This is a genomic window from Acinetobacter sp. Ac8 (genome assembly GCF_055392545.1).
In genome coordinates this window covers 1,033,942-1,149,284 of record NZ_AP043689.1, presented here as the reverse complement: position 1 = coordinate 1,149,284, position 115,343 = coordinate 1,033,942, and the positions used below count along the sequence as shown (strand labels likewise).

Sequence of the window (115,343 nt, the reverse complement as noted above, 5' to 3'; positions counted from 1 at the left end):
CTGGACTTATCCAATTGATGAACATTTTGATTTACGCTACATCAACGCAGACCGTGATGATCAAGAAGTTCATATTTATGACCGTGATGGCAGGCGTTATTATTTTATTGCAGCTGTTGCTGGCTGGGAATATTGTTCACATGGGGCAGATTGGATTTTAATGTACTACCAACCTGAAACCCGACGCGTTTTATATACCTTTGATTGGTCATAACGTACCTTGTGCAAAGCTATATATTTTCCACTTTTGCTTAGGCAACATCTTTCTGTAAGCGGCGTTCATGCAATTCAAGCAAATATTCATCCAATGCTTGAATTTCAGCTTCGGTAAATTTTAAATATAACTTGCTACGGCGCTTTAAAATATCCTGACTGGTGATCGCCCACTCTTGGTCAACCAAATAATCGACCTCTTGGGCATATAAACCATGGCCAAAATCTTGACCAAGTTCATGAACAGATGTCGAATGATTTAAAAATTTCCATGTATAAGTTCCATAGGCATGTGCCCAACGGCTTGCAGTTTCATGATCAAGCCCTTTGATTTTATTTTGAATTTCTAAAACCAATCCATCAATTGAAACTAAATTCTCAGCACCCGGCAGTAAGGATTTTTCAGTCCAAGCTTTCCCAGCGTTAGGGAAGAACTTCTGCAAATGCTCCATGGCAGATTCAGCCAAGCGTCGATAAGTGGTTAACTTGCCACCAAACACAGAAAGTAAGGGTGCATCATTTTCATGATCTTGCGATAAAGCCAAAGTATAGTCACGGGTGATTGCGGCTGGATTATCAGACTCATCATCACACAATGGGCGCACCCCTGAGAATGTCTGAATAATATCGGCTTGAGTCAGTTGCACTTTAAAATGATCATTGGATACATCAAGCAGATAATCAATCTCTTGCTGACTAATTTCAACATTATTCGGATCTGCTAAATATTCACGATCAGTTGTACCAATCATGGTGTATTGATTGAGATAAGGAATTGCAAACACGATACGTTGATCATCATTTTGCATAATAAAGGCTTTATCACCGTCATATATTTTCGGCACAATAATATGACTGCCTTGAATGAGGCGAATTCCATATTGCGATTTTAACTGAAGCTCTTGCTTAATAAATTGTGCAACCCAAGGCCCCGCAGCATTGACCAAAACCTTCGCTTGTATGTGATAAACGCCCTGCTCATTTTCAAACTGGATATTCCATAAACCATGTTCACGCTGTGCTGAAATACAGCGTGTTTGCGTAACCACAGTGGCATTTTTTTCACGTGCTTGCATCGCATTTAAAACGACTAAGCGTGAATCATCTACAGCACAATCTGAGTATTCAAATCCGCGTGTGATCTCTGTTTTTAGTGGGCTAGTATCAGGATCAAATTCAACCAAATGTGAACCTGCAAGCTTCTCTCTTTTGCCCAAATGATCATATAAAAATAGCCCCGTACGAATCAGCCAAGCAGGACGCAAATGAGGTTGATGTGGCATGATAAAACGCATAGGACGAATGATATGTGGTGCTTTTGCCAGTAAGACTTCTCGCTCAGCTAAGGCTTCTCGCACTAAACGAAATTCTTTATGTTCCAAATAACGTAGACCACCATGGATCAACTTACTGCTTGCAGATGAGGTATGGCTGGCTAAATCATCTTTTTCACACAAAAATACAGATAAACCACGCCCAGCAGCATCATTGGCAATACCGACACCATTTATTCCACCACCAATTACAGCAATATCATAATAAGTTTGTTGCTCATTGATTTGTGTCATAAACGCCACCACCTTTGATCATTTGCATATATTCACAATCATTTTTGAAAATATATTTTCGTTTGTTTTCATTTAAGAAAATAATAGATAGTTTTTTAATCAATGTCTATCAAAAAATGATCAATTTCACGTTTATCATATTTTCACTATGGGTTTTAAAATTAGCCTAAACCACAGTTAAAGCCACTTCTGCTGCATGAATTTGTTTTAAATAATTTTCAGTGGGCACTTTATTTGTAAAAAGCCGATCTATTTCAGAAAGATGGCCTAAGCGCATCATTGCATGACGACCAAACTTGCTCTCATCTGCTGCTAAAAATACCTGCCGAGCACCTAAAATAATTTCTTGCGAGACAGACACTTCTTGAAAATCGAAATCGAGCATCGTTCCATCTTCATCAATCCCACTGATACCAATCAGGGCATAATCAACTTTAAACTGTTTAAAAAATTCAGAGGTGGCTTGTCCTATCACACCGCCATCAGGGCGCACTTTTCCGCTGGCAATCAGTACTTCAAAATCATCATTCATACTCAAAATTTTCGCCACATTTAAATTATTGGTGATCACTTTTAAACCGCGATGTTGCAATAAAGCATGCGCAATAGCTTCGGTTGTTGTACCAATATTGATAAATAACGATGCATGGTCTGGAACTGAGTTTGCAACGGCTGTTGCAATGCGCTGTTTTTCCGCTAAATTATGGCTGATCCGTTGACTATATGCGGTATTGGTGACGCTTGAGTCTATCGCAGCGCCACCATGATAACGACGTAATAGTCCGGCATCGGCCAATTGATTGATATCCCGCCGTACAGTTTGTGGGGTAACTGCAAAATGCTGTGCAATCTCATCAATACTGACGTAGCCCCGAGCCTTAACCAATGCTAATGTTTGCTGTTGTCGAATCATCAAGTCCATAGATGTGAAACCTTATTGTTTTATTTTCAAAAATGAACATTTAGCTGCTATAAATAGCATGACTGCTTAGCTTACGACTAGATTAAATTTTTAAAGTCTCCCAACTCAGCTTATTAAATTGTGCACATTTCATACATTTAGATGCAAGCAAACATGCTTTAACTTTAAGCTAAATTCTTATAATTTATAAAATATTTCAAATTAAATAGCTGTTTTAAAAAAATTATTCATTTATTTCTAGAATTTCTCATTCTAGATCAACAATAAACCCTCAACACAGCTAAGACCAAAGTCTAATAAGGTCTGCTTTCATTCAAGCGTATAACGAGCATTGTAATTATTTGTATCTCCCTCGTCATACTGACTTAAATTCTCTCTGTTTGATTTTTCTGCTTTGATTTTCATCCAAAATGAAAGTTAAACAGGCTGTATTTTGCATATTCTTTTGGAGAATTGCCTTGTCCAATTCATCTCCTCAAGTTGCCACTTCGCAACTTGATAGAAAAACTCGTTTCAAATCTATACTTGGTGGTTCAGCTGGTAATTTAGTCGAATGGTATGATTGGTATGTCTATGCCGCATTTACCCTCTATTTTGCCCCTGTGTTCTTTCCAGAAGGTAATGAAACGGTCAAACTTCTCCAAGCTGCTGCAGTTTTTGCTTTAGGCTTTTTAATGCGTCCGATCGGCGCATGGATCATGGGCGTTTATGCTGACCGTAAAGGTCGTAAAGCGGGTTTAACACTTTCTGTTTCATTGATGTGTGTTGGCTCATTAATCATTGCTTGTGCGCCATCTTATGATTCAGTCGGAATGTTTGCTCCTGCACTGCTTTTATTTGCGCGCTTATTACAAGGTTTAAGTGTTGGTGGTGAGTATGGCTCTAGTGCCACCTATTTAACTGAAATGGCAGGTAAAAATCACCGCGGATTTTTCTCAAGTTTCCAATATGTCACCCTGATTTCAGGTCAATTACTGGCACTCTGTGTACTGATTATCCTGCAACATAATCTTTCTGAAGATGCCTTACATGCATGGGGATGGCGTGTTCCTTTCTTTATCGGTGCATTACTTGCAATTGTTGTGTTCTGGATTCGTCGTGGTCTGGTTGAAACAGAATCATCTAAACAAGCACAACAACAAGCTAAAAATGGCGGTGAAACATCTGGTGCTTTGGCCTTATTCACCAAGTATCCTAAACAAGCATTTACAGTCATTATGCTAACAGCAGGCGGTACCTTAGCCTTCAATACATTTACGACTTATTTACAAAAATACTTAGTCAACACTTCGGGTTTTGAAAAAACCACCGCAACTGAAATTACCACAGCCGCAATCTTTATTTTTATGTTGATTCAACCTGCAGTCGGTGCACTTTCAGACAAAATTGGTCGTAAACCGATTATGATCACTTTTGGTGTACTCGGTGTGCTATTTACCATTCCTATTTTCAATGGTTTAGGCTCGACAACGGACCCTAAAACGGCTTTCTTCTTATGTATGAGTGGTATGGTCATTGTGACTGGATATACAGCCATTAATGCGGTTGTAAAAGCTGAATTATTTCCACCGCATATTCGCGCTTTAGGTGTAGCCTTACCTTATGCACTTGCCAACACTGTATTTGGCGGTACGGCTGAATTAGTTGCACTAAGCTTTAAAAATGCCGGTCATGAAAACTATTTCTTCTATTACATTACCTTTATGATCGGTTTATCTCTAATCACCTATGTGTTTATGAAAGATACGAAAAAACATAGCCTGATTACGGATGATTAATTCAAAATAAACTTTGCAATCTAATTCATTTAAAACAGCTTTTTTATTCACATGAAAAAGCTGTTTTATTTAAGCAATTCACTTATCGTGAAAATTGCAAAGCTATGGCATACTAAAAATAATTCAAAAAGCTAGGACTTTAAAAGATGAAAAAAATCACTTATGCAGGTTTAGGATTAATCGTTTTAGCTTTATCTGCATGTCAAACAACCCCTCGTCAATACAATGGCGTAACCGGTTATCAAATTGAAAATCAAACAGCAGATAGTGCAACCCTTGCGTATACCCTTTCAGGTCGTGCAGATCGTGATTTGGATGCGGATAAATTACAGCGCGCATGTCAAAAAGTATTGGGTGCAAACAAAAACTATAAAATTTCTGTATTAAGTACCAATGAAATTATCAACCCGCAAACAGCAAAAGATCAGGCTGGCGTTCAACTTGGACATAGCCGTACATCTTTTGGGCTTTCCAACACGCCAAGTCTAAATAACAGTGAAGATTATGCAACACGCCAAGCCTTAGATACCCGCCCAAGCACTTTACATGTGGTACGTTATACCTGTTCTTGATTTTAGCTATGTGTATCGCAGAATAAAATAAGACGCTGTCATAGCGTCTTATAAAAACTCACATTTCTAAATTCTTTGGCTTCATCTAAATCAGGCCAAGTGGTTGCACTTCGTTCATCCAATTTTTGGTAATTTGGATGACTAAAGTTTTTCACTCTACTATCTGCCACCCATACTTCTGGTGCAAATTTTAAAAACTCATCCAAGAAGAACCGGTTAGATTGATCATATAAAACATCTGCTGCTAATAAGACATCAACCTGTTCGGCTTTATATAAATCATCTAGATACTCAAGCTCAACATCATTGAGCAAAGCATTTTCACGACAAGCATCCAAACTTATCGGGTCGATATCACAACAGATGACACGTTTTGCACCTGCCATTTTGGCTGCAATTGCAACCACACCGGATCCAGCACCAAAATCCAGCACCACTTTATCTTTTACATGCTGTGGTTCTGCAATCAGCCATTGTGCCATTGCTAAACCAGAAGCCCAGCAAAAAATCCAATACGGTGTATCATTCCAAATACGGCGAATCACCTCATCATCCAAACGATCTGTTGGAAAAACTGGTGGAATCAACCATAACGAAATTGGGCTTTCAGGCAACTGCTGCGCCAATAATTCGCATTGAGGAATTACTTCATGCAAAGCATCAAGTAAATGTTGTGGGGCTTTAGGAAATTGATAAGTACAGCTCATGCAAAATATGACCAAAATTATTATTTTGATATTGAGGAAATACAGCTTCTTCCTCATATTCGATAGACAGTAACATCATGTGCTAAGGTTCGAGACGATACTTCTTGTTAAGTCTCAGATACAGCTACTTAAAAGTAGATCTTAAACGCGTTAAGCCAATGACCATTAAACTAATGACAATATTGCCTACTTTTACTGAAAATAAACATTGCTGTGTAAATGTAGGCTAGATTTGAACACAGTGAATGCATGGCTTTCACTGTGCCCAGAATAAAACAGGACTTAAGCTAACGCTTTTTCAGCAGCTTCCACAGTTTGACGAATCAACGTTGTGATCGTCATCGGACCTACACCACCTGGAACTGGTGTATAAGCTGAAGCGACATCTTCAATACCGACCAATTGGATATCACCCACACCACCACCGTCACGAGGATGGAATCCAGCATCAACCACAACAGCACCTTGCTTAATCCAGTCTTTTTGGATTAATTCAGCTTTACCGACTGCACCAACAACAATATCAGCCTGTTTTACCAATTCAGCAAGGTTTTGTGTACGAGAATGACAGATTGTCACTGTTGCATTGGCTTGAAGTAGCATCATTGCCATCGGCTTACCTAAAATAGCCGAACGCCCTACCACAACTGCATGTTTACCCGCAATTTCAATCTTGTTTTCTTGAAGAATCGTCATGATACCTGCAGGTGTTGCCGAACCATAAGCAGCCTCACCCATTGCCATACGACCAAAACCTAAGCAAGTTACCCCATCTACATCTTTTTCAAGTGAAATGGCATCAAAGCAAGCACGTTCATCAATTTGTTCAGGCACAGGATGTTGGAGCAAAATACCGTGAACATCAGGATTGGCATTTAATTTTTCAATTTCAGCCAATAATTGTTCAGTTGTGGTTTCTTTACCTAACTCTACTTTTAAAGAATCCATACCAACACGACGGCAAGCATTTCCTTTCATGCGTACATACGTCGCAGATGCACCATCATCACCCACTAAAATAGTCGCTAAAATTGGGGTACGACCTGTTTTTGCTTTTATAGCTTCAACACGAGTCAACAAGTCTGCTTCAATTTGTTTCGCTAATGCGCGACCATCCAATACCAATGCCACGGCACATCTCCAAAGTAGATATGAATCAATTTTGCAAATAATACATGATTATTTAGACAATTTTCTTTCATATGCTGAATTTATGTGCATATGCATGAATTATAGTATTGTTTTTTTTTCAAAGATTGCTAATATGTGCATCACCAAGACATGGCGGGGTGGCAGAGTGGTCATGCAGCGGACTGCAACTCCGTGTACGCCGGTTCGATTCCGACCTCCGCCTCCAATCTTGTAAAGCCCGAGTGGTGAAATCGGTAGACACAGGGGATTTAAAATCCCCCGCCCACAAAGCGTGCCAGTTCGAGTCTGGCCTCGGGCACCATTTTAATTCTTGTTAAAATGGTGCAATAAAGAACCCAGCGATAAGCTGGTTTTTTTATGCCTAAAATTTTATATTGTTTTTTATGTTAATATCCAAAGTGAAATTTAGATAAGCGAAGCCTATATGATTCAAAACAAGCAAGTTTCCCTCTATTTAAATCAATTACAACAACAATACCCACAAGCATTTAAGCGCAACTTTCTATTTTATAGTCAAATTAAAACCAAAGGGCTTTTAGATGAAGCAAAGGAATTTATTCCTTGGATTTTGTCGATTATGATTTTTTGCAGCATCTATTTTAGTTTAGGTCAGTATATTGCAAATCATTTTCCTCAATTCGATAGCTTTCAAGCCAATGGCATTGCCGCTTTAGCGATTATGTTATTTTTTATGATTATTGTTCCGATCATTATCAAACAAATAAAACACAGTTCGACACATTTATACCAACAACTCAATAATATTCCGCTTAAACTTGCAGTACTGATCGTCCTGCAAGCCCTCAATCTTTATTTTATAGAAAGCACCCTGCTACAAGGTCTGTTATTTTTCTTTGCAATGAGCTTTGGTTTTGTTAAATTTTATAAAGAAAATTTATTTAGAGATAGCACCAAAGACACTGAATATTACCAATTACAACAGATTCGAAAAAGCTGTTTATGGGCTTATAAACAAGCCAAGAAAGCCAAATTCAAAATGCGATTCTTGGCCAAAGATTCTGAGAAATATCAATTTTATCAAAAGCGCTTAGTCACCTTTTTAGAATTACATTTAGAACTATTAAAATATGAAAATGAAATGTGTAAAACCTATAAATATGAAGATTTAGATGCCTATATGGACAGTATGATGTAATCCATAATAGCGTTAAAAAAGCCGAGTGATCTAAACTCGGCTTTTTAAGCTTGAAAATTTATGCACTTTTCTGAACAGTCTTTACATCAACCAAATTGTTATTTAAAACCACTTGATGGGCACGAGCCGTATCCACCGTATAGGTTTTTTCCTTGATGCTATTTAAGAAAATCCAATCTGCTTGTACCTGTTGTGCTGTAAAGCTGACTTTTAAGTACCCTCGCTGATTTAAATTGGTGTAATTCAATTCATCAATGAGCGTGGTGAAGGCCATTTCAAATTGTTGTAACTGTGCCAAAGGAATACTTAAATACTTTTCCATCCCTGGTGAAGAGACCGAACTGGTTGCCAATTCAACCCCAACAAAATCACCCGCTTGAGTATGCAAGTCAGCAGACCATGCATTATGGGTATCCCCCGCCAACACCACAACTTTCTTATTTAATGTTTTAAGTGTGCCATATAAAATTTCACGTTCTGCATAGTAGCCATCCCAAGCATCTAAATTATAGGGTGCAACTGTGGTTACACGGGCTTTTTCTGCAGCGGTTAATGTTGGATCACCACTTTTCAAACGAACTTTTAAAGTAACTAACTCGATGATCTGCTGATTCATTTTTGCCAAAGTTTCGGCTGTGACATTTCCACTGGTAATTGCAGATAAAGACAATAGCAATTCAGCAGGGATTAACATTTTTGCCATCAACACTTGCTGACCCAATACATTCCAAGTCGCGGTAGATTGTGCCAGTTTCTTTTGTAGCCACTCACGTTGGGTATAACCCATCAGTGTACGCGTAGTACTGGTTAAATCTGCCTGAAACTTAGCGATATCTAAGCCCGAAGCCGTCATATAATTGGCATAATCAAGTTGCTTATCACGTGCCAAAATACGGGTATCTAACATGGTCAATTGTACCAATGAACCAAAGTCAAACTGGCGATAAATATTTAAGTGATCTGTTGCAGATACAGGACGAATCGGCATCCATTCAAAATAGGCTTGTAAAGCTGCCAATTTACGGTCTAAGAAATTACCCTCATTGGCTTGATGGTTTTCTGCACCGTCTTTCCATGCGTCATTTGCCAGTTCATGGTCGTCCCAAATCACGATAAAAGGATGACGGGCATGTGCGGCCTGTAAATCGGCGTCAGTATGGTAAAGCGCATAACGCTTACGGTAATCATCCAACTTGATAATTTCTTTATCATTGTCAGCAGCGAGGGTACGACCCAGCTTTACTGCCTCTTCTGTGGCATATCCATCTTTACCATACTCATAGATGTAATCCCCTAAATGGATGATCGCATCAACCTCTTGTTTTGCCATTTCCTTATACACATAGAAATAGCCAGCAGGATAGTTTGAACATGAACACACCGCAAACTGCACCGAGCTGGTGGTTTCAGGTAATGTTTTGGTACGCCCTACTGGCGAAATCACCGAACCAAATTTAAAACGATAATAATAAGTTTGCCCAGACTTAAGCTTGTCTGCATCGACCTTAATAGTAAAATCCTGAGCTGATGCTGTTTGCACTTTTCCAGTATTGATCACTTGCGTAAATTTATCATCTGCGGCAATTTCCCAAACCACCTCTAAACGCAAAGATGTATCCTGCGGGGTAATACGCGTCCACAAAATCACACGATCTTTTAACGGGTCGCCACTGGCAACACCATGTAAAAATTCAACTTTTGTTGTAGGAGATGTTGAATCGTTGTTATCACTCCCACAAGCAGTCAACGACACTGGTATAGATAATGCCCCAAAACTGGCTAATGACTTTTGAATAAGTTCACGGCGTGAAATTGAGTTTGGCATTGAAGTTGGTTTCCTCTAAGTTTTTTTATCCAATCAATTTAAAGGCTTAATATTTCGCTTTAATCTCAAATTGATGAAAAAATCATGACAAAATACCCATTCAACGGCTTAAAATGCTTTATTTTCAAACATAAGCACATGAATTGATTGAAAAGAAAGCAAATCGACATAAATACGCTTGCCAAGAGAAAAACTGTCCTTTATTATTGCGCACATGCCCGAGTGGTGAAATCGGTAGACACAGGGGATTTAAAATCCCCCGCCCACAAAGCGTGCCAGTTCGAGTCTGGCCTCGGGCACCATTTTAAGTCTTATTAAAATGGTGCAATAAAGAACCCAGCGATAAGCTGGTTTTTTTATGCCTAAAATTTGTAAATCATCTATAAATCGCCAATTTAAAAATAACGCAAAGTTCAATACATCTTGCTAAAAAGCGTGATAGCTCAACTATATTTTTGTGGTTATTTTTCATTAAAAAACTTATAATATGTTAAATTTACATTAATTATTAATATTTTCATAAACTTAATTAAACCAATACCATGTCTGAAATTACTACTGAAACTCAAAAAGCCGCCCCTATATTTCCTCGAATATTCGCATTTATCATCGACTGTATTACCGTCGGCGTAGCCTGTTTAGTGACGGGCAAAATACTCTACCCATATTTTGAAAATTCTCCTTTTATTTTCCAATGTATAGGTACGCTCCTCTGTCTATTTTATTTTGCTGCTTTTAACAGCCATATCGGTAATGGTAAAACCATTGGGAAAATCCTGGGTAAAATTAGGGTAAAAGACTTAAATGGTGCTTCAATTCCATTTATGCGCTCTCTGGTTAGATCAAGTATCTTTATCATTCCATTTTGCTTTGCTGGTTATTTACAAACATATTCAACTCAGCATCTTTCACTCAGCCTACTTGTGGCATTTTTTCAAAGTATCGTCTTTGCCTGTTTCTACTTGGCTATTTTTAATGGAAATAGCCAACAATCTCTGCACGATCTAATCAGTGAAACTCAAATCCTCAGAAACGCTCAATCCAATATTCCACGCCAATCTGTATGGCGTATTCATTACTACATCATTGCGCTGTTAACGATTGTGATTTTTTCTGTCAATTTATGGGGTTATTTCCAAAGCAAAGCAATGTCAGCCAATGATTTTAGTTTGATCTCCAATGACATTAAAAATGCTCAAGTTGAAAGTCGCCATACCTTCATCGGAGAAGCCGAATCCACAAATCAGGTTTTAATTTTAAATGTGAATCAGCCAGATTATCTGGATGACCTTGAGCGTGCCGAAACATTGCTAGAAAAGATTAATCAACAACACGCTGAGGTGTTAACGCAATACCACATCACTCAGGTGCAATTTAACTTTTCTTATCAATTTGGCTTGGCTAAATTATCAAAAACAACGCTTTATGATTATAAAAAGACGCCTAAAAGTAGCTTAAGCTATATTGGGGAGAGTACAGGGCTAAACCTTGGTTTTTAAACAAGACCAAGTCTCGCTGTTAAAGTTTAAATCTTGTAGATAAAAAAAGACCACGTTTTTGGAAACGTGGTCTATAAAAATGGTGGCTATGACGGGACTTGAACCTGTGACCCCCGCATTATGAGTGCGGTGCTCTAACCAACTGAGCTACATAGCCTAAAACTGTGCGCGCATTATCTGCTGTAAACAATGTTACGTCAAGCACTAATTAAAATAAAATTCATCGAAGTGAGCCGATAAGCCGGGTTCTGTCTAGAACGATCATTCCTCTAGGCGTATGATCACTCATACGCTCAAGCGACCTACCCGGATCCAGCATGGGCCATGCCTATAGGATCCCTATTTGGTCTTGCTTCCGGTGGGGTTTACCATGCCATGAACTGTTACCAGCCATGCGGTGCGCTCTTACCGCACCCTTTCACCCTTACCTTCCATTTCTCCGAAAAGAAACGTTATTGAAGGCGGTCTACTCTCTGCTGCACTTTCCGTCGGTTCACACCGCCCAGGCGTTACCTGGCACCTTGCCCTATGAAGCCCGGACTTTCCTCCCCTGCTTCAATCACGGAGATCTCCACAGCAGCGATCGTCTGGCTCACTTCGGGGCGTATCCTAACAAATTTCTCGGCTAATTGCTTGCGCTTTTTTGAGCAATTAGTTTTTTATACTTTTCCATCAAGTCGTCTTGGCTCTCTACATGGTTCGGATCGAGCGGAATACAGTCGACTGGACAGAAAAGCGCACACTGTGGCTGATCAAAATGCCCGACGCATTCTGTACATAGGTTAGGATGGATTTCATAAATCTCCTCCCCCATAAAAATGGCATCATTTGGACATACAGGCTCGCATACATCACAATTGATACATTCATCAGTGATAATTAAAGACACGCTACCAACCTTGTTGATGTTTACGATGGAAGGCTTCGACAACGCATTGCGGAACAAACTTTGCCACATCGCCTTTCAATCGTGCTATTTCTCGAACCATCGTCGAAGAAATAAATGAAAATTGCTCTGATGGTGTTAAAAATACTGTTTCAAAATCATGATCAAGCTGACGATTCATATTCGCAAGCTGAAATTCATATTCAAAATCTGAAACAGCTCTTAAGCCACGTAACACTGCTGTAGCATGTTGTTCACGTGCAAAATTTACCAATAACCCATCAAAACCGACAAACTCAACATTGGGTAAATGTTTGAGTGATATCTTTGCTAACTCTACACGCTCTTCCAAACTAAAGACTGGATTTTTATGATGCCCAATTGCAATTGCGACCACAACTTCATCAAACATTCGTGAAGCACGTGCGACTAAATCAACATGGCCATTGGTAATTGGATCAAAAGTTCCTGGATAGATGACACGAGTTTTAGACATCCATTTGTACTCTAGTTTGTTATGTAGGGCTATAGTTTAACAAAAACTTAAATATTAGCGAATAACCTCTTTTGATTTAGCTTTGGCTTTAATTGTGAAATGACTTCACCTGAAGCCAAGTTTGAGGCAAAATAAGGCTATTCTTGGAATATTTGTATTATGTCGAAAAACATTGTCGTTAAAAAAAATAATAGTGGGACGATTGCACAAAATAAACGTGCACGCCACGATTATTTTATTGAAGAAAAATTTGAAGCTGGGCTTTCTTTACAAGGTTGGGAAGTCAAGTCATTACGTGCTGGGCGGATGACCATTACTGAAAGCTATATCACCTTTAAAAATAATGAAGCATTTCTCTTCGGTGCTCAAATTCAACCTTTACTTTCAGCATCTACTCACGTAGTCCCTGAAGCGACACGTACCCGTAAACTGTTGCTCTCGCGCCGTGAGCTTGAAAAGCTACTGGGTGCTGTCAATCAAAAAGGTTATACCTGCGTACCTTTGGCGTGTTACTGGAAAGGTCATTTGGCTAAACTTGAGATTGCTTTGGTAAAAGGTAAGCAGTTACATGACAAACGTGCCACTGAAAAAGATCGCGATTGGCAGCGTGATAAATCACGAATCATGCATAAATAATCTGTTTGATATATGAAAAACCTCCAAAATGGAGGTTTTTTCTTTTAAACATCTTTTTAACAGAATTTTAACGAACCATAGCAGTTGGGAGCAAAGTCCTGATTTTTAAGTTGTAGATCTTTTAACGGAAAGTTTACTGATGTATTCGGTAAGTTGACATTTCCAATACCCAAATAACCACCTAAACACCCACCCAATCCACTACATGGAATCGGATTTGAGGTTAAGTAATTACTAATCGGATCTACCACTTGTTTAAGTACATCATTGGTAATAATAATTTTTTGACTAGGTGTAACATCTCCAATATCAATAGAATCTTCAAATGCCATCCACCAGCCTCTTTGCGCAGCAACTTCAGCTCCTGGCCACCATACATTTTGATTTTGCAGAGATAATGAAAAAGGGTTATTTAAATTAATTTTATGGATATAACCTAAATTTTGATCAACAGACACATTCGCTTTTAACCCCGTAATATTACCATCAACCGTTTTTTGAAGCTTAAATAAGCCGGCTGTAATATTCAACGATGCTTCTAAATTACCCGAAAAATTAATTCTATTAATATTTGCATAACCATTTAAAAGTACCTTATTCATCCTATTGCCAGATATGGTTTGTCCATTAATAAAAATATCAGCCTTAGCTGAATCTAAATTTAAACTATAGTTATTTGACCTCACTCCAAGAGGAATATTCAAGCAAAGAATTACACAAATCCGAGCATTAATATTTGCATCAATAGTTTTAGCTGTGTCTGAATAAGACATATTACGTGCCTGAGTATAGCCTGTGCCAGTAGTATCTTTAATTTTCATATAACCACTGAGACTATTAATTCCGTTTGGCGAACCTGTATTTTCAGTACCTGCGGTCAACATTCCCAAAACTTTTTCAGCACTTAAACGTAGGCCAACAACCTCTCTTGTTGAAGCAGAATTGGGATTTTTTATGGCAAATTCTACAAATGGATTGGTTAATTTTGCACTTGAACCCACACGTCCTTCACGCGTATCAGCCAAACCTGAATGATGTGTGCTGAGAAAACAGGAGGTTTTAACTTGGTAAACTATAGACACTCATCAGGAGTTTACCATGAGCAAGAAACAGAAGACTTACACCGCAGAATTTAAAGTTGAAGCAATAAAATTGATTGAAGCCAATCAAGGCAATGTATCGGAAACAGCCAGACAACTTGGCATTTCAATGCAAACTCTTTCAAATTGGAATAATAAAGCAAAGACTGGCACCTTAGCAGGCACTAAACAATATTCACCTGATCTAAATGCCTTACTCGAAGAAAATAAAAAGCTCAAACAACAGCTCAAAACAGCTGAAATGGAACGTGAATTTCTAAAAAAGGCAGCAGCGTACTTTGCGAAAGAAAGTCAGTAAGGTACGCCTATATGAAACAGCAAAGATATTTATTCCCGATTAGCTTTATGGCTAGATTACTTCACGTTTCAGTGTCACGATTTTATGATTGGCTAAAACGAGGCATGAATAAAAGATTGGTTCAGCGAAATCAACAGACAATTTTGGTCAAAATAGCTCATGAGGAAACTAAACAAAGCTATGGCTATATTCGATTAACTAAGCATTTACAAGCGCAAGGTATCAAAATCAGTACGTATGCTGTACGTCAAATAAAAAAGCTCAACCAGCTGTATTGTAAGCGTCATAAGCGTTTCAAAAGAACTACGAAGAGTGATCATAATCGAGCGATCTACGCAAATTTACTAGAGCAACAGTTTTCAATGACTAAGCCCAATCTTGCATGGTCAAGCGATATTACATACATTTGGACTGCTGAAGGTTGGTTATACTTGGCAGCAGTAAAAGACCTGTACACGAAACAAGTGGTTGGCTATAGCTTAAATGAGCGTATGACCGCACAACTTGTTTGCAATGCACTGACTATGGCGATTCGTAATCAAAAACCAACGAAAGGCTTAATTATTCATTCGGACAGAGGCAGCCAATATTGCAGCCATGAATATCGAAAGATACTGGAAAAATGTGATTTTCAAGGTTCAATGAGCAAACGTGGGGACTGTTACGATAATGCACCGATTGAAAGTTTCTGGGGCATACTCAAGAATGAATTAGTGCATCATTGCAACTATAAAACCAGAGATGAAGCTAAAGCAGATATTACAAAATACATTGTGTTATTTTATAATCAGCGAAGAATTCAAAAGAGTTTGGATTTTAAAACGCCAAATCAAATAGCAGAGAACTTTTATCGGTTAGCTGCCTAGCATATCCCAAGTGAAAGTCTCCTGCTAATTCAGCACATATCAGAAAGACTCAGATTATCAATATCAATGTCGCAACCACCCGCCCCATTTACCCCACCACAACCGAGCTGTAACTTTTTAATGTTGGCATTCAATTCAAGCTCGGCCTCAAGTCCAAGTTTATAAAAACCAACGCCTTGCCCCTGCATCTTATTGACTGAGTCATTTGGCGCAATATAACCCAAGCTCATCAGTGCCTGACCATGAACATCGGAAAGCTCAGAGTCATTCAATTGAGTTAGACTCTCCAAGTATAGAGAATTTGCAAAACAATGCATTGAGGAAAACAATCCAGCATAAATTACGACATTCTTTACGACTTTAATGATTTTCTTATCAATCATTCTATTATAGTTGATATCCATATCAGCTAATCTCATTTTATTATGAATAAAAAATATACTAAAATACAAATAAAGCAAATAGAAAAGTGAATTAAATATCTCAATACTATAACAATTATGCAAACCAAGATTACTTTCTCAATGATTCTAAAGACTTTTTATTGATATTTACTTATGTAACTAATTTTAATTATTATATATTTATACTTAATAGTCATACAATCTACTTTTCAGCACATCATGTGGTTTACAAGTCACCTAAGAGGTTATTGTCAGTGGTCATGATTGGTAAAGCGATAAAACTCAATCTTGTATAAGCAATAAAAAACCTCCAGACGGAGGCTTCCTTTAGTCTTAAAGATTTAACAGAATTTTAGATTACCATAGCAGTTAGGTGCAAAACCTTGAGTTGCTAAGGGTAAATCCTTAATTGGGAAATATAATGGATTTGCCGACGATAAATTGACATTACCAATATTCAGACCAGTAATCAAACATCCAATAACACCCTGACAGGTCGGTGGGTTATTTGTCAAATAATTGTTAATACTGGGTACAACTTGTTTAAGAATATCATTGGTTACATCAATCTGATTTTTAGGTACAACTTTACCAATATCAATTTCATCTTCTATAGCCAACCACCATCCGCGATTCGCAGCGTATTCAGCGCCAGGCCAGTGAACCTGAGCGGACTGTAGTGATAAAGAGAATGGATTGTTTAATGGGAATTTATGAATATACCCTAGATTTTGCTCAATATCTAAGTCAGCCCTTAAGCCTGATATATAGCCGTTTGAATTAATAGTTAAAGGAATCCATGAAGCTATTAGAAAATTTACCCTTGCAGTAATATTTCCACCAAAGTTTAAATTATCGATCAATGCAGTACCTGATAGTTTTGCAGAAGTTAAACGCGTACCTGTTAAGGTTGTACCATTGATCAATAAATTCGCTTTGGTTGATTGCAACTGTAAATTATAATCATCTGTATTAAAAGTTGGCTGGATTAACCCTCCTAAAAGCCGAATTCGACCATTAATAGCCATCCCTGTATCGTTAATCCTCATCGTTCTTGGAGCTGTAAATCCCGTTCCTGTGGTCGCCTTAATTTTAATTGCCCCGCTTAAACTATTTATCCCATTGGGAAGATCAGAGTTCTCTATTCCTGTGGTTAATAAGCCTAAAACTTTTTCAGCACTTAAACGTAGACCAACCACTTCTCGTGTTGACGCAGAATTGGGATTTTTTATCGCAAATTCCACAAAGGGATTGGTTAATTTTGCACTCGAACCCACACGTCCTTCACGCGTATCTGCTATACCTGAAAGACTTAAATTATCAATATCAATGTCACAACCGCCCGCCCCGTTTACCCCACCACAACCCAGTTGTAATTTTTTAATATTGGCATTTAGGTCAAGCTCAGCTTCCAGTCCAAGTTTATAGAAACCGACATCTTGTCCTTGCATGTTATTGATTGAGTCATTTGGGGCAATATAACTCAAGCTCATCAGTGCTTGACCACTCACGTCCGAAAGTTCAGCATCATTTAATTGGATTAAACTCTCAGAATGTAGAGTGCTTGCAAAACTATGGATTGAAGAAAACAATCCTGTACAAATGAAAGCCAGTTTTGCAATTTTAATGATTTTCTTATCAATTGCTCGGTTTTTTTTGATATCCATACCATCTTCTCAGATCTTATTATGGATAAAAAATATACTAATTGTTAAATAAAGAAAACATCACTTCGTCGTAAATATTTATATTTTATACTTTTTACAACACTCTACATCACCCTCACAATGATTCTAAAGGATTTTTCACTTATATTACTTTATGTAACTAATTTTAACAATTGTATATTTATACTTAATAATACCATAATAATCCGCCCAAAGCAGATCATAAACCACCAGTGCATAATACCTTTCCATGAATGCAAAAAATAATCATATTGATTGAATTATATTGGTATTTAAAGTTGCTTCTCCCGTTGGGAGAAGCCTAGGATGTGGGGCTTTTATATTGATCTATAGTTTAAAAATGGCTTATCAAAAAAGCCTATTATAAAATTTTTTATTTATTCTATTTTCCATTCTTTTATCGAATACCAATGAACAACTACGGCGTAATTTTATTTATGAGTAACGCAATATACTCTCCAAACCATGTTGCGGTTTGCAAGTCACCAGAAGGCGGTGTAATTTCAACTGGTGCATTATCTGATTGTGTCATTAACCCTAAATAACCCGCCATACGGTTTAAATCTGTGGGTTTAACACCTGTAGGCATTAAAGGGAGTCCAGACCATAACATGCCATGTTGCATTGCAAAGATATTAATCTGTTGCAGTACAGATAACTTATCTCCACTTAAACCACCAGAGTTGGTAAATGCAGCAGCAAGTTTGCCCTGCCAATCACGATTTTTCCAACGTTTAGATGTAGAGTCCATAAACATTTTAAATGGACCTGTAACACTTCCCATATAGGTCGGTGAGCCAAAAATTATGGCATTCGCTTGATCTAAAATATCCCAATCAATATGCTCAATATCCATTTGATGAACAGTTACACCGATCTTCTCTGCACCTTGTGCAATATAATTCGCAACTTTTGCAGTATGACCAAATGGACTGTGGTAAACGATCGCGATAGATTTAGCAGATAAAGACATATCAATTGAAAACAAACAAATTTGGTCAAGTTTAACATCAATTCATTTTTAAACAATTCTTGTAATGTTCAGAAAACCTATGACATAACGCTTAAAACAACGATAAATCTATTTAAAAATAAAGATTTAATTCCGAATAAATACAAAAGTAGCCATACGCCCTGTTTTTGTATGGCGACGATAAGAATAGAAATCCTGATCTTGACGATAAGAACACTGATCTCCTCCTGTAACCACATTCACCCCATGTTGTTTAAGAATATAACGCGCAATCGCATACAAATCCGCATAGTGCTTACCTGCTTGCTCACCCTCTATAAATGCAGTGTCTAGTTCAGCATATTTAGAACAAAAAGCAGCTTTGACTTCTGCGCCAATTTCAAAACAAGGCTGGCTGATTGCTGCACCCAACCAAGCCCAAGTAGGTGGAGACTTCATATTGGCAATGGTATTTTCAATTATTCCCCCTGCTAAACCGCGCCAACCTGCATGTAGGTTGGCAACCTCAGTGCCTGTGGCATTACCTAATACAACGGGTAAACAATCAGCGGTCATCATCATCAAAGCATGCCCCTGAGTCTGTGTGACCAAACCATCCCCCTCCAATGCGCTAAAAGTCATTTCTTCATTGATGGTATGACATATTGTGCTGTGGGTTTGCGTCATCCATGTGATTTTACTAACACCTAATTCTGCGAATTCATCCAGTAAAATCATACGGTGTTGTTGTACCCGTTGAGAATCGTCATTTACATGCAATGCCAAATTAAAACCTTCAAGCTCAGGCTGTACAGATGGCAAAGCCTTTGGGTGATGTATATGTGTCTGGCCTGCATATACACCTTGAGGTAATCCTTGAACAAATTGCATATGACGCTCATTGAAATATTTTTATTAAACTTATCATAAGCTGATTTAACAAAGCTTTTGAAAATCCATTTTTTGATTGAGTAAATTTTATACAAAAAACCAACAATTGTTAATTTATACTAATATTATATTTAAAAAAAATTAAAACACACGGAGCGTGGATATGAAAAAAATTACATTGGCTATTGTTACTTCGTTTTTAGGCATAACTAATGCCTATTCAGCAGTTTGTGAGTATAAATTTGATGCAACTTCTGAACAAGTTATTGTAGTCAATCCAGAAGAAGTTGGTTCGCCACCAGTTACTCGCTTTCCTCAGCAAAATGGGCCGAAAGTTGGTTTTAAACTAACAAATGCCCTAGTTAAATCTTTTATGGCTTTTAATTCTAAACAAACCCACGCACTTAAAGATCTAATTATTGGTAATTCATCTGTAGCGGTTGGAGACCAAATGCTTCCATCTACAGGTACTATTGCTTTTGAACTCAACTTTAAAGTTCCAAATGCATTAAAAGGAAAAGGTAAATTAATCTCTTTCCCAATTATGATTTCAGGTAAATCACAAGACAATAAACAGACAAGTATTATTATTAATTATATGAATAACCCAGACGAGACAAATACTACCAATTTTTTTGGAACATTTTTTCAACATGATCAATCCTCTATTACCCCTGAAAGCTTTTCATCACCATTACATGTGCAAAATACACTTGATGGTTATCAAAGAATGGGAATCTATATAAATCAATCAACAAACCAAGTGGGGTTAATCTTTAATCATCAAAATTATGGCTATATCGGAACACTCCCATCAAAACTGGACAACTTATTTTTTATGATCTCTGCCGGATACGGTAATATTGCAGCATCAGATTTAAATCAGGAGGTATCAATTGAATTGGTAACAGATAAATCTAAATTTAAAAATACCTACCCAACAGGAACAAAAGATATTTGTGGCAACTAAATAATTTAGCTTAAAGTTTTATTTTTAATGAAATTTCAGAACTTAAGCAAAGTTTGATAAAAGAATAAAGTGAGAAAAACCATGAAAAAATTAAAGCTTTCTGTTTTATTGAGTCTGAGTATTATCAGCACGCAAGGATTTGCACTATGTCGTTATGATTTAGAAGGTTTTTTATCTGAACCTGCTAATCCAGCAGCACAAAAATTTCCGACAGCATCAGGTCAAAAAGTTGCTTATAAAATACTGAATGCACCCAACCAAATCACATATTCAGCAACCCATAGCAATTTCAGCTCCAGCAACAATATTGCGACAGGAACACTCCCAATTGCAAATACGGGGATTGTTGGATTTGAATTTAATATTGATACGATTTCAAATGAATTAACTGGGACTAATAATATCGGCAAAGGTATGAATTTATTAATGTTTGATCAAAACAATCAAACCATGGGTGTTATCGCCATTATGTATGGAAATAATTCAGCAATACAGAATTATAAGAAACCGTTATTGATTTGGGTGATGCAAAAGAATCCTATCACAAATCAAAATGATATTACCTATGCTTATCTACAACCTTACGATGCTTCAGCTACACAAAATGTAGGGGTGTATATCAATCAAAATGCCAATCAAATTGGATTTATTTTAAATAAACAAAATTTAGGTTATGTGGCTACGATTAATTCAAAAATTAAGTCATTAACTTTTCAACCTCAAGCACTATTCAGTGGTTTTGAAGCCAACTCTCCATACCTAAATAAAACCATGTCATTAGAATTAGTCACGGATAAATCAAAATTTACCAATACTTTTCCTACAGGAACAAAAGATGCTTGTGGTAACTAAATCAATGTATAAAACTGCTCTCATTGAGCAGTTTTATCATGTAAATCAATTAATAGGCTTTGTTTTCAGAGCGTAACACTTCAACCAACTCAACGAAATCATCTGACCATGGTGCTTCAAACATCATTTCTTCTTGTGTACGTGGGTGAACTAGGCCTAATTTAGAGGCATGTAAAGCTTGGCGTTTAAAGTTACGCAATGCACTGCTCAGTTTCTCAGAAGCACCTGCTGGAACTTTAACTCGGCTAACATAGACTGGATCACCCACCAATGGATAACCAATATAGGTGAAATGAATCCGGATTTGATGAGTACGCCCTGTTTCAAGTTGTGCCTGTACACGGGTGAAATGCTGAAAACGTTCTTTAACATTGTAATGCGTCACAGCATCACGACCACCCGGTAAAATAGCCATTTTTACACGATCTACAGGATGACGTTTAATCGGCTCATCAATCGTTCCACCCGCAATAATATGACCATAACAAATCAAGTCATATACACGGTAAACTGTTTTTTTAGCCAATTGTTTACTTAAAGAAAATTGCGCTTCCAAATTTTTAGCAACAACCAATAAACCGCTGGTGTCTTTATCGATACGATGTACTAAACCTGCACGAGTTAATTCGGCAGATTTTGGGTAATGATAAAGCAAGGCGTTCACCAAAGTACCATTTGGATTACCCGCACCAGGATGAACAACCATACCAACAGGTTTATTGATGACCATAATATCGTCATCTTCATAAACAATGTTTAAAGGGATATTTTCAGGTTGTGCCGACGTTTGTGCTTCCAATTCAACATCTAAACATAGAAGTTCATTGCCTTCGCATTTATACTTAGGCTTGACAATGTTACCATTTACCAACAAATGACCTTCTTTCATCCACTGCTTGAGTTTTTCACGAGAAAACTCGTTCCAAACCAGTGCTGCGACTTGGTCAATACGTTGCCCTAAATAGCTTTCATCCAGTTGAAATTGCAACGATAAACGTGTTGCAGTCGGCGCAGAATTATGATTATCTGCATCCTCAGAATCTTCAAGTAAATTGAAATCATTTTCTGGGAAATTAGAATTAGAAGAGTGTGCTGAAGTCATTTGCTCATTCGGACAAAAGTGGTTTAATAGCGCAATTGTAGCCTATTGCCCGTATAAACAGAGGAATTTTTATGTCGCTACCACGTTATAAAGTCACAATGCTTGCTTTAACTGTAGGCTTAGCAACTGCATTTGTCGGCTGTAGCAGCAATCCGAAGAAGGATGTTGTTGATACAGGCCCGAAATCAAATGAGCAGACTTATTACAATAATGCGATAAAATCATTAGACCGTGGGCAATATGGCGATGCTGCAAAAGCGTTAGAAGCAATGGATACTTATTTCCCGACTGGGCAATATGCACAACAAGCTCAGCTTGAATTGCTTTACACAAAATTTAAGCAAAAAGATTATGAAGGCACAATTGCACTGGCAGATCGTTTTATTCGTTTAAATCCTCAACATCCGAATTTAGATTATGCCTACTATGTCCGTGGCGTAGCCAATATGGAGCAAAATTATGACAGTTTGCTTCGCTATACCTCATTAAAACAAGCACATCGTGATGTAGGTTATTTAAAAATTGCCTATCAAAATTTTGTCGACTTAATTCGTCGCTATCCTTCAAGCCAATATTCAGTTGATGCCGCACAACGAATGAAATACATCGGTCAAGAATTGGCTGAAAGTGAAATGAATACGGCACGTTTCAATATTAAACGTAAAGCGTATTTGGCTGCGATTGAACGTTCACAATGGGTGATTGAACACTACCCTCAAACACCTCAAGTTCCTGAAGCCTTAGCAACAATGGCATATGGTTATGACAAGTTGGGCGATAAAGAAACATCACAACAGTACATTGGCGTGCTTAAGCAAAACTATCCAAACCTTGTTAAATCTAATGGTGAAGTGAATATCCGCGCAGCACGCAAAGAAGCGAGCTGGTGGAACCGTGCAACATTAGGTATATTAGGTCGTGGTGATAAAGCAGAAGTATCACAAGAAGCGAGTTCTGAAACGTCTGATCAAGCAGAACAAAAATCAAGCTTGTTAAATAAAGTGAGTTTTGGCTTACTTGATCGTCCAAATCGTGAAGTGTCTAAAGAGCCAGCACGTGCAGATGAAAGTTTGTATGATGGACAACGTAAATAAATATTGATTGCGACAAATCAAGACGGGTTTTTACCCGTCTTTTTTATTCATAGATATTTTTAGACTCAAAACTACGTTAAACTTTAAATTGGTTTAAACGATACATGACATTAAATTTATGGCTATTCCTCAGCACACGATAGATCAAATTTTGGATCGCACAGATATTGTCGATCTGATTGGTCAACGTGTGAAATTGAAAAAAACTGGTCGCACCTATTCAGGCTGTTGCCCTTTTCATCAGGAAAAGTCACCTTCTTTTCATGTTTACCGTGATAAACAGTATTATCACTGCTTTGGCTGTCAGGCAAATGGCAATGCCATTCGCTTCTTAATGGATATTGATAATCGAAATTTTGTCGATGTCATGAAAGAACTCTCCAGCCATGCAGGTGTCGAACTTCCCAAAGACAATCATGACAATAAAAAACTGTCGTATAAACGTGAAGTATCCAAACCTAAGCCAGCAGTGAAGGCTGTAGAAAATAAAGTAGTCGATTCTAAACCCGCTGAGCAAAAAACAGATTCTGTTCAGCCACTAGAAATTGACCCTTTTGAAGCCTTTAGCCAATATCCTGATCCTGAGCATTTCGATCCAACCCAGTTTGACTCAGTAGGTTTTGATCAGCTCCCTCAAGATGGCAACCTTTATGATCTGTTAGAAAATATTGCGCAATTTTATGAACGCCAATTACCAAACAGTAAAGTGGCGCAGAATTATTTTAAACATCGTGGTTTAAGCGCCGAAACAATCCAATATTGGCGCTTAGGCTATGCACCAGAAGATTGGCAACATTTAGAAAAAGCTTTCCCACAAGATATTGAAGGTTTAAAACTACTGGGTCTGATTCGTACCAGTGATAGTGGTCGTGACTTCGATTTGTTGCGTGATCGGGTGATTTTCCCGATTCGAGACAACAAAGGTCGTGTTGTAGGTTTCGGTGGTCGCGCATTGAATGACGAAATCAAACCGAAATATATTAACTCACCTGATTCTGAAGTCTTCCATAAAAACCAACTGCTTTACGGCTTGTATGAAGGTCGGAAAGATCGTGCGCAAAATTGGCTCATGGTTGAAGGCTATATGGATGTGATCGCCTTACAACAGAATGGGATTTCTGGTGCGACAGCAACATTAGGTACGGCCAGCAATGCAGATCATTTAACTATTTTATTTAAGCAGAACAATCAAATCACGATTGCGTTTGATGGTGATGCCGCTGGACAAAAAGCAGCACGTCGAACCTTAGAAATTGCCTTACCTTTATTGAACGATGGTCGTGAACTTAAATTCTTTGTTCTCCCCAAAGAACATGACCCGGATTCGTTGATTCGTAAGGAAGGTTTTGAAACGTTTCAACGGATATGGCAACAATCCCCTTTATTATCGGATTTTGTCTTTGCTTTATTGAGTCAAAACTATGATGTTGCTACACCTGAAGGTAAAAGTCAGGTGATGGCTGAACTCAATCAACTGACTGAGTTACTGCCTAAACAAGGTTCTTACCGCTATTTATTAAGACAATTTTTTAAAGAAAAGTTAGGTTTTAATCGAAAATGGCAGCCTCAAGTCAGCTTAGATGCCTCATTGTCTTTTAATATTCGCACCAAAGATGAAGACTTTGCTGTGGCGATTTTGATGCAACATCCATTTTTATATATTCACTTTGAAGTATTACGTGCATTGATTCAACCAGATGAGTTATTGGCGCAAATCTTAGCGGTATTTGACCGTGTCTTTGATGATCTACCAGATGATCAGGAACTTGCAACCTATTATATTTTAGGTGCATGTGGTGCTTATCATTTGGAACTCTCTGAAATCATACAACGTACCAATATTCAGGCTTTGGCTGAAGCGCCTGAAATGGCAGATAAATTGGCTTCAGATTACTCTTTGGCCTTGCAAGAGAAATATTTAAAATTAAAGCTTAAAGCACCAACCTCATTGAGTGAATCACGTAATTTACGTAAACAACTCAATGAACTGACTAAACAAATTAGTTTAAAGTTGGTACATCATTAATTTTCTATAAACGCTTCATTGAGCTTATCAAGTATTTTGTAATACAAAAAATTCATATGGCTATTGGCCTCTTCCATTGAAGAGTCATAAGGCTTATATAGGTTTATAAATATACGTTTTTGAAAGTTTTCATCACTAAAAAACGCGTTGGTGGGGTAATTAGAATCTGAGTGTGCATTTATACTTTCGACCATAAGTGCATCAAATATCCGCCCTGAATAATCTAGATAAAAGCAATATAGTTTAGGTTTTTTGGGATTCTTATAGCATCGATCAACGGAATCAATTACCCCCATAATTCCACCCTGCGTAGAGAGGCTATGTAGATCCTTGATGGCTTGGTTCAATAATACATCACTGTCTTTTACAGGCTTTGCAAAACATTCTACTGACAAACACAATAATATGAATATATATAAAGTTTTAAGCATTTTAATTGCCTTCATTTCATTATTCTAATTTGATGGCACTAATATATACACCAATAATAGTTGGTGAAGCAAAAACATTAAATCACATTCATTTTAAAAATAATCACTTCGCTTTTGGTTTTCTTTCTTGTTCAAAAATATCCTGAATATTTTCTTTCATCCATTCAAAATGTGAAGGATCTTCATCCTGTGCTGCTTGGCGTAGTAAAATTGAAGATGGGTGCAATAACTTTTGCGTCAAACGATGTGCAAAATCCTCAAGTACATGTTGCGTATCCTCACCTGCCTGAATACGCTCTAAGGCATGCGACAACTCCATCTGGCGTTGTTCCTCACCGTGCTCACGAAACTGTTGAATCGTCCCACCAGCATCTTTTACTTTTTGCTGTGTCACCAACTGAGTTACCAGTTGATTGACCATAACCTCTGCTTCAACTGCAGCTTGACGTCGTTGTGCTAAATTTTCATCAATTACACTTTGTAGATCATCCACACCGTATAAATACACACCATCCAAACTTTCAACTTTTGGATCTATATCACGAGGTACAGCTAAATCGACCATAAGCATTTGTTGATAACGACGTTTTTTTAAAGCGAATTTCACATCTGCATAAGCAATGACTTGATGCAAACTGCCTGTACAACTGGAAATTACATCCGCACGATAAAGCTGAGTAGTGAGTTCATCAAATGGAATAATCTCCACTTCAACACGATGCGCTATTTCTTGTGCTAATTTCTCTGCCCGTTCACGGCTTCGATTACAAATCAGGATTTTTGCAACGCCCATTTCAGCCAAGTGTTTTGCCACCAAGCTGTTCATTTCACCTGCGGCAACCACCATGACGGTAAGCTGTTCAGGCTTACTAAACACTTGCAATGCGAGTTGAGCAACAGCATATCCCATTGAGACAGCATGACTGCCGACTGCCGTTTCAGAACGTACACGTTTGGCTGCATAAAAAGCATATTCAAATATTTGATTCAGATTTTGCGAGACGATTTCAGCATCTTTTGCGATTGATAGTGCTGTTTTAACCTGCCCAAGAATTTGCGGTTCACCCAGCATCAACGAGTCTAAACCACTGGCAACCCGCATTAAGTGCGAAACAGCATCGGTATTTTCATAACGATATACATGATTTGACAATTGCTTTACATCAATACCATTGGTTTGGGCGAGCCAATTTAATACCATATCGGCATTTTCAGCCATGGCATAGACTTCAGTGCGATTACATGTTGACACCACCACCATATCATTCAAATTTTGGCGAAGGCTTTCTACGGCAAATAAATCTTTTAATCGTTCTGGATTAAAAGCGATTTGCTCACGTAGCTCAACAGAAGCAGTTTGATGGTTGACACCCAATGCAAAGAAAGACATATCAGATCATCATTTCGCTAAATTTGTGCTATTGTGCAATAACGGTGTCATAAAAAGCATACTTGGATTCGGAAAAATTGCGTCAAATAAACAACCGCTTAAGCGGCATGACAATTAAGCAATATTCTACCACATTCTTACTGGTTGGTAGCATGGCTTCTAGTGCTCATATTAGAGCATCTGGAGAATTTTATCATGCTAAATATAATACTAATGCATTAAAACAAAGTATTATTGCTGAATTTTCATTGGCTTATAATGATACTGCAACTGCTTTACACAATTATACTGTGCTCGCAATTCGTAGTAATTCAACCACCATTAAGCAACGTGCCTTGAATGTTGCAATTGAACAAAACGATTTAAAAGCAGCTTTAGACATTGCCACCCATTGGGTTGTACAAGAACCTGAAGACGTTCCTGCAAAATTTTATTTGGCACATATCGCGCTCAAATCACATGAATATGAACTTGCAGCGGAGACTCTGGACAGTATTCTCAATATTGACCCCAACGCTGATTTAGAAAAGATTTTAGAAGGAATTGCACCAGAATCAGAAGTAGATCGTCAAAATCTGCTCAGTACACTGAGAGCAAGTAAAGAAAAAAATAATCCTTCTGTTTTAATTCTAATTGCGGGTTTGGAAGCACAAAACGATGAGATCGAACAAGCCTTAAAAACCGTCAATAAGGCGTTAAAAAAACGTTCAAAAGTGACTGGCTTTATTCTGATGAAAGCCAATTTATTAGAGGCTTTGGGTGACCAAGAAGCGACTTTAAATTGGTATGATCGAAGCAGTCGTAAAAACAAGTACAACTATGATATCCGTCTCGCAGAAGTCAAATATCTGATCAAGATTCATCAATCTGAATTGGCCTTAAGCAAATTAGAATCGATTATCCAAGCTTGGCCAGATGCTGAAGAAGCCCTATTTATTGCAGGTTTAACTGCGATTGATTTAAAAAAGCTGGACCAAGCTGAACAGTATTTAGTGGAATTACGCTACTCGTCACGTTATCAAAACGAAGCTTATTTTTATTTGGCAGTAAATGCTGAACGAAAGCAAAATGATGAAACGGCAAAAGCCTATTATCGTTTGGTTGATGGGAACTTATATACGGTTTCACGCCGTAATCTGGTCTCGATTTTTGAAAGACAAGACAAGATGAATGATGCTTTGCGGTTTTTAACCCAAGAACGTGTCAATTATCCACAACATGCAAGTTTCTTATATCAGGCTCAAGCCGAGATTTTAAAACGCATGGGCAATAAAAAAGCAGCGCTGAGATTACTCACTGAAGCAGTGAAGAACTTGCCTGATGATCCTGAAATTCTCTATTCAGAAATATTGCTTCTTGATCCATTTGAGGATCGTGAATTACTTGATAAAGCATTGAAACAACTCTTAACTTTAGAGCCAAATAATCCTGCTTATTTAAATGCTTATGCCTATACGCTTGCACTACAAAATAGACGTTTAGATGAAGCGCGAAAGTATGCTGAACATGCCTTAGATTCTGCGCCAGATCAGGCCTCGATTTTAGATACGCTGGGATATATTACATTCTTGCAAAATGATTTTGATGCCGCCTCGAACATTTTATCGAAAGCTTATAATTTGAGTCATAGTGTAAACATTGGTATTCGATATGCAAAATCTTTGTATATGCAAGGTGCCTTAGCTCAATTTAATGAAGTGTTACAACAACTCAAACAAAATCATCCAAATGATCCTCAATTAAATCAATTAGATTCATTAATATTACCGCAACATATTAAAAAGAGTTAATGACTTGTATGCGTCACATTCCACAGATCTTTTGCACCCTAACTGCTGTAACCGCTTTTACCCTCACAGGTTGTCAACAAGTCGTAAAACCAGCACAAACCACACCTACGCTTACAGCACCTACTGATGCCACAACGCCCCCACAAAAACCGTCAAATCAATTTAATCTTGAAGGGAAAATTGGGGTAAAAACACCTAAACAGTCTGGCAGTGCATTCTATACATGGACACAAGACCAACAAGATTTTAATATCCAGTTGAATGGAATCTTAGGTATTGGTAAAACTATTATTGAAGGAAAATCTGGGGAAGTTACCCTAAACAGCGCTAAAACAGGTTCGATTTCGGCTGAAACACCAGAAGAACTGCTTGAAAAAGCCACAGGCTGGACTGCACCTATTACCCATATTGTCGATTGGGTTCAAGCTTACCCTGCCACTGAAAATGCACAAATCACCCGAGATAATACTCAACGTATTGCTCAAATCATTGAAGATGGCTGGACTGTAGATTTTAGTTATAACAATCAAGCGAGCTTGCCCAATAAGCTGATTTTAAAACAACAACTTGAATCTGGTCAGGAAAATCGTATTACAATGGTGATTCAAAACCGCTAAATCTTTACCTTAGACAATGAAATCTATGATTCGTGTTCCCTCTCCAGCAAAATTGAATTTATTTTTGCATATCACAGGTCGCCGTGAAAATGGCTATCACGAGTTGCAAAGTATTTTTCAGCTGATTGATTTGTATGACTGGTTAGAATTCACCCAAACAGAACATTCTCAACCTGAAATCAGTCTTGAAGGTTTGAGTAACGTCGATTTGGAACATAATCTGATCTATAAAGCGATTCAAATTTTAAAACCTTATGCTACACAGCCGACTGGTTTAAAAATTCGTATCGAAAAGAATATTCCAATGGGTGCAGGTCTAGGTGGTGGTTCTTCCAATGCTGCAACCACATTGATTGTGGTCAATCAACTTTGGCAGTGTGGTTTAAATACTGAACAACTGGCTGAGCTTGGGGTTAAATTGGGTGCAGATGTTCCAATCTTTGTTCATGGTCGTAATGCTTGGGCGGAAGGTATAGGTGAACACTTAACATTCATAGACTTAGATCAAAAACAATACATTGTGTTAAAAGCTGATTGTTTTATCAGCACTCAACGACTTTTTTCGCAAAAAACATTGACAAGAGATACGAAGCCTACTAAATTTTGCGCCTATCAGCTAAAGCCATCCAATTTTAGAAATGATTTTGAGCCACTGGCAAGAAATTTATATCCTGAAGTTGATGAAGCAATGCAGTATTTAGATCATTTCGGTACAGCAAAGCTTACAGGTACAGGTGCTTGTGTTTTTGTTGAAGTCACTGAACAAATGAAGATTGATGATGTTTTAAATCATTCACCCTGCAAAGCCTATTTGGTCAACAGTTTGAATGAATCACCACTCACTCATTTTACAGTGTAATGATAGGGGCGTCGCCAAGTGGTAAGGCACCGGGTTTTGATCTCGGCATCCGTTGGTTCGAATCCAGCCGCCCCTGCCATCATTTTTCATCTGTAGATCGTTGTATTTTAGGGGCGTCGCCAAGTGGTAAGGCACCGGGTTTTGATCTCGGCATCCGTTGGTTCGAATCCAGCCGCCCCTGCCATTAAATACAACATCAAATTAGGGGCGTCGCCAAGTGGTAAGGCACCGGGTTTTGATCTCGGCATCCGTTGGTTCGAATCCAGCCGCCCCTGCCATTTTCTCAAAAAAGACAGAACGTAGTAATTTGTATTTAATGTTGATTTACCTTGACAGAGACATACAAAAACACTAAAATTCTGCCGCATTAGGGGCGTCGCCAAGTGGTAAGGCACCGGGTTTTGATCTCGGCATCCGTTGGTTCGAATCCAGCCGCCCCTGCCATCTAATTCAAATCTGCCAACCGCCAAGGGTGCTTCATGCCCAATCTTGTCGTTTTTAGTGGAACTGCGCATCCACAATTCGCCCAAAAAGTCGTTAGCCATTTGCACATCCCTCTGGGAGCTGCTGCTGTAGGTAAATTTTCTGATGGTGAAATCACTGTCGAAATTACTGAAAATGTGCGTGGTAAAGACGTGTTTATCGTACAGCCCACTTGTGCCCCTACGAATGATAACCTTATGGAAATCTTAGTAATGGCAGATGCTTTGCGTCGTGCAAGTGCTGGTCGTATTACTGCTGTAATTCCATACTTCGGTTATGCACGCCAAGACCGTCGTCCTCGTTCAACTCGTGTTCCAATTACTGCAAAAGTTGTAGCAGACATGCTCACCACTGTGGGGATTGACCGTGTTGTAATGATCGATTTGCATGCTGACCAAATCCAAGGTTTCTTTGATATTCCTGTAGATAACATCTACGGTACACCTGCTTTGCTTGCTGACTTACGTCAACAACAACATCATAACTTGATGGTGGTTTCACCTGACGTTGGTGGTGTAGTTCGTGCACGTGCTGTTGCAAAACAAATGGGGGATATCGACCTTGCAATCATTGATAAACGTCGTCAAAAAGCTAATGAATCACAAGTGATGCATTTGATTGGTGATGTACGTGATCGTGACTGTGTGATTGTTGATGACATGGTTGATACAGCTGGTACTTTGTGTAAAGCTGCCGACGCACTAAAAACTTTTGGTGCTCGTAAAGTGGTTGCTTATGCAACGCACCCTGTACTATCAGGTAAAGCACTCGAAAATTTAAGCAAATCTGTAATTGATGAATTGGTTGTTACTGACACAATTCCACTTTCAGATGAAGCATTAAAACTTGGTAAGATTCGCCAAGTTTCAGTAGCAAGTATGGTTGCTGAAACAATTCGTCGTATTAACAACGAAGAATCTATTAGCGCAATGTTCGATTCTTATCTATAATAGCGCCAAATTTTCAAAGCCCTACTCTTTGGTAGGGCTTTATATCACTGGGCTGGTCGAAAGTTCAGTCAATTACACTCAATGAGGAAATGTCATCATGGCAAACTTCGTATTAAATGCAGTAGCACGTGAAGAAGCAGTTCAAGGGAAAGGTTCGAGCCGCCGCCTTCGTCTTCAAAATAAAGTTCCAGCAATCATCTATGGTGGTTCTGCTGAACCTGTAGCGGTTACTTTAGAACTTCGCGAGCTTGTTAAAGCTTTAGAAAATAACTCTTTCTTTGAAGAAGTTATCGATCTTAACATCGAAGGTAAAGTTGAAAGCGTTAAAATCCAAGCTTTACAACGTCACCCAGCTAAAAACACACCAATGCACGCTGACTTTAAACGCGCATAAGTGTTAAATGGTGTAAATGAGTGAGTAAACTTTCACTGATTATTGGTTTGGGTAATCCAGGTTCTGAATATGCCCAAACCCGCCATAATGCAGGCTTTTGGTTCGTCGAACGCCTTGCAGAACAATATGGTATTACATTAAAAACTGATTCAAAGTACAAAGGAATCAGTGGTCGCGGTAATATTGAAGGACAAGATGTTCGTCTACTATTGCCCACAACATTTATGAACCTTTCTGGTCAAAGTGTTGTTCCCTTTGCAAAATTCTACCAAATTAAACCAGAAGAAATTCTCATCGCTCATGATGAACTGGATATGAATCCGGGCGTCATTCGTTTAAAAACTGGCGGTGGACATGGTGGTCACAATGGTCTACGTGACATTGTTCCTCATATTGGTTCTAATTTTCATCGCTTACGTATTGGCATTGGTCATCCCGGCGCTAAAGAAAAAGTTTCAGGACATGTACTTGGTAAAGCACCAAGCAGTGAACAGACTTTAATGGATGATGCAATACACCATGCTTTAGGCAAAACAAAATTATTGGTTAATGGTGAGATTCAGCAAGCAATGAATCAAATCAATGCTTATAAAGCATAATTTAAACCTAAATTTTATGTTCTTTGTTCAACAATTTTTCTTGCCATGATTCATTTTTAAGAGCAAAATGCGCTTTCAAATGCATCCCCCCATTGAAAATTGTTGATTCAACACAAGATAACAATTGTAAGGGCTACTCTGGAGACGCAAATCATGCTATCTCGTTTATTAAAAGCAAAAATCCATCGTTGTGTTGTTACACAAGCAGAATTACATTATGAAGGTTCTTGTGCAATCGACGGTATTCTTTTGGATTTAGCTGGTATCCGTGAATATGAAGAAATTCATATGTGGAACGTGACTAATGGTAAGCGCTTTACAACCTATGCGATTCGTGGTGAAGAAGGTTCAGGCATCATTTCAGTCAATGGTGGCGCTGCACTTCAAGCGGATGTTGGTGATTTAATGATTATTGCCACATTTGGTGATTTTACCAATGCTGAAGCAGATGTGCATAAACCACGTCTTGTATATGCAAATCCAGACAATACAGTAAATCACACAGCAAACTGTATCCCTGTTCAAGTTGCATAATTGCACACAGATGATTCAAGACCCGCAATGTTGCGGGTTTTTTATGTCTATTTCACTTAATTATTTTCAATAACAGCTATTTACACCATTATCATTATAATACAGACTAATAATCCATGAGTTAACCTTATCATTCTCAATAATTTCACCACTTCTCTTTTTCAAAGTGACAGGAGATCCAATATTTAATATTTGTGTTTTATTTAAACAATATTGAAAATATCTACCTTCATCCTTTATTCTTCTCCAGCCATCAGAGACAAGTTGTTGTTGTATCCGTGTCATTTCTTCACTAGACAAATTATCTCGATGTATCCGTATTGAAGCAGATGCGTTGCCAGGCCTAATCAATGATGGAGTAAATTCTGGAGAATATTGGATAAAATACTTATTTTTAATTTCTCTAAAATTGATTATTTCTGGACTATTTGAATATGACTTATTCAAGCGACCTGAATAAAATGTAGATAAAACAAAAATAAATAGTATTAGAAAAATAATCATATGGGAAAATTTGATCTGGTTATTTTTCACAACGACTATCCATACATATTATGGCTATGAAAACCAATAAGACTAAATTCAAACTGACTTAATCCACCATTTATTCGAAGCACTTATTTCATGCATATTATTCAATGTTGCCTTAGCAAGTATCCGTTATAGTTAATAATTTGGACTTCAATTATTCAGTTCTTTCAGAACGAAATCCATCACGCCAACGTTGTTTATTCTCACAGTCCAGATCTTGTAAATGCTCTCCTCGTAAAGATGCAAGAATCGCATTGCCCTGCTGATCCACCTTAAACTCAGCATACTTTGCTTGCTGATAACATTCAGCTAAACCTTCTGCAAATAAAAAGCTATTGGATGCAGGATAAAGTGTTCTATGTCGATTATCCGGGTTCTTCAAAATCAGTTTTACAGTTTGCGCATCTTTAGGTTTTTCAAAATAAGTATGTGCCACCTTTTTCTGTTGATCCAATTCAACATAAGCCGTAACCGAAGGCTTATTTTCAATCACTTGATCAAAATAATGCCCCGAAAAAATATGATTTTCATCACTATCACTTAGATCTACATTGTTCTGATCGCCCTGATTTAGTTTTTGCGGTGCAAAGTAAAGTTGATAACTCAGCACCATATAATCACCTTGTATTAATGAACGTGGATCAACAGGTTGTAAGTGGACATATATACTCTGACTATTCTTCAGATGCTGTTCATTCTTAAAAATGATGCCTAGAAAAAGAACAATACAGATTAAAGCAAGACAAAGAGGAATGAATTTTTTCATGTATTTACTCCCTCTTTTGATTGGAATTTATGTAGCACCCAAGTCAGTATCAACAAAATTAATCCTGAGCTAAAAATACTTAGACTTTTAACGAGGAAGCTAACATTCAACGCGTAGTAAATAAAGCATAAGGTTAACGCCAAAGTCACTAAAGCGAAACCATAGACAATCTTATCGTGCTGTGACAATGCCCATGAAAGTATGGCGATACAAATAAAAATTTCAAAATAGCCATAAAATATCAGTACTGCAGCAAAAGCCAATAAAATCAATTGAGCAATCAAGCTAAATTGATTGCGAATCCTCAACAGCATAAACAAAGCCAACCACAAAATAGGCAGCCCCAAGTTGAGAATAGGAAGGTATCTAATTTTCTCTAATTCATATTGTCCAAATAGTGTATAGAAACCCAAGGATGAAAGAATAATCAATAAATTAGCCAATGCTAAACTGCGTTGATATTGACTGGGTTGAATACCATGCACCCAAATCATTACCAGATAAAACCCATAACTTAGCAAGACCAGAAATGAAAAACTTTCAACAAAACGATGTAATCCAAGCAGAACGTTTAAATCCCAAATCAACGCAATACCTGATAAATACAAGGCAAATAGTTGGATAATAATAAAGAACCAATGGCTGCGAATAAAATAACTAAGACACAGCATGGCAAATTGAATAAAGAAAATTGGAAAGAATTGGTCAGTTAATTCAACCGTGTGGAAAATCACAGCATGTTGCCCTGCGACCCATATACAATAAGCAAACTGCCTTAAAAATAAAGCTTGTTTACTTCTTAAAATAAAGGCAGCCAATACCACAAAAACTGCCCCCATGATCAAGGAGAAATTCCCCCAAAATGCCAGCATCAATGATGCCAATAAAACACCTGCAACCCATGCACCCACTGCGATAGGAATATTGTTAAATTTGTTTTGTGGGATAAACTTAATCAATAAAAAAGTAATCAATGCAAACCAAGCGAAAACCACCAGTGCAATTAAAAATAATCCGAGCACTTCGGATTCACGAAACAGACTATTCATCCATTTGAAAATCACCAGCGTAAACGTAATCCCTAAACCTACTGCTGAAAGCACACTACATAACTGATCTCTTTTTCGATAAAAATAAGTTAATGCGACAGAAAGTAGAAAAAATGATGATATTAAATAAGCGATCTTAAGGTCTGTCCATGTAAAAATCATGGCTGTGGCGAATGCTAAATTACTGTCTCCATATAAAAATAGCATCATATGCCAAATTGAAAGAATGCCAAACCATAAGACAAAGAGATAACGCAGCTTTTGATAACAACGAAGACAAAAATAAAACTGAAATAATGAAAGGAGATTTAAGCTAAATAAAAATGTGACAGGATATTCGTCAGCCCAAAATGTTTGTTTAAAAAACAAAAATAAAGTGAGTTGGCTGACAATACAGAGCAATGTAAAAACACCAATATTCGGACGATACAACCACGGCAGTAATAAAATAGACCAGATTAAAAATAGTAAATAACTATCTGCCCCTGTTTGATAAATTTGACCAATGACAGCCAAACTTAAACCAATCATCAAGCCACTTATTGTATGCAAACACTGGACTAAATAATCATGCTGAACTAAAAAAATACTGGCTACAGCACTGAGTAACAAGAAAAGTTGTGGAATTGCCAATTGAAAAAACTGAGGCAACATAAACCAATTTGCAGCGGTCAGATATAAAATACTGACTGCAATTAGAGCAAATCCTAAAACCTGTAAGTGTTTAACAAAGTCATCATTACGCCATGAATAGACATCTTGCTGAATCGTGATCAAGCTGAGTCTCCTTATTTTATGCTTTGCTATTTGTTGATCACTATGACCACAAATATTCTTTTAAATGTAAAAGTTTAATTATTTTCTATAGCAACTATTGTTCTATCTATAGTACTGATCATTCTAAAAAAAAGCATCCATTTAGTAAAAAAGTGTCTATAATAAATGCACATCGCTTCAGGGCGGGGTGTAATTCCCCACCGGTGGTAAATTGGACGGATTTTCAATCCTGAGCCAACAGCCCACGAGCTTATCACGCTTAATCGTGATTCGCAGATTTGGTGAAATGCCAAAGCCGACGGTATAGTCCGGATGAAAGAAGACGACGTCACAGCTTAAAAATTTCAATATTCGCTATTGGAAAAGGTTTTGTAACGCCACTATTTCAAATGTCCTGAAATGTTCAACCGTATTTTAACTTTACGAGAGCGTTTCAATGTCTAGTTTAATTCAACCCGAAATTTTCTTTTCTGCACTATCCCCTGCAGACCAACGTATCGAACAAGCAATCGAAGATATGCGCCAAGGCAAACCTGTTTTGGTCATGGACGATTTTGATCGTGAAAATGAAGCAGATTTAATTGTTGCAGCAGAAACCCTCAATGTTGAAACCATGGCACGTATGATTCGTGATGGTTCAGGTATAGTCTGCTTAACCATTACCGATGATCTAGCTGATCACCTTGAACTCCCACCGATGGTTCAGGACAATTCAAGTCAATTTAAAACGGCTTTTACCATTACCATTGAAGCAGCACAAGGTGTAACAACAGGCGTTTCTGCAAAAGACCGCACCACCACTATTCATGCTGCAATTAAAACAGGTGCTGTCGCAAGTGATCTGAATCGCCCTGGTCATGTTTTTCCATTGCGTGGTCGTAATGGTGGTGTATTAACCCGTCGTGGACATACAGAAGGTTCTATTGATTTGGCACGTTTAGCTGGTTTAAAACCCGCTGGTGTGTTATGTGAAGTGACCAATCCTGATGGAACAATGGCTTCAGGCATTCAAGTTTTAGCATATGCACAAACGCATCATTTAACGCTGATTACCATTGAAGAATTGGTTCAGTATCGTTTAAAACACAATGTCTAAGAAAATATTTTAAGTCATCACATTTAGACAGAGTAAAAAAGCCAGTTCAAATCTTTGGGCTGGCTTTTTAATATTGATTAGGTATTCTTGGTTAAAGTGCGATGAAATGACAGCGCCAGTTTTTGTTTTAATTTTTTATAAGTGACACTGATTAAAATTAAATAGCCAAAATATCAAGCTGATGAATAATAAATCATTGCAGAAACTGAGTTTAAACATCTTCCAAATGTAAAATACTTTGACGAATACCGTCTGCACGTAACCATGCGAAATCATAACTTGCATTGGCCAATGCCAATACACGACGTTCAAACTCATCCCAAAGCGGTTTTACCTGTTTCGCTTGAATTCCCAAACCACTCTCTTCTGCGAGATGTTTATTTTTTTCACAAATTTTTAATGCATGATACAACTTGCGCCCTTTAGAAGCAGAATCCATCACTCGTATACGTTTACCCAAAATAAAACCTTCAATATGTCTTAAATCGGCAAAAGGTAGCATCGGAATTAAAATTTGATCGAGCTGTGCATCCAGCCTCTTCCAAACAGCTAAACGTTGCGCTGAATCATATGTATTCCATTGGATCACTTCATGATTAAAACGACGGCAACCACGACAAACAGAATCACCAAATACCGTTGAACAACGACCAGCGCATGGCGTTAAGGTGGGTATCCGACGTTCGTTACTCAAAATTTACTCCTTACATCAACGATGTGACACACTTTTTCGGCACGAAATAATCATTTCGCAATACTATATATGGTATATAAAATATTTTAAAGCACTATATTTAGTATAAAAACCCATATTTTTTTCAGGGAATAAAAAAACACTACAAAGACTAGGGTTTTCTCGCATATTCATGTAAATCACGCTAAAATATGCGCCTTAAATTTTATTCTATCTTAAATATTTGGAGTACTCCATGAACGCTACTGTAGAACAGCTTGCACCTGTAGAACAGCAAGCGACCTCTGGTTGGGTTGTTGCAGCACTTTATCAATTCAAAGAAGTTCAAGATCCTGCTGATCTTCAACAACGTCTTTTAGACTTGGTAAAAACCATCAACCTTTGCGGTACTCTCATTATTGCAGGTGAAGGAATTAACGGAACTGTTGCTGGCGATCGTCAAGCGATTGATGTCATTCATCAATTCTTATTGAATGAAGGCTTTAATAGCATGGAATATAAAGAATCACATAGTGATGAAAAGCCATTCCGTAAAATGAAGATTAAGCTAAAGAACGAAATCGTAACTTTAGGTGTAGAGGTGAAACCTCGTGATCTTGTTGGACATTATCTTGATCCAAAACAATGGAACGAATTGATTGCACGTGATGATGTGATTTTGATTGATACACGTAATGATTATGAATATAAAGCGGGTACTTTTAAAGGTGCGATTGATCCTAAAACAGAAACCTTTCGTGAATTTCCAGAATATGTAAAAAAAGAACTTGAACAGCATAAAGATAAGAAAATTGCGATGTTCTGTACAGGCGGTATTCGTTGTGAAAAATCAACATCGCTACTGCTTCAAGAAGGTTTTAACGAGGTGTATCACCTTAAAGGCGGTATTTTAAAATATCTTGAAGAAACCCCTGCTGATGAAAGTATGTGGGAAGGTGAATGTTTCGTATTTGATGGTCGTACTGCGGTGACGCATGGTATGGAAGAAGGCGAAAATATTAAATGTCATGCATGTGGTTGGCCACTTGTTCCTGAAGAAGCCGATTTACCAAGTTATGAACATGGTGTTTCTTGCAAATATTGTATTGATAAAACATCTGAGAAACAAAAAGAAGGTTTCCGTATGCGTCAATCACAAATTACTGCTGCAAAACGCAAACGTCTTTAATCTCAATCAATTTTAAAATGCTTCACTCAACCGCAGCTTATTGGCTGCGGTTTTTATTTAGATATTTTAATAACACAACAAATTCTCACTATATTTTGATAAATGAAAACCATACCATGTTTATAACGCCCTATTTTTATATATAAAATGACTGATTGGATTATTTCGATCATGGAGCAACTTGGTTACTTCGGTATTGCTCTTTTGATGTTTTTAGACAATGTCTTTCCGCCGATTCCCTCAGAAGTGATTATGCCATCAGCTGGGTTTGCTGCATCTAAAGGTCAATTATTATTATCGGGTGTGATTATCGCAGGCAGCATCGGTTCACTGGTTGCAGCAGCGTTGTTGTATTGGGTAGGTCGCAAAATCCCAAATCAAAGCATTTTTAATTGGGTTGACCGCTATGGTAAATACCTTTTTATCAAATCAGAAGATGTCAAAAAAGCTTTAGATTGGTTTGAAAAATATGGACATCGCGTGGTTTTCTTTGGACGAATGGTTCCCGCAGTTCGCTCTTTGATTAGTATCCCTGCAGGCATGAGTCATATGCCCTTTTGGAAATTTATGCTGTATAGCGGTGTAGGGACAATTATCTGGACCACTTTTCTTGCATGTGTCGGTTATTATTTTGGAAACAATATAGAACTCATGCAACAAATTTTTAGTCGCGTGGGCTATGTGATCATTACCATTGTCTTAATTTTAGTTGCTTATTTTTTCTATAAAAAATCAAAAGCACGCTAAAAATTATTATGCTCCCAGCATTCAGTTAAAACACACTATTTGTGTACATTGAGATTTGTGTGCATTGAGTCGAGCAGACAAATTTGTGTTTGCTTGGCCAAGCTCTATGTTCTTAACATTAGTTCTTAACATTAGCCCTTAACATTAGTTGTCTGACAAATAATCAGCGAATTCCAAAAATAACCACAAAGACATTAGAGCGTTCATAAATCAAAATGATCATGCGAAATGAAGCTTGATAGTTTCTTCTCGCTGAGGAAAAGCTAGGATAAGAGGCACTATCTTTTGATTTATGGGTTTTAACAGGATTTATAAAAGAAGCCTATTGTTTATATTTTCTTATACTCCCCGTTTCACCAATGCCGACCAATTGAAACACGATCACCATATATAAACAGCATCACTGTATAAAAATCACCCAATCGTAATCAATACACCACAGCGATCGTAAAAAATCACCACACATTCGATGTGAGCAAAACTTCCGAGCGATTGAGAAATTTGAGTGAATTCAACGGCAAGCACTATACATTCCAAAAAATCATGAATTTCATCAAAATATTATCGCTTTAATCCAATACAAATATATGAAAAATATAAAAATAATTAAAACTGTGTAAAAAAGGATACATGAGTGAATGAAATGATTGCTGTGATCTTAATCACCTGCTTGGCAGTAATAAGTCCTGGCGCTGATTTTGCTATCGTGACACGAAACAGTTATTTATATGGTCGAAATATTGGATTAAGCACTGCTTTAGGTATTGCTTGCGGTGTTTGGATACATGTGGGTTATAGCCTACTTGGCCTGGGTTTTTTAAAAAATCATATGCCCTATCTTTTACAAACAATTCAATATATTGGCGCTGCTTATTTAATTTATCTTGGCTATAAAACATTCACACAGGCAAAAATAAAACTGGATGAAATGGGTGTTGGTATCAGTAGCTGGCAAGCGTTTAAACATGGTTTTTTAACCAATAGCCTAAATCCCAAAACAACTTTATTTGTAATCAGTTTATTTGCTCAACTGATGACTTCTACAGAAAATTCGACCATTCAGCTTTTTGCTTATGGTGCGTTTATTTCGTTGAGTCATTTTGTTTGGTTTGGCTTGATTGCCTTATTTTGTGCACATCCCAGCATACGAAATAAAATTTTAGATCGCCAAGTGGTGATCAATCGTGTGATTGGCCTTTTACTGTTTATTTTAGGTTGTAGCCTATTATTTGCACGGTTTTAACTATTGGCGTAAATCACCAACAAAAAAAAGCATGCCACTTTTCAGTGAGCATGCTTTTTTTATACGCGCAAATTAATTTGGTGTGTGGTACATCAAATAAATTTCATTTAGATTTTCAGGAATTTCTTCAGCAATCTCGTCCATTAACTGGCCATTGCGGCGGAAAGATTCCATTTGAGGATCTTCATCATCAATACCACTGAACACCATCATTGGTAGTGTGAGATCAACAACTTGATCTTCATATTCTGGTGCAAACCAAGCTTCTTCATTCAGGAACATTGCATCGACAAAGCCAACACTCCAGTCGCCTAAGCTTGATTCAACATCAGCTTCTTCAATTTCAAAAGGAAATGTAATTCCTTCTTCATTGGCTAAGTTTTGACGAATCGCTTCAAGCCATGCTTTGATTTGTACAATGATTTCTGCTGGAACTTTCTTTTGATTATTATCAAATAGCTCATCAAGCCATTTATCAAAAGTAGGACCAACCGCAATTGCGCACAAGAAACCATGAGTCGCTGCGAAATCTAGACCAAATTCATTTTGGTCACCATCTAGATAATCACTCAGTAGGTCTAAATCTAAAGCACTCATTTTGTTTCCAGTAAATTTGTATCAGATTTAAGCATAGCATTTTCCCACGCCATGCCCAATGAATTTTTAATCTTCGTCATCAAAATCATCGTCATCATCAATGTCATAATCAAAATCTTTTAAATCTTTTTCTAAACGACGTTGAGCAAGTAAATCATCGATCAAACGTCGCTTTTCTAAAGATTCTTTGGCGCTAATTTTGCTTGATGACTCATCGAAACTAACATCATCATCACCGTAGTTATCATCTAGTTCAAAATCTGTAGAAGACACTAAAACTACCTCATAATGAAAAAAAGTGAATGGGTCTAGGCGCTATTTATCTGTCTTCAGAAAACTTGTCAAGTTTTTTCCGTTTTTTTTACATTTAAATGCGAATTTGGGCTTTTTTCGGGCCCTATTTTATGTAATGATATAATCCACCCTGCGTCTTACTATTTTATGACATTTTCTGAATAGAAATCGCACGGGATGATCTTGAAAATAACAATTTCACCCCCACCTATTTGATTGAATTTAAATTCTGAATATTTTATCGGACAGTTTTATGCTGATTTCTTCCGATGGAATATGCGAGCTATTCAAAGATATATTTTAACAGATTGTGCGATTACGCACGGTTTTTCATTGCCACAGATTCAACGAGAAGAGAGTAAAGATGAGCGAAATGCATTCCCCTACTTCCCAAGTAGCGGCTCTTATTAGCCGAGGCAAAGAACAAGGTTACTTAACCTACGCTGAGGTTAACGATCATCTCCCAGACTCGATCACCGAAAGCGAACAGATTGAAGACATTATCCAAATGCTTCAAGACGTTGGTATTCCAGTTCATGAACGTGCACCTGAAACTGACGATGCAATGTTCGAAGGGAATAGCGAAGCTGGCGATGAAGTTGCAGAAGAAGAAGCTGCTGCAGTACTTGCCTCTGTAGAAAATGAGCCAGGTCGTACCACTGACCCAGTACGTATGTATATGCGTGAAATGGGTACCGTTGAACTTTTAACACGTGAAGGCGAAATTAGTATTGCCAAACGTATTGAAGAAGGTATTCGTGACGTTCTACATTCAATTGCATACTGGCCAAATGCTGTAGAAGTTGTTTTACAAGAATATAAAGATTATGAAACTGGCGAACGTCGCCTTGCCGATATTTTATCAGGCTATTTAGATCCTGAATCTGACGAAGTGATTCCTGAAGTTTTAGAAGACGAAGCTGAAGTTATCGTTGAAGAAGAAGATACTTCTGCAAAACCAACTAAAGAAGTGAAGTTGGATGATGAAGACGAAGAAGAAGAGTCTGAAAGTGATGACGATTCTGAAGGCGAATCTGGTCCAGATCCTGAAATTGCGAAAGCTCGTTTTGAAGAGCTAGAAGCAGTTTGGAACAGTGCAAAAGTCGCAATTGCGCAACATGGCCGTAACAGTACTCAAGGTACTGAGGCAATGGAAGCACTGGCTACTGTGTTTATGATGTTTAAATTTACACCGCGTTTATTTGACATCATTTCAGAAATGATTCGTGGCACGCACGAACAAATTCGTACCTCTGAACGTGAAGTGATGCGTTATGCAGTTCGTCGTGGTCGTATGGATCGTACACAGTTCCGTACATCATTCCCAGGTCAAGAATCAAATCCTGCTTGGTTAGATGAACAAATTGCAAAAGCACCTGCTGAATTAAAAGGCTATTTAGAAAAAGTTCGTCCAGATGTATTGGCATTCCAACAAAAGATTGCTGATATTGAAAAAGACCTTGATCTAAACGTAAAAGAAATTAAAGACATTTCTAAACGTATGGCGATTGGTGAAGCCAAAGCTCGCCGTGCCAAAAAAGAGATGGTTGAAGCCAACTTACGTTTGGTAATTTCAATTGCGAAAAAATACACAAACCGTGGTTTACAATTCTTGGATTTGATTCAAGAAGGTAACATTGGTTTAATGAAAGCGGTAGACAAGTTTGAATACCGTCGTGGTTATAAGTTCTCGACCTATGCAACATGGTGGATTCGTCAGGCGATTACCCGTTCAATCGCAGACCAAGCACGTACAATTCGTATCCCTGTACATATGATCGAAACGATTAACAAGATCAACCGTGTATCTCGCCAATTACTTCAAGAAATGGGTCGTGAACCGACTCCTGAAGAATTAGGTGAACGTCTAGAAATGGACGAAGTTAAAGTTCGTAAGGTGCTTAAGATTGCTAAAGAGCCAATTTCTATGGAAACGCCAATTGGTGATGATGAAGATTCTCATCTTGGTGATTTCATTGAAGACAGCAACATCACTTCACCAGTAGATGCTGCGACTTCAGAGGGCTTAAAAGAAGCAACACGTGAAGTACTTGAAAACTTAACTGAACGTGAAGCAAAAGTCTTGAAAATGCGTTTTGGTATCGACATGCCGACTGACCATACTTTGGAAGAAGTAGGTAAACAGTTTGATGTAACCCGTGAACGTATTCGTCAGATTGAAGCCAAAGCTTTACGTAAACTTCGTCATCCTTCGCGTTCAGAACACTTACGTTCGTTCCTTGAAAATGACTAAGTTGAATTTGTTCAATCTATGAATACTTTCGGGACTTGAAAATCAATCGAGTAACCCCATTAAGTATTTAAGAGAAACACAATGCCTGCACTTATGCAGGCATTGTTGATAAATTAGAGGTGAAAAAATGTTAGACCGCACTCCATCTCGCGAATTACAAGAAGATCTTTGGGTTTTTCCAATGGATTACCCAATTAAATTGATTGGTAATGCGGGTGAAGAATTACGTGGTGCTGTAGTTGAAATTTTGGTAAAACATTTCCCTGAATTTAATGAAGCGACACTTGTTGTACAACCATCACGTACTGGTAAATATCATTCGATTACGGCTCAATTACGTTTTGAAGAGCTTGAGCAAGTGCATGCCTTGTATGCTGACCTTGCTGCTTGCGAACATATTCGTACTGCCTTGTAATGCTGAAATGAATTAAAAAAACACGCCACAATGGCGTGTTTTTTTGCACCCTGATTTTATTGGGGAATATGCCCTGCTGGCTTATTTGCAAATGATCAGCAATTGCTTTCACTTTTCCAAACTAAATTTCTTTATAATTAAAGCGATTTCTATATTTTAAGGGCACTTGTCTGTGAACGATGCTGTTCTAAAACCACATCTGATTATTCGTCAATATCAAGACTTAACGCCTTATGCCGAGCGTTTTCAGGAAATGAAATCTTTTACTGAACAACGTGATGAAAATTCTCCAGATCAGCTTTGGATCTTGCAACATCCTGACGTACTGACTCAGGGGCAAGCAGGCAAACCTGAACATATTTTAACGCACAGTGATATCCCTGTTGTTCAATCAGATCGTGGTGGACAAGTTACCTGGCATGGTCCTGGTCAAATGGTGATTTATTTCATGTTTGATTTAAATCGCTTGAAATGGAATGTGCGTACATTGGTCACTTATGCAGAGAACTTAATGATCAATCTGCTCAAGAAATATGATGTCGATGCCTATGCCAAAGCTGATGCACCAGGTGTTTATGTCAACGAACGTAAAATTGGTTCACTGGGCTTTAAAATCCGCAGAGGACGTAGTTATCACGGGTTAGCATTAAATATTGATTGTAACTTAGATGGCTTCCATACCATTAACCCATGTGGTTATGCAGGTTTAGAAATGGTCCGTGTCTGCGATTTGATTAAAAATTATCCTGATTACAAGCAACTATCAAAAGATGTGATTGAGTATTTTCAACAGAGTGGGTACTTTAGTGATATTGAAGTCATCGACAAAAAATCAAATGACCATGAAGTCATTCACAAATAAATCGCTTTATTTTTATCTGAAAACAAATTAGAGTAATTACTCTAAAACAAAAGTACAATTTTATATAAGGGACTAACGAGTGATTTCAAGTAAATCTATCAAACCCGCTTTAGAACAAGCCTATGTCAAACTCATGATGGATGTGATTGGCAGAGGTTTGGTCATGGCGAGTCAAGTTGATGATGAAATTAAACATGAAGTATCTGTACTCCCTGTTGGTTTTACATTATCAATGAAAGTTTTTCCAAACGGCGCTTCATTTATTGCCAGAGTCAATCAAAACAAACAGCTTGAACTGGTTAAATCTTTAGATGTTAAGCCTGATCTATCGATTATTTTCAAACATGTTCATCATGCTTTTTTAGTCTTTTCATTTCAGGAAAGTACAGCTCAAGCTTTTGCAAATGACCGTATGATCGCAGATGGAGATGTGGCACATGCCATCCGTTTAGTGCGTTGTCTGAATAAAATGGAAGCATTAATTTTACCTAAACTGGTTGCTGAACTCGCGGTAAAAGAATATCCATCAGAATTAAGCTTAAAAGAAAAATTAGCGGGCGCTGCAAATATCTATCTTAAAGTTGCCCAATCATATTTAAAAGGGAGTGCTTAACACATGGCTAAACCATATTACGAATTTTTCTGTCCTGTAAAAGTGATCGCTGGTCATGCTGCACTCGAACATATTCCTTTCGAACTTGCATCATTAGGCGCTAAACGCCCAATGATCATCACTGATAAAGGTGTACGTGCCAATCACCTTTTAGCACCTATTGAAGCTGCATTTGAATCTACTGATATTGAAATTGGCATTATTTTTGATGATGTTCCGCCTGATTCAAGCCTTGAAACAGTTCGTGCCGCAGCACAAGCGTATCGTGAAAATAACTGTGATGCGATTATTGCTGTGGGTGGTGGCTCGGTTATTGATACCTCTAAAACAGCCAATATTTTAGTCTCCGAGGGTGGCGATGATTTACTTAAGTATTCAGGTGCCCACAACCTCCCTCGCCCACTTAAACCTTTTTTTGTGATTCCTACCACGTCAGGTACAGGCTCAGAAGTGACCTTGGCTGCGGTCGTATCTGACAATCAAAAAAATGTGAAAATGGCATTTGCCTCGAATTACTTAATGCCACATGCGGCGATTCTCGATCCACGTATGACCCAAACATTGCCACCACATCTGACAGCAATGACAGCGATGGATGCCATGACACATGCTGTAGAAGCCTATACCTGTATCGCAGCCAATCCAATTTCCGATGCGTATGCAACAGCTGCCATCAAAAAGATCAGTACAAGCTTATTTGATGTACTGGATCACCCTAGTGATGCAACAAGCCGCTTAGAACTTGCTCAAGCCTCAACAATGGCAGGCATTGCATTTTCTAACTCGATGGTTGGTATTGTGCATTCTCTTGGTCATGCTTTAGGTGCAGTTGCGCATTTGCCTCATGGCTTATGTATGAATCTCTTTCTTCCTTATGTTTTGGAATACAACAAGGAAGTGAATGGTGACAAGATTGCCGATCTATTATTGCCACTTGCTGGTGCTGATATTTACGCACAGACCCCTGCAAACCAGCGTGCGGATAAGGCCATAGAGACATTAAATACCATGCGTGATCGTGTCTATCATTTGACTAAGCTTCCACGTACCTTGAGTGAAACAGGTAAAGTTACTCAAGCACAGCTGGATGAAGTTGCCGAAAAAGCACTCAATGACGGCTCAATTATTTTCAATCCGAAAGAAGCAACCTTTAAAGATTTAAAGTCAATCTTAGAAAAAGCTTGGTAATTGTCTAAAATTGCGACAATATAGAGGGAGCTATTGGCACTAAGTCTATGTTTGCAGTGATGTAGTCTACAGATGAAATGTTGACAGCCCCCGATAGTAAATAGCCTGATGTTTATCTAAACATCGGGCTTTTATCTTGCAGAATGGGCAGTCACTTATTTTTTGATCAAGATGGCACGTTTTCTGCTAAAAAAGCCAACAAAGTTACTGACAAATGTGACCTTTTAGAGTAGATTGGCGCACTTTTGTTTTATTCTTAGGGGGGATCGTTCGTCTCAAACGATCCTTATAAATATGACTGATCCTTGATCAACGATTAAGAGGATAACGCCGTTGACAGATATCTCTGGGACTCAATCCACAGCAAAACTGAAAAAAAATCTTGTGCTGTGGCATATTATCATTATTGGTCTAGCGTATATTCAGCCACTTACCTTATTTGATACCTTTGGTTTAGTGTCAGACGGAAGCCATGGACATGTTCCAACTTCTTATATTTTTGCGCTTGTTGCCATCCTTCTGACCTCTATCAGTTATGGTCATATGATCAAGCGCTACCCTTCGTCAGGGTCTGCTTATACCTATGCGCAAAAATCGATTCACCCAAATGTCGGCTTTATGGTTGGCTGGTCTTCTTGGTTAGATTATTTATTATCTCCACTCGTCAACATTATTTTGGCTGATATTTACTTAAGAGCCTTATTCCCAGATGTGAATAACTGGATCTGGGTCATTGCACTGACGGCAATTATGACTGTGATCAACTTGTTTGGTTCACGTTTTGTTGCTCGATTTAACAGTACCATTGTTGTGGTGCAACTTGCGATCATCTTCTATTTTGTTTATGAAGTTTACTTACTGTTAACTCAGGGTATTTACGCAGATGGTACCTTAAACCCAGATAAAGCTGAATTATGGTCACTTGCTCCATTCTGGAGTGAAATGACTGCAATTGGTGCGTTAATCGGTGGTGCAACGATTCTTTGTTTCTCTTTCACAGGTTTTGATGCGTTATCATCCCTTGCAGAAGAAACCAAAGATGCTGAAAAAACCTTACCAAAAGCAATTTTCTCTACAGCGTTGATCGCGGGTATTATCTTTATTTTTAGTACCTATTTTATTCAGCTATTTTTCCCAAGTAATGCCAATCTTTACTTTAATCCGCTGGATGAATCTCAACCTGTGATGCTTGAAGCACTTGGCAATGCAACCATTCTAACGGCAATTACAGGCATCGCATTTAAAAAGTTAGTATTGTATTTTGCGGTCATTGCTGTACTGGCTTCTGGTATTTCTGCACACGCTGGGGTATCCCGTTTGATGTATGTAATGGGTCGTGATGGCGTCATTAACAAAAAGATTTTTGGTCATATTAGTCCAAAATTACATACCCCGACTTATAATATTTTGATTGTCGGTGTTGTTGCGTTATCAGCAGGTTTTCTTGACCTTGAACATATTGTCAACTTAATTAGCTTTGGTGCTTTAACTGCCTTTAGTTTTGTGAATTTCTCCGTGATTTCACGTTACGCCTTACGCGATGGCAGAACAAAATCACTGAAAGAAATCATCAATTATGTGGTGATTCCGTCTCTTGGTTTTGCCAGCGTATTCTTGATGTGGTTAGAAATTGATGAAATGGCATTAAAACTCGGGCTTGCATGGGCTGTATTAGGTGTTGCCTATTTAGCCTATAAAACTCGTGGTTTCCGCTACCCTGCACCACAACACAATGAACATGAATAATTGATTATTGTGGGTGTAATCAAATAAGAAAGGCGCTTTATGCGCCTTTCTTATTTTAGTCATATCAACTGCAATTATGCTGCAATAAATTTTTCCGTTATCGCTTTGATTCGTTTTGCATATTGTTTTGCAGTCTCTAAATCACCGCTTGGAATCTCATCTGTACTGGCATCAGCAGGTGATTGAACCAATAAGCCTACAGAACCGCCTAAGCTGTTCACATCCTGACGTGTAGCGCTTTTAGTGTTTGATGGTGCCAAACCAAGACTGACCCAAATACCACCATGTTGTGAAGCCAAGGTATGTAAAGAAATTAACGTGACTTGCTTATCGCCATTTAAACTTGCGCTGTTGGTAAAACCACCGAAAATCTTGTCTGCCCATGCACGAGTAAACCAACGCTTAGAAGATGCATCTGCAAATTTTTTAAATTGCCAAGGCACACCGCCCATATAAGTTGGCGCACCAAATACGATTGCATCTGCGGCATCTAAAGTGTCCCAATCCTGATCTTGAATATTGCCCTCTTGATCCACTTCGATGAGCGTTGCCTGAATTTCATTGGCAAAAGTTTCTGCAATGACTTTGGTATGACCATAACCTGAATGATAAACAACAGCAATTTTTGACATGATAAGTCCTCTGATTGAGATGATAGGTATATTAATGTTTGATATAACTTGGAGGGGTTGCAGTTAGACCTTGTTTGAGTTGTTGGGTAGATTCCCCAACCAACACTTCAAAGGCATTTTGTTGAATTCCATCAAATACGTGTTGCGCCACTGTGTGTGGTGAAATTTTGGCAATATCGAGTGATTGGGTTAAATCTGTGTCGATAAAACCAACATGTACCCCCATCACATGAACATTGGCTTTAGCTAACCATTGCCGAGTTGAATTGGTAAATGACCATGCTGCTGCTTTAGAAATCGCATAACTGGCTAACATCGTGCTGGGTTCCCAAGACACATCCGATAAAATATTGACGATATAACTTTCAGCATGGCTTGCTAAAATTGGAGAGAATTGCTGAGTCGTATTGATCACACCATAAAGATTGGTGTCTAAAACCGTCCGTGTCACTGCTGCAATATTTGCGTCTACAGGACTTTCATTTAAGCGTGCAATACCTGCATTGTTGATTAATAGATTGACATCACCACATTCTGCAACAGCTTTTTGAATAGATACGGGATCTGTGACATCTACAACAATCGGAATAATACCCTGTTGATTAAAACCTTGAAGATTACGCATTCCTGCATAAACTTTCTTGGCACCACGTTGTATCGCTTGCTGGGCAAGTGCTAAACCTAGACCACGATTTGCACCCGTAATAAAAACGACCGCATCTGTTATTTTCATTAAAACCACGCTCATAAATATAAAAGGGTCGATCAACGCTATCAATCAGCAGAAGTTGTATTGATCTGATTAATTTATGATATACTTTTGAAATCTAGTATCAATTAGTTACTACGTGGTAACTGGTCATTTCTTGGTTATAACTTTCCAAATTGAGGTATAGATTGATGACTAATGCATTCAATTTTAATATTTTTCATCCAAATTGCCCGGCACGATCTTTTTTTGAAAAATTTGCAGATAAGTGGGTTTTGATGATTATTTATCGACTTCATCAGCACTCTCAACACTTCAATGAACTGAAAAAAAACTTAACTGGCATCTCACCTAAAGTACTTTCTCAGAAATTAAAAATTCTGGAAAGAGATGGATTTATCACCCGTACAATTCATGAGAACAATGTGATTCGTGTTGAATATGCATTAACCTCTCTAGGCTTTGAGTTTGCTCAAACTGCTTTATCATTTAAGCTCTGGGCTGAAGGCAATGTGCAACATGTCATTCGTGCTCAAAAACAATTTGATGCCATTCAAGCAAAAAATGAGCCAGCACTGCTACAAGAAGCCTAAACCTCAACACTCTAAATACGACCTATACTCAGCTCGCTATGTTGTAAGCATGATATCAGCTCAGCGTCATTTGAATAAAAACATAGCAAAGAGGACAAAATAATGAAAATTCCACTGCTCTTTATCCTAGCAATCCTCAGCCATAGCGCTTTTGCGTCCTATGAAAATTCTTGTGACTTAGAAGTTAAACTTTTAGAAAACGCGTCTACACGTACGCTATATATCAATAAAGATGGCTTAGGTGAAGTTGAGGAAACAACACTCAACATAAAAGGTATTGTAAAAAAAGCGCAAGCTGCTGGCCGAGCAGATAGTGGTTGTCAACACTATATCGGCAAAGTCTTAGAAGAAAATTTAAGAGATTTCCCGAATCGCTCTGAATTTAAAAAAGGACAAAAAATTAAACTGAATATCTTAATCACAGATTATAAAGGTATACCGAAATCTGAAACGGTGACCTATTTAGGACCCGATAAATAATTAGTCAGCTCTGCTATGAAATCAGTCCAATACACGCTTTGATCCTTGTACAAAGACACTTTGATACAATTTAAGCAGCAAAGAGTCATTACCTTTGCATGAATCATCAATTCGAATGCTATAAGTACAATGTACGCTCAGCTAAAAATTTTACCTGATGCAATACACTTAACATCTTATAAATAAAATATGTTAAATGGAAAAAATAATGAAAATACTATTCCTCTTTATCCTAACACTATGCAGCCATCGTGCATTTGCTTCTTATGAAAACTCTTGTGATTTGGTGGTCAAGCTTTTAGAGAATACCTCTACAAATACATTTCTTATTGACAGACTTGGTGATGGCCGATTTAAAAGTGAAACGTACCTTATTTCTTTTAAAGGCCTTGTAAAAAAAGCACAGGTTTCTGGTCGAGCAGATACGGGTTGTCAACACTATTTAGAAACAGTTATAGAGAATAGCTTCTTCTTAAACATTCGATATACAGCAAAGAAAGGGCAAAAAATTAAGATAAATATTCGGATTACTGATTTTAAAGGCAAATCCCAATCGGATGAGATCGCTTATACAACCATAACCACATTGCTCCTTCCAAAAAGGAAATTCTAAATTAATAAGAGTAAAAACCCATCTATGCGATGGGTTATGATTTTTATTTTAATTCTTTAAATCCTTGTTGACGCCATGCTTCATATAGAATCACTGCGGTGGCATTCGATAAATTCAGACTACGTGAATTCGGTGCCATAGGTAAACGAATCCAATGCGACTGAGGGAACATCATCCGGACATCTTCTGGTAAACCACGTGTTTCTGGCCCCATCAATAAAGCCACAGGCCGGTTTAAATCTGAGGTATGTGGTGTTTCAGTACCTTTGGTGGTTAAAGGATAAATCGCATCAAGATCAATCCCCTGCACCTTTAAATGTGCCAAACATTCAGCAAAATTTTCCCAAACTTTCATATGCGCCCATTCATGATAATCCAATCCTGCACGGCGCAACTTTTTATCATCCAGTTCAAAACCTAAAGGCTTGACTAAATGTAATTGTGCACCTGTATTGGCACATAAACGAATGATATTCCCTGTATTTGCAGGAATTTCAGGCTCGTATAAAACAACATGAATCACGGGAGATCTCTACTTATCAGAATACAACCTAAGTCCTTTAAAAAAGACCATGTCTGTTTTTTAAAAAAAAATTTAGGCAGATATTATTGCCACTGTAACTGTTCGCGTAAACTCACCACTTCACCAATAATGGTCAAAGTAGGCGCTTGAATATGGTTTTCTTCAACTTTTGATGCAATATCTGCCAAAGTTCCAACCACCACCTTTTGATCCGGGGTTGTCCCTTTGGAGATCAAAGCCACTGGCATATTTGGACGTTGACCATGTGATATTAGATTTTCACAAATTTTTTCTAGTCCCACCAAGCCCATATATAAAACCAATGTCTGATTTTCATAAACCAGCTCATTCCAAGGTAGCTCTGGTGAACCTTCTTTTAAATGTCCCGTCAAAAAACGGACGCTTTGTGCATAATCACGATGTGTAAGCGGAATCCCAGCATAAGCTGAGCACCCTGATGCGGCGGTAATGCCCGGAACAACTTGGAACGTAATATTGGCTGCAAAAAGCTCTTGAATTTCTTCACCACCGCGACCAAATATAAACGGATCACCACCTTTTAGACGGCAGACACGTTTGCCTTCGGTGGCATATTTGACCAGTAATGCATTAATCCCATCTTGTGGCACAGAATGATTTGAACGAGCTTTACCCACATAGATTTTTTCAGCATCACGGCGACACAACTCTAAAATCGCGGGGGACACCAAACGATCATAAATCACCACATCCGCTTGCTGCATCAGTCTAAGAGCTTTTAAGGTTAATAGCTCAGGATCACCTGGTCCTGCACCCACCAAATAAACTTCACCTTTTGGTTTTTGCCATTTTGTTAAAGCTTGTTCAATTAGACGATCCGCCTCTATGAGATTGTCATTAAACACCTGCTCTTTTAAAGGGCTGGCATATAAATCTTCCCAAAAGATTCGACGTTCATCAGAATTAGTAATCTGTTCTTTAACAGCTTTACGCCATTTCCCAGAAAAATCAGCAAGTTTACCCATTCCATGTGGAATAGACGCTTCAAGCTGAGTACGAATCTGGCGAGATAAAACAGGAGAAGCACCATTGGTGGCAATTGAAACCACCAGTGGTGAACGATCAATGATCGCAGGCACCATAAAGCGACAATGTGGAGGATCATCAACACTGTTGACCAACACATTTAAATCTTCACAAGCTTCAAAAACAGCTTGATTGACCGCTTTATCATTGGTTGCAGCAATCACCAAACGATAGCTACTTAGGCTAATTTGAGGATCAAATTTATCTGCATGATATTGCCCATGGGTTGAATGGACAATATCTAAAAGATTTTGCTCTATATCAGGTGCAACCACATGAATCACTGCACCTGCTTTTGCAAGTAATACTGCTTTGCGGTAAGCAATATGCCCACCACCCACAATCAGACAAGGTTGCCCTTGTAGTTTTAATGAAATTGGGAAAATTTCCACAGTGTTCCTCAAAAGTTCAAATCTGATTGTACTAAGCAATATTTATGCACAAAACTGAACCAAATATCGAGTTTTCGACATTTAGTCGATGAATGTTGCACCAGCCATGTACGGGCGTAACACTTCTGGCACTTCAATAGAGCCATCGGCACGTTGGTAGTTTTCCATCACAGCCAATAAAGTACGACCGACAGCTAAACCAGAACCATTCAAAGTATGTACCAGCTCAGTTTTCTTTTGGTCTGCACGATAACGCGCCATCATACGACGTGCTTGGAAATCGCCCATATTTGAACAAGAAGAAATCTCACGATATGTATTTTGGCTTGGTACCCAAACTTCTAAATCATAAGTTTTGCACGCACCAAAGCCCATATCACCACCACATAAAACGATTTTACGATATGGTAAGCCTAAAGCTTGTAAGATCCCTTCTGCATGACCTGTCAATGCTTCCAAAGCATCCATTGAGTCTTCAGGTTTTACGATTTGAACCATTTCAACTTTGTCGAATTGGTGTTGGCGGATCAAACCACGCGTATCACGACCATAAGAACCTGCCTCACTACGGAAACATGGTGTATGCGCAGCATATTTCAACGGTAAACGGTCAGCATCGATGATTTCATTACGGACAAAGTTCGTCACTGGAACTTCAGCGGTTGGAATCAAATAGTATTCTTTTTCGCCTTGTAATTTAAACAAATCTTCTTCAAATTTAGGCAGTTGACCTGTACCACGCAATGAGTCTGCATTGACAAGATAAGGGACATAAGCTTCGGTATAACCATTTTTCAAGGTATGGGTATCCAGCATGAACTGGGTCAATGCACGTTGTAAACGCGCCAATGGACCTTTCAATACGCTGAAACGTGTGCCCGTTAATTTGGTTGCAGTTTCAAACTCCAACCCACCCATCATTTCGCCAAGGTCAGTATGGTCTTTGATTTCGAAATCAAATTGACGTGGTGTGCCCCACTTTAAAACTTCAACATTATCACTTTCATCTTTCCCTTCTGGTACAGACTCATGTGGCATGTTTGGGATTGAGAGTAGTTTTGCTTCTAATTCAGCTTGAAGTTCATTCAATTCAACTTCAGCGGCTTTAATCTCATCACCAATCGCACCCATACGTGCCATGATTTCTGAAGCATCGCCACCAGATTTTTTGATTTGACCAACTTGTTTCGCACCCGAATTACGCTCTGCCTGTAAGTTTTCAGTTCTAGACTGAATTTCTTTACGGCGAGCTTCTAGTGATGCCCATTCTTCAACGTTGAGTTGTACACCACGTTTGGCTAAGGCTAAGTTTACAGCCTCGATATTATTTCTGATTAATTTCGGGTCGATCATAGTCAATCTAAAGGGTAAGAAAAAAACTGACTATAGTGTAAGCTCTTCACTGTAAAAAATACAGTGACAGAGCATTAGACATACATGAATTGTATGATTTGAAGACAATTAAGGTGTAACAGGTTTTTCTACAGTCGCTTCGACTTGAGGTAGACTTGGTAAATACTCAGCTTTAATCAAATCTTTTGCCACTTGATACGGCAGCTTTAACTCAGGCATACCTTCTGCATAAGACGTAAGTTCATATAATGGATAAACAAAAACCAGACCATTTACACCATAATAATAGTTATCGCTTAACTGCAATTTATCACGCGTAATATCTTTTTGAATCAACCAATTCGCATTGGCATCATAAAGCTGTTCAGCAACTTTTGCTTCGACGTTTGGTTTTAAAATATCAGTTAGGGCGAGGCGCTTTTGCGTGCTTAGATCGAATGTCACATATTCATTGTGATACATCCCATGAGCAGCACCTGCTGCATAGGTATAAGTCTGGATCACAAAAGTGGCTAAATTATTTTGTTGTGAAATAAAACGAACATAAATTGAATTTTGATTTAAGCCTTTAGGTGAAGATTGCGCTTCACTTTCAGCTTGAGCATGATTTTGATCTTTCTCAAATGCGCCTGGGACATCTTTTTTAATACGATTTAGAAAATACTCATCTAGCCAAGGCACATTACTTTTAACAGTTTGCAAATCATATTGCGTACAACCATCTTCATCACAAAACTGTTTTTTTACCACATTGACGCGTTCAACTTTGGCTTGAATCAGCGGTATTTGTGCGTGTTGAGTTGCTGTTGCAGCTTGTTCTGCTTGAGGTGCTGGCTTTTCTTGGCATGCGCTAACCATGAGCATACTGGATAAAAGAGATAAAAAAATCAGACCACTTTTAAAATTTACTTTCATTTCTATATCTTTAAAGCATATTTAGTAATAGCCCTATCATAAAACCAGAACCTTTAAATTAATATTCATAATTGTTAATTATTGAAATTTTGTTGTTTAAGCCTATGTGCTAACTCTTTTATTCAAATTAGCGCCAACATTGTCATTTTGATTGAAATCTACATTTGCATGGTTCTCAACCCAATTACAATGAAACCCCAGTGGTATATGTACGCCCAAATCAATTTCAGCTTGTGGCTGAATTTCCAATCCATTTACTTTTAAAATAACAGCTTTGGCTGCTTCTCCGTCCACATGATGTAAATAGGCCATCAAATAACCCTGCCCTTCTGCACTGTGTTCATGCTCAGCCACAAAAGTGACTTCACCAATTGCCCACTGCGTACCAAAATCATAACTCACAGATGTTTGCATTTCTAAATCATAAATATATAAATAATTGAACAATGCAGTTTCAGCAAAACCCAAAGTGTATAAATAGCGATATGCAACCCCAGTAAAACGCGCATCAATTTTCGGAAATTCTTGAACCCGAGAGTCGAGTACAGTTCTATGTAGCGTTTGTAAGCTTAAATCAATGCGCCAACGTTCTAACTGTGCATGTTGCAATTCATAAGCTGCGTGTTGGGAATGTTCAAAATCGTCCTGATGTACCAAAACATCTAAAATAATTCTATTTTCATGATCACGAAAAGCATTTGCTGCATGAAAAACAAAACACGGTTCAAGCTCAATCCACTGAATCTGTTCAGCATTTGCATATTTAGGCAATATTCCGATACGTGCTTGATGTTGTTTATTCCATTGATAGGGAACACTTGCGCCATGCAATAATCGAGTCATTGAAAAAGTAAGTGGAAAATCAAAAACCAAAACTTCTTGTTGTGTAATGAGACAATCATGAATCATGGGACCATGTTGTAATAAAATTTGCGTGACATGAATTAAATCGCCATGCTGATCAATCACTTGGTAATAGGCATTTTTACGATCTAAAGCATCATAACTAATTGCATGTAAGTGCCCTGTTTTAATATCTTTACGAGGATGTGCGGTAAACGGTAAATCAGCATCACTATTAAACAACTGATAACGTTCTGCATTTAATTCATCATCTAAGCAGATTGGAAACGCGCCAGCTTCAATCACCGCCCAAAGTTTTCCTGCATGTTTAAAAATGTTGGTATTTACAACATCATGTGCGCCACGGCGAAAGCCGCCTATTGAGGGACGTTGTTTATATTTCTGCACCGTATCTGTGGCCAGCATACTGCTTTTAAACCAGATTGCTTTACCCGCTTGTAATTTAAGCGCGTGAATCATTCCATGACCAAGATACCACTCAAATAATGTCGGCTTTGCGACATCAATCGGATTTGAGCCAATTCTTAACAATAAACCATTTAAATGTGGTGGGATAATTCCTGATATTTTTAAGGTGGTTATGATAATTTCTTCAACTGGCTGGTAAAGCTTCTGCTGATAAAGATTGACTTCTGTGTCACGACGATGCCGTCTTAAAAATCGCCCAATCATGCAGATTAACTTTTGCCTCAAAACATTCAAAAATGACTTTTGCGCAGTCATCTTTGGGTAATGTTTGAGTTTCAATTGTGTTTTGCGATACATATAGCATCTCAGTTTTTATATTCAAACCCTTGTTTGAGCATAGAATAATCTTGTATTGAAAGCCACTTTATTTGCTCGTAGCTATTATTCATCATTCGCCTGATCAACATGGCTAAGTCTATTGCTGTGTTCTGTTTAATCGGCATAAAAAAAGCAACCTTACGGTTGCTCTTCTATTCAATCAAAATCGCTTATTGATCAATAATGTCTGTGCCTTTAGGCGGCACAAAATTAAAGGTAGATGCAGGGATAGCGGCATTAACCTGTACATTGTTAAAACGCACAGTGGTTGTTTGACCCAAAGAATCTTGCAAGATCATTAAAGTCGGTGCATTTTTCGCCCCAAAACTAATCGTCAAGCTTTGGAAAGCACCATCTTTTTGTTTTGGATACAAGGTATAGTAAGTTTTACCTGCATTAGGCTGAGTAATACGATAAGCCTTTTGAATTTGCTCAGTATTACCACTGAGTAGTAATGCTGGTGTATTGGCAACCTGCTCATCTAAACTTTGGCGTACAGCCTGCTGTAAGTCTGGATCATAAATCCACACTGTACGACCTGCGGTCACAATAGTCTGTTTTGCGGGTGTCGTGGTTTCCCAATAGAATTTACCAGGACGTTCAACCTTCATTGTACCTTTAAAGGTTTGATTCATATGCTGAGCGGTTAAACCCTTTTTCTGTGCAACTTTACCTGTTTGAGTCGCTTTTGTGGTTTGCTCAAAATTTGCAGTAAAGCTTTTTACACCACTGAGTTGTTTAACCAGATTTGCGGTTGCTTGTTGCTCCGAAGCAGCAGTTGCTGCAAAAACTGTTGTGCTCATTACAGGTGCAAACAGCGCTGCACTTATAGCCACTACACCCATCGTTTTACGAAGCATATTCATATGTTCACCTTTTCTATGTCTGCACCTCAATTAAAATATTCAAATAATATTTGGCACAGAATGTAATTTATTAGATTGCTTATCTTAAACCAAATTGAGCCAGTAATAATTGAGAAAATAAGAAGTTTTGTATTGTTATTGGTGCAATATGTTGAAAATTATTCATCATGATGAAGATGGTTTTTTGTTGAATGCTAAAAAAAACTGATAAAAAAACCCGCAATAAAGCGGGCTTCTTTGCACCATTAAAGCTTACGCTTCAACAGATACATAGCGACGGCCAAATTGACCTTTCACTTCAAATTTGATTACGCCGTCAGCAGTAGCAAATAAAGTATGGTCACGACCCATACCAACATTTGTACCCGCGTGGAATTCTGTACCACGTTGACGAACGATAATGTTACCAGCAGTCACAGCTTGACCACCGTACATTTTAACACCTAACATTTTAGGATTCGAATCACGACCGTTTTTGGTCGAACCACCGGCTTTTTTAGTTGCCATGTCTATATACTCCTAGTGATTAACCTGCGATCGTAGTAATTTTCAACTCGGTAAACCATTGACGGTGACCTTGTTGTTTACGGTAGTGCTTACGACGACGCATTTTAACAATACGAATTTTGTCATGACGACCGTGACCAACCACTTCTGCAGTTACTTTTGCGCCAGCTACAACTGGAGCACCGATTTGAATGCTTTCGCCATTCACAACCATTAATACATCATCAAATGTAATAGTCGCGCCAGTTTCAGCTTTCAACAATTCTACTTTAAGGGTTTCACCCTCAACAACACGGTGCTGTTTACCACCGCTTTGGATTACTGCGTACATAATGTACTCCAACTTACCCGTGTCGTCGTGCCGATAAAGGAATATATCGATCTTAAGACGAACGCCACTGGGGGTTATTCAAGGGCAAAGATTTTAAGTGATAATGAATTAAACAACAAGTCATTTCCAGCAAATATTATCATTGTATAGAAAATAATCTACATATAATGGTTTTTTTAAGATTTCCCCTTTGATAATATGAATTTTTTTTTAAGATACAGCTAAAATTGAAATAGATTTTTAAAACAAATCCGCTACTATGTAGCTCAAAAGAATGATCGATTGAATGTTCAATGCTTTATTCATCTTTGGACAAAGAAAGAACAAATCATTAAGATTCAGGCACGATGTCTGCTTTCAAAAGCAACATTCAGACATGTTAATTGTTACACTAGCAACTTATAACGCATTTGCATGAGGCTCCCACCCGATGACCATCGACTTTAAGCAAGATATTCTCGCTCCAGTTGCAACCGACTTTGCTGCAATGGACAAGTTTATTAATGAAGGGATTACCTCAAAAGTTGCTTTAGTGATGGCCGTCAGTAAACATGTTGTTGAAGCTGGCGGTAAACGCATGCGTCCAATCATGTGCCTACTTGCAGCAAAAGCATGTGGTGCAACAGATCTACAGATGGACCCTTATCGTAAACTGGCAGCAATCATTGAAATGCTGCATACCGCAACCTTGGTACATGATGATGTTGTAGATGAATCTGGTTTACGTCGTGGTCGTCCAACTGCGAACGCAACTTGGAACAACCAAACTGCTGTGTTGGTGGGTGATTTTCTGATTTCTCGAGCTTTTGATCTTCTGGTTGATCTCGACAATATGATCTTGCTCAAAGACTTTTCGACGGGCACTTGTGAAATTGCCGAAGGTGAGGTATTACAGCTTCAAGCACAACATCAACCCGAAACGACTGAACAAACTTATTTAGATATTATTCACGGTAAAACTTCTCGTTTATTTGAGCTTGCAACTGAAGGTGCTGCCATCATTGCAGGGAAACCTGAGTATCGTGAACCATTACGTTTATTTGCAGGTCATTTTGGCAATGCCTTTCAAATTATTGATGATATTTTAGACTATACCTCTGATGCTGAAACATTAGGTAAAAATATTGGTGATGATTTAATGGAAGGTAAACCCACTTTACCTTTAATCTCTGCCTTAGCAAATACCCAGGGTGAAGAGCACGAAATTATCCGTAAAAGTATCGCAACTGGTGGAACAAGCGATTTGGATCGTGTGATTGAAATTGTGCAGACCTCAGGTGCTTTAGATTATTGTAGTCGCCGTGCCACAGAAGAAACTCAAGCTGCGATTCAGGCTTTGAACCAATTGCCTGAATCTGAGTATCGCCAGGCATTGTATAATTTAGCGCAACTTGCCTTACATCGAATTCAATAAAATTTAACAAGGCTTATGCATATACAATTTAATGATCTTTTCCTCCTTATGCAGGAACAACTCGACGGCATAAAAGTTGTTCCCAATCCTGATATATTAATTGAGTTAATCAATCGTATCAGACCCAGTGACAGCCACAATTTAGAAGAAAGTCAAAATAAATTTGATGCTTTAATTCAAGCACTGCTCACTACACCCAATGCATCTTCTGCATTTCAAGGTTATTTACTCAAGCTGGTCAATCACTATAAACAAGCAGGATTGTATGCAGATAGTGGGATTTTATCTTTAGACGGCTTTTGGAATCAGCTTGGGCAACGTATTGGCGCACATTTTCTACCTTTATTGACAGACGAATCAGATCTCAAAGATTTGGTTGGCAAAGTGTTTCACCAACGTAGTGATAAATATTGGCTGGAAAATATCAGTGAAAAGAAATGGGAACAATTGTTCCGATTACTCAATCAAGGTCATCGTTATAAAAACGATAAATTGGGAATTAAACGCGATATTGTCAAAGCCATTACTGTGCTTTCCTATCGAATCAGTGGTATTGGCTTATATCCTGAATTTATCAATGCCTACCCCGAACTTCAAGAATATGAATCGCCTTTTTTAGTTCAAAACCGTGAAATTGTTGAGTTTATAGAAGCGTATAAAAAGCAGCATCGCGATGAAGATGAGTTTGCTGTGGGTATTCCTCCCGATGCAGACCAAGCATTGGTCATGATTGAACAATGTCGTGATGTGGTACAGAAAATCCGTCGAGCAATCAAGCGGATTGGGGTGAGTTTAAGCCTGACTTATTTACTCTCGCTACTAGAACAATGTATTGATCGAATCGAACTCTTACTCAATCTTCTGGTCGAAGATGACCAGATTCGTTATCAGCTCTGCGGTGAATTGCTCACTGACTTAGTCAATGCACACTATAGTGAAACCAGTGTGCGTGATTTGCTTAAAACCAACAGTGAGTTAATCGCACTACAAGTCACTGAAAACGCCAGTAAGACAGGCGAACATTATGTAAGTACCGATAAGAAAGGTTTCTTTGGTATGTATAAAGCAGCTGCAGGTGCAGGTGCGATTATTGCAACCATGGCAACCCTGAAAATACTGACTGCACGTTTAGTCCTTGCGCCATTTTTGCATGCCTTTCTCTACAGTATGAATTACTCATTGGGTTTTATCCTGATCCATGTTTTGCACTTTACTGTAGCAACCAAACAGCCTGCGATGACGGCGGCTGCACTTGCATCAACAGTTCAGCATCAAAAAGGTTCAAAAACGGCACAAATTGCTGAACTTGCCGGACTGATTATTAATATTATCCGGACTCAGTTTATTGCAATTCTGGGAAATATTTCGATTGCGATTCCTACTGCCGCCTTAATTACCTATCTCTGGCAGCTGTCAATGCATGAACCACTTTTGACGCATGCTAAAGCCACAACCTTACTCGCCAGTCTAAATCCATTTACCTCATTGGCAATTCCTCATGCAGCAATTGCCGGTGTTTGTTTATTTTTATCGGGATTAATCGCTGGATATTTTGACAATATGTCAGTCTATCGAAAAGTCGGCCCCCGCTTAAAAGCTCACGTAAAATTGAAAAAAATGATGGGACAGGCCCGACTGGACAAGTTTGCAGACTATATCGAACGAAACTTAGGCGCTTTAGCGGGTAATTTTATCTTTGGGATCATGCTTGGAAGTATGGGAACCATTGGTTTTATCTTAGGTTTACCTTTAGATATCCGCCATATTGCGTTTGCTGCTGCTAACTTTATTCAAGGCTTAATGACCATCAATGGTTCACCTGATATTGGCCTCATCATTGTGTCTTTCCTTGGCGTGTTATGTATTGGTTTGACCAACTTATTTGTCAGCTTCACGCTCACCATTATTGTGGCACTCAGAGCAAGACAAGTTCGTTTTTCACAATGGAAACCATTGGCAAAACTTATATTTACCCATTTTTCTACCCGTCCTCTAGATTTCTTCTGGCCGCCAAAACAACCCTTACAACTTGAAGATGAGGCAAACTCACAAAGCAAACTAAATCACTAGGATTTTTGTTATTTTTTGTGCAAATTGTTAAATATTTCACAAAAAGAAATTAGTATAAATTACCTAAATTTACTCACTTGAAAAAAAGTGTACTGGCTAGTACACTTCGGTTGATTAAATAAACTTAACGTACGCAATTATATACTCTAGGTTAACTTATGCCTTACGTATTGCTCCTTATTGGCTGTATAGGTTTACTTATTGGGAGTGTTGGTTTAAACATTAACCAGGTACAACAGTTTGATTTTTCAAGCGTTGTATGGATGAGTTCACACCGTTTAGAGGTCTTAAATGGTCTAGCACTCACCCTATCCTATCTGGGCGGCTTACCGTCAATGATCGTGATTGCAGGGCTATGTAATTTATATTTCATACGCCTAAAACAATATGCAAATGTGCTGATGATCAGTATTGGACTGCTCGGTGCTGCGGCAATTGGTTGGATACTCAAATATCTGGTCAATCGTCCTAGACCCGATGAAATCTACCAAATGGTGCAAACCTATGGTGCTTCATTTCCTAGTGCTCACAGCATTTATGCAGCGATTGTATGCTGTTCGATTATGTTTATATTTCAAAAGCATCGCCAAGTTAAATGGATTAGCTTGGGGGGCTTTTTATGGTTTCTAAGCATGGGGGGCTCTAGAATTTATCTAGGGGCACATTTCCCAACTGATGTACTCACTGGATGGAGTATAGGTGTCATATGGGCTGCAATTTTATGGCTCATACTGTCACGAGAAACGTTAAGACAGAACAAATTATTTTTAGATAAGAATCTAAACGAGGTGGAATAATGATGTCGGCAAAGCTTTGGGCTCCTGCCCTTACTGCTTGTGCTCTCGCAACAAGTATTGCACTTGTAGGCTGCAGCAAAGATCCTAAATCAGCACAACAAGCTGGTGGTGCTGCCCAAAAAATGCCGCCGACTGAAGTTGGTGTCATTGTTGCTCAGCCACAAAGCGTAGAACAAACTGTTGAACTTTCGGGTCGTACTTCAGCGTATCAAATCTCTGATGTTCGCCCACAAACAAATGGTGTGATTTTAAAACGTTTGTTTACGGAAGGTAGTTTTGTTCGTGAAGGCCAACCTCTTTATGAGATTGACTCGAGCATCAATCGTGCAAACTTAGACAGTGCAAAAGCAGCTTTAGTACGTCAGCAAGCAAACTTAAATGCCTTGCAGGTTAAAGCAAATCGTTATCGTCAACTTGTCGGCATCAATGCTGTTTCTAAGCAAGAATTTGATGATTTGCTTGCACAAATCAAACTTGCTGAAGCAGATATTGCAGCGTCAAATGCTGCTGTTAAAAATGCACAAATTGACCTAGGTTATTCGACTGTTCGTTCACCTATTTCAGGTCAATCTGGTCGTTCTTCAGTTACTGCCGGTGCTTTGGTGACTGCAAACCAAGCCAATGCTTTGGTTACAATTCAGCAACTTGACCCAATTTATGTAGACATCAGCCAATCAAGTGCTGAGTTATTACGTCTACGTCAACAGTTAAGTCAAGGTAGTATTGACCGTAGCAATAACACCAAAGTTCGTTTAAAACTTGAAGATGGTAGCTTCTACAGTGTGGAAGGAAACCTTGCATTTTCTGATGCAAGTGTAGACCCAAGCACAGGTTCTGTAACTTTACGTGCAGTCTTCTCAAATCCTAATCATTTATTATTGCCAGGTATGTTTGCCAATGCGCAGATCGTACAAGGCGTAATTCCAAATGCTTACTTAGTTCCACAAGCAGCAATTACACGTACCCCAACTGGCCAAGCAATCGCGATGATTGTAAATGCTAAAGGGGTAGTCGAAAGCCGTCCTGTAACAACTGTAGGTGTTCAAGGTAAAGATTGGATTGTCACTCAAGGCCTAAATACTGGCGATAAAGTGATTGTTGATGGTATTGCCAAAGTAAAACCAGAACAAGCTGTGGTTGCTAAACCGTATCAGCCTCAAGCGGCTGCACCCCAAGCAGGTGCTAAACCAGGTACAGCAGCACAACCTGTTCAACAAAATAAATCTAGTGAACAAAAAGCTACTTCAAATGCATAAGGGGTAGACGAATATGGCTCAATTTTTTATTCATCGCCCCATTTTTGCGTGGGTGATTGCACTGGTAATTATGTTGGCGGGTATTCTGACGCTGACAAAAATGCCTGTTGCTCAGTATCCAACAATTGCTCCGCCTGTGGTGACAATTTCTGCAACTTATCCTGGCGCTTCTGCACAAACTGTTGAGAACACGGTAACTCAGATCATTGAACAACAAATGAATGGTCTAGATGGTTTACGTTATATCTCATCGAACAGTGCGGGTAATGGTCAAGCATCAATCAACCTGAATTTTGAACAAGGTATTGATCCAGACATTGCACAGGTTCAAGTACAGAACAAATTACAATCAGCGACTGCACTGTTACCTGAAGATGTACAACGTCAAGGGATAAAAGTGACCAAATCTGGCGCGAGTTTTATGCAAGTACTTGCATTTTATTCGCCAGATGGCAGCCTGTCTGGGGCTGACATTAAAGACTATGTAAACTCAAATATTTCTGAACCACTGAGTCGTGTTGCAGGCGTAGGTGAAATTCAAGTCTTTGGTGGTCAATATGCAATGCGTATCTGGCTAGACCCAGCTAAAATGACCAGTTTGCAAGTTACACCAAGTGACATTGCTGCTGCCATTCGTGCGCAAAACTCACAAGTGGCTGTAGGTCAATTGGGTGGTGCTCCAGCGGTACAAGGTCAAGTCCTCAATGCGACTGTCAATGCACAAAGCATGTTGACGACACCTGAACAGTTTAAAAACATTTTCCTGAAAAATACCGCTTCGGGTGCTCAGGTTCGTTTAAGTGATGTTGCACGTGTAGAACTCGGCTCAGATAACTACCAATTTGATTCTAAATTTAATGGTAAGCCTGCTGGCGGTGTAGCGATTAAATTGGCAACAGGTGCAAATGCACTTGATACAGCGGCTGCTGTAGAAAAACGCCTCAGTGAACTCCGTAAAAACTACCCAGATGGTCTGAAAGATAAGCTTGCTTATGACACCACACCATTTATCAAACTTTCAATTGAAAGTGTGGTACACACGTTAATTGAAGCAATCGTTCTTGTATTCTTTGTGATGTTCTTGTTCTTACAGAACTGGCGCGCAACGATTATCCCAACAATGGCAGTTCCTGTGGTTGTACTGGGGACATTTGCAGTTATTAATATTTTCGGCTTTTCAATCAACACCTTAACCATGTTCGCCATGGTACTGGCAATTGGTCTATTGGTCGATGATGCCATCGTTGTGGTTGAGAACGTCGAACGGGTGATGCAAGAAGAGCATACGGGTCCAGTTGAAGCCACTGAAAAGTCGATGAAACAAATTTCAGGTGCTTTGGTAGGTATTACCAGCGTATTGACTGCCGTATTTGTGCCAATGGCATTCTTCGGTGGTACTACAGGGGTAATTTACCGTCAGTTCTCGATCACGCTCGTTACTGCAATGGTTTTATCATTAATCGTTGCTTTAACTTTTACCCCTGCGCTTTGTGCGACATTGTTAAAACAGCATGATCCAAATCAAGAACCAAGCAATAACATTTTTGCGCGTTTCTTCCGTTGGTTTAACCGTAGCTTTGATAAAGTAGCGGAGAAATACCAAGGTGGTGTCAATCGTATGACCCATCATAAGATCTTCTCTGGTGTGATCTACGTTGCGGTAATTGTTGCCTTAGTCGGACTGTATAAAATGCTCCCCTCTTCTTTCCTACCAGAAGAAGACCAAGGGATGGTTATGACATTGGTTCAGTTACCACCAAGTGCCAGCCTTGAACGGACAGATAAAGTCATCACGACCATGACCGATTACTTCTTAAATAAGGAAAAAGCAAACGTAGATACTATATTTACAGTTTCTGGTTTCTCGTTTACTGGGGTTGGGCAAAATGCTGGTTTAGCATTTATGAAGTTGAAAGACTGGAGTGAACGTACCACACCTGAATCACAAATTGGCGCCATCATCCAACGTGGTATGGCACTGAATATGATTGTCAAAGATGCATCTTACATCATGCCATTGCAATTACCTGCAATGCCAGAATTAGGTGTTTCATCAGGTTTTGACATCCAATTAAAAGATGCTAGTGGTCAAGGCCATGAGAAATTGGTTGCTGCGCGTAATGCTGTTTTAGGTATGGCTTCTCAAGACAAACGTCTTGCTGGTGTTCGTCCAAATGGACAAGAAGATACCCCTCAATATCAAATCAATGTTGACCAAGCGCAAGCTGGTGCAATGGGGGTTAGTATTGCGGATATTAATTCGACCATGAGCATGGCTTGGGGTGGTTCTTATATCAATGACTTCGTTGACCGTGGTCGTGTGAAAAAAGTTTATGTTCAAGGCGAATCAAGCGCTCGTATGATGCCTGAAGACTTAAACAAATGGTATGTACGTAACAATAGCGGCACTATGGTTCCATTCTCTGCATTTGCAACAGGCCAATGGACTTATGGTTCACCTCGTCTCGAGCGTTATAACGGTGTAGCTTCTGCAAACATTCAAGGTACACCAGCACCGGGCGTAAGTTCGGGAGATGCGATGCTTGCTATGGAAGAAATTATTGGTAAGTTACCATCTATGGGCTTAACAGGTTTCGACTATGAATGGACGGGTCTGTCTTTAGAAGAACGTGAATCTGGCAGTCAAACTGTTCCGCTTTTAATTCTTTCATTGCTTATCGTGTTCCTTTGCCTTTCAGCTTTATATGAAAGTTGGTCAATTCCAGTTTCAGTATTGCTGGTCGTACCATTAGGTGTTATTGGTGCATTTACCTTAACTTGGTTGGGCATGGTCATCAAAGGTGATCCTAACTTATCATTTAACATCTACTTCCAAGTCGCGATCGTTGCAGTCATCGGTTTGTCTGCAAAAAATGCGATTTTGATTGTAGAGTTTGCAAAAGAGTTGCAAGAACAAGGCGAAGAATTGTTTGAAGCGACATTGCATGCTGCAAAAATGCGTTTACGTCCAATTATCATGACAACCTTAGCGTTCGGTTTCGGTGTATTGCCACTTGCTTTATCAAGCGGTGCTGGTGCTGGTAGCCAACACTCAGTCGGTTATGGTGTATTGGGTGGTGTAATTAGCTCAACACTTTTAGGTATCTTCTTTATTCCTGTGTTCTTCGTATGGATTCGTAGTATCTTTAAGTACAAACCTAAAAATCAAAATATTCAGGAGCATAAATCGTGATGCAAAAAGTATGGTCTATTTCAGGTCGTAGCATTGCGGTATCTGCACTTGCGCTTGCTTTGACAGCGTGTCAAAGCATGCGTGGCCCAGAACCCGTAGCTCAGGCGAACATACCAACTGGTTATATTCAAAATAACGGTGGTACATCTATTGCTGAACAAGGTTATAAAGAGTTTTTTGCAGATCAACGCTTACTTCAAGTACTTGATCTTGCTTTAGCCAATAACCGTGATTTACGTACAGCAACATTGAACATTCAACGTGCTCAACAAGCCTATCAAATCACTGAAAACAATCAGCTACCAACGATTGGTGCAAGTGGTGGTCTATTACGTCAGGATCAAGGTGTAGGTGCTCAAACACGTTATAATGTTGGCCTTGGTGTAACTGCTTATGAGTTAGACTTCTGGGGTCGAGTAAAAAGTTTAAAAGACAATGCGCTTGATACTTATTTATCGACTGCAAGTGCGCGTGATGCAACGCAAATCAGCTTAATTAGTCAAGTTGCGCAAGCTTGGCTAAATTACTCTTTTGCCAGTGCACAACTTAAGCTCGCTGACCAAACATTAAAAGCGCAGCTTGACTCTTATAACCTCAACAAAAAACGTTTTGATGTCGGTATTGACAGTGAAGTGCCTGTTCGTCAGGCTCAGATTTCTGTTGAAACTGCACGTAATGATGTTGCCAATTATAAGACTCAAATTGCACAAGCTCAGAACTTGCTAAATCTACTTGTTGGACAATCAGTTCCAGACAACTTATTGCCAACACAACGTGTAACGCGTATTACTTCAAATGCTGCGTTCGCATCAGGTTTACCAAGTGACTTGCTGAACAACCGTCCAGACGTCAAAGCGGCTGAATACCAACTTTCTGCTGCTGGTGCGAATATCGGTGCTGCGAAAGCACGCTTATTCCCAACCATCAGTTTGACGGGTACTGCAGGTTATGCATCTACTGATTTAAGTGATTTATTTAAATCAGGTGCTTTCGTTTGGTCTTTAGGTCCTAGTCTTGATATTCCGTTATGGGATTGGGGCACACGTAAAGCGAACATTAAGATTTCAGAAACAGATCAACAAATTGCGTTATCTGACTATGAAAAATCAATTCAATCTGCTTTCCGTGAAGTCAATGATGCATTAGCGACTCGCCAAAATATTGGTGATCGTCTTTCTGCTCAAAAACGTTTAGTTGATGCAACCAATACAACCTATAAACTTTCAAATGCCCGCTTCCGTGCTGGTATTGATAGTTACTTAACTGTTTTAGATGCTCAACGTACGTCTTACTCTGCTGAACAAGGTTTATTGCTATTAGAGCAAGCGAACTTAAACAATCAGGTAGAGGTTTATAAAACCCTTGGTGGTGGTCTAAAAGCCAACACTGCGGATCAAATTGCACAACCGGCCTCTTCATCTGAATTGAAATATCATTCAAAAGATAAAAAAGTCAGTTAATCTCAGTTTGATGATCAAAGCTCACTTCGGTGGGCTTTTTTTATTGCTTTTTAATGGATAATTTCCTATGTTTGAAGCAATACATCATCAATGAATATTTAAAATGAAACTCAGTAATTTAGAAACTGTTCCAGCACATGTCATAAAGCAACAGCTTGATGTCGTTTATGGAAGTACCGTCCGTAGTAAACATGTTGGACGTGACTTTATGGCTGGTCTAAAAAATATTGTCGGTGGTGAACTCAAAGGCTATACCGAGTTATTAGAAGAATCGCGCCAAGAAGCCATGAATCGTATGATTGAAAAAGCACATGGTTTAGGTGCCAATGCAATTGTTGGAATCCGTTTTTCCACCTCTAATATTGCGCAAGGTGCATCAGAACTTTTTGTCTATGGTACTGCGGTCATTGTCGAACCGACCACAACTCAACTTCCTGACCCATTTTCAAAATAGGCGAAACAGATGGATGGTTTAATTTTTAAAATTGGGCTCACACTGGTTCTGTTTTTTATTGGCTGGGGTTTTGGACGTTTTATTGAGCAAAAGCATTTAAAAGAATTGGCAGACAATGAACAACGGCTTGCCCATATTCGGATTGATACCAATAAGTTCCAAGTCTCTGAAAAGCAAGGGCAACTTATCAGTAGTAATGTGGTGATTTCACATGATTATTTTAAATATATTATTGCGCAAATTCAGAACTTCTTTGGTGGTCGTTTAACCACCTATGAGAGTGTCGTCGATCGCGCACGTCGAGAGGCGATTGTTAGATTAAAACAGGAAGCTGAAAATATTGGAGCTACGCATATTATGGGCTTACGTTTAAGTACCACAGAACTCGGTATGCAAGGTGGAATGGTTGAAGTCTTTGCCTATGGAACAGCAACTTAATCTCCCTCCTCTTTTTAAATAATCATCATGATTTTTTCATTAGAATACACGATCTTTGTTAGACGGTTTGATTTTGTATTCTGGTGATGTAAAGATCTAGGAATAACTTGACCATAACAAAAATGAAAGAATCTTAACTTCATGAACAGGTTAGATATCATGAAAGCTTTAGTACTTAAAATAAGTATCGGATTACTGTCTATGCTTCCATTCACAATAAATGCAGAATTGATTGTATTGGCTTCACCACAAAGTCAGGATAAATACTATGCAGAAAAAATCGATGATATCTTTGATTTTCATGTCGATTATGCAAAGAAAATTATCCAAAATGGTGACAATGTGATGATCTTAACCGATCAACAACTTTACCCTGATTATGTCAAAGCACTGGGTAAACAGCATGTTACTATCGCGCCTATGCAAGATATTTGGATGCGTGATTTTAGCAGTGCCAATCCCAATCAACCTGTTCTTTTTCGTTATACCGCAGCAGGACAAGGTGGAACCAAAAAAGCTCAAGCCATTTCTGATGATGTTCAAGCAGACTTTAAAGCCTATAGCCAAAAGGCTGGTTTAAAATTTACCCAGACCCAACTGCTCAATGATGGTGGTAATTGGGTTGAAGATGGTTATGGTAATGTTGTGTTAAGCACCAAGTTCTTAGCTGACAATCATTTAACCGAAACCCAAGCTAGAGCACAACTGATCCGTTTGACAGGTGCTAAACATATTGCATTTATTGAAGCAGATGAACAAGGTGGTTTAGAACATGCGGATGGTGTCGTAAGCTTTATAGATCAGAATACTTTAGTGATTAACACCTATCCTGAAGATCCTGACTACGCCAAACAGTTAAAGATCGATTTAAAACGCGGTATTCCAGATATCAAAATTCATGAAATCACCACACCTTATGATGGTAGTGAAATTTATGATGAGAAATTTGGTTCAGCTTGTGGCTTATATACCAATATGCTGGTTACGCCTGAGCGTATTTATTTTCCGCAATTTGGTATTAAACAAGATGCACTGGCATTACAGCAAATTCGTCGTCTAACCAAACGAACTGTCATTCCAATTCACTCTGCACAGGTGTGCCATATGGGCGGTGGAGTACGCTGTATGTCATGGCAATTAAGGGGCAAAAATGCTGAATTGTTATTAAACTACTTCAATAAAACACATTAAATATTTCATTTATCGCCATTAAATACCCTGTTATTTTAAAAGCATTCATCTTTTAGTTCACGACTAACTTTTAGCTCGCTAACCAGAAGATGAATGTTTAATCGTCAGCTTTACGCTGCAATGACATAATCTTATTGATATTCTTGACAGTATTGCCTATCAGTACTGATATTCATCTTTAAAACTTTTAGGAAATTGATATTTTTTCCCATCAAATTTTAAAACAAACCGTTGTTGCGATAATTGATGATTAACTTCTTGGCAATCTTCGTTTATCACTTGCATCTGGTAGCGTTTAATTTTGCTATTGACCAAAATATCCGTATATTTCTTGGTTTGGGTTGACTGCATCACTAAGGTTGAAGCACGTTCTTCAATATCTGCATTACACTGCATATCCGTTTCTGCCCGATCACGTTCAACTATCAGACTATCTAAGATTTGCTTTTTATTTTTTAAGTCATATAAATTTAGCACTTGCATAGAAAAAGGAAAGGGTTGTGAGTGACCTGAGTAATTTAATCTTAAACCCAAAGCTCGATTTGAATCAGTGACTTTATAATTTGCTGTATCGAGCTGGATTGAATTTAAGCTAATTGCATCCGAAACCATACGTTCTGCAACAACATAGTGATAAACAAGTTTTAAATTTTTTGGATTAAACTTAAATAAATTTAAAGCATAATCACCTTCTTCTGGATGACCTTTTACAGGAATCCATTGCGCATAAGCCATGATCATATTTGAATTATCGACTGGATCGAGCTTACAGTCGATTAAAGCTTGTTCAACCTTTACAATTTTTGCCTGCTTTAATATTTGCGCAACAACTTGAGTATCATCACAAATATTTGCATAAACTGCGCTGATCAATATAAATTGTAGACTAATGATTTTAAATATTATTTTCATGAGGTTTAACATGGTTTTTTGTACTTATAGATAGAGACGGAATATATTAAGAAAAAGCGCTTATACAATATATAAACGCCTTATCAATACATACAAAAGTTGTTAATTTTTAATCACTTTACTTTCATCTTGCGAATCATTTTATAAAGTGTCGATGGTGATAGGCGAGAAACCAACACACCCAATTTTTCTTTACGCCCACCCACGACAATATATTCTTGACCTTTTAATAAAGCAGAAACCGTTTTCTGCGCAAAATCATCGGCTTCTAAACCATTTTCAATGGCTTCATCCTGATGGGCTTGTGCTTTCCCAGCACCATTTAAAGCATTGAAAGATACGTTGGTTTTCACAAAACCAGGGAAAATAACAGAAACATTAACACCATCTTGTGCCACTTCTGCGCGTAAACTGTTTGCCCACATATGAATCGCTGCTTTTGCTGCAGAGTAAGATGCACGATATTGCGTCCCCAATAAGCCTGCAACGCTAGAAATATATGCAATTCGCCCAGATTTTTGAGCTAAAAAGGTTGGTAAAACCAATTTGGTCAAAAACACTTGAGAAAAGTAATCAATTTCCATAATTGCACGTTCAGTTTGCATACTGGTATCTGCAATCAACGCCCTTTGGCTTAAGCCCGCATTGTTGATCAACCAATCAATACGCCCCTTTTCCTCTAAGACTTGTTCATAGGCATGGCGTACTTGCGCTTCATCAGTAATATCCATTGCCACGGAAATATGATGATCTGGGTTAAGCAGACTTATACGAACTTTTTCAAGTTCTTCTAAACGTCTTGCGCTTAAAACCACTTGTGCACCTTGCAAAGCACATTCAGCAGCCAAGGCTTTACCGATCCCTGAAGATGCGCCTGTAATCCAAACCACCTTTCCTTCTAAGCTTTCCATTTTATTATGCTCTTGAATATGGTGAATAAATATTAGACCACGTGACGCACCAAATCAATCAAACCTCCCTTTTTAGAGATTAAGCCTCAACTAAAAACTTTTTAAAGTGCGCTGCATAATGTTGCGCCTTTTCTACATTTCGAGGATTGTATTCATCGCCAACTTTTTCTAAGCGCTTATAGCCTGTACTGGTGATCATATTGATCACACCATTTAAGGTTTTATCAACCACAAAGTTAAATTTTAACAAAGTCTTAGGATCCCGAATAAACTCTGATACACCGAGGTCAATAATTTTAACCAAATTTTTTAGTGTCACAGGCAAAGCACTGGTATCCCCTTGAATGACCTTTTGAATATTACTGGTCGCTTCTTTACCTAGATGGCTATCTAATTGGTAGTACATCACCACTTGGCTTGCATCGGAATCTTCAAACTTTTTAAGAATATGATTTGCCACAGGTTTTAAACGATCATTACTAAACAACGAAATCGACCACGGCATATATTTTTTAAAAGCTCCTTCAATCTGCGTAAAAATTTGCTCTGCTTCTTTGAGTTTCTTCTGACCATTCGCATCTAGCGCAGAGTTATTCCGTTGCTCTTCAAGCAAAGCACCAAAGACTTGATCTAGCACTTGGCATGACATTTCCGTAAAGACATTACCTAATTGTTTTGCCAGATCACTTTTTTCGCCATGATTTAAACTTTGGGTAATGTTTTTTAACTCTTGGTACGTCTGCTGTTTAATCAATAAATCGATTTTATACTGCATTGTTATCTGTCCTTTTGTTGTTTTGTCCTATTCAATTTTGATCTTAGCAAAACTTGAAATATCTTGCATTGTCTTTAACTACTGCTATTTGTTGAATATCAATCACAAATACTCTCAATAAATCAAATATCTAAAACATGCATTTGTAAATATGACTCAGTTAAAACCCCACAATATCCAACATTTGTCATATTTAAGATTAATAACAACAACAAATGCATCTTGTATTTTCATGTTTTGATTGCTGCATTTAATTCAAGGTAAATATGCCATAACAGGAATCAACATTCCTAATGAATATTTGCTACAATGAATGCAATTTTTTACTTACTTTTGATCTGTTTTTACTATGACTGATTCAGCGCAAAATATTGCTACAACCTACGATCCTACCGAGATCGAGAAAAAATGGTACAAGACTTGGGAAGAGAAAGGTTATTTCCAACCGTCTCGTAAAGGCGATTCATTCTGTATCATGATTCCGCCACCGAACGTCACGGGTAGCTTGCACATGGGTCATGGTTTTAACAATGCCATCATGGATGCCTTGACGCGTTACAACCGTATGTCTGGTAAAAATACTTTATGGCAACCAGGTACTGACCATGCGGGTATTGCAACGCAAATGGTGGTTGAGCGTCAATTGGCAGCTCAAGATATTAGTCGTCATGACTTAGGTCGTGAAAAGTTCATCGACAAAATTTGGGAATGGAAAGAACAATCTGGCGGCACAATTACCCGTCAAATTCGTCGTCTTGGCTCATCTGTAGATTGGTCACGTGAACGTTTCACCATGGATGATGGCCTTTCAAATGCTGTTAAAGAAGTATTTGTAAAACTGCATGAACAAGGTTTGATTTACCGTGGCAAACGCTTGGTAAACTGGGACCCTAAACTACAAACTGCACTTTCAGACCTAGAAGTTGAATCAGATAAAGAAGAACAAGGTTCATTGTGGCACTTCAAATACTTCTTTGAGGATAAGTCTCTACGTACTCAAGACGGTCACGATTATTTAGTGGTTGCAACTACCCGTCCAGAAACATTACTGGGTGATACTGCGGTTGCAGTTGCTCCAGATGACGAACGTTATGCACACCTTGTTGGTAAAAATATTATCCTACCCATTACGGGTCGTGCGGTTGCAATTGTAAAAGATGAATATGTCGATAAAGAATTTGGTACAGGCTGTGTAAAAATCACCCCTGCACATGACTTCAATGACTATGAAGTGGGCAAACGTTGTGAACTCGCAATCATCAATATTTTCAACAAAAATGCCGAAGTTTTGGCTGATTTTGAGTTTATCGCAAAAGCTGGCGAAGCGATTTCTAAAACTATCCCTGCACCAGCTGACTATATCGGTTTAGAGCGCTTTGCTGCACGTAAAAAATTGGTTGCACAAGCTGAAGCTGAAGGTTGGTTAGACCAAATTCAACCCTATACGCTGAAACCACCACGTGGTGACCGTTCAGGTGTGATCATTGAACCACTATTGACCGACCAATGGTATGTTAAAATTGCGCCTCTTGCAGAGCCTGCAATCAAAGCAGTAAAAGACGGCGATATTAAGTTTGTGCCTGAACAATACAGTAATATGTATATGGCTTGGATGAACAATATTCAAGACTGGTGTATTTCTCGTCAATTGTGGTGGGGTCACCGTATCCCTGCTTGGTACGATGCAGAAGGCAATATCTATGTTGGTCGTTCTGAAGAAGAAGTTCGTGCGAAAAATAATATCGCTGCTGATGTTGAATTAAACCAAGATGAAGATGTACTGGATACATGGTTCTCTTCAGGTCTTTGGACATTCTCTACACTGGGTTGGACCGGTGATGAAGCAAAAGATAAAGAAAATTATTTCTTAAATACATTCCACCCAACGGATGTATTGGTAACAGGTTTTGACATCATTTTCTTCTGGGTTGCCCGAATGATCATGATGACTATGCACTTCATGAAAAATGAAGATGGCACACCGCAAGTTCCATTTAAAACCGTGTATGTACATGGTTTGGTTCGTGACGGTGAAGGTCAAAAAATGTCTAAATCTAAAGGCAACGTACTTGACCCATTAGATTTAATTGATGGTGTAGATCTTGAAACCTTAGTACAAAAACGTACCACTGGTTTAATGAATCCTAAAGATGCACCAAAAATTGAGAAATCTACACGTAAAGAATTCCCTGAAGGTATTCAAGCTTACGGTACAGATGCGGTTCGTTTTACTTTCTGTGCTCTTGCCAATACAGGCCGTGACATTAAGTTCGATATGAAACGTGTTGAAGGCTATCGTAACTTTGCCAACAAAATCTGGAACGCAACCCGTTTCGTGATGATGAACTGTGAACAACAGCCAATTGGTCAGGAAATCCGTCAAGATCTTTGGGAACTTCCTGAACAGTGGATTGTCAGCCGTTTACAAAAAGCGGAAGCGGCCGTTCAACAAGCGTTTGCAACTTATCGTTTAGATTTGGCTGCTCAAGCGATTTATGAGTTCATCTGGAATGAATACTGTGACTGGTATGTTGAACTGACCAAACCAGTCCTGAATGATGAAAACGTATCAACTGAGCGTAAAGCAGAAGTTCGTCGTGTCCTTCTTTCTGTAATGGAAGCATCTTTACGTCTTGCGCATCCAATCATGCCATTCTTAACTGAAGAAATTTGGCAAACCCTTGCACCAATGATTGGTATTGGTGGTGAAACCATCATGCTTGCGCCATACCCTGTTCCAAATCCTGAACGTATCAATGAACAGGCCGAAGCAGATATGCTTGGGCTACAAGGCTTGATTGGTGCTGTACGTAATATTCGTGGCGAAATGGGCTTAGGTAATGCACGTTTATTACCTGTATTGCTTCAAAACGCGACTGATGCTGAAAAAGCACAAATTGCACGTATTGAACCATTGTTTAAAGCTTTGGCTAAAGTTGAAAGCATTACCTTCTTAACCGATGCTGAGCAACCACCGTTGTCTTCATCTTCTGTTGTGGGTCATGTATCTGTATTTGTACCAATGAAAGGCTTGATTGATCCGAAAGCAGAACTTGCTCGTTTGCAAAAAGACTTAGATAAGGTTCAAAAACAACATGATCAAATCGCCTCTAAACTTGCAAATGAAGGCTTTGTGGCTAAAGCACCTGCTGCGGTTGTTGAAGGTGAAAAGGTTAAACTTGCTGAGTTTGTGGATCAGTTAGCCAAGATTAAAGCCAATATGGAGCAGATTGCAGCGCTTTAAGCGAAGCTTGCAATTTTGCCTCTAAAGAAGGAAGCTTAATTAAGCTTCCTTCTTTTTTTTGTAAAATAATTATGGTTATTCAAAAATTAAAACAACATTTCATCAATCAAAACTTATGTATCAATCAACCGACTACATTGTTAGAAACGTTAAAATTTGAACAAAAATACGGAGTTAAACTTCCACAAATTTTTAAAGAATATTTTATTTTCTTCAATGGTACAGGTGAAGCCAATTTTGCTGATGAGGGCTATTCTTTCTTTTCTTTAGCTGAATTTAGACCTGTAAAAGATTTAAAAGGCATTGAAGACTTTCCTCATGCAAATTGTTTTGTATTTTCAGAATTCTTACTCTGGATGACTGCGTATGCAGTAAAACTAGACGAAGATGGCAATGAATTAGGTATTTATGAAATCTGTAATACGCATAATAAGGTTTGTAATAGTTTTGAAGAGTTTATTTTGCTCATAATGAAAGGTGATTTAGAAATACTTGATCGATGATGTTTTTTTGACCAAAATTCAACAATTTCATATCCATTTAACTTAAAGATCAGTTAGCAAAATAAAGCGAATTGATACACTCTAATTTTTCAAGAATTACCCTCACCCTAGCCTCTCCCACAGGGAGAGGGGACTTCCATTACTAATTTTATCGTTATTTGATACACAATAGGTTTCTCTCCTTTCAACAGAGAATTAAAGAGAAATGACTAAAAATGTGTGTATAACATTCCACAACCTCAATCTTCCCAAAAATGTGGCAGAGACACTCTTTGAGAGTTTAATAATTATTCGATACACAATGAAGCTCACTCTCCTTTCAGCAGCGGGTTAAAGAGAAGTAACTAAAAATATTTGCATAAATTCCACCACCTCAATCTTCCCCCCAAAATGTGGAAGAAACACTCTTTGAGAATTGAATAGTTATTCGATACACAAAGAGGTTTCCTCTCCTTTCAGCAGCGGGTTAAAGAGAAGTAACTAAAAATATTTGCATAAATTCCACCACCTCAATCTTCCCCCAAAATATGGAAGCTCACTCTTTGAGAGTTTAATAGTTATTTGATACACAAAGAGGTTCCCTCTCCTTTCAGGAGAGGGTTAAAGAGAAGTAACTAAAAATATTTGCATAAATTCCACCACCTCAATCTTCCCCCAAAATATGGAAGCTCACTCTTTGAGAGTTTAATAGTTATTTGATACACAAAGAGGTTCCCTCTCCTTTCAGGAGAGGGTTAGGGAGAGGTGTCTTTCAATTCAATACAGATATTCCACAAATCCGCCAATACCACCTCACTGCGATTCAATACATCATCATTCCAATAACGAATAACTTTAATCCCCAAAGCCTCTAAAAACTGAGTTCTTCCATTATCATAAGCTACGCCCACATCTGTATTATGTTGACCACCATCCAACTCAACCACTAAGCCCAATTCATGACAGTAAAAATCGACGATATAAGGCTCAATCAGATGTTGACGACGAAACTTTAAATTCATAAATCGTTGAGCTCGTAAAATTTGCCACATAAGATGTTCGGCATCTGTGGCATCGTATCGCATAGATTTAGCGTATTCTAATAATTTGGGGTTTAGCTTCATTTTATTTTCCCTCTCCCTAGCCCTCTCCCACGGGGAGAGGGGACTTCCATTACTAATTTTATCGTTATTTAATACCCAATGAAGTTACCTCTCCTTTCAACAGAGGATTAAAGAGAGGCGACTAAAAATATTTGCATAAACTCCACCACCTCAATTTCCCCCAAACGTGGAAGCAACACTCTTTGAGAATTTAATAGTTATTTGATACACAATAAATTTCTCTCCTTCCAGAAGAAGGCTAAAGAGAAGTAACTAAAAATGTGTGCATAAATTCCACCACCTCAATATTCCCCCAAAATGTGGAAGGAACACTCTTTGAAAATTGAATAGTTATACGATACACAGAGAGGTTACCTCTCCTTTCAGGAGAGGATTAAAGAGAGGCAACTAAAAATTTTGCATAAATTCCACAACCTCAATTTTCCCCCAAACGTGGAAGAAACACTCTTTGAGAATTTAATAATTATTCGATACACAAAGAGGTTCCCTCTCCTTTCAGGAGAGGGTTAGGGAGAGGTGTCTTTCAATTCAATACAGATATTCCATAAATCCACCCCACTCCGATTCAAAACATCATTATTCCAATAGCAAACAACTTTAAGAATCAGAAAATAAAAGATTTTCTCTGAGTAAACACCACAAAAGAATTAAAAAAGTAGATCCTCTGATCTACTTTTTTACCCTGAATTACTCCAAAATCAACCGCGCGCCAATCGGTTGTATCGGACGATTATTTGGATGTCCCATTAACTCCATAAAAGACTCAATTTGCTCATTCGACGCCTGCTGAATTTCCTTAAACACCACCCATCGGACTCCTTCTGAACACGGCGGTGTTGTTAAAGACCCATTAAAACGGTAATACTCTAAGTTATTGGGTAAATAGCTCTCTGCTTTATTTTTTGAATATAGCTGATTACTTTCACCCACATTTTTTGGCAAGGAATTCCAAATATGTTTTAGTTTTTCATTCTCCAATCCATGTTGAAACATTAATGCGACAACTGCCAATTCACCTTTATCTGAAGCATGCACTAAATGTAATTCCATGGGATAGCTTTGGCCATTAATATTGTTTTCACTTGGACTATGTACATGAAATTGTTCCAGTAAAAATGTCTGTCCATCTAAAACTAAACTTGCTCCTTGATTAAACTCAATCTGCATCGTATGACCAATATTTTGCACAGACTTTGCTGTAGTGTGATAATTAAATTCCAATGGTGGTAAATTCGCAGTCACCGTATCTCGAATATCAATTGGAGATTGATTTATTCCTGCACACGCTTGGTATTGTTGATTTGCACTTGCCCAATCTTTAGGGTTTTGATAATCCCAATCTGATCCTGCCCAAAGTATTGTTGTAGCGCATAGACTAATTATTGTTAAACCGTATTTAATAAACATAAGAGCCCCTTAATTATTCAAATATTTTCAGCACTGAATGCTCTATTTATAAATGCTCTAGTTACTGGTTATATGAAAGGCTGTTGAACTGAAGAGCATGATGTGATGTTGGTAAAATTTTTATTAAGATTTTCTACCAAATCTTATTAGATTATAAGAAATATACTTATCCAAGTTCAAGTCCTTTATTTTTTCCTATAACAGATACACGCACTACTCTGTATTTTATAAATGCGTCATATTGAATTAAGCTTTTTCATTGTTATTTTTCTAATCAAACTCCAAATTTAAATCCAAAACGCTATTCCTTAAGCTGATCCAAAGCCGTCCCCTGTACAGGATTTCTTTTCCAATAATAAGGTTGGAAAAATCGAAGTAACAAACGCCATGGTGTCATCCAGACAATACGCGCATTACTCTTCTTATTCTTACTGATGCGTTGCGCCAAATAACCACACACTTGCTCAGGTGGGTCAATTACAAACATAAATAACCATTTCATTTTATGCCAGTTTTTAACTTCACCTTGCTGCCAAGAAGAAATCAATAAATCTGTTGCCACCATTCCGGGGCTGAGTGTCCCAATCAAAATATCACTATTCTTGGTTTCTTTATTTAAAGCATGATTCAGATAAGCAACTGCTCGTTTACTGGTTGCATAAGGCGTCATCCCCGCACTCCACTCACCACGACTGCCCCAACCTTCCATATTAAAAATTTGCCCAAAACCTTGCTGCATCATTCCTTTTAAAGCCACTTGAGAGCCCAACATTGTTCCAAGTACATTGGTTTTGATTACACTTTCCAAATCTGAGCTAGCAATCTCGGTAAATGCCCTTGCTGCGTTACAGGTACCGGCATTGTTAATCCAAACATCGACCTGACCAAACTTTAAAACTGTTTCTTCCCATAAATTTTGCAAATCGTCATATTGAGCCACATCACAGGTCACCCCATAAATTCTATTCGGTGTATAGCGTTGCGCTAAATCTGCAACAACCTGATTTAACTGCGCTACATTTCGTGCCGAAATCATCACAGACCAACCTAACTTTAAAAAAGCTTCTGCCAAAGCAAAACCAATTCCACGTGTACCTCCTGTAATCACGACAGATAAAGCTTGATCAGAATTTGATGTGTTCAAAATATTCCCCATTGTGGTGATGAATCAGTATGGACAGCAAACTGGCACGTGATAAAACACATGACTATATCTCCAATTTAGGACATTGAGCATCAAAAAATCAATTTTTAAGATAGAATCTTCAACATTCAAAATTATTGAATGATTCATATTCTATGAAAAACAAAATTTTATTATGCATCACCCTTATTTTTCTCATTGGCTGTCATGAGAAACCCAACACCTCAACTGAAAGCAAGCCAACCAAACAAGAAACACCCCAATCAACTCAAACCAAAGCAGAACCTATTGAGATTGCTGCTCATCCAGAGCCAGACCACCTCGTCAATAATCCAACACCACTCCCTCAAGGTTATTCAGTCGATACGACATACCTCAAAAAGCCATTACTCATCGATTTTGATGGAGATGGAAAACTAGATGCGTTCCAAGTCTTAAAGAATCCCAATAAAAAAGGCATGAAATATCTGTTTGAATTTCGTATTTCCGACAGTGATAAAGTTTATTACTATCAAAATAATGAAGAAGATGATGATTTAGATATTTTTACTAAGTTCGAAGTCGCACCTAAAACAAATATCTATGTCGATGAAGAATATCGCTTTGGTGAAAATGGGGATATTCTTGCTAACGAACAGATTGACCCTAAACATTATTTAAAGTTTAAAGGTGATGGTGTTTCAGTCAATGTCCTCGAAGAAACCTGTGCTGCATCTGCTTTCTTCTTAACAGATGACAAAATTAAACGGATTTATTTCTGTTAAATCTATTTCTCATCCGCAAAAATCGCATTTGCCCCAATCACTTTAGAAATCTTCACTTGGTCTTGCTTTAATAAAGCATAGATTTTTGCTTTAAGTGTTTCACTGGTAAAAGTCCCGTTTAAATTCAGTAAAACGGGTTCATCACTCAATGAACCTTTGCCGTGATATTCGTGATTAATATCGTTGGTGGTTGCCTGATTAATCACCACAAAATGCCCCGCAATACCAGTCGCTTGACCACAAGCTAAACTTTGTGGTGACCAATTCCCTACTTTGATCTCAGGTGTTAAAGCATAGCCTTTACTTGCTAATATTTTCTTCTGCTGTGCTGTTGCTATGGGAAAATTTAGTATCTTTTGCTGACCTTTCCAGTTTATCGCTAATTGACTAGATAAACATGATGCTCGAAAAGGGCCTGCACTACCTGACTCTGCACCATCATTAGAATCATCGCATTGAGAAATAACTTGAAAAGTTGCTTCTCCACACTGCAACAGTTTAGATTTATAGATTTTATATTGGCTGGGTTGCGCACTCACTGATTCAGTAAAAAGACAGAAACCAAAGAACGCCATTAAATACACAAAAAAATTGCAATATGTTTTAGACACCATCATTTTTATACACTTCATTGATCGTTTAATCGCAAATTGATTTTATATTAAACATTTATTTACAACTCATTAAATCATCCAACAACACACCAAGCATTTGAAATTTATAATGATATAAGTTAGATATTCCCAAAATACTGATTAAACCAGAAGATGAATACAATAGCATGACAACAAAAGCTTGATAAAAATACATATTTTTAAAATAATGTTAATTCAATCACAAAAAAATCGATATGATGATGAAAAATATAATAATATTCAGCAGTGGTGTTCTATCACTATTTTTGGCCTCGCTTAATTATGCTGCGGCTCCGCAAGTCCCTGAGGAAACGGCAACACAAATTTTTAAAAGCGCAAAGTTTCAAAAAACCAATCTTGGCTGGGAAAGCCGCTGTAGCCTTGGCAATATCTCCTATTATGGTGACCTCAATAAAGATGGTCGTCCTGATGCTGTTGTAGTCGATGGTGGTGTCGGCTGCTATGCAAACACAGGAATTGGATTTTATATTGTTACCCAACAGACCAATAAACAATGGGTGAGAATATTTAACAGTCATGGGACGCCTGAGTTTCTATCAACTTTAGGAAAGCATGGTTGGCCAGATATTGCCATCAATGACTCAAGTAAATGCTTTGCTGTGTATAAATGGAACGGTCAAAAATTTCAAAGAAACCGTTTCGAATACAAAAATCAAGCTTGCAGTCTGAGTGTTTCCAAAAATTGATCATTAAGTTATTTTTTAATTTTAACTCAATCATTTTATCGGTTTATTTTTAGATTAAAATTTGACAGCCTAGGTTTAAGATGAAATACAATAAATAAAAATCAATAATTATCAGTATCTTAAAAATAAGTCAGAATATCTTGTTGCATCAAGTTAGTGCACAAATTCCAATTTAGTGCATACTTTTGCTTTATATCGAGTCTTAATAATATTTTGAAATTGTTGATCTATTTTTTCATACAGCCAAACACTTCACGGATTCAAATCGTTGGTTATACTTGAACCAATTTGTGACAAATAGCACCAAAAAGAATCGTATATGCAAAACGTTGATCTACTCTTTCTCTTGCTTGGCGCAGTGCTTGTACTCGCTATGCATGCAGGCTTTGCTTTTTTAGAGCTGGGAACAGTTCGCCATAAAAATCAAGTCAATGCACTCAGTAAAATCATTACTGATTTTTCAATCTCAGCAATCGCCTACTTCTTTGTCGGTTATTACATTGCCTATGGCCAACATTTTTTCCATACAGGTGCTACGCTTTCAACTGAGCATGGCTACAATTTGATGCGTTGTTTTTTCCTTTTGACCTTTGCTGCAGCAATTCCTGCCATTGTTTCTGGTGGCATTGCAGAACGTGCCAAAATGCGTTCTCAAGCCATTGCAACCCTATTTATTGTAGCGCTGGTTTATCCATTTTTTGAAGGGATCGCGTGGAATGGCAATCTCGGCCTGCAAAAATGGTTAGCGGATACGTTTGGTGCAAGCTTCCATGATTTTGCTGGCTCTGTTGTAGTCCATGCAATGGGCGGCTGGATTGCGCTTGCGGCAGTATTACTACTCGGTGCGCGTAATGGCCGCTATAAAAAAGATGGTCGCGTAAGTGCGCATCCACCCTCGTCTATTCCTTTTTTAGCGCTCGGTTCTTGGATCTTAATTGTGGGCTGGTTTGGCTTTAATGTCATGAGTGCCCAACGCTTAGATGCAATCTCAGGTTTAGTTGCCATGAACTCACTTATGGCAATGGTAGGTGGCACACTCTCTGCAAATTTCTTTGGAAAAGAAGACCCTGGTTTTTTACATAATGGTCCCTTAGCAGGTTTAGTGGCAATTTGTGCAGGTTCTGATGTGGTTCATCCCATTGGCGCTTTATTTATTGGTATCTGTGCAGGTTTTCTGTTTGTTAAACTGTTTACCTATACACAAAATAAACTCAAGATTGATGATGTACTCGGGGTTTGGCCATTACATGGCGTTTGTGGTGCATTTGGTGGTATTGCTGTGGGTCTATTTGGTCAGCAGTGGTTGGGAGGAATCGGCGGAGTATCTTTGATGTCTCAGCTGATAGGTACGCTACTTGCCATTTTACTGGCTTTAGCAGGTGGATTTGCCGTATATGGTATGCTTAAAGCCACGATGGGGATTCGTTTAACACAAGAAGAAGAGTTTCGTGGTGCAGATTTATCGATTCACAAGATTTCTGCAAACTCTGAAGATGCAATGTTTTAAGCCTTTACAAAGTCTGGTTTTAATTTTATACATTTTGCGGCTGAAAAGCCGCTTTTTTTATAGCCTGGAAATGACAATAAAATAATTTTCACGATAAAATTTTAAACTAGAATCACTCTACCTTAAAGAAAATGATTTAAAATATGTATCTTAGAATACGCATAGATATTTTCTTCTGTATCACCGCTCAATAATAAGACTGCTCATTATTCAACAATTAAGTCTAATTTAAGGTTGTTTTTTTCTAATAAGCGCAGATTAAAATGATTATATTGAGTAACTCGCCTCATGCCCTATTCCGATACAAATAAATTTTTCATAAATAACAGTTTATTGTTAGGAATATTATTTTTAATATTGTTCTTTGTCTTTCCTGTTGGCGGCGCAATCGATATGTATTTTATTCAGCCGTGGATAGATAGCACTGGTCATTTCCCACTCAAGAACAATTGGTTTCTTATTGAAATTAATCACAAGCTACTTAAACATATTGTTATTGCCTTTTATATTGCAGTCCTAATTTCATGGATTACGTCTTTTAAAGTTGCAAAATTAAAAACCTATCAATGGCAATTGGGCTATTTATTTTTTATTAGTGTTTTATCCACTGCACTGATTGGTATTTTCAAATCCCACTCCGCACATGCCTGTCCTTGGTCCATGACAGAACCAACTGCTTTAGGCTATGTTTGGGATTTTTCTGCAAGCAATGGGCATTGTTTTCCGGGTGGCCATGCCAGTACAGGTTTTTCACTGCTCACTGGCTTTTTTGTATTTAGACAGTCAAATTCTAAAATTGCTTATTTTTTCTTAGTCTTAGGTCTGGTGCTTGGTTTGATTACGGGTTGGGGGCAAATGATGCGTGGTGCGCATTTTCTTAGCCATAACCTTTGGACAGGCTGGATTATTTTCACTTTTAATTTAATTATTTATCGTATTTTTTATAAAAAATTTACAACCTAACGATCCAAAATATTCAGCCATATACTATTATCTTTATTAAAAATGCGATTCTAAAAATAAGCTTCTTGTATGCATCAAAATGAGCATTCAATACTGACATCGTTTTAAATATCGATGAAACAAAGGTGGTGTTTCTAGCGTGAAGCATCGCCTACACAAAGTGATTAAAACTTTAAACGTAAAACGTGACATTGCAAACTTGATCTTCATACAGTTAATTTCGATGTCATGGTAAAAGTTTCATGCTTGATAGAGCTTCGCCACATTTAAAAATCATTCCAAAGCTTACTTTTACAAAAGCAATCATGTATTAGACATTTAAAAATAAATCACTCGTCATTGTCGCTTATTTAAGCGCTGATCTACTTTTTATTCCAATCTAAAACGCGAAATCAAGTGATGTATCGCTATATGCGTCATTCAAAGCATTACATTTTTGTCAGAATTTAAATATTAAATTATTAAAGCAATCTTAATTTTTACAATTTTTTATATTTTGTTTATACTTGAGTTAATTTAGTAATCTTATACGTGCAAAATATGAGTAATTTTTCTAAATTTCTCCGCAATTCGCTTAAAATTCAAGACCAAAACATTCAGTCTTATCAGTTGGGTGGTGGCAAAGTGTGGCTTAAGAAAGCCTCTGAACGCCACTCAGCTTGGATTTATGTCCCATTAAAATGGGTTGCACGTATACTCAATATTGAAGCACTCACCCCTATTCCAAATTATGGTGGTAGTAAATCGATTTATTGTGAAGTTCATCGTCTGACAGAATTAAATTCATTAGGTATTCCAACACCACAAATTTTAGCCAATTGTTCACAAGGTCTATTGATTGAAGATGCTGCTGATCAGGGTGAAGATGTCATGCAACTTGATCAGGCATTGGCACAAATGGAAGGAAATACAGCTAAAAAACTCGAATTTTATCGTGAAGCAATCTTTGCCATTCAAGCTGTACATCACAAAGACAGTTATTTAAGCGAAGCATTTGCACGAAATATTTTAGTCAATAAGGACAAAACATTTACTTTTATTGATTTTGAAACAGATCCCGGTGAAGTGCTGGACTTAGAAACCTGCCAAATTCGAGATTGGTTATGTTTTATTTTCTCAACAGCATTCCGTTTTAATGATGATGAGCTTGCTCAAGCTTGCGATATTTTTATTGGAGAAATTTATCCAAGTAAATCAAAATACAACGAAATTTGCCGTATAGGCAATAAACTTAATTGGGTCGCAAATTTTAATTTGGGTAAACTTGGCAGTGATGGTCGTAGAATGCAAAAATGTCTAGAATTTTTTCAGTATATGAAGAAAAATGAACCACTTCCATTAATGTAGAAATGGAATCATTCATTTTCCAAGCATCTCACTTCTCTGTTTTGATATCACACTGAATTGGGATTTTGACCAAGACACTGAGTCCGCCCAATTCTTCACTACGGGATAAAGACAGTTCACCACCTAAATGTTGAATGGCTTTATCCACGATCGACAATCCCAAACCACTACCCACTTCTAAGTGATGGTGTACGCGATAAAAGCGTTTTAAGACTTTATCGTACATCTCTGGGTCAATTCCTAAACCACTGTCTTCAATCAAAACATAAGCAAAATCATGAACATCTTCAAAGACTGATATATTTATCATGCCTGAAACAGGGGTATATTTTATTGCGTTATCAATTAAATTAAAAATGATTGAATGAAGACTATGTTCTACACTTTTTAAAATCACTGTTTCATTACGCACAAAGCCAAGATCGATATCTTTTTCCATCGCAAGATTCATCAACTGTTCAACACAATTGAGTGCCACATCATTCAACTTAAATTGAGTCACTTGAACTTCATGACTTAATGAAGAATCTTGCTTTGCTAAGGCAAGCAGTTGCGTAACCAAATGCTGCATCCGTGCCAAACCTTTGCTTAAATTTTGTAGATTTTCCTCTTCAGGAAACTGACTCATCAAAATTTTAGTTTGCAGATTCAATGCAGTGATGGGGGTGCGTAACTCATGTGCAGCATCTGCCACAAATTGTCGCTGTTCTTGTTGAGCAACAGAAATTCGCTCAAACAAATGATTCATTTCATGGATCGTCGGCAGCAATTCTTCTGGATAGTGGGCATTTTGAATTGCGATCAAGGAGTTTGAATCACGTTTTGCCAGTTCAGATTTAAAGTCCTCAAGTGGCTTTAAACTGCGACGTATAATATAAACCAAGCCCAACAAAGCAAATGGAATGATCAGTAAATATGGAAGAAACATACTGCCTGCAAGCTCTAAAGCCAAATGTTCTCTGACTTTTTCCTGCTGGCTGATTTGAATCTGATAATTTGCAGTCGGTAGGATGTAGGTAATCCATATGCCGTGCGCTGTTTCTTGACTATAGAAACCCGCTTTTTGCTTAGGTTCAACAATGACATGATGCGGCGTATTTTGGGTTTGTTTAGGTTCAGCATACGCCCAAACATCTATGAATAAATCTTCTTCATGATAGCGTTTGTGGATATCAAAATGACTTTCAATGGGGCGTGGATTTAACTCCACCCGCTCTGCAAGATAGACCATCTGAGCATCTAAAATTTCATTGATCTCTTCTAAAGAAATTTTATATGCTGAAAAAACCAACACACAACCAAGTAAGATACTAAAAATAGACGTATAACGAATTAAACGTTTTCTTAAGGAAAATGCAGTTTCCATATCATTCCGCTTTTTGTGGTTGCCCCAAACGATAACCTAACCCACGAATTGTACGAATAATATCTTTACCCAATTTCGATCGGATATGGTGCACATAGACTTCAATTGTATTGCTGTTGATTTCGCTATCAAAAGCATACAATTTATCTTCTAAATTAGATTTAGAAAATATTTTATTGGGATGGGTCATTAACGGAATGAGAATCGCCCATTCACGGTTTGATAACTCCACCGTTTCGCCTCTAATTGTGGCAATATGCTGTTCTACATCTAAAACAATTTCACCATTTTTTAACAGATTTGAAGCACTTCCTGTTACTTCTTTCGCTGTATCGCCTGTGCGACGTAATAATGCATGGATACGAGCCACCAGTTCATCAAACTCATAGGGCTTAATCAAATAATCATCTGCGCCTTGATTTAAGCCTTCAACACGATTTTGCAATTGATCACGTGCTGAAATAATCAGAACAGGCAAACTCGAACGCTGGCGAATTTGTTTTAAGACCTGCATCCCATCCATCATAGGCAAGCCTAAATCAAGTAAGACCAAATCAAATTGTTTCTCCGAAATAAGCTTTAGGCCATCTAAACCATTATTCACCCATTCCACATCAAAGCCTTGATATTTCAACAATGTTTTAGATGATTCTGCAATCATAAAATCATCTTCTATCATCAAAATTTTGGTCATGGTTTATATCCTTTCAATCAGCTTTGTACAGCACATTGCTGCAACATATTATTTTTTTGATCTATGACTTGAGTCTGGACATTTAGCAAACTCAAAAGACTTGGAAATAAATTATCTTGACTCAATGTTGCCCCTTTTTGTTGATTTAAACAATTGATTTGTTTTGCAGCTGCAGATTTCCATGCATCTGAAAACCACATCAGCATAGGTACATGGGTCTGTTGAGTAGGTGCAATCGCATAAGGCGCACCATGTAAATACATACCACGTTCACCTGTAGACTCACCATGGTCAGATAAATACCAGAACCCTGCACGATAGTTTTCTTGCTGTTTCAAAGTTTCAATCAATTGATTTAAAATATGGTCTGTATAGACAATCGAATTATCATAGGTATTAATCAATTCAGTCGATGAACAGCCTTGTATCGCATTGGTTTCACAAGTCGGTTTGAATTTTTTAAATTGTTCAGGTGCGCGTTTATAATATGCAGGTCCATGACTTCCCATTTGATGTAATACGATCAAATGTGGTTGCTTATCATCTTTTGGTAATTGACTTAAATATAGGTTTAAGCTGTCTACCAAAATACCATCTTGGCATTCGCCACCTTGGCACCATTTTTTCTCTAAATCTTGAGGGATAACAAATTTCTCAACACGATCACAAGTCCCCTTGCAGCCTGAGTTATTATCAATCCATGTCACCTTATAGCCTGCACGTTGTGCAATATCCAGCAAACCTTCTCGATGACTGGCAAGTTGCTCATCATAATCTTTACGCGGCATGCCTGAGAACATACAAGGTACTGAAACTGCGGTTGCGGTACCACAAGAGCTGACTTGAGAAAAATTAATTAGATCAGCCTGCTTTGACAATTCAGGATTGGTATTCTTTGCATAACCATTTAAAGAAAAACTCTCTGCACGTGCGGTTTCACCAACCACCAAAACCATCAGTTTAGGTTTATGTTGTAAAGTCGCATCGTTGACTAAATGTGCATCTTCACCATAACGAATCAAAGGTAGATTCTTTTTCGGTGCTTTTTTATGGAAATAAGACAGTGTTGAAGCCACTGTATTTTGTGGAGAGATCATGCCTTTTAAGTCACGATGCTCACGAAATATAGCAGCATAATCCACATAGAAAACAAATAATAATGCTGCTATAACAGCGAAAGAGCCCGCAATATTTAGGCTTTTAAATAACAGTACTTTGCCAATTTTTTCTGGTTTAATTTTTATCCATAGAATCAAAATGATGGGTAAAATAACAAAACCCAGTGTCCAAATAAAAAATTGTAAAGAAAGTAAGTCTGTTACTTCACCAGGATCTGTTTGTACCATATTCTGAATTTGATCAGGCGAAATCACGACACCCAATGAGTTAACAAAATAAGCACTAAAGCCACCGATGAAGACCAAGACAATTGCAAAAAATTTTGCTGTCCATTTCCAATCTAAAATTTGCAATAACAGATTATATAAAGCAACCAGTACAAAAGCTGTCGCAATCAGAAAAAGTTGTGCTTTAACTCCCTGATAAGGCGTTAGAGACTGAACTTTATTTAAAAAACTAAAATTTAGGCACAAGCCTAACCACACTGCGACAATAAAATTAAAAGCAGTCAGGGAAATGGAGACTTCACGTCGTTTTATACGCTGTATTAAGTTAGACATTACTGTGGTGATACTCTTTTCAATGGTGTTAAGTTAAAAAATGAAGCTTAAACTGAACTTAAAAAGCACTTTCCCAAGCATATTGCACCACTGATCTTAATTGTAATCGCCTTTCTATTTCTCATAATCTGAGAAAATTAAAATCAAATAAAGCATCCACAAAAAAAATGAGTATTATTTTATAGCCCGTAGATTATAATACTGCTTATTCCATTCAAAATAATTCATTTAAAGTTAATAATTTGGAGCTAAAGTTATTCTAAATCCAACAAAAGAATAATACACGAATTGCTTTCTATACGTAAAAAAATGACGAAAAAGTAATTTTTTATTTTCCAATCAATGTAAAACACATCAAGCTTTTATTAAAAAATAAAGGTAAAATCACATTAAATCAAAGAGATTCATGTATTAAGTCAAACCGCACTAATCAAACAATTTATTTTACATCATGACAATATATTATAATCTTAACTATCCCTAAGAAAAATTATTTAATCTATTTCATTCAATCAAAAAACCACTAATCATCGCACCACATACTCAATAGTAATTATACTCATTATCAAACCCAAGCCCACAATATTATGTATATTGTATATTTTTAATCCAATACATAATCGGAATTAGGCAAAAAATACCAATCACTAAAATCAAACTTAAAAAATTTAAATATCCCAATTGATCGCCAATCACGCCACTTAATGTATACAGTAACCCACTGATTGTTGCCATAACAGAGACCTGAAAAGTGAAATCTGTACCTGCATGTTCATGACGACTATATTGCATTACTAAAGTTAAGATCACGACTAAAAGCATTGCAGCACACATATCTTCTAAAGCGTTGATCAGATAAATTAACCACGGCGCTACAAAGTGCGATTGTTCATATTGAGCTGCTAACCATACGAATCCCGCTAAACTGATCAATTTCAAAATAGAAAATAAGATTAAGGCTTGGTGGCGCTTTAGTTTTTTTAGCAATAAACTGGCCAAAGCTGCACCGAATAATGCAGAAAATGCCCCCAACATCGTGATATAAATGCCGATTTGAGAAAGACTTAAGTTAAGATCAACCAACAAAGGCTTGGTAATGGGACCAGTAAAGCCATCGGTTATTTTGATGGTACAAAGCACAAAGAACCACGTTCTTAATTTTTTATTGGCAAAGAAGTAGCTTAAGTAGGTTTTAAATTTTTCAATAAAGTGCTTTGCAGCTTGATTCTGTAAATGTGGTGAAGCAGCCTTTTTCAAGTGTTCTGGTTCTTGATAAAACCAGATAGGAATTGTATTTAATGCCACAATGCCAGCCAAAATCAAAAATGTATTTTGCCAACTTAGCCAGTCCATTGCCCATAAAATTGCCCCGCCCCCAACAATAAATCCTAAACGAGAACCAATGACTTGAAACATATTCCCGATATGTTGCTGATCCCCTTTTAAAATACTCACCGCTAAACCATCCGTCGCGATATCTTGGGTTGCACCAATACTGTTCATACAGAGCAACACCATAAAAAACAATAATAAATAAATCGGTTCATTCAGGGATTGAATCGGTAAAAAAGATAAAATGCTCAGGATAGCAATGGTTAAAACTTGGGTTGGAATAATCCAACTTCGATAATGCCCTTTGGAACGATGTCCAAAGCTATCCACAAAAGGCGCCCATAAAATTTTAATTGCCCAAGGTGCCATGAGTAATCCAAAGCCACCGATATGGGCCAAAGACACCCCTTGTGAACGTAAAATCACTGGTAAAGCATGGGTCATAAAACCAACAGGTAAACCTTGCGCCCAATACAGTGAAAATAACAACAAATAGGTGTTTCGCATGTAATCTAAGCTCGAACGATGTCAATATAAATGGGCCTAATTAGATCTTGTATGTATTGCTTTAATCTACGAATTTTGTAATATTTGCATTTTGCAGATAGTTACTATTAAGCAAAAAACTAAAATCAATACAAGAGCAGTCATATAAAAACACAATGTCACAAAACTTTCCGATCATACCAGATCAAGTGCCTCAACGTGGTACAAGCACCAGTCGTAACATCTTTAAAAACCTTTACTTAGTTCAAGGCTGGGGATTTGAAGGTGAATTTCCCAACTTACCCAAAGCAGTGGTATTTATCGCACCACACACTTCAAATTATGATGGTTTATATGCTTTCCTCGCCATGTTAGGTATTGGTGTTAAAGTCACAATTTTTGGCAAAGATAGCTTGTTTAAACCACCACTCAAAGCACTTTTTGAATGGATTGGCGTGATTCCTGTGCATCGAGATTCACCGCATGGACTCACTCAACAGATTATTAAGGTTATACAACAACAAGATAAAATTTGGATTGCAATCGCACCTGAAGGTACCCGGAAAAAAGCTGAAAAAATTAAAAGTGGTTTTTATCATATTGCAATGGGCGCCAATATACCGATTGCAATTTTTTCGCTCGATTACGAGAAAAAGCGAATTCACTGTTTGGGTACATTGCAACCTACTGGAGATTATGAGCAAGATTTAGCAGAAATTTTATCGCGTTTTAAAGGTAACTTTTCACCTAAAAGACCTAAATTATTATCGATTCCTTTACAAAAACTATTGAAAAATGGCTAGAAAAAACAGAGACAATCTGTTCAGATGTGCAACATATATTTTGATCAAAAGTAATACCCCCATGCGTTTTAAACAACTCGGTTTTATAGGCTTATTGGGTCTAGCCCTTGTTGGCTGTGACAAAACCACCAAAACACCAACTCAGACCACGGCAATTAAAGCACGTGAGCCTGTTATTGCGATTGCTTTAGGTGGCGGCGGTGCAAAAGGTTTCGCTCATATTGGTGTGCTCAAGGTTTTAGAATCTCATGGGATCAAACCTAAAATTGTGACTGGAACCAGTGCTGGAAGTTTTGTCGGCAGTATCTATGCCAGCGGTAAAACCCCCTATCAAATGCAGCAAATTGCACAGCAATTGAAAGAATCTGATTTGCGTGATTTAACCTTAAATAGCCAAGGTATTGTTCTTGGTCAAAAACTACAAGATTATGTCAATCGTAATGTTGCCAATAAACCGATTGAACAATTTCCAATCCGTTTTGCAGCAGTTGCTACACGCTTAGACAATGGTAAAAAAGCAGAATTTATTAAAGGGAATGCAGGCCAAGCAGTTCGTGCTTCTTGCAGTATTCCCAATGTTTTTGTACCCGCAACCATTGGCAATACCAAATATGTTGATGGCGGTTTAGTTAGTCCAATTCCGGTCCAAACTGCACGTGATATGGGGGCAGATATCGTGATTGCGGTCGATATTTCTGCACGTCCAAGTGGTAGCCAACCGATGAATATGTGGGGCTTATTGGATCAAACCATTAATATCATGGGACAACAAAGTATTAACAATGAGTTGGCTCAGGCCAATATCGTGATTCAACCTAAAGTTGGTCACTTAGGCACGCTTGATCTTAAGTCCAGTAACCAAGCGATTTTAGAAGGTGAAAAAGCAGCCCAAGGCAAAATCATCGCCATTCAAACGGCAATCAATAACTTTAAGAAAACACCTGCTGCATTAAAACCTGCACCGCGAGCAAAATTTTAATAGCGCAAAAGGGTTCATATCATCAAGCATGATTGAAAACGAGAATAATCACGTTTTTATATGCATCACTTAAATGATCTGCTACATTGATATAGATGATCCGTCATCTATATCAATGATAATCACTAGAGTAGATGTATGAACTTTATTTTTGAACCGTGGCATTGGTTTGTACTTGGCATATTGCTGATTCTATCTGAACTGGTGTTACCAGCGTTTGCTGCTTTATGGTTTGGTATCGCTGCAGTTGTGGTCAGTATTTTGTTGTGGTTATTTCCAAGTATGAGTTTCACCCTGCAAGTCGTATGCTGGATTATCTTATCCATCATTTGTACTGTGGCGTGGTTTAAATTCATTAAACCTCTATCTGTAGATAAAACCAAAGCTGGGCTTTCTCGTGAAGCAACCATTGGTCAAACGGGTATGGTCATTCAAATTGGGCTTAGCCATGATCAAATTCGTGTTCGTTTTCCAATGCCTGTTTTGGGTTCTGATGAATGGAATTGCCGTACTTTATCGCCTGTACAAGTAGGTGACCGTGTACGTGTGACTGATATTTTAGGTAATGATTTAGTGGTACAACTACATTCATCATCTTAATAATGAAGAATAAAGAGGAAAATTAAATGGGTTTTGGTTCTATTGTTGTTTTAGTCTTATTTCTGTTTGTGGCTGTGACCATTTTCAAAGGCGTGCGTATTGTTCCTCAGGGTTATAAATGGATCGTACAACGTTTAGGTAAATATCACACCACACTAAGTCCGGGTTTAAACTTTGTCATTCCGTATGTGGATGAAGTGGCTTATAAAGTCACCACCAAAGATATTGTTTTAGATATCCCATCACAAGAAGTCATCACCCGTGATAACGCGGTATTGGTGATGAATGCTGTGGCTTATATCAATTTAACCACACCAGAAAAAGCGGTGTATGGTATTGAAAACTACACTTGGGCAATTCAAAATTTGGTGCAAACTTCACTCCGTTCAATCGTCGGTGAAATGGATCTAGATGATGCATTGTCATCACGTGATCATATCAAAGCGAAATTAAAAGCGGCGATTTCTGATGATATCTCAGACTGGGGTATCACACTAAAAACCGTGGAAATTCAAGATATTCAACCATCGCACACCATGCAATCAGCGATGGAAGCCCAAGCTGCTGCGGAACGTCAACGTCGTGCAACTGTGACCAAAGCAGATGGTGAAAAACAGGCCGCTATTTTAGAAGCGGATGGGCGTTTAGAAGCCTCTCGCCGTGATGCGGAAGCTCAGGTTGTATTGGCTGAATCTTCACAGCGTGCCATTGAAATGGTGACCTCTGCTGTGGGTGATAAAGAAATCCCTGTTGCCTACTTACTCGGTGAGCAATATGTCAAAGCAATGCAAGACATGGCCAAATCGAATAATGCCAAAACTGTTGTGCTCCCAGCAGATATTATGAATACTATTCGCGGTGTGATGGGTAGAAACTAATTTTTGCAATTTTAAAAACGTTCAAAAATAGGCAGCCGATGGGTTGCCTATTTTTTATTTTTAAAAATGCCGCTTAAGTTTTAGGGCCGAACAATTGTCCGTTTTTTCCGTCATCTATAGTTAAATTTCACGCTACTAAAAATCCTCTCTTTGCATCTGCATTTGAGATTTAAAGATCGATATTAAAATGAAATTATATAAAATACAGAAAGATGAAGAGTTTGAAGATGATGGGCTTTGCTCTATTACCTTTTGGTTCGAGGATGACCCACCGAGATATATAACCCTATGTCGGGATGAACTAGAATGTCCAAGCAGTATTTACATTGAATATACTGATCAAATATATGGATTTAAAACCAGAGACATCGAATATTCATTTGAAAACGGACGATTAACCCTAAAGCTGTTGGTTAATTCGTTCAGATGGAATAATTCCAGTGATATTGAAATTTATATCCCCGAAGCGGAAATTGACTCAGTGACATTCATCATGAAAAAAATATTTGATCTCAATTAAATTAGCTTTTTCTTGCCAACAAAAATTGCGAAATTTGGTTCAATTCCTGTGCATCCTCACCAAAATACGCTAAAGCTTTAAATGCCTGGTCATGTAATTGCTGCGCATAAATTTTGGCATTTTCTAAGCCCATTAAGGCAGGATAGGTCGACTTATCTACTTGTTGATCTTTGCCCGCAGTTTTGCCCAAAGATTCAGTGTCAGACACCACATCTAAAATATCATCTTGTACTTGAAATGCTAAACCAATCGCTTGACCATATTGACGCAATTGTGGAATGGCTTGATCTGTACCTGAAAAAACTGTCACGGCAGACAGCATAATTGCAGCTTGGATTAAAGCCCCTGTTTTATTGCGATGGATATTTTCTAACTGTGCTTGATCAACATGTTTGCCTTCAGCCTGTAAATCTAAAACCTGACCACATACCATTTTTGAACTTGCTGTGGCTAAGATTTGCATCTGTTTAAGAATAATACCCTGTTCAACAGCTTGACCTTGATCGAATAGACGGCTTCCTAATACCTCAAATGCCATCGATTGTAAAATATCACCAGCTAATAGCGCTGTATCTTCACCAAAAGCCACATGACAGGTTGGCTGTCCGCGACGTAACAAGTCATTGTCCATACATGGCAAGTCATCATGTGCCAATGAATAGCAATGAATAAACTCAATCGCAACCGCAGCTCTACGCACGGCTGCAAAATTCGGATTATTTTGTTTTAATTGTGCAGTTGCATAAATTAAAGCAGGTCTAACTCGTTTTCCACCTAACATCACCGTATGATGCACTGCAGATTTTAATGGCTCTGGCAATGAAAAAGCATCTAAAGCAGCTTGTAAATCTTGCTGAATTTGCACTTGCGCTCGTTTTAAAATTTCTGCATTAACATTGGGAATAGAAGTCACATCTGCCTCGGTTTGTACGAATCGCTAAAACTAAAATCAGTAGTTTTAGATACATTGGTAAATTGGGTGAGTCAGCACATTCTACTATGAGTCACTATAATTCTCATCCTTTAATTCCAACGCAACCATTTGAATAAGTGCAAGGCATCTATATTTCATTTTTTAATAAAAACAGTGAGTTTCGGCCTTTTTCTTTGGCAGAACGTACTGCAAACTCTAATTTTTGTAAGACATCCACCTCAGTTGGCTGATTGTGTGGATCTAAATGATAGATTCCGATAGATGCCGTAAGATATTCATTATTACTACCAAACAATATCTTTTCATTGGTAACTGCAAATTTAAGCCGTTCTGCAAGTGTCACCACCGCCCACTCGGTCAGATGTTCAATCACAATAACAAAACTTGCTGAATTTAAGCGAAAAATTTCTGCTTCTTCAGTTTGAGCAATCGCTTCATTTAATACAGAACCGAGTTGTATTAGAACCTCATCACCTGCAGTATAGCTATTGAGTTGATTAAATCGTTTAAAATTATCCAAATCAATTTTAAGAAAAGACAAATGCGAGTCACGACTTTTTTGCCAGACTTTATCTAAATAATGCTCAAAAGCAAAAGCATTCTGTAAGCCTGTGACAAAATCTAAATAGAGATGATCGTGCAATTTTTTATTATTTTGCAAAAGTACATTTTCACGGCGCTTCAAACGCGTTATATCCGAACATACGACTACCACTGTTTCAATCTCATCATATTGGTTACGTATTGCTTTAAAATAAGAAAGATAAAATTTTCCTTTGACGTAGAATTCTTGTTCAAAATAATTTTTATTTTTTGAGAAATAACGCATTGCCTCATTAAAATGTGCATAAACAACGGTCGAAAATGTATTGAGTAATTTATCAAACAAGTACAATGCATCACTTTCATAAATATCAGCAAATTTTTGATTTACCCCTAAAAACCGCGCTTCCTGATCAAATAAAGCGATGGGTAAAGGAATTTGTGAAATAAAAGAAACCAGATGCAATTTATCAATATCTTGTAAATATTCAAAAACTTTGATGTCTTCAAGGCTATCTCGCAGTTTTTTAGACTCTTGTTCCATACGCCACCTCGAAGCCAATAAATTTTTAATCTATTGAAATCAGCATTTAATGTATTAATTTTTTACAACAGCAAATCATCAGAATTGCTATCACATAAAGTAAGTATGATAAAATACTGTAACTATTTTGCCACACACAATACAAAAATAGTACTTTTATTGATGTAAATCACAAAAAATAAACCTTGCAGATGCAAGGTTCTAAAAATTTCAACGATCAAATCACTTAAATGCTATTTGAAAGCAGATAAAAACGATTAAAAACTATCTGCTGGCACTCGAACCCAGCCCTCCATCAATACGCGTGCACTACGACTCATGATGGCTTTCTTAACAACCCATTGCCCTTTTTCATTTAGAGCTTGAGCACCCACGCGAAGTGTTCCAGAAGGATGTCCAAAGCGTACTGCTTCCCGTTCACCGCCTCCGGCAGCTAAATTCACCAAGGTATTTGGAATTGCTGCAGCTGTTCCAATCGCGACCGCAGCCGTTCCCATCATGGCATGATGTAATTTACCCATCGATAATGCACGCACCAATAAATCTGTATCGGTTTCACTCACCTGTTTACCACTAGACGCGGTATAGCTTTTAGGTTGCGATACAAATGCCACTTTTGGGGTATGTTGACGATTAGCCGCTTCATTGATGTCTTGGATTAAACCCATTTTTACCGCACCATAAGCACGGATTTTTTCAAAGCGCGCTAATGCTGCTACATCACTGTTAATATCGTCTTGTAATTCAGTTCCGTTGTATCCAAGCTCTTCGGCATTTAAGAAAATTGTAGGAATACCTGCATTGATCAAAGTTGCTTGAAATGTACCAATTTCAGGAACCTCTAAGCTGTCTACAACATTTCCTGTAGGGAACATTGCTCCACCATCTTCCCCATCATCAGCAGGATCTAAAAATTCAATTTGAACTTCTGCAGCTGGAAAAGTGACACCATCCAATTCAAAATCACCCATTTCTTGAACTTGTCCCTGAGTAATAGGCACATGGGCAATAATTGTTTTATGAATATTGGCTTGCCAAATACGAACTGTACAAATACCATTTTCTGGAATCCGATCAGCTGCAACCAAACCATTACTGATTGCAAATGAACCGACAGCAGCGGTTAAATTACCGCAGTTGCCACTCCAATCTACAAATGCTTTATCAATAGACACTTGCCCAAACAGATAATCAACATCATGATTTGGTTGTGAACTCTTGGCTAAAATAACTGTTTTACTGGTACTTGAAGTCGCCCCGCCCATCCCATCAATCTGTTTTCCATATGGATCTGGACTACCAATCACACGGAGTAATAACTGATCACGGGATTGCCCCGCTATTTGTGCACGTTCAGGCAAATCATCGAGTTTAAAGAAGACACCTTTACTGGTACCACCACGCATATAGGTTGCTGGGATTTTGATTTGAGGTGCAGCGCTCATTTTATCGTATTCCTTTCAATTCTCTTTGTTGTCTAAAATAATGAATCTTCATTCAGTTTTATACTACCCTTTTTTTGAGTAAAATACTGACAGATTGACTTAAGTCTTAAATAAATCTTGGCATAAAGCTTAAATATTAAACAGATTTAGTTTGCTTTGAAAATTTACAATTAATCTTATTCCATTGAAAATGAATAAAAAAATTCAATATATTATTTTTTGACTTCTCAGTTCCTTTCCATACATCTATCGCATACTAGGCTAAAAGTAACCAATCTATTACAATAATTAAATTCGCATAAATAGAGTTGTACACATTGAGCAACGAGTCTACACAATTACAGCGTGGACTTAAGAATCGTCATATCCAATTGATTGCCATGGGCGGTGCAATTGGTACAGGATTATTCTTAGGTTCAGCACATGTGATCGAAAAAGCTGGGCCATCCATTATTTTGGGTTATGCCATTGGTGGTTTGATCGTTTTTTTAATTATGCGTCAGCTTGGGGAAATGATAGTACATGAACCCGTTGCTGGTTCTTTTAGCCATTTTGCCAATAAATATTGGGGTAAATTTCCTGGTTTTTTAACTGGTTGGAACTATTGGATGCTGTACATCCTAGTTGCAATGACAGAATTAACTGCGGTCGGCAAATACATCAATTATTGGTGGCCTGAAATTCCAAACTGGGTGTCTGTACTGTTTTTCTTCGTTGTGATTACACTGGTCAACTTAGGAAATGTGAAATTTTACGGTGAATCCGAATTTTGGTTATCCATCATTAAAGTCACTGCTATTGTTGCAATGATTGTATTTGGTATTTATTTGGTTCTAACCGCAGATGTAAGTTCAGGGATCGCTTTTTCAAACTTATGGTCTCATGGTGGCTTTTTTCCAAATGGATTTGACGGCTTATTCTATATGCTGGCTTTCCTTATGTTTGGTTTTGGCGGTATTGAATTAGTTGGTATGGCTGCGGCTGAAGCCAAAGACCCAGAAAAAACTATTCCTAAAGCGATTAATCAAGTTGTGCCACGTATCCTTATCTTTTACGTAGGTTCGATGATTATTCTGTTGTCTTTGGTGCCTTGGAACCAGTTAAATTTTGGTGGTTTAGATAAAAGTCCATTCGTTATGGTCTTTAGTATGATTGGGATTGCATGGGCAGCTCATCTGGTTAACTTTATTATCTTAACTGCTGCATTATCTGTTTATAACAGTGGGATGTATGCCAATAGCCGTATGCTTTATGGTTTAGCAAAACAGGGCAATGCACCTAAAATTTTTACCAAAACCAATAAGCATGGTGTACCAATTCCATCCGTATTACTTTCTGCATTTTTAATTTTGGGTTGTGTACCTTTAAATTATTATTTACCAGAAGATGCGTTAAGTCATTTGATGTATGTGGTGGTTGGTGCTTTAGTTTTAAACTGGTTAATGATTACACTCACGCATTTGAAGTTTAAGCGTGCTCTACGTTTGACCAATCAAACCAGTAAATACCCTGCACTTTGGGCACCTGTTAGTAATTTTGTGGTGATTATTTTTATTGGTATCGTTTTATATATCATGTGGGATCAAGGGTTTAAAGAGTCCGTATTGATGATTCCTGTATGGATTACCCTGATGTTAGTCCTGTTTGATATTTTAAATCCAAATGAAATAAAGACTGAAAACAAATAAATCTAACACAAAGCTATTATTTCGATAATAGCTTTTTTTTCATATGCATATACGGTAAATTATTTGCTTATTGTGCCCTTAGCTTAACTGGATAGAGCAGTTGCCTCCTAAGCGACAGACGTGGGTTCAAGTCCCGCAGGGCGCACCAATATAGATTATAAGAAGATATAACATAGTATATTAAGCTATTCAGAAGTATTGAAAATACTGAGCTTTTATAATTTAATAGTCTAAGATAGTTTATATTAATCCAGCGTTTTTAACGGTACTTATAACGGTACCTCTTAAATACCGCTATAAATGGTACCGCTAAAATGGCTAGAACCGTTGTACCGCTAAACGATACAAAGATTAAAAAGGCAAAATCTGAAGATAAGAACATAAAACTTTCAGATGGTGGTGGCTTGTATCTGCTTATTGATAAAAACAACAATAAGTTTTGGCGATTTGATTACTACCGCCCTTATTCAAAAAAACGAAATACAATCAGCTTTGGAATTTATCCAGAAGTGTCACTTGCAGATGCACGTGCACGTCGAGATGAAGCCCGTAGTCTTTTGGCTCAGAATTTAGATCCACACGAAGAAAAGAAACGCATTGCTTTAGAGCATGGCGACTCTTTAAAAAATACTTTCGAGTTTGTAGCCAAAGAATGGTTAGCTAAACAAAAATTTGCAGATTCAACTTATAAGAAGTCTGAAAGTTTATTTAGCGTAATCTTTGAAGGTATTGGAAAGAAACCAATTAACAAGGTCACGCCAGTAGATGTTTTAAATATTTGTCGAATCTATGAGAGACAAGAAAAGTTTGAAACTGCCAAAAAAGTAAAAGTTAAGTGTGGGCAGGTTTTAAGATATGGTGTTGCAACTGGATTGTGTGAGCGTGATGTTACTCAGGATCTCCGTGGTGCGCTTACAACTCCTGTTGCTGAACATATGGCAGCCATAACCAATCCAAGCGAATTTGCCCTACTGCTGGATGATATAGATCACTATGAAGGTACCATCATCACCAAAACTGCATTAAAGATTGCTCCATTGGTTTTTGTTCGACCAGGAGAGCTTCGCCATGCAAAATGGAGTGATATAGATTTTGATGAGAAAATTTGGTCCTATACCCCACCAAAAACAAAAAGTAAGACTGGCGTTGAACTTATTGTCCCACTGTCAGATCAAGTTATGGATCTGCTTCAAAAGATTCACCCAGTCACTAGCAATCAAAGTGATTATGTATTTCCAGCAGTCACATCCAACTCAAGACCAATGTCTGAAAATACGATTACTCAAGCACTAAGAAGACTAGGCTATCAAAAAGAGAAAGTTTCAGGACATGGGTTCCGCGCTTCTGCACGTACAATGCTTGAAGAAGTGCTTCAATTCCCTGTTGAAATTATTGAGATGCAGTTAGGCCATCAGGTACGCGACATGCATGGTCGAGCATACAACCGTACAAAGCATTTAGAAAAACGTCGGCAGATGATGCAGAAGTGGTCTGATTATTGTGATGAGTTGAAAATAGGGATTAAAGGGAAATAAAGATGCCAGCATTAATTCTGTTTATTCTTATTTTGATATGGGCAATATTTTTTAAAGATTAAATTCTTCATAAAAAATTGATTTTATATACACGATACGCAAGTTTTATTGTTGTTTTAGCTAAATTGTCATTACAGTTAAAGATTTCATATAGAAATTCCGACTAAGTTAAAGTGAGTGTGTTTGGTTGACAAATCTCTATTTTAGCAATAGATCTTGGTTGACAGATTTCAATTTTAGCAATAAAGCCCTATTTAAGAGCCTTATTCTTCGCATCATTCAAAGCACTGCACTCATTGTATTTAGCTACAGTATCAATGATCCAAAGTGTGATTTCTTTACCCTGCCCTGATTCGAGTTTTAGTAGTTTAGGACAAGGTACAGCTAAGTTAGCTGGAATCGTCGGGGATAAGTGAGTTGATGATGCGCAAGCCGTCATCATCAATACAAACATTGTGATAAATAGGACGCTCAATGATCTTTTGCACTTCACGGATTTTAGTTTCTGTGATGACACGTTGTTCTGATTTAAGTTGCTCATAATCTGCGCTCACTTTATTTATTTTGTTCTGTTTTTCGATTAATGCTTTTTGCTGATCATCTTTAAGTTTTTGGATCTTGGCTGCGCACTTCTGTTCAGCATCTTGAAGTTTTCCACTTAGATGATTTGTATATGCAATTTGCACAAGGTATAAAAAAATAAAGACCGCAATTGCGATCAATTTTTTATACTTCCACATGATTATGGCTATTGGCATCATTGCACCCCCATGCATTTGCTATATCGATCTTGTTGGCGTGTCCAAACGCCATAGCAACCATTGGATCTAATCGAGCAATCACGCTTCGCAACGTATTTATATTTCAGTAGAGATGCGCAAGCCTGTTTGTACTGCCCTGCTCTGAGATTACGGAGCATCGATGAGCCATTCCAGTTTGCTTGGCCATAGTTGTAAACAAAGTCGAGATATACGTCATATTCAGTCTGAGTAAGTTTCACGCCATGCAACGACTTACGGAAAGCAACTTCATCTTTAGCGATATGAGCCTTTGCAATTTGAACAGCACGTTCTTTAGAAATTGGCTTATCAGTCATTTTGACTTTAGTACCATTTTCGTATGATGTGGACCCGATACCGATTGTTGCCACTTTAGCGCTATCTAAATATGGCTTTGATTTGTACCCCTCATAGCCAATTAAAGACGTAAAAAAAAGCGCTGATGCGCTTAATGTTGTTACTATGATTTTAGTCTTGTTTGACATCAATCTTCCCCTTGATTTGAAGTGATGCGATATAGGCCTTGTGTTCTAGTTCATCACGCTTATCTTTCTTGCGTGCGTAATACCAGTTCATGATTAAGCCGGCAATCGCAATCAAAATACTGAACCAAAATGCTATATCCAATGAGGCGAACCAAGCTAGAGCACCGCCAGCACTGCCGCTATATGTGATAACTTTGCCAGCTACCACACCAGTTGAAGCCTCTACAATTTGTTGATTATCTGCCATTGATACCCCCTAATTTTTGGCAATAAAAAAGCACCCTTTTGGGTGCTTATAAGTTTTCAAACAACGGCTTAATCAAATACGCATAGAACGCTGCACCATTATTATTTAAGTGAACTCTATCAAAGCTAAGCGAATCACCGTCTGCAAGTGTTGGAGCAAAAGCATCTGGATAATTACTAAATGCGTCATATGCAAGTTGCTTAAATTGCTGTGTCACAGGGATGAAAATATATGGCTTACTTGCAACATATATTTCAACAGCTTCATAGTTTTCAAATATGGTTTTAACTCGACCAACATTTTCAGTTGAGCCTGATCCGTTCCATGCTGGCACATCTACAAGCCCAAATTTAGGTTGTTTGTTTGCATCCCAAAGGGTGTCGTAATCAACACTTGTTGCAACAGTATCACCATAAAATATGATTTCGCATTTTGTGTAATGATCTGATTTTTGATAAATCGAATTGGGAAACATTCCGAGATCATCAAAATAAGCTTTCTTTGCAATGTTCACATAGTAATTAGGATCGGTTTTAAGGGCTTGCCCAAAGCCTGCACCCCAATTGATGCTTGTCACTTCACACAGTATCAAATCAGGCTTAAATTCCCAGATATCAGAATCTTGATAGTTTTCTAAATTCTCTGGTGAGCCTGCCAAACCCCAAGCATGTGAACCTCTTGCCGCATTAATGAACGTAAGCATGTATTCACGGGGCGACCATTCAAAACCGACTACATTAAATCTATTTGAATTATTGCCCTTTGAAATCGTGATATTTTTCGCAGTCGCTAATGAATCAATACCGCCACTTGCCTTATTTTTGCATCGCATTTTTAAGCGCTTTTGATAGCATGTGTTACCCTTAGTTTCTGTTACAGCACTTTCCAACATGCTGAAAACAAAACTATTAGCTTCAACCCAATTTGTGCCATTAAATACCTCAACTTTTGAATTACCTTCTGCAATTGAAACTGTGCAATTTCCACTTTGGCTGTCACTGCGATAAATAAAGTTAAACTGCCATGCACCAACAGGTATTACAGTAGAAACACTTGCGTTTGCAGAAATAGTAGTCTTTGTTAAGCCATTCTTTTTAAAATCAAAATCATCCCAAATATCAATATCACTTTCAATCAAGCGATTCTTAATAGACCAATCACTTGATGAATAAGTTAAATCAGTATGATCATATCTGCGATATTGCTGGCCCTGCCAATAGCCAATTAATGCATCAAATATGTGTGATGACAGATCATTGGTGTGCAACAGTGGAGGTCGAGTCTTTGCATCAGATCGAATCGTTGTATACAAATTTCCCTGCGTCAACGATGTACCTGTAATGCACACAGTTACATCACCAGTTTTATTGCGCAACTTGTTGTAAAACTTCGGGCATTTTTCTTGTAATAAATGACGATAGTTTGGTTGCTGTGGATAGTAGTCTTTAAGATTTTTCTTAATAACTGGGTCGGGTTTTATGCTTTCCTCGTATGCTAATTTTCCGAAATAATCCGCTTTAAGAATGGAAAAATTCGTGTAAGCAACATCAGAGCATACAATCAGCTTGGATGCATACGCAGGTACTTTAATAACTTTTAAATTAGGTTCATTGTTACCCTCTTGACTAACAATAACCCCACTATCCGCAACAAAATAATAAGACTTCACATCACTTATTTTTTTTGCATCAATTTTGAATAAATCATTTTCACGCACATTTTCTACAACCGTGCTTACAACAGATGTGGATGTGACACGTTTAATTTTTGTTGGATCTGCTGGGTCTGGAATATAAGCAATATAATATTGTTTAGGATAATCACCACTTAACTCAATTGTTTTGCTTTCATAACCAGTAACGACTTCAAACTTAAACTGTAATGCGTGGACATAAAGACCATTAACATACAGTGTTCCATCTTCCATGATTGTGACAATTTCATCTGAAACAGCAGGTGTTCCCGTTGACTCACTAATTACATTTAAACTATCATCAGCTAAATACCAAACTTTTGAAATATTGTAATCCATACTTCTGATTAAATATTTCTCATCCTTTTTAACTTTAAGTTTTTTATAAAAAAAATCACTTGATGCGCCAAATGTAACTTTTCCATTTGATTTGTAGACTGCTGTATTGTCAAAACTATCAGGGATTTTGTTCACTTCATTTACATATTTCTTGGCTTGATCCAACTCGCTCAAACCTGTATCGATCCATGCACCATCTTTCCACAAAAATAATTTCTTTGTGTCTAATGCTTTGGCTGCGGTTGGTGACACCAAAGGAACACTAGCAAGCAATTGAGATTGAGTTTCGAAAGGCTGAAACCCACCATTCTCCATCAGAATTTTTAATGCTTTGGCGTGGGTAGGATATTCTTTGTTTAGTCGAGTAATGACATCTTCATTTTCATTCCCACTCCAATATTTTTCCCAAGCTGAAGCATTTTCATTCGCTTCAACTAGCTTTTGTTTTGTAATAATCTCAGCCATGCTTTTCTCCAAGCATAAAAAAACAGCCCGTTAGGACTGTTCTTTGATTTGAAATTTAAAGGAACGAATGATCTTTTTCATAGTATCGATCATCATAATTTATACAGGTAAGTTTGTTGGTCATTTGAGTGTTGCGTGACATTTCGCTTAGCATAAATGCCTGACTAGATGTCTCTGCCACTTTTGTGATTGAATACAGTGTTCGAACATAGCGATCATTACCAACCACAAGTGCCATTGTTGGCGCATGATTAAGAATAATCTGATTGGTGTACTCGCCAGCAATACATTCAATAATATCTACAGATCCATCCGAAATTTGCAGACAACAGTAATATTGCTCACCATCTTCAAAATCAACATCCATAGAGCAAGTTAAAATCAATCCATCAACCGCAATAATTTCACCATCTTGTGTTTCTAAACTGGTACTGTCTGCAATTAAGATTCGATCATTTCTAATCAATAATTCAGACTCATCAAGCGCTTCAAATTCACAATCAACATTCTGATATTGAAGTTTGTTCCACTCACGCCAAGCCCTAGTTTTTGCAACAGCGTGATTTCTAATACCTGAAGTTGTGATTTTAAGCGCATTGGTTAAAGTGATATTTTCAGGAATTGAATAAGTAATTCGCTTATCATCATCTGGTGATGTGTATTCAAGCTCAACCCCATCATAGTCTTTATCGATACCAAATTTAAAAGTACGCTTTTCTGAACTTGAAACTTTATTCCGATGATTAAACAATAAAACTGAACTTGTTTGAGGTTTTTCAAACTTCAGTCTTAATTTATTTCCAAATCGGATTGCTTCACAGAAACATGCACTCGCAACCATGCCAGCCTGTTCTTCAAATGACAGAGAATCATCATCAAAGGTATAGCAAAACTCAGTAGCATCAGTTGAGTTAAAATATGTCTTTACTGCTTGAATTTCTGACTTGATCTTATCAATATCAACATCTAAGGAAGATCGACGTCCAATGTACTGATCAAGTGCCATGTTAATAAGAGCTTGACCAGCATCATTGGTAGGTTGCAATAATCCAGTTCCATCAACAGGTAATTTTCTGGTAATCAAAGTATTAAAATTTCGCTCTTTGACTGAAAGCGCGCCATTTGTTGCGGTTGTCCGAAGCCTGAAAACTGTCACACCCTCGTACACTGATTTGTCATACTGTGAAGTCAAATAAACATCTTTGACTTTACATTCAGTGATCGGATTTGCACCTCCACCAGCCCAAGTTTTAGCCAATCTAAACCGCTGATTGCCTGTCACTGGTAGATCAATTCTTAATGTTCGACCAAATGAATCTCGATTTTTTTCCTCAATGCGAAAATCTACTCCACGCATTGGGCCTTGAGGGTTACCTAATTCATCAATTGATTGATACTGAACAGAAATCAAAACATCATTAAAAGTTGTCTTACCATCTTTGTTGACGTTATACAAACCCTGCGGAAAGTAGATATTAAATTGCAACTGTGTTGCTGATTCATGATATAACTCAAACCAACCGACCCACTTATTCGCAACAATCTCTAAATAGATTTCAGATGTATTTAAGCCTGCAGTACTGCCATTAAATAATGTTGGAATCTTCTCCCAATCATCATTAATAGTGGTCGCATTTGCTAAGCTAATACTATGCTCATCTACAGCACTAACTGAATAGTTTGCATCAAGATCCACACTTTCATCATTGTCATTTAAAGTTAAGCCGGCTGAGATATCGTGGTTTTCAGTGATGTAATTCCAGTTGTAATTCACTTGTTTTGCTGAATGCAAGGCAATGGCATAACTAAAATTAGAGCCCGAAGGGGTTTTGACTATTGAATCAACTTGATACTGCCCAGACAAGTCATAATATTTGGTTGTGGTTTCCTCTGTTACTTCATCTATTTCAGTGACTGCAACATTCGCCCCATTTACCAGCAAGCCTTTAAACTTCTCAACAGAGTTAATATCTAAGGCAGATTCAACAATAATTTTAAAGTCGCTTGTGATGGTACAAAGCCCGGATAGAACAATATTTTCTACACCAAATTGTGCGCCAGAAATAGCTATACCATCACCGACTTTAAACTTGTCTCTAAAGTCCATGGTGTTGTCAGTAGTTCGAATTACCCCACCAGTTGTGAAATAAATACTCTGACTTTCAATAATCACATCATTCGGCTGTACAAGGCTTTGACCGTTGATTGAAGAAGATTTAGCAACATCTAGCGGAAGTGATGTAAAAGCATTGCCAACTTTGTAAATTGTGTTGCTGCCAATGATGCTTTCACCCGGATCATAAGCACTTACACTAATTCCATCGATACCGTTAACATCTGTTTCACCATCACGACAATCTTTGATTTGATAATATCCGCGGCCTAGAACCATTAAACATTCTTCGACTTCGATGTTGTTCTCATAGTAAGTATAGGTAACTGCGATCAAATCAGGATAAGCGCGCAAAGTGCCGTAAATATCAGGTACACGAGAATTGATCCGCATCTTGTTTGTGCGATTCGCCAATTCATTATTGGATGAGCCTATTTTCTGCTGATCAGGCTTTGGCATCGTGAGTATTGAATAAACACTGTATGCAGCCATGATTGCCATAACTACATAATAAACAATCATAAATGGATTTGCTTGAGGTTTTTTATAAAGATAAAAAATGCCTTCAAGTGACTGTAAGTGCTCAACTTCTGATTCACTTCTAGGGGTAACATCATGACTTTCAGCTACATGGTTGTGATAGACGGAAATATCCTCAGGAAGCCCCTTGGGAAACTGCTCAACGATATAGGCACAAACATCATCAACTTGTGCCATAGACCATTTGTCACTATTAAATGGATCAAGACAAACAATGACTGTTTTTTTCATGTGTAATATCTCGTCTGTCTAAAACCCATCTTGATTATTTCTAATGGAACGTATTGCGCACCACGTCGAGATAGATGTAATAATTTATCTTCAAAAAAAACCCCAACATGTGTTGGGGATTCTTTGCCATTTAAGAAAAAGACAATGCAGGGTGAAATGGGTTCCTCAAGCACATCAAAACCAGCATGACCATTTAGAAAGTCATTTAATCGCTGTGTTAAATCTTCGCCGGTAATTTGTTGCCAAGCTTCACAAGCAAATTCATTACATGTGTATTTAGAGGTCCACACTCGATCTAGTAAATTATCAATAGACATTAGGCTCTCCGAAGCAATGGAAATTCTTCAATCGTGTAAATACGGCCTGTTCTTACACTGTTGAGTTGCGGTGCTTGAGCATCAAAAGTCGCTAATCCTGATGTATCTTTAGACACACTGGGAATCTCTAAAGCTGGCATCGAGATCATCGGATCAGATAAATCATCATCACGATAAATTTTAAAAGAACACTCAGGTTTGATTTTGCGGAATGCACTTGAGTGAATTTTTTTAACTTCATTCATCAGCTCATCATCCATATCTGCAAGCGTAATAGATAATGTTTGATCTAAATCATTGGTCACATTATTTCGCTTTATCGACATAGGCTTATAATCATAATTCTGATTAGAAGCTGTAATTCCCTGAGTATCATTTTTAACGTAACGATAAACTTTAGAAAAACTTGGATGGCTGATCTCAATACATTCAAGCTGAGTTACACCGCCACCAGCATTTAGAAAGAAAGAAACATAATCAGACATGAATACTCCTTAAAGCATTTGGCATACTCACATTGACGAGCTTTTCAAGTGGATCTAGCAATTCAGATAGATCTATGCCCTCATTTCCAACTTCAACCAAAAGCCGATCTTCTTCAATATCTACAATCGGCTTTACTCGAAGTTGTGCTGAACATGTGAAAATAAGACCATCTAAACTATTTAATTGAAATGAATCTTCAACAAAATACGCTTCATAGTTCTTATATTCAGGTCCATTCACCTTCAGTGGTGCATAGAAAAACTCATTTGGGTTTTCACACCATACATTGTGTAAAGCATCCAAATAATCAAACCCAGCTTCTTTTACAACCCATTGAACATTCACGTTGTGATATGCGTTCTTAATTACTCGTCGGTAACGTGGTGCACCACCGTCTAGTTCTTGAGAAATAACACCACTCTTGAATCCAACAGAATAACCACTTTGCGTGACGCATCTTAATAAGACATTTGGCATGGTTTCTCCAATAAAAAACCACCCGAAGGTGGTTGTTAGTTATTCTTTCTTACTACAATTGGTCAAGTGCCAATCCAATATCCTCAGCCCTTTTTAGCCAGTATTCAGCTTCTATAAACTTAATAGATTGCTCTAATCGATAGTCAGCTTTGGTTCTCATTTTCTTAAATCGATTAATTTCAGTGAAAAGTCTTAATGCTTTAACTTTATCTGATGAAGGAATATTTTTATCTTTAAGGCGACTAATCATTTTCACATGAACACCTCCATTCGATATTGTTTCTTGCCAATTTAATCTAGCTTCTACATTTTCAACCAATGAGTGATATGTGTAGTAATACGATCTTCCAATAATATTTCTCGCATGTGCCTCAATATGTGAATTTTCCGTATTAATTATAGATTTGCAATGATTTAATATTTCGTCTTTAGTCATTTTCTTGAACTCCATCAAAAGGGTGAAAACCAAATGACAGAACATTTAATTCATCTATAAGATTGAGCTTATAACACTCATCAAAAATTTGATTATCTAAATACAAAAGTTTCTCATAAGATGCATCTATACTAGCAGATATAAGGAATTCTCCTTCAACAACACTATATTCAAAAGACCAGCATCTTGCATTATTGGATATAACAACACTGTGAATGATATTCATCATCATGCGTAGTTTTTCAGAGTCTATGTTGTTCCATTTATCTAAATTTTGAAAAGTCTCTATCTTATCCTTGAATTTTTCTATAACACTCTTCCTTTTTAGTAATTCTTCAAGTCGACCACTTAAATAAAACTCAAGGATGAAATCGCTGGGTAATTGAGATAGGTCAAGATTACTCTTTTCCGTTAAATCAATAATTTTTTCAATAGTTTGGCTTGCTTTTACATAATCCAAGGTGTGATTAAATACATAATGAGCATTTCTTAATACCGATAAATTAGTACTTTTATCAGCATTCAGTACTGCTAAAGCATGTGCTGTCTTTAAATTATTGAAATTTAACTCGGTTAGACTATCAAGCATTCGCCACAACTCCAAAGGCGTTTGATCTTTGCTCTCAGCCAAAAGCTTCTTACAACGAGCATAATTAAACTCGGAAAGAGTTTGTCCGAGCCCTAATGATGCTAATGTTGAAATAACATCATCTGTTTTCTTTTTCCTTGCTGGAGTGGCCATATTTTTTTCCAAAAAATAACCACCCCAATTTACATCAATTACAAGAATTTTAAAATCTATCTTCTTCTGGTTGCTGTAGTATTCTGTTGAACAGATTTAGAAATCTGACTGTTAGGATTTCGAAGTTGACCAGCAACTATATCTTGCACCTCATCAATAGTCACATACATTTTCCCATCCGAACCCTGTCGAGCACTTACATTCGTTTGAGCATTATTATTGATAACAATACTTGGACCTTGCGATTTGCTATTAGCAAGATAGTTGGTCAAATCCTTATTTTGTTGAGGATTTAGCACACGTTCACCGCCATCTAAAAGCCAAGTACCTTCACTTGGGATGTTATCAATACCATTGTGGGCCATACCCTTTAAAGATATAGATGAAATAGATGTTATTGCTGGCATCAAGGCCGCCATAACAGCTGCGCCACCAGCAAACTTCTGAGTTAAAGTCATTGCACTAGGATCTGCAAAAGCAGTCGAATATGCGGTATAAGCCGCCACCATTGATGATGCAATAGAAAACGCCTGTTGCATTGCAAACATAGTTCGATAAACAGAAGATTGTTCGCCTGCACCATCCTTAGCTGACTGAGCCAATTGTGAAAAAGTGTTTTGAGCGGTTGAAAGAATGCCTCCCCACATATTAATCTGCTCTTCTTGTTGACTGCGCGCTAAGTCTTTAGTTTGCTTGTCATACAAAAGATCTAATGAAGCCTTTGAATTCACGTAGTCTTCATGTGCACTTTTAAGCTGATCATACTTTTCTTGCTCAGACAGAATTTGGCTTTCATTGATAGCATTAACAGAATCTATCAAATCATTTCCAAGGCTTGCATACCCATCCTGTTGCTCTTTATTTAGTTGCCAAGATTGGTACTGAACTGGAGTCATAGATGCTTGTGCTTGTGCCTCAACACCCTTATCCCTCATTGAGTAAATTGGGTTATTGATGTTGTCGAATGCAGCTTGACGAGCATCAATAATATCTTGAGTTGCTTGATAGTCAGCTTTTACTCGATCGTCACCAGCTTTAATGTAGTTTTCTACATCTTCCTGATATTTTACCTCCTGAAGAGCTAAATGATCTTCCATCGCCTTTGGATCTTTAGCAAAAGTCTCTCGAATCTTCTTAACTTGCTCTGAGTTATTGTTTTCAAGCTTTTGCCAGTCATTGTAGAACTCAATCAAAGCAGTTCTTTCTTGAGCAAGTTTTTCTTTATAACTGGCTAATTTCTCCAAGCTCTTTTGCTCGTCAGAACCCTCAATAAAAGATATAGATCCACTAAATGCAGCCTTCCATGCCTCTTCAGCTGATTTACCAGAAGCAATCGCTTGTGTATAAAGCTCACGACTAGCCTTTAAAGCGTTTTGAGCTTCTTTAACGCTAATACTTGCTTT

107 protein-coding genes, 9 tRNA genes, 1 other RNA gene, 2 pseudogenes and 1 riboswitch (2 of these 120 only partly in view) are annotated in these 115,343 nt (G+C 37.9%); of the genes and pseudogenes, 61 read left to right on the top strand and 58 right to left on the bottom strand.

The window, feature by feature from the left end; all coding sequences use genetic code 11:
- Window positions 1-214, top strand: the 3' portion of a protein-coding gene (locus ACZ5QH_RS05555; protein WP_303577700.1) for a hypothetical protein. Its footprint begins 497 nt before the window's first position; only the last 214 of its 711 coding nucleotides appear in the window; the start codon falls outside the window, past its left edge; the stop codon is at window positions 212-214.
- A 37-nt stretch (window positions 215-251) separates the two neighbouring features.
- Here ACZ5QH_RS05555 and glpD read toward each other — a convergent pair whose 3' ends face one another.
- Together glpD and ACZ5QH_RS05545 are read right to left on the bottom strand one after the other, a co-directional pair.
- Window positions 252-1,781, bottom strand: a complete 1,530-nt coding sequence (gene glpD, locus ACZ5QH_RS05550) for a glycerol-3-phosphate dehydrogenase (protein ID WP_303577699.1) — start codon at window positions 1,779-1,781, stop codon at window positions 252-254.
- A 166-nt stretch (window positions 1,782-1,947) separates the two neighbouring features.
- A complete protein-coding gene (locus ACZ5QH_RS05545; RefSeq protein ID WP_303577698.1) occupies window positions 1,948-2,703 on the bottom strand; it encodes a DeoR/GlpR family DNA-binding transcription regulator in 756 nt (251 codons plus the stop codon).
- Between the two features lie 458 nt (window positions 2,704-3,161).
- Between ACZ5QH_RS05545 and ACZ5QH_RS05540 the strand changes: the two genes are divergently transcribed.
- Entirely contained in the window at window positions 3,162-4,481 is a 1,320-nt protein-coding gene (locus tag ACZ5QH_RS05540) for an MFS transporter (protein WP_034617278.1), read from the top strand.
- 146 nt (window positions 4,482-4,627) lie between these two features.
- Window positions 4,628-5,053 carry a hypothetical protein gene (locus ACZ5QH_RS05535; RefSeq protein ID WP_004722461.1) on the top strand — a complete coding sequence of 142 codons (426 nt, stop codon included), beginning with the start codon at window positions 4,628-4,630 and terminating at the stop codon, window positions 5,051-5,053.
- Window positions 5,054-5,091: 38 nt separating this feature from the next.
- Here ACZ5QH_RS05535 and ACZ5QH_RS05530 read toward each other — a convergent pair whose 3' ends face one another.
- Together ACZ5QH_RS05530 and folD are read right to left on the bottom strand one after the other, a co-directional pair.
- Window positions 5,092-5,760 (bottom strand): class I SAM-dependent methyltransferase, encoded by a 669-nt coding sequence (locus ACZ5QH_RS05530; RefSeq protein WP_004819654.1) that lies wholly within the window; start codon window positions 5,758-5,760, stop codon window positions 5,092-5,094.
- Window positions 5,761-6,042: 282 nt separating this feature from the next.
- Window positions 6,043-6,891: a bifunctional methylenetetrahydrofolate dehydrogenase/methenyltetrahydrofolate cyclohydrolase FolD gene (gene folD, locus ACZ5QH_RS05525; protein WP_004819653.1), complete on the bottom strand. Its 849-nt coding sequence runs from the start codon at window positions 6,889-6,891 to the stop codon at window positions 6,043-6,045.
- Window positions 6,892-7,043: 152 nt separating this feature from the next.
- On the opposite strand from folD, the gene ACZ5QH_RS05520 reads away from it, so the two are divergent.
- The 3 genes from ACZ5QH_RS05520 (at window position 7,044) to ACZ5QH_RS05510 (ending at window position 8,068) form a co-directional block, all read left to right on the top strand.
- Window positions 7,044-7,117, top strand: a tRNA-Cys gene (locus ACZ5QH_RS05520).
- A 10-nt stretch (window positions 7,118-7,127) separates the two neighbouring features.
- A tRNA-Leu gene (locus tag ACZ5QH_RS05515) sits at window positions 7,128-7,213 on the top strand.
- Window positions 7,214-7,336: 123 nt separating this feature from the next.
- On the top strand, window positions 7,337-8,068 hold the full coding sequence (locus ACZ5QH_RS05510) for a hypothetical protein (RefSeq protein WP_004722467.1): 732 nt from the start codon (window positions 7,337-7,339) through the stop codon (window positions 8,066-8,068).
- Between the two features lie 58 nt (window positions 8,069-8,126).
- Here the strand turns inward: ACZ5QH_RS05510 and ACZ5QH_RS05505 are convergent, their stop codons facing one another.
- Window positions 8,127-9,893 carry an alkaline phosphatase D family protein gene (locus ACZ5QH_RS05505; RefSeq protein WP_303577697.1) on the bottom strand — a complete coding sequence of 589 codons (1,767 nt, stop codon included), beginning with the start codon at window positions 9,891-9,893 and terminating at the stop codon, window positions 8,127-8,129.
- Between the two features lie 216 nt (window positions 9,894-10,109).
- Here ACZ5QH_RS05505 and ACZ5QH_RS05500 point away from each other — a divergent pair.
- Window positions 10,110-10,195, top strand: a tRNA-Leu gene (locus tag ACZ5QH_RS05500).
- A 240-nt stretch (window positions 10,196-10,435) separates the two neighbouring features.
- Window positions 10,436-11,392 carry an RDD family protein gene (locus ACZ5QH_RS05495; protein ID WP_303577696.1) on the top strand — a complete coding sequence of 319 codons (957 nt, stop codon included), beginning with the start codon at window positions 10,436-10,438 and terminating at the stop codon, window positions 11,390-11,392.
- 80 nt (window positions 11,393-11,472) lie between these two features.
- Here the strand turns inward: ACZ5QH_RS05495 and ACZ5QH_RS05490 are convergent.
- The 4 genes from ACZ5QH_RS05490 to coaD form a co-directional block, all read right to left on the bottom strand.
- A tRNA-Met gene (locus tag ACZ5QH_RS05490) sits at window positions 11,473-11,549 on the bottom strand.
- A gap of 64 nt (window positions 11,550-11,613) precedes the next feature.
- Window positions 11,614-11,991, bottom strand: an RNA gene (gene rnpB, locus ACZ5QH_RS05485) — RNase P RNA component class A.
- Between the two features lie 26 nt (window positions 11,992-12,017).
- The gene (locus ACZ5QH_RS05480) at window positions 12,018-12,281 is read right to left on the bottom strand and encodes a YfhL family 4Fe-4S dicluster ferredoxin (RefSeq protein ID WP_004722473.1); all 264 of its coding nucleotides are present in this window, start codon (window positions 12,279-12,281) and stop codon (window positions 12,018-12,020) included.
- 1 nt (window position 12,282) lies between these two features.
- Window positions 12,283-12,774 (bottom strand): pantetheine-phosphate adenylyltransferase, encoded by a 492-nt coding sequence (gene coaD / locus ACZ5QH_RS05475; RefSeq protein ID WP_004722475.1) that lies wholly within the window; start codon window positions 12,772-12,774, stop codon window positions 12,283-12,285.
- A 159-nt stretch (window positions 12,775-12,933) separates the two neighbouring features.
- Here coaD and smpB point away from each other — a divergent pair, with 159 nt between their 5' ends.
- The gene (gene smpB, locus ACZ5QH_RS05470) at window positions 12,934-13,410 is read left to right on the top strand and encodes an SsrA-binding protein SmpB (RefSeq protein ID WP_004722477.1); all 477 of its coding nucleotides are present in this window, start codon (window positions 12,934-12,936) and stop codon (window positions 13,408-13,410) included.
- 56 nt (window positions 13,411-13,466) lie between these two features.
- On the opposite strand, the pseudogene ACZ5QH_RS05465 reads toward smpB, so the two are convergent.
- Window positions 13,467-14,441: pseudogene (locus tag ACZ5QH_RS05465) on the bottom strand (hypothetical protein); the annotation flags it as partial.
- 67 nt (window positions 14,442-14,508) lie between these two features.
- Between ACZ5QH_RS05465 and ACZ5QH_RS05460 the strand changes: the two are divergent.
- Window positions 14,509-15,674 (top strand): IS3-like element ISAba21 family transposase gene (locus ACZ5QH_RS05460; protein ID WP_085947552.1). Its coding sequence is split into 2 segments (ribosomal slippage): window positions 14,509-14,767 and window positions 14,767-15,674, totalling 1,167 coding nucleotides; the frame shifts between segments, so codons are not numbered across the junction.
- Between the two features lie 41 nt (window positions 15,675-15,715).
- On the opposite strand, the pseudogene ACZ5QH_RS05455 reads toward ACZ5QH_RS05460, so the two are convergent.
- The 4 genes and pseudogenes from ACZ5QH_RS05455 to pgeF all read right to left on the bottom strand — a co-directional run.
- Window positions 15,716-15,991 (bottom strand): annotated as a pseudogene (locus ACZ5QH_RS05455) (hypothetical protein); the annotation flags it as partial.
- 428 nt (window positions 15,992-16,419) lie between these two features.
- Window positions 16,420-17,745 carry a hypothetical protein gene (locus ACZ5QH_RS05450; protein ID WP_303577694.1) on the bottom strand — a complete coding sequence of 442 codons (1,326 nt, stop codon included), beginning with the start codon at window positions 17,743-17,745 and terminating at the stop codon, window positions 16,420-16,422.
- A gap of 439 nt (window positions 17,746-18,184) precedes the next feature.
- Window positions 18,185-18,739, bottom strand: a complete 555-nt coding sequence (locus ACZ5QH_RS05445; RefSeq protein WP_034617506.1) for a flavodoxin family protein — start codon at window positions 18,737-18,739, stop codon at window positions 18,185-18,187.
- A gap of 126 nt (window positions 18,740-18,865) precedes the next feature.
- On the bottom strand, window positions 18,866-19,609 hold the full coding sequence (gene pgeF / locus ACZ5QH_RS05440; RefSeq protein WP_303577693.1) for a peptidoglycan editing factor PgeF: 744 nt from the start codon (window positions 19,607-19,609) through the stop codon (window positions 18,866-18,868).
- A 163-nt stretch (window positions 19,610-19,772) separates the two neighbouring features.
- Between pgeF and ACZ5QH_RS05435 the strand changes: the two genes are divergently transcribed.
- A complete protein-coding gene (locus ACZ5QH_RS05435; RefSeq protein WP_303577692.1) occupies window positions 19,773-20,579 on the top strand; it encodes a DUF4882 family protein in 807 nt (268 codons plus the stop codon).
- Window positions 20,580-20,660: 81 nt separating this feature from the next.
- Entirely contained in the window at window positions 20,661-21,431 is a 771-nt protein-coding gene (locus ACZ5QH_RS05430) for a DUF4882 family protein (protein ID WP_303577691.1), read from the top strand.
- A 49-nt stretch (window positions 21,432-21,480) separates the two neighbouring features.
- Here ACZ5QH_RS05430 and rluD read toward each other — a convergent pair whose 3' ends face one another.
- Entirely contained in the window at window positions 21,481-22,533 is a 1,053-nt protein-coding gene (rluD, locus tag ACZ5QH_RS05425; protein ID WP_004722483.1) for a 23S rRNA pseudouridine(1911/1915/1917) synthase RluD, read from the bottom strand.
- A 71-nt stretch (window positions 22,534-22,604) separates the two neighbouring features.
- Between rluD and ACZ5QH_RS05420 the strand changes: the two genes are divergently transcribed.
- Both ACZ5QH_RS05420 and ACZ5QH_RS05415 read left to right on the top strand, forming a co-directional pair.
- A complete protein-coding gene (locus ACZ5QH_RS05420; protein ID WP_004819623.1) occupies window positions 22,605-23,627 on the top strand; it encodes an outer membrane protein assembly factor BamD in 1,023 nt (340 codons plus the stop codon).
- Between the two features lie 118 nt (window positions 23,628-23,745).
- The gene (locus ACZ5QH_RS05415; RefSeq protein WP_270382753.1) at window positions 23,746-25,653 is read left to right on the top strand and encodes a DNA primase; all 1,908 of its coding nucleotides are present in this window, start codon (window positions 23,746-23,748) and stop codon (window positions 25,651-25,653) included.
- On the opposite strand, the gene ACZ5QH_RS05410 is transcribed toward ACZ5QH_RS05415, so the two are convergent.
- Together ACZ5QH_RS05410 and hemA are read right to left on the bottom strand one after the other, a co-directional pair.
- Window positions 25,650-26,099: a hypothetical protein gene (locus tag ACZ5QH_RS05410; protein ID WP_303577690.1), complete on the bottom strand. Its 450-nt coding sequence runs from the start codon at window positions 26,097-26,099 to the stop codon at window positions 25,650-25,652. The two genes, ACZ5QH_RS05415 and ACZ5QH_RS05410, sit on opposite strands and share 4 nt — an antisense overlap.
- A gap of 88 nt (window positions 26,100-26,187) precedes the next feature.
- On the bottom strand, window positions 26,188-27,474 hold the full coding sequence (hemA, locus tag ACZ5QH_RS05405; RefSeq protein ID WP_004819618.1) for a glutamyl-tRNA reductase: 1,287 nt from the start codon (window positions 27,472-27,474) through the stop codon (window positions 26,188-26,190).
- Between the two features lie 107 nt (window positions 27,475-27,581).
- On the opposite strand from hemA, the gene ACZ5QH_RS05400 reads away from it, so the two are divergent.
- The 11 genes from ACZ5QH_RS05400 to panD all read left to right on the top strand — a co-directional run bounded on the left by ACZ5QH_RS05400 (window position 27,582) and on the right by panD (window position 33,700).
- Window positions 27,582-29,264, top strand: a complete 1,683-nt coding sequence (locus tag ACZ5QH_RS05400) for a tetratricopeptide repeat protein (RefSeq protein WP_419761942.1) — start codon at window positions 27,582-27,584, stop codon at window positions 29,262-29,264.
- 8 nt (window positions 29,265-29,272) lie between these two features.
- Window positions 29,273-29,881, top strand: coding sequence for a lipoprotein insertase outer membrane protein LolB (gene lolB, locus ACZ5QH_RS05395; protein WP_034617524.1), 609 nt, complete (start codon window positions 29,273-29,275; stop codon window positions 29,879-29,881).
- Window positions 29,882-29,906: 25 nt separating this feature from the next.
- Window positions 29,907-30,740 (top strand): 4-(cytidine 5'-diphospho)-2-C-methyl-D-erythritol kinase, encoded by an 834-nt coding sequence (gene ispE / locus ACZ5QH_RS05390; RefSeq protein ID WP_303577688.1) that lies wholly within the window; start codon window positions 29,907-29,909, stop codon window positions 30,738-30,740.
- A 4-nt stretch (window positions 30,741-30,744) separates the two neighbouring features.
- Window positions 30,745-30,819, top strand: a tRNA-Gln gene (locus ACZ5QH_RS05385).
- 30 nt (window positions 30,820-30,849) lie between these two features.
- Window positions 30,850-30,924, top strand: a tRNA-Gln gene (locus tag ACZ5QH_RS05380).
- A gap of 19 nt (window positions 30,925-30,943) precedes the next feature.
- Window positions 30,944-31,018: transfer RNA gene (locus tag ACZ5QH_RS05375), tRNA-Gln, on the top strand.
- Between the two features lie 91 nt (window positions 31,019-31,109).
- Window positions 31,110-31,184, top strand: a tRNA-Gln gene (locus ACZ5QH_RS05370).
- Window positions 31,185-31,219: 35 nt separating this feature from the next.
- Window positions 31,220-32,173, top strand: coding sequence for a ribose-phosphate pyrophosphokinase (locus ACZ5QH_RS05365; RefSeq protein ID WP_004722497.1), 954 nt, complete (start codon window positions 31,220-31,222; stop codon window positions 32,171-32,173).
- A 97-nt stretch (window positions 32,174-32,270) separates the two neighbouring features.
- A complete protein-coding gene (gene rplY / locus ACZ5QH_RS05360) occupies window positions 32,271-32,567 on the top strand; it encodes a 50S ribosomal protein L25 (protein WP_004722499.1) in 297 nt (98 codons plus the stop codon).
- Between the two features lie 20 nt (window positions 32,568-32,587).
- The gene (pth, locus tag ACZ5QH_RS05355) at window positions 32,588-33,166 is read left to right on the top strand and encodes an aminoacyl-tRNA hydrolase (RefSeq protein WP_004722502.1); all 579 of its coding nucleotides are present in this window, start codon (window positions 32,588-32,590) and stop codon (window positions 33,164-33,166) included.
- Window positions 33,167-33,319: 153 nt separating this feature from the next.
- Window positions 33,320-33,700: an aspartate 1-decarboxylase gene (gene panD, locus ACZ5QH_RS05350; RefSeq protein WP_303577929.1), complete on the top strand. Its 381-nt coding sequence runs from the start codon at window positions 33,320-33,322 to the stop codon at window positions 33,698-33,700.
- Between the two features lie 66 nt (window positions 33,701-33,766).
- Here panD and ACZ5QH_RS05345 read toward each other — a convergent pair whose 3' ends face one another.
- The 3 genes from ACZ5QH_RS05345 to ACZ5QH_RS05335 all read right to left on the bottom strand — a co-directional run bounded on the left by ACZ5QH_RS05345 (window position 33,767) and on the right by ACZ5QH_RS05335 (window position 36,823).
- A complete protein-coding gene (locus ACZ5QH_RS05345; protein WP_056514360.1) occupies window positions 33,767-34,234 on the bottom strand; it encodes a hypothetical protein in 468 nt (155 codons plus the stop codon).
- Between the two features lie 151 nt (window positions 34,235-34,385).
- Window positions 34,386-34,997 (bottom strand): GDYXXLXY domain-containing protein, encoded by a 612-nt coding sequence (locus ACZ5QH_RS05340; RefSeq protein ID WP_303577928.1) that lies wholly within the window; start codon window positions 34,995-34,997, stop codon window positions 34,386-34,388.
- On the bottom strand, window positions 34,994-36,823 hold the full coding sequence (locus ACZ5QH_RS05335) for a DUF2157 domain-containing protein (protein WP_303577927.1): 1,830 nt from the start codon (window positions 36,821-36,823) through the stop codon (window positions 34,994-34,996). The genes ACZ5QH_RS05340 and ACZ5QH_RS05335 overlap by 4 nt, the downstream gene beginning before the upstream one ends.
- Before the next feature lie 170 nt (window positions 36,824-36,993).
- Window positions 36,994-37,151, top strand: a riboswitch (FMN riboswitch).
- A 108-nt stretch (window positions 37,152-37,259) separates the two neighbouring features.
- On the opposite strand from ACZ5QH_RS05335, the gene ribB reads away from it, so the two are divergent.
- Complete coding sequence (ribB, locus tag ACZ5QH_RS05330; protein ID WP_004819596.1) at window positions 37,260-37,919, top strand: 3,4-dihydroxy-2-butanone-4-phosphate synthase; 660 nt, start codon at window positions 37,260-37,262, stop codon at window positions 37,917-37,919.
- A 211-nt stretch (window positions 37,920-38,130) separates the two neighbouring features.
- On the opposite strand, the gene ACZ5QH_RS05325 is transcribed toward ribB, so the two are convergent.
- On the bottom strand, window positions 38,131-38,613 hold the full coding sequence (locus ACZ5QH_RS05325) for a DUF1289 domain-containing protein (protein WP_004722515.1): 483 nt from the start codon (window positions 38,611-38,613) through the stop codon (window positions 38,131-38,133).
- A gap of 235 nt (window positions 38,614-38,848) precedes the next feature.
- Here ACZ5QH_RS05325 and trhO point away from each other — a divergent pair, with 235 nt between their 5' ends.
- The 3 genes from trhO to ACZ5QH_RS05310 all read left to right on the top strand — a co-directional run bounded on the left by trhO (window position 38,849) and on the right by ACZ5QH_RS05310 (window position 41,771).
- Window positions 38,849-39,781 (top strand): oxygen-dependent tRNA uridine(34) hydroxylase TrhO, encoded by a 933-nt coding sequence (trhO, locus tag ACZ5QH_RS05320; protein WP_034618212.1) that lies wholly within the window; start codon window positions 38,849-38,851, stop codon window positions 39,779-39,781.
- A 171-nt stretch (window positions 39,782-39,952) separates the two neighbouring features.
- On the top strand, window positions 39,953-40,528 hold the full coding sequence (locus ACZ5QH_RS05315; protein WP_004819593.1) for a DedA family protein: 576 nt from the start codon (window positions 39,953-39,955) through the stop codon (window positions 40,526-40,528).
- 634 nt (window positions 40,529-41,162) lie between these two features.
- On the top strand, window positions 41,163-41,771 hold the full coding sequence (locus tag ACZ5QH_RS05310; protein WP_303577926.1) for a LysE family translocator: 609 nt from the start codon (window positions 41,163-41,165) through the stop codon (window positions 41,769-41,771).
- Window positions 41,772-41,843: 72 nt separating this feature from the next.
- Here ACZ5QH_RS05310 and ACZ5QH_RS05305 read toward each other — a convergent pair whose 3' ends face one another.
- Both ACZ5QH_RS05305 and ACZ5QH_RS05300 read right to left on the bottom strand, forming a co-directional pair.
- Entirely contained in the window at window positions 41,844-42,368 is a 525-nt protein-coding gene (locus ACZ5QH_RS05305; protein WP_004722523.1) for a YecA/YgfB family protein, read from the bottom strand.
- Between the two features lie 66 nt (window positions 42,369-42,434).
- Entirely contained in the window at window positions 42,435-42,641 is a 207-nt protein-coding gene (locus ACZ5QH_RS05300) for a PA3496 family putative envelope integrity protein (RefSeq protein ID WP_004722524.1), read from the bottom strand.
- Window positions 42,642-42,972: 331 nt separating this feature from the next.
- Between ACZ5QH_RS05300 and rpoD the strand changes: the two genes are divergently transcribed.
- The 6 genes from rpoD to ACZ5QH_RS05270 all read left to right on the top strand — a co-directional run bounded on the left by rpoD (window position 42,973) and on the right by ACZ5QH_RS05270 (window position 49,740).
- Entirely contained in the window at window positions 42,973-44,916 is a 1,944-nt protein-coding gene (rpoD, locus tag ACZ5QH_RS05295; RefSeq protein ID WP_259191535.1) for an RNA polymerase sigma factor RpoD, read from the top strand.
- A 127-nt stretch (window positions 44,917-45,043) separates the two neighbouring features.
- Complete coding sequence (locus tag ACZ5QH_RS05290; RefSeq protein ID WP_004722529.1) at window positions 45,044-45,331, top strand: YbeD family protein; 288 nt, start codon at window positions 45,044-45,046, stop codon at window positions 45,329-45,331.
- Between the two features lie 172 nt (window positions 45,332-45,503).
- On the top strand, window positions 45,504-46,193 hold the full coding sequence (gene lipB, locus ACZ5QH_RS05285) for a lipoyl(octanoyl) transferase LipB (RefSeq protein ID WP_239046316.1): 690 nt from the start codon (window positions 45,504-45,506) through the stop codon (window positions 46,191-46,193).
- A 79-nt stretch (window positions 46,194-46,272) separates the two neighbouring features.
- The gene (locus ACZ5QH_RS05280; RefSeq protein ID WP_004819586.1) at window positions 46,273-46,806 is read left to right on the top strand and encodes a hypothetical protein; all 534 of its coding nucleotides are present in this window, start codon (window positions 46,273-46,275) and stop codon (window positions 46,804-46,806) included.
- Between the two features lie 3 nt (window positions 46,807-46,809).
- Window positions 46,810-47,994 (top strand): iron-containing alcohol dehydrogenase, encoded by a 1,185-nt coding sequence (locus ACZ5QH_RS05275; protein WP_303577924.1) that lies wholly within the window; start codon window positions 46,810-46,812, stop codon window positions 47,992-47,994.
- A gap of 333 nt (window positions 47,995-48,327) precedes the next feature.
- A complete protein-coding gene (locus ACZ5QH_RS05270; protein ID WP_004722537.1) occupies window positions 48,328-49,740 on the top strand; it encodes an APC family permease in 1,413 nt (470 codons plus the stop codon).
- Window positions 49,741-49,814: 74 nt separating this feature from the next.
- On the opposite strand, the gene ACZ5QH_RS05265 is transcribed toward ACZ5QH_RS05270, so the two are convergent.
- A complete protein-coding gene (locus tag ACZ5QH_RS05265) occupies window positions 49,815-50,372 on the bottom strand; it encodes a flavodoxin family protein (RefSeq protein ID WP_303577923.1) in 558 nt (185 codons plus the stop codon).
- 31 nt (window positions 50,373-50,403) lie between these two features.
- Entirely contained in the window at window positions 50,404-51,105 is a 702-nt protein-coding gene (locus ACZ5QH_RS05260; RefSeq protein ID WP_004819581.1) for an SDR family NAD(P)-dependent oxidoreductase, read from the bottom strand.
- A 167-nt stretch (window positions 51,106-51,272) separates the two neighbouring features.
- Between ACZ5QH_RS05260 and ACZ5QH_RS05255 the strand changes: the two genes are divergently transcribed.
- The 3 genes from ACZ5QH_RS05255 (at window position 51,273) to ACZ5QH_RS05245 (ending at window position 52,767) form a co-directional block, all read left to right on the top strand.
- Window positions 51,273-51,674 (top strand): winged helix-turn-helix transcriptional regulator, encoded by a 402-nt coding sequence (locus ACZ5QH_RS05255; protein ID WP_004722540.1) that lies wholly within the window; start codon window positions 51,273-51,275, stop codon window positions 51,672-51,674.
- A 102-nt stretch (window positions 51,675-51,776) separates the two neighbouring features.
- On the top strand, window positions 51,777-52,154 hold the full coding sequence (locus ACZ5QH_RS05250; protein WP_303577922.1) for a hypothetical protein: 378 nt from the start codon (window positions 51,777-51,779) through the stop codon (window positions 52,152-52,154).
- A 208-nt stretch (window positions 52,155-52,362) separates the two neighbouring features.
- Window positions 52,363-52,767, top strand: a complete 405-nt coding sequence (locus ACZ5QH_RS05245) for a hypothetical protein (protein ID WP_244015312.1) — start codon at window positions 52,363-52,365, stop codon at window positions 52,765-52,767.
- 43 nt (window positions 52,768-52,810) lie between these two features.
- Here the strand turns inward: ACZ5QH_RS05245 and ACZ5QH_RS05240 are convergent, their stop codons facing one another.
- The 8 genes from ACZ5QH_RS05240 to rplU form a co-directional block, all read right to left on the bottom strand.
- Complete coding sequence (locus tag ACZ5QH_RS05240) at window positions 52,811-53,290, bottom strand: tRNA (cytidine(34)-2'-O)-methyltransferase (protein WP_004819563.1); 480 nt, start codon at window positions 53,288-53,290, stop codon at window positions 52,811-52,813.
- 83 nt (window positions 53,291-53,373) lie between these two features.
- Entirely contained in the window at window positions 53,374-54,747 is a 1,374-nt protein-coding gene (gene cysG / locus ACZ5QH_RS05235; protein ID WP_303577921.1) for a siroheme synthase CysG, read from the bottom strand.
- A gap of 81 nt (window positions 54,748-54,828) precedes the next feature.
- Complete coding sequence (gene serS, locus ACZ5QH_RS05230; protein WP_303577920.1) at window positions 54,829-56,100, bottom strand: serine--tRNA ligase; 1,272 nt, start codon at window positions 56,098-56,100, stop codon at window positions 54,829-54,831.
- A gap of 108 nt (window positions 56,101-56,208) precedes the next feature.
- Complete coding sequence (locus ACZ5QH_RS05225) at window positions 56,209-57,015, bottom strand: RsiV family protein (protein ID WP_270382742.1); 807 nt, start codon at window positions 57,013-57,015, stop codon at window positions 56,209-56,211.
- A 102-nt stretch (window positions 57,016-57,117) separates the two neighbouring features.
- Window positions 57,118-58,644 carry a carotenoid oxygenase family protein gene (locus ACZ5QH_RS05220; RefSeq protein ID WP_303577919.1) on the bottom strand — a complete coding sequence of 509 codons (1,527 nt, stop codon included), beginning with the start codon at window positions 58,642-58,644 and terminating at the stop codon, window positions 57,118-57,120.
- Between the two features lie 191 nt (window positions 58,645-58,835).
- Window positions 58,836-59,531, bottom strand: coding sequence for an outer membrane lipoprotein periplasmic chaperone LolA (gene lolA / locus ACZ5QH_RS05215; protein ID WP_303577918.1), 696 nt, complete (start codon window positions 59,529-59,531; stop codon window positions 58,836-58,838).
- Between the two features lie 252 nt (window positions 59,532-59,783).
- The gene (gene rpmA, locus ACZ5QH_RS05210; RefSeq protein WP_004722560.1) at window positions 59,784-60,038 is read right to left on the bottom strand and encodes a 50S ribosomal protein L27; all 255 of its coding nucleotides are present in this window, start codon (window positions 60,036-60,038) and stop codon (window positions 59,784-59,786) included.
- 19 nt (window positions 60,039-60,057) lie between these two features.
- The gene (gene rplU / locus ACZ5QH_RS05205) at window positions 60,058-60,369 is read right to left on the bottom strand and encodes a 50S ribosomal protein L21 (RefSeq protein WP_004722561.1); all 312 of its coding nucleotides are present in this window, start codon (window positions 60,367-60,369) and stop codon (window positions 60,058-60,060) included.
- A 430-nt stretch (window positions 60,370-60,799) separates the two neighbouring features.
- On the opposite strand from rplU, the gene sdsA reads away from it, so the two are divergent.
- The 9 genes from sdsA (at window position 60,800) to ACZ5QH_RS05160 (ending at window position 72,642) form a co-directional block, all read left to right on the top strand.
- Window positions 60,800-61,783 carry an All-trans-nonaprenyl-diphosphate synthase gene (gene sdsA, locus ACZ5QH_RS05200; RefSeq protein ID WP_096733407.1) on the top strand — a complete coding sequence of 328 codons (984 nt, stop codon included), beginning with the start codon at window positions 60,800-60,802 and terminating at the stop codon, window positions 61,781-61,783.
- A gap of 15 nt (window positions 61,784-61,798) precedes the next feature.
- Entirely contained in the window at window positions 61,799-63,853 is a 2,055-nt protein-coding gene (locus tag ACZ5QH_RS05195; protein ID WP_034615660.1) for a site-specific recombinase, read from the top strand.
- Between the two features lie 158 nt (window positions 63,854-64,011).
- Complete coding sequence (locus tag ACZ5QH_RS05190; RefSeq protein WP_004819553.1) at window positions 64,012-64,650, top strand: phosphatase PAP2 family protein; 639 nt, start codon at window positions 64,012-64,014, stop codon at window positions 64,648-64,650.
- Complete coding sequence (locus tag ACZ5QH_RS05185; RefSeq protein WP_034615663.1) at window positions 64,650-65,906, top strand: efflux RND transporter periplasmic adaptor subunit; 1,257 nt, start codon at window positions 64,650-64,652, stop codon at window positions 65,904-65,906. The genes ACZ5QH_RS05190 and ACZ5QH_RS05185 overlap by 1 nt, the downstream gene beginning before the upstream one ends.
- Before the next feature lie 13 nt (window positions 65,907-65,919).
- Window positions 65,920-69,099, top strand: coding sequence for a multidrug efflux RND transporter permease subunit AdeJ (adeJ, locus tag ACZ5QH_RS05180; RefSeq protein WP_034615665.1), 3,180 nt, complete (start codon window positions 65,920-65,922; stop codon window positions 69,097-69,099).
- Entirely contained in the window at window positions 69,099-70,559 is a 1,461-nt protein-coding gene (gene adeK, locus ACZ5QH_RS05175) for a multidrug efflux RND transporter AdeIJK outer membrane channel subunit AdeK (RefSeq protein WP_004722574.1), read from the top strand. The genes adeJ and adeK overlap by 1 nt, the downstream gene beginning before the upstream one ends.
- Before the next feature lie 103 nt (window positions 70,560-70,662).
- Window positions 70,663-71,013, top strand: a complete 351-nt coding sequence (locus ACZ5QH_RS05170) for a YbjQ family protein (RefSeq protein WP_004819546.1) — start codon at window positions 70,663-70,665, stop codon at window positions 71,011-71,013.
- Between the two features lie 9 nt (window positions 71,014-71,022).
- Window positions 71,023-71,451, top strand: a complete 429-nt coding sequence (locus ACZ5QH_RS05165) for a YbjQ family protein (RefSeq protein ID WP_004819543.1) — start codon at window positions 71,023-71,025, stop codon at window positions 71,449-71,451.
- A gap of 159 nt (window positions 71,452-71,610) precedes the next feature.
- Complete coding sequence (locus ACZ5QH_RS05160) at window positions 71,611-72,642, top strand: agmatine deiminase family protein (protein ID WP_034615667.1); 1,032 nt, start codon at window positions 71,611-71,613, stop codon at window positions 72,640-72,642.
- 159 nt (window positions 72,643-72,801) lie between these two features.
- Here the strand turns inward: ACZ5QH_RS05160 and ACZ5QH_RS05155 are convergent, their stop codons facing one another.
- The 3 genes from ACZ5QH_RS05155 to ACZ5QH_RS05145 form a co-directional block, all read right to left on the bottom strand.
- On the bottom strand, window positions 72,802-73,566 hold the full coding sequence (locus ACZ5QH_RS05155; RefSeq protein WP_034615669.1) for a PA3715 family protein: 765 nt from the start codon (window positions 73,564-73,566) through the stop codon (window positions 72,802-72,804).
- Between the two features lie 101 nt (window positions 73,567-73,667).
- The gene (locus tag ACZ5QH_RS05150) at window positions 73,668-74,465 is read right to left on the bottom strand and encodes an SDR family NAD(P)-dependent oxidoreductase (protein ID WP_034615671.1); all 798 of its coding nucleotides are present in this window, start codon (window positions 74,463-74,465) and stop codon (window positions 73,668-73,670) included.
- Between the two features lie 79 nt (window positions 74,466-74,544).
- Window positions 74,545-75,240 (bottom strand): hypothetical protein, encoded by a 696-nt coding sequence (locus ACZ5QH_RS05145; protein ID WP_004819535.1) that lies wholly within the window; start codon window positions 75,238-75,240, stop codon window positions 74,545-74,547.
- A gap of 349 nt (window positions 75,241-75,589) precedes the next feature.
- On the opposite strand from ACZ5QH_RS05145, the gene ACZ5QH_RS05140 reads away from it, so the two are divergent.
- Window positions 75,590-78,484, top strand: coding sequence for a valine--tRNA ligase (locus tag ACZ5QH_RS05140; RefSeq protein ID WP_303577916.1), 2,895 nt, complete (start codon window positions 75,590-75,592; stop codon window positions 78,482-78,484).
- 71 nt (window positions 78,485-78,555) lie between these two features.
- Window positions 78,556-78,987 (top strand): SMI1/KNR4 family protein, encoded by a 432-nt coding sequence (locus tag ACZ5QH_RS05135; protein ID WP_303577915.1) that lies wholly within the window; start codon window positions 78,556-78,558, stop codon window positions 78,985-78,987.
- A 734-nt stretch (window positions 78,988-79,721) separates the two neighbouring features.
- On the opposite strand, the gene ACZ5QH_RS05130 is transcribed toward ACZ5QH_RS05135, so the two are convergent.
- From ACZ5QH_RS05130 to ACZ5QH_RS05120, 3 genes are all read right to left on the bottom strand, one after another.
- A complete protein-coding gene (locus ACZ5QH_RS05130) occupies window positions 79,722-80,090 on the bottom strand; it encodes an endonuclease domain-containing protein (protein WP_303577913.1) in 369 nt (122 codons plus the stop codon).
- A gap of 687 nt (window positions 80,091-80,777) precedes the next feature.
- The gene (locus tag ACZ5QH_RS05125) at window positions 80,778-81,497 is read right to left on the bottom strand and encodes a carbonic anhydrase (protein WP_464016778.1); all 720 of its coding nucleotides are present in this window, start codon (window positions 81,495-81,497) and stop codon (window positions 80,778-80,780) included.
- 301 nt (window positions 81,498-81,798) lie between these two features.
- Window positions 81,799-82,653, bottom strand: coding sequence for an SDR family NAD(P)-dependent oxidoreductase (locus ACZ5QH_RS05120; RefSeq protein ID WP_303577911.1), 855 nt, complete (start codon window positions 82,651-82,653; stop codon window positions 81,799-81,801).
- 143 nt (window positions 82,654-82,796) lie between these two features.
- Between ACZ5QH_RS05120 and ACZ5QH_RS05115 the strand changes: the two genes are divergently transcribed.
- Window positions 82,797-83,405: a hypothetical protein gene (locus tag ACZ5QH_RS05115; protein WP_303577910.1), complete on the top strand. Its 609-nt coding sequence runs from the start codon at window positions 82,797-82,799 to the stop codon at window positions 83,403-83,405.
- A 2-nt stretch (window positions 83,406-83,407) separates the two neighbouring features.
- Here the strand turns inward: ACZ5QH_RS05115 and ACZ5QH_RS05110 are convergent, their stop codons facing one another.
- Window positions 83,408-83,980, bottom strand: a complete 573-nt coding sequence (locus tag ACZ5QH_RS05110; RefSeq protein WP_270382761.1) for a hypothetical protein — start codon at window positions 83,978-83,980, stop codon at window positions 83,408-83,410.
- Window positions 83,981-84,261: 281 nt separating this feature from the next.
- Between ACZ5QH_RS05110 and ACZ5QH_RS05105 the strand changes: the two genes are divergently transcribed.
- The 4 genes from ACZ5QH_RS05105 (at window position 84,262) to ACZ5QH_RS05090 (ending at window position 88,564) form a co-directional block, all read left to right on the top strand.
- Window positions 84,262-84,747, top strand: a complete 486-nt coding sequence (locus ACZ5QH_RS05105; RefSeq protein WP_035371114.1) for a hypothetical protein — start codon at window positions 84,262-84,264, stop codon at window positions 84,745-84,747.
- 319 nt (window positions 84,748-85,066) lie between these two features.
- Entirely contained in the window at window positions 85,067-86,254 is a 1,188-nt protein-coding gene (locus tag ACZ5QH_RS05100; RefSeq protein WP_004819515.1) for an ammonium transporter, read from the top strand.
- A gap of 288 nt (window positions 86,255-86,542) precedes the next feature.
- Window positions 86,543-87,217, top strand: a complete 675-nt coding sequence (locus ACZ5QH_RS05095) for a phosphatase PAP2 family protein (RefSeq protein ID WP_004819513.1) — start codon at window positions 86,543-86,545, stop codon at window positions 87,215-87,217.
- Window positions 87,218-87,757: 540 nt separating this feature from the next.
- Window positions 87,758-88,564 (top strand): BUD32 family EKC/KEOPS complex subunit, encoded by an 807-nt coding sequence (locus ACZ5QH_RS05090; RefSeq protein WP_004819512.1) that lies wholly within the window; start codon window positions 87,758-87,760, stop codon window positions 88,562-88,564.
- Between the two features lie 28 nt (window positions 88,565-88,592).
- Here ACZ5QH_RS05090 and ACZ5QH_RS05085 read toward each other — a convergent pair whose 3' ends face one another.
- From ACZ5QH_RS05085 to ACZ5QH_RS05070, 4 genes are all read right to left on the bottom strand, one after another.
- A complete protein-coding gene (locus tag ACZ5QH_RS05085; protein WP_004819510.1) occupies window positions 88,593-89,930 on the bottom strand; it encodes an ATP-binding protein in 1,338 nt (445 codons plus the stop codon).
- A 1-nt stretch (window position 89,931) separates the two neighbouring features.
- Window positions 89,932-90,624: a DNA-binding response regulator PmrA gene (locus tag ACZ5QH_RS05080; RefSeq protein ID WP_004819508.1), complete on the bottom strand. Its 693-nt coding sequence runs from the start codon at window positions 90,622-90,624 to the stop codon at window positions 89,932-89,934.
- Window positions 90,625-90,641: 17 nt separating this feature from the next.
- On the bottom strand, window positions 90,642-92,303 hold the full coding sequence (locus ACZ5QH_RS05075) for a phosphoethanolamine transferase (protein WP_034616150.1): 1,662 nt from the start codon (window positions 92,301-92,303) through the stop codon (window positions 90,642-90,644).
- Between the two features lie 585 nt (window positions 92,304-92,888).
- Window positions 92,889-94,142 (bottom strand): MFS transporter, encoded by a 1,254-nt coding sequence (locus ACZ5QH_RS05070; RefSeq protein ID WP_303577909.1) that lies wholly within the window; start codon window positions 94,140-94,142, stop codon window positions 92,889-92,891.
- A 155-nt stretch (window positions 94,143-94,297) separates the two neighbouring features.
- Between ACZ5QH_RS05070 and ACZ5QH_RS05065 the strand changes: the two genes are divergently transcribed.
- From ACZ5QH_RS05065 to ACZ5QH_RS05050, 4 genes are all read left to right on the top strand, one after another.
- Entirely contained in the window at window positions 94,298-94,924 is a 627-nt protein-coding gene (locus tag ACZ5QH_RS05065; protein ID WP_303577908.1) for a 1-acyl-sn-glycerol-3-phosphate acyltransferase, read from the top strand.
- A gap of 61 nt (window positions 94,925-94,985) precedes the next feature.
- Entirely contained in the window at window positions 94,986-95,903 is a 918-nt protein-coding gene (locus tag ACZ5QH_RS05060; protein WP_004819500.1) for a patatin-like phospholipase family protein, read from the top strand.
- A 138-nt stretch (window positions 95,904-96,041) separates the two neighbouring features.
- A complete protein-coding gene (locus ACZ5QH_RS05055; protein ID WP_004819499.1) occupies window positions 96,042-96,503 on the top strand; it encodes an NfeD family protein in 462 nt (153 codons plus the stop codon).
- 26 nt (window positions 96,504-96,529) lie between these two features.
- The gene (locus ACZ5QH_RS05050; protein WP_004722624.1) at window positions 96,530-97,381 is read left to right on the top strand and encodes an SPFH domain-containing protein; all 852 of its coding nucleotides are present in this window, start codon (window positions 96,530-96,532) and stop codon (window positions 97,379-97,381) included.
- A gap of 521 nt (window positions 97,382-97,902) precedes the next feature.
- Here the strand turns inward: ACZ5QH_RS05050 and ACZ5QH_RS05045 are convergent.
- The 3 genes from ACZ5QH_RS05045 to prpF all read right to left on the bottom strand — a co-directional run bounded on the left by ACZ5QH_RS05045 (window position 97,903) and on the right by prpF (window position 101,367).
- Window positions 97,903-98,814 carry a polyprenyl synthetase family protein gene (locus tag ACZ5QH_RS05045; RefSeq protein WP_303577907.1) on the bottom strand — a complete coding sequence of 304 codons (912 nt, stop codon included), beginning with the start codon at window positions 98,812-98,814 and terminating at the stop codon, window positions 97,903-97,905.
- A 148-nt stretch (window positions 98,815-98,962) separates the two neighbouring features.
- Window positions 98,963-99,922 carry a sensor domain-containing diguanylate cyclase gene (locus ACZ5QH_RS05040; protein WP_034616133.1) on the bottom strand — a complete coding sequence of 320 codons (960 nt, stop codon included), beginning with the start codon at window positions 99,920-99,922 and terminating at the stop codon, window positions 98,963-98,965.
- Window positions 99,923-100,179: 257 nt separating this feature from the next.
- Window positions 100,180-101,367 carry a 2-methylaconitate cis-trans isomerase PrpF gene (gene prpF, locus ACZ5QH_RS05035; protein ID WP_303577906.1) on the bottom strand — a complete coding sequence of 396 codons (1,188 nt, stop codon included), beginning with the start codon at window positions 101,365-101,367 and terminating at the stop codon, window positions 100,180-100,182.
- 317 nt (window positions 101,368-101,684) lie between these two features.
- Between prpF and ACZ5QH_RS05030 the strand changes: the two genes are divergently transcribed.
- From ACZ5QH_RS05030 to ACZ5QH_RS05020, 3 genes are all read left to right on the top strand, one after another.
- Window positions 101,685-103,055 carry an amino acid permease gene (locus ACZ5QH_RS05030; protein WP_303577905.1) on the top strand — a complete coding sequence of 457 codons (1,371 nt, stop codon included), beginning with the start codon at window positions 101,685-101,687 and terminating at the stop codon, window positions 103,053-103,055.
- Between the two features lie 72 nt (window positions 103,056-103,127).
- Window positions 103,128-103,203 (top strand) — tRNA-Arg (locus tag ACZ5QH_RS05025).
- A 166-nt stretch (window positions 103,204-103,369) separates the two neighbouring features.
- Entirely contained in the window at window positions 103,370-104,590 is a 1,221-nt protein-coding gene (locus tag ACZ5QH_RS05020) for a tyrosine-type recombinase/integrase (RefSeq protein ID WP_303577904.1), read from the top strand.
- 389 nt (window positions 104,591-104,979) lie between these two features.
- On the opposite strand, the gene ACZ5QH_RS05015 is transcribed toward ACZ5QH_RS05020, so the two are convergent.
- The 11 genes in view from ACZ5QH_RS05015 to ACZ5QH_RS04965 are tightly spaced (at most 56 nt apart) and all read right to left on the bottom strand, a layout consistent with a single transcriptional unit that may run on beyond the window.
- A complete protein-coding gene (locus tag ACZ5QH_RS05015; RefSeq protein ID WP_303577902.1) occupies window positions 104,980-105,348 on the bottom strand; it encodes a sigma-70 family RNA polymerase sigma factor in 369 nt (122 codons plus the stop codon).
- Window positions 105,348-105,854 carry a lysozyme gene (locus ACZ5QH_RS05010; RefSeq protein ID WP_303577901.1) on the bottom strand — a complete coding sequence of 169 codons (507 nt, stop codon included), beginning with the start codon at window positions 105,852-105,854 and terminating at the stop codon, window positions 105,348-105,350. The genes ACZ5QH_RS05015 and ACZ5QH_RS05010 overlap by 1 nt, the downstream gene beginning before the upstream one ends.
- Window positions 105,838-106,101 carry a holin gene (locus ACZ5QH_RS05005; protein ID WP_275059786.1) on the bottom strand — a complete coding sequence of 88 codons (264 nt, stop codon included), beginning with the start codon at window positions 106,099-106,101 and terminating at the stop codon, window positions 105,838-105,840. Before ACZ5QH_RS05005 ends, ACZ5QH_RS05010 begins: the two co-directional genes overlap by 17 nt.
- Window positions 106,102-106,147: 46 nt before the next feature.
- Entirely contained in the window at window positions 106,148-108,598 is a 2,451-nt protein-coding gene (locus ACZ5QH_RS05000; RefSeq protein WP_303577900.1) for a hypothetical protein, read from the bottom strand.
- Window positions 108,599-108,653: 55 nt separating this feature from the next.
- The gene (locus tag ACZ5QH_RS04995) at window positions 108,654-111,482 is read right to left on the bottom strand and encodes a host specificity factor TipJ family phage tail protein (protein WP_303577899.1); all 2,829 of its coding nucleotides are present in this window, start codon (window positions 111,480-111,482) and stop codon (window positions 108,654-108,656) included.
- A complete protein-coding gene (locus ACZ5QH_RS04990; protein ID WP_234622645.1) occupies window positions 111,479-111,799 on the bottom strand; it encodes a hypothetical protein in 321 nt (106 codons plus the stop codon). The genes ACZ5QH_RS04995 and ACZ5QH_RS04990 overlap by 4 nt, the downstream gene beginning before the upstream one ends.
- Complete coding sequence (locus tag ACZ5QH_RS04985; RefSeq protein ID WP_303577898.1) at window positions 111,799-112,284, bottom strand: DUF1833 family protein; 486 nt, start codon at window positions 112,282-112,284, stop codon at window positions 111,799-111,801. Before ACZ5QH_RS04985 ends, ACZ5QH_RS04990 begins: the two co-directional genes overlap by 1 nt.
- Window positions 112,277-112,762: a hypothetical protein gene (locus ACZ5QH_RS04980; protein ID WP_303577897.1), complete on the bottom strand. Its 486-nt coding sequence runs from the start codon at window positions 112,760-112,762 to the stop codon at window positions 112,277-112,279. The genes ACZ5QH_RS04985 and ACZ5QH_RS04980 overlap by 8 nt, the downstream gene beginning before the upstream one ends.
- A 52-nt stretch (window positions 112,763-112,814) precedes the next feature.
- Window positions 112,815-113,198, bottom strand: a complete 384-nt coding sequence (locus ACZ5QH_RS04975; protein ID WP_004726914.1) for a hypothetical protein — start codon at window positions 113,196-113,198, stop codon at window positions 112,815-112,817.
- Window positions 113,191-113,940 (bottom strand): hypothetical protein, encoded by a 750-nt coding sequence (locus tag ACZ5QH_RS04970; RefSeq protein WP_303577896.1) that lies wholly within the window; start codon window positions 113,938-113,940, stop codon window positions 113,191-113,193. Before ACZ5QH_RS04970 ends, ACZ5QH_RS04975 begins: the two co-directional genes overlap by 8 nt.
- A 56-nt stretch (window positions 113,941-113,996) precedes the next feature.
- Window positions 113,997-115,343, bottom strand: the 3' portion of a protein-coding gene (locus tag ACZ5QH_RS04965; protein WP_303577895.1) for a tape measure protein. The gene runs 2,931 nt beyond the window's last position; 1,347 of the gene's 4,278 nt are visible here — the last part of the coding sequence; its start codon lies beyond the right edge, outside the window — the gene reads right to left on this strand; it ends in the stop codon at window positions 113,997-113,999.

Coding starts and splice junctions, on each gene's coding strand:
- glpD (WP_303577699.1), bottom strand. CDS start 1,781: ATGACACAAATCAATGAGCAACAAACTTATTATGATATTGCTGTAATT.
- ACZ5QH_RS05545 (WP_303577698.1), bottom strand. CDS start 2,703: ATGGACTTGATGATTCGACAACAGCAAACATTAGCATTGGTTAAGGCT.
- ACZ5QH_RS05535 (WP_004722461.1), top strand. CDS start 4,628: ATGAAAAAAATCACTTATGCAGGTTTAGGATTAATCGTTTTAGCTTTA.
- ACZ5QH_RS05530 (WP_004819654.1), bottom strand. CDS start 5,760: ATGAGCTGTACTTATCAATTTCCTAAAGCCCCACAACATTTACTTGAT.
- ACZ5QH_RS05510 (WP_004722467.1), top strand. CDS start 7,337: ATGATTCAAAACAAGCAAGTTTCCCTCTATTTAAATCAATTACAACAA.
- ACZ5QH_RS05505 (WP_303577697.1), bottom strand. CDS start 9,893: ATGCCAAACTCAATTTCACGCCGTGAACTTATTCAAAAGTCATTAGCC.
- ACZ5QH_RS05495 (WP_303577696.1), top strand. CDS start 10,436: ATGTCTGAAATTACTACTGAAACTCAAAAAGCCGCCCCTATATTTCCT.
- coaD (WP_004722475.1), bottom strand. CDS start 12,774: ATGTCTAAAACTCGTGTCATCTATCCAGGAACTTTTGATCCAATTACC.
- smpB (WP_004722477.1), top strand. CDS start 12,934: ATGTCGAAAAACATTGTCGTTAAAAAAAATAATAGTGGGACGATTGCA.
- ACZ5QH_RS05450 (WP_303577694.1), bottom strand. CDS start 17,745: ATGGATATCAAAAAAAACCGAGCAATTGATAAGAAAATCATTAAAATT.
- ACZ5QH_RS05445 (WP_034617506.1), bottom strand. CDS start 18,739: ATGTCTTTATCTGCTAAATCTATCGCGATCGTTTACCACAGTCCATTT.
- pgeF (WP_303577693.1), bottom strand. CDS start 19,609: ATGCAATTTGTTCAAGGATTACCTCAAGGTGTATATGCAGGCCAGACA.
- ACZ5QH_RS05435 (WP_303577692.1), top strand. CDS start 19,773: ATGAAAAAAATTACATTGGCTATTGTTACTTCGTTTTTAGGCATAACT.
- ACZ5QH_RS05430 (WP_303577691.1), top strand. CDS start 20,661: ATGAAAAAATTAAAGCTTTCTGTTTTATTGAGTCTGAGTATTATCAGC.
- rluD (WP_004722483.1), bottom strand. CDS start 22,533: ATGACTTCAGCACACTCTTCTAATTCTAATTTCCCAGAAAATGATTTC.
- ACZ5QH_RS05420 (WP_004819623.1), top strand. CDS start 22,605: ATGTCGCTACCACGTTATAAAGTCACAATGCTTGCTTTAACTGTAGGC.
- ACZ5QH_RS05415 (WP_270382753.1), top strand. CDS start 23,746: ATGGCTATTCCTCAGCACACGATAGATCAAATTTTGGATCGCACAGAT.
- ACZ5QH_RS05410 (WP_303577690.1), bottom strand. CDS start 26,099: ATGAAGGCAATTAAAATGCTTAAAACTTTATATATATTCATATTATTG.
- hemA (WP_004819618.1), bottom strand. CDS start 27,474: ATGTCTTTCTTTGCATTGGGTGTCAACCATCAAACTGCTTCTGTTGAG.
- ACZ5QH_RS05400 (WP_419761942.1), top strand. CDS start 27,582: ATGACAATTAAGCAATATTCTACCACATTCTTACTGGTTGGTAGCATG.
- lolB (WP_034617524.1), top strand. CDS start 29,273: ATGCGTCACATTCCACAGATCTTTTGCACCCTAACTGCTGTAACCGCT.
- ispE (WP_303577688.1), top strand. CDS start 29,907: ATGATTCGTGTTCCCTCTCCAGCAAAATTGAATTTATTTTTGCATATC.
- ACZ5QH_RS05365 (WP_004722497.1), top strand. CDS start 31,220: ATGCCCAATCTTGTCGTTTTTAGTGGAACTGCGCATCCACAATTCGCC.
- rplY (WP_004722499.1), top strand. CDS start 32,271: ATGGCAAACTTCGTATTAAATGCAGTAGCACGTGAAGAAGCAGTTCAA.
- panD (WP_303577929.1), top strand. CDS start 33,320: ATGCTATCTCGTTTATTAAAAGCAAAAATCCATCGTTGTGTTGTTACA.
- ACZ5QH_RS05340 (WP_303577928.1), bottom strand. CDS start 34,997: ATGAAAAAATTCATTCCTCTTTGTCTTGCTTTAATCTGTATTGTTCTT.
- ribB (WP_004819596.1), top strand. CDS start 37,260: ATGTCTAGTTTAATTCAACCCGAAATTTTCTTTTCTGCACTATCCCCT.
- trhO (WP_034618212.1), top strand. CDS start 38,849: ATGAACGCTACTGTAGAACAGCTTGCACCTGTAGAACAGCAAGCGACC.
- ACZ5QH_RS05315 (WP_004819593.1), top strand. CDS start 39,953: ATGGAGCAACTTGGTTACTTCGGTATTGCTCTTTTGATGTTTTTAGAC.
- ACZ5QH_RS05305 (WP_004722523.1), bottom strand. CDS start 42,368: ATGAGTGCTTTAGATTTAGACCTACTGAGTGATTATCTAGATGGTGAC.
- ACZ5QH_RS05290 (WP_004722529.1), top strand. CDS start 45,044: ATGTTAGACCGCACTCCATCTCGCGAATTACAAGAAGATCTTTGGGTT.
- ACZ5QH_RS05275 (WP_303577924.1), top strand. CDS start 46,810: ATGGCTAAACCATATTACGAATTTTTCTGTCCTGTAAAAGTGATCGCT.
- ACZ5QH_RS05265 (WP_303577923.1), bottom strand. CDS start 50,372: ATGTCAAAAATTGCTGTTGTTTATCATTCAGGTTATGGTCATACCAAA.
- ACZ5QH_RS05260 (WP_004819581.1), bottom strand. CDS start 51,105: ATGAAAATAACAGATGCGGTCGTTTTTATTACGGGTGCAAATCGTGGT.
- ACZ5QH_RS05255 (WP_004722540.1), top strand. CDS start 51,273: ATGACTAATGCATTCAATTTTAATATTTTTCATCCAAATTGCCCGGCA.
- ACZ5QH_RS05250 (WP_303577922.1), top strand. CDS start 51,777: ATGAAAATTCCACTGCTCTTTATCCTAGCAATCCTCAGCCATAGCGCT.
- ACZ5QH_RS05245 (WP_244015312.1), top strand. CDS start 52,363: ATGAAAATACTATTCCTCTTTATCCTAACACTATGCAGCCATCGTGCA.
- serS (WP_303577920.1), bottom strand. CDS start 56,100: ATGATCGACCCGAAATTAATCAGAAATAATATCGAGGCTGTAAACTTA.
- ACZ5QH_RS05225 (WP_270382742.1), bottom strand. CDS start 57,015: ATGAAAGTAAATTTTAAAAGTGGTCTGATTTTTTTATCTCTTTTATCC.
- ACZ5QH_RS05220 (WP_303577919.1), bottom strand. CDS start 58,644: ATGTATCGCAAAACACAATTGAAACTCAAACATTACCCAAAGATGACT.
- lolA (WP_303577918.1), bottom strand. CDS start 59,531: ATGAATATGCTTCGTAAAACGATGGGTGTAGTGGCTATAAGTGCAGCG.
- rpmA (WP_004722560.1), bottom strand. CDS start 60,038: ATGGCAACTAAAAAAGCCGGTGGTTCGACCAAAAACGGTCGTGATTCG.
- rplU (WP_004722561.1), bottom strand. CDS start 60,369: ATGTACGCAGTAATCCAAAGCGGTGGTAAACAGCACCGTGTTGTTGAG.
- sdsA (WP_096733407.1), top strand. CDS start 60,800: ATGACCATCGACTTTAAGCAAGATATTCTCGCTCCAGTTGCAACCGAC.
- ACZ5QH_RS05195 (WP_034615660.1), top strand. CDS start 61,799: ATGCATATACAATTTAATGATCTTTTCCTCCTTATGCAGGAACAACTC.
- ACZ5QH_RS05190 (WP_004819553.1), top strand. CDS start 64,012: ATGCCTTACGTATTGCTCCTTATTGGCTGTATAGGTTTACTTATTGGG.
- ACZ5QH_RS05185 (WP_034615663.1), top strand. CDS start 64,650: ATGATGTCGGCAAAGCTTTGGGCTCCTGCCCTTACTGCTTGTGCTCTC.
- adeJ (WP_034615665.1), top strand. CDS start 65,920: ATGGCTCAATTTTTTATTCATCGCCCCATTTTTGCGTGGGTGATTGCA.
- adeK (WP_004722574.1), top strand. CDS start 69,099: ATGCAAAAAGTATGGTCTATTTCAGGTCGTAGCATTGCGGTATCTGCA.
- ACZ5QH_RS05170 (WP_004819546.1), top strand. CDS start 70,663: ATGAAACTCAGTAATTTAGAAACTGTTCCAGCACATGTCATAAAGCAA.
- ACZ5QH_RS05165 (WP_004819543.1), top strand. CDS start 71,023: ATGGATGGTTTAATTTTTAAAATTGGGCTCACACTGGTTCTGTTTTTT.
- ACZ5QH_RS05160 (WP_034615667.1), top strand. CDS start 71,611: ATGAAAGCTTTAGTACTTAAAATAAGTATCGGATTACTGTCTATGCTT.
- ACZ5QH_RS05155 (WP_034615669.1), bottom strand. CDS start 73,566: ATGTTAAACCTCATGAAAATAATATTTAAAATCATTAGTCTACAATTT.
- ACZ5QH_RS05150 (WP_034615671.1), bottom strand. CDS start 74,465: ATGGAAAGCTTAGAAGGAAAGGTGGTTTGGATTACAGGCGCATCTTCA.
- ACZ5QH_RS05145 (WP_004819535.1), bottom strand. CDS start 75,240: ATGCAGTATAAAATCGATTTATTGATTAAACAGCAGACGTACCAAGAG.
- ACZ5QH_RS05140 (WP_303577916.1), top strand. CDS start 75,590: ATGACTGATTCAGCGCAAAATATTGCTACAACCTACGATCCTACCGAG.
- ACZ5QH_RS05135 (WP_303577915.1), top strand. CDS start 78,556: ATGGTTATTCAAAAATTAAAACAACATTTCATCAATCAAAACTTATGT.
- ACZ5QH_RS05130 (WP_303577913.1), bottom strand. CDS start 80,090: ATGAAGCTAAACCCCAAATTATTAGAATACGCTAAATCTATGCGATAC.
- ACZ5QH_RS05125 (WP_464016778.1), bottom strand. CDS start 81,497: ATGTTTATTAAATACGGTTTAACAATAATTAGTCTATGCGCTACAACA.
- ACZ5QH_RS05120 (WP_303577911.1), bottom strand. CDS start 82,653: ATGGGGAATATTTTGAACACATCAAATTCTGATCAAGCTTTATCTGTC.
- ACZ5QH_RS05115 (WP_303577910.1), top strand. CDS start 82,797: ATGAAAAACAAAATTTTATTATGCATCACCCTTATTTTTCTCATTGGC.
- ACZ5QH_RS05110 (WP_270382761.1), bottom strand. CDS start 83,980: ATGGCGTTCTTTGGTTTCTGTCTTTTTACTGAATCAGTGAGTGCGCAA.
- ACZ5QH_RS05105 (WP_035371114.1), top strand. CDS start 84,262: ATGAAAAATATAATAATATTCAGCAGTGGTGTTCTATCACTATTTTTG.
- ACZ5QH_RS05100 (WP_004819515.1), top strand. CDS start 85,067: ATGCAAAACGTTGATCTACTCTTTCTCTTGCTTGGCGCAGTGCTTGTA.
- ACZ5QH_RS05095 (WP_004819513.1), top strand. CDS start 86,543: ATGCCCTATTCCGATACAAATAAATTTTTCATAAATAACAGTTTATTG.
- ACZ5QH_RS05090 (WP_004819512.1), top strand. CDS start 87,758: ATGAGTAATTTTTCTAAATTTCTCCGCAATTCGCTTAAAATTCAAGAC.
- ACZ5QH_RS05085 (WP_004819510.1), bottom strand. CDS start 89,930: ATGGAAACTGCATTTTCCTTAAGAAAACGTTTAATTCGTTATACGTCT.
- ACZ5QH_RS05080 (WP_004819508.1), bottom strand. CDS start 90,624: ATGACCAAAATTTTGATGATAGAAGATGATTTTATGATTGCAGAATCA.
- ACZ5QH_RS05075 (WP_034616150.1), bottom strand. CDS start 92,303: ATGTCTAACTTAATACAGCGTATAAAACGACGTGAAGTCTCCATTTCC.
- ACZ5QH_RS05070 (WP_303577909.1), bottom strand. CDS start 94,142: ATGCGAAACACCTATTTGTTGTTATTTTCACTGTATTGGGCGCAAGGT.
- ACZ5QH_RS05065 (WP_303577908.1), top strand. CDS start 94,298: ATGTCACAAAACTTTCCGATCATACCAGATCAAGTGCCTCAACGTGGT.
- ACZ5QH_RS05060 (WP_004819500.1), top strand. CDS start 94,986: ATGCGTTTTAAACAACTCGGTTTTATAGGCTTATTGGGTCTAGCCCTT.
- ACZ5QH_RS05055 (WP_004819499.1), top strand. CDS start 96,042: ATGAACTTTATTTTTGAACCGTGGCATTGGTTTGTACTTGGCATATTG.
- ACZ5QH_RS05050 (WP_004722624.1), top strand. CDS start 96,530: ATGGGTTTTGGTTCTATTGTTGTTTTAGTCTTATTTCTGTTTGTGGCT.
- ACZ5QH_RS05040 (WP_034616133.1), bottom strand. CDS start 99,922: ATGGAACAAGAGTCTAAAAAACTGCGAGATAGCCTTGAAGACATCAAA.
- prpF (WP_303577906.1), bottom strand. CDS start 101,367: ATGAGCGCTGCACCTCAAATCAAAATCCCAGCAACCTATATGCGTGGT.
- ACZ5QH_RS05020 (WP_303577904.1), top strand. CDS start 103,370: ATGGCTAGAACCGTTGTACCGCTAAACGATACAAAGATTAAAAAGGCA.
- ACZ5QH_RS05015 (WP_303577902.1), bottom strand. CDS start 105,348: ATGCCAATAGCCATAATCATGTGGAAGTATAAAAAATTGATCGCAATT.
- ACZ5QH_RS05010 (WP_303577901.1), bottom strand. CDS start 105,854: ATGTCAAACAAGACTAAAATCATAGTAACAACATTAAGCGCATCAGCG.
- ACZ5QH_RS05005 (WP_275059786.1), bottom strand. CDS start 106,101: ATGGCAGATAATCAACAAATTGTAGAGGCTTCAACTGGTGTGGTAGCT.
- ACZ5QH_RS05000 (WP_303577900.1), bottom strand. CDS start 108,598: ATGGCTGAGATTATTACAAAACAAAAGCTAGTTGAAGCGAATGAAAAT.
- ACZ5QH_RS04995 (WP_303577899.1), bottom strand. CDS start 111,482: ATGAAAAAAACAGTCATTGTTTGTCTTGATCCATTTAATAGTGACAAA.
- ACZ5QH_RS04990 (WP_234622645.1), bottom strand. CDS start 111,799: ATGTCTATTGATAATTTACTAGATCGAGTGTGGACCTCTAAATACACA.
- ACZ5QH_RS04985 (WP_303577898.1), bottom strand. CDS start 112,284: ATGTCTGATTATGTTTCTTTCTTTCTAAATGCTGGTGGCGGTGTAACT.
- ACZ5QH_RS04980 (WP_303577897.1), bottom strand. CDS start 112,762: ATGCCAAATGTCTTATTAAGATGCGTCACGCAAAGTGGTTATTCTGTT.
- ACZ5QH_RS04975 (WP_004726914.1), bottom strand. CDS start 113,198: ATGACTAAAGACGAAATATTAAATCATTGCAAATCTATAATTAATACG.
- ACZ5QH_RS04970 (WP_303577896.1), bottom strand. CDS start 113,940: ATGGCCACTCCAGCAAGGAAAAAGAAAACAGATGATGTTATTTCAACA.